Below are 114,425 nucleotides of genomic sequence, written 5' to 3' on the forward strand. Positions count from 1 at the left end.
CATCCCGGTCGGGGAGCATCGCCGGCCGCGCAACTTACATCATCTCGTTGCCGAAACGCCCCACCGGGAGCATTGGTTTTCCGGGGTTTCCGCCACAGAGACCCCGCTGGCGCGTGTTTGCCAACGTTCATGGTCCGCAGTGGTATTTTGAGTCTGACGGGGCTGTATTCATGGCCCAAAGCACGCTTGCAACTGGTCGTTTTCTCGCGGGTTCATTATCTTTACCAATCGACCTCGAAAACGCGCGCCGTAGGCGCGGTCCGTTTCCAGCAGATACTCTTGCGCATCGCGCTCGGGCAGGCCATGAGGGGTCCTCGATATCGATCCCGGGCGATTTTTGATGGTGAGGAAGCAAATCGCGATCTTCGGCGGCGGCCCGGCGGGCCTGACGGCCGCGGAAAGTTTGTCGTTGGAAGGGCACGCCGTCACGGTCTACGAGGCCATGCCGACAGTCGCGCGCAAATTTCTCCTTGCCGGCAAGTCCGGGCTCAACATCACCCATTCCGAGGATTACGAGCGCTTCGCGTCACGCTTCGGCGCATCAAATGCCCGCTTGCGCGACGCACTGGACAGCTTCAAGCCATCCGATGTCAGAGCCTGGGCGGCGAGACTTGGCACGGAAACATTCGTGGGGTCCTCGGGGCGCGTGTTTCCTATAGCCATGAAAGCTTCACCGCTTCTTCGTGCCTGGCTGCTTAGACTTGAGACCCAAGGCGTCAAGATCCTGACCCGGCACCGGTGGATAGGATTCTCTGGCGGGGGCTACCTCATAGAAACGCCGAAGGGCGTAAACGTGATCCAGCCGGACGCGGCACTCCTCTCGCTCGGTGGGAAGAGCTGGCCCCGCCTCGGCTCCGACGGAAGCTGGCTGCCTTGGCTCAGGGAGAAAGGCATCGCAATCGATGACTTTCAGCCCGCCAATTGCGGTTTCGATGTCGATTGGAGCGAGTATCTGCGAGATCGATTTTCGGGCGAGCCCGTCAAATCAGTCACGGCATCCTCATCGGCGGGAACGATCCCCGGAGAATTCGTCATCACCCGGCATGGTATCGAGGGCAGCCTCGTCTACGCCCATACAGCCGTATTGAGGGAGAGCTTGACCGCCGGCGAAGCCGCAACACTTTACGTCGATCTAATTCCGGGACGCACGCGAGAGCGCATCGCCCGTGAACTTGGAAAACAGGATCCGAAGGCAAGTCTATCGAACCGACTCAGGAAGGCTGCCGGCATTGACGGCGTAAAGGCGGCGCTACTTCGCGAGCTTGCGGGCGCCACAAACCTCGGCGATCCCTATCAACTGGCCGGTCTGATCAAGGCCTTGCCCATCCCCCTTCGAAGAACCCGCCCGATCGCCGAGGCGATTTCCTCGGCAGGCGGCATCGAGTGGGATGAGCTTGATCGGAACTACATGCTGAAGGCGTTGCCCGGCCTCTTCGTCGCCGGTGAAATGATCGACTGGGAGGCGCCAACCGGCGGCTATCTCCTGACGGCATGCTTTGCCACCGGCCGGGCAGCGGCCCGCGGAATCGAAGCCTGGCTAGGCCGGCGCTAGGGTCGCTATTTCCCGCATCGACATAGCTGCCCAACGCTACCGTTTCGGCTGGAAGGTATGTTCCTTGGCCGGGAACTGCCCGGAGCGGACTTCGTCGGCGTAAGCCTGGGCGGCTTGCGACACCAGCGGGCTCAATTCGGCAAAGCGCTTGACGAAGCGCGGCTTGAAGTCGTTGAAAAGCCCCAACATGTCGTCCGACACGAGTACCTGCCCGTCACAGGCAGGCGACGCGCCGATACCGATGGTCGGCACGCTAAGCGAAGCAGTGATGTCGCGGGCGACAGGTTCGACGGTTCCCTCGACAACGACAGCGAACGCGCCAGCTTCTGCGACCGCCAGTGCATCGCGGCGAATCTTTGCCGCCTCCTCGTCTGAATGTCCGAGCGACCGGAAGCCGCCGACCGTATTGACCAACTGCGGCATCAGCCCGACGTGAGCAAAAACCGGCACACCTCGCGCGGTCAGGAAGGCGATCGTCTCCGCCATTTCCTCGCCGCCCTCCAGTTTGACGCCATCGCAGCCGGTCTCCTGCATTAGTCTGACAGCGTTGCGAAACGCCTGTTCTTTCGACTCCTGGTAGCTGCCGAAGGGAAGGTCGACGATGACGCAGGCATGCGACACACCGCGCATGACGGCGGCGCCATGAGCAACCATCATGTCGAGTGTCACACCAACCGTCGTCTCCATGCCGTACAGCACCATGCCGAGGGAATCGCCAACCAGGAGAAGATCGCAGTGCTGATCGAGCAGGCGGGCGATTGGCGTCGTGTAGGCTGTCAGGCAGACGATGCGGTCGTTGCCCTTCATCGCCCGGATCGCTGCTGTCGTCAGCCGCTTCTGCTTGCCATGGATGCTCACTATGCCGCCCTCGAATTGTTGATTGATTTGATCCCGATCACCCTGTTGTCGAGGAGCCGCGTCGTGCCGATCCGCACGAAAAGCGCAACGAGGGCTGGCGCCGATTGCAGCGAGGACACGCGCTCCAGCGTTTCAGGATGGCGTACGGCGACCACTTCGGGCGTAGCAAGCGGTTCCACCGCGATAAACCGTGTAAGCGCCGCCTCCATTTCCTCGGGGCTATCACAACCCTTGGCATAGAGCCGCTCGGCTTCTGCCAGCGCATTCGGCATGACCACGGCCGCGGCCCGTTCCCGCTCATTGAGGTAGACATTGCGCGATGAGCAAGCAAGCCCATCGGCCTCCCTTACCGTCGGGACGGCAACAACCCGAACCGGCTGGGCGAGATCCTCGACCATCCGTTTGATAAGCGCCACCTGCTGGTAGTCCTTCTCGCCAAAATAAGCGCGATCGGGCTGCACGAGATTGAAAAGCTTCGTGACGACGGTCGCCACACCTGCGAAATGCCCGGGTCGCACCTCCCCTTCCAGCTGATTTCCGAGTGCCGGGACATCAACGAGGGTCAGCATCGGCCGCGGGTACATTTCGCTCACTTCAGGTGCAAACAGGATGTCGACGCCGGCAGTCTCGAGCATCGCGCTGTCGCGCGCCAGATCCCGCGGATACTTGCCGAGATCCTCATTGGCGCCAAACTGCAGCGGATTGACGAAGATCGAGACCACGCTCACCTCGTTCTCGGAGCGTGCGCGGGCGACCAACTCCATGTGACCGATATGCAAGAATCCCATGGTGGGTACAAAACCGATCGCTTTGCCGTCGCGCCGAGAGGCGCTAAGCCGATCGCGCAATTCAGCTATCGTGCGGACAATGCGCATAAAACCTCCTCCGAATTCGTCGGACCCGCCTAGCCGGCCGGACAAATGGTGGCGGATAGAACGCGATTTGACGAAAACCGTCAACGCGGGCTGCGCGATTATAACGATTAAGCAGTATGCTGGGCACGCGTTTTTGCGCGGCCGCGATGACGCGATTGGGAATATTTGCCAGGCTCCATGTGCATCAGCGTCGAATAGAGGCCACTCCAATGGGACCCTGAGTGGCCGAATTGCACATCATGTGGACAGGGTCACAAATTTTCGCTGCGCCAAACTACCTCGCGACTATCGTCACGCGGCCGCGTTGCTCAATCTGGCGATCTCCTCGTGCGACTTTGTTTATTCTTTTTGTCCAAACTCCGCCCCAGTGATGGTAGAAGAAAGCCTCGATGGACGAATACCCTTCATGGGTGGCACGGCAATGTCCGAACAGCGACGGAGGGATGGTGACCAATCCTTATGAGATTCTCGGCGTCCGGCGAGATGCGACCGACGATCAGGTAAAGGCGGCGTATCGGCGCCGCGCGAAGGCGACGCATCCGGACTCCGGGGGCGATCCGGAGGCATTCAGTCGTGTGCAGAGGGCTTACGAGCTCTTATTGGATCCAGTCCGCAGGAAGGTGTTCGATGATACGGGCTACGACGTTGAGCTCGCAGACCCCATCGACTTGCAAGCCCTTATGGTCATCGAAAAGTTGGTCAATCAGCTGACCTTGGACGAGCGCGAGCCCGGCACGTTTGATCCGCTCACCCGCATGCGATCTGACCTGTCGGAGGAAATGCGCAAGGCGCGTTTTAGCAAACGCGAACTCGAGCGCCATGCCTCACGCATCGAGCATCACCTGGAAAGGCTGGAAAAGCGACCGGCGACCGACATTCTTGGCTCCATGCTGCGTGCCCGTATCAAGGCAATTTCGACAGCGATCGGCGAAACGGAAGCCAAGATCAAGGCCAGCGAGCGGGCATGCGAAATGCTCTACGACTACACTTATGAAGTGGATGTTCACGAAGGCGAGGAGGGCCTCGCCGTCGAGGATCAGTCAGCGCCGGCCTTGCGCAACAAGCGTGACGATCGACCACTTTGGGTCGTCCCCACTGCTCAAGAGGGTTGAAGGGCGTTCGCCGCGTGGATTACGCGGCGCGCTGCTCTGTGCCCTGGATTGCGGCGAGCTTCCACTCGTCCCCTCCCCTGCGCACGAAAGTCCAGACTTCCGTCGTCTCTGTCGGTCGAGTGTTGTCCCCGCTGACGAGCTTGCCGTTCGCCCGCTCGACGAGCGCGTCGATAGAGGAATAGCGCATCGCAAGCGTCGCGTATTCCGCGCCATCCTCCCGCCAGGCTTCGGCAATGTCGCCCTGCAGCAGCTTGACATTCGACACTTCGTTGCGCACGCCGTTCGTCGCATTCTCCCCGAGTTCCTCGGCAAGGTAGGACATGGCTTCTGGCGTCGTCAGGCGGCGCAACGTGGCGTAGTCTTCGGCCCCATAGGCGGTCTGTACCTCTGTCAGAAGTTGCTCGAAGCGGTCAAGGTCGCGCGGACCTAGGCCGAGCTCGTCATTCGGTTTCGCGTTTGATTGCCGCTGTTGATAACCTGCCCCTGATCCAATCGACGGGATCTGAAATGACGCGTTGCCGCCGGAAGCCATGTTGCTGGCGGTTGCGCGACTGGGACCGCCGTAGGCCGGCTGGCGGCGATTGGCGAAGAAACGCATGGCAAAGGAAATCGCAATGGCGATCAGGGCGACCTGCAACAGCATGCCGAGGAAGCCGAAGCCGCCACCGAAACCGTGGCCGAGCAACATGCCAAGAAGGCCACCAGCGATGAGGCCACCGATCATCGATCGTCCAAAACCATTGAACATGCCAGGCCTCTGCGTGCCGAGTGGCTGCTGACCGGCGTATGGCGCGTTGGTTTGCTGGCGGGGCGTCATCGAGCGCTCAATTGGGGCAGCCGGCGAAGGCGCCGTGCTCGTGGCAGGCGGCGCCTGGAACGTTCGCGTGCCGCGGCTGCCGAATCCGGAGCTGCCGGCGCGGCGCGCATCGGCCTCGCCGATCGAGGCAAATACGGTAGCGCCTGTCACAACGGCAATCGCCGCAATCTTGGCAAAACGCGAAACGGCACGAGGCATCCAATCTCTCTCCTGTCCTGACAAACAACGCATGTCAGGAGCTTATATAGGGATTGCTTCGCGGGTTTGAAGCTTTAGGCGCGCCGATCTTTATTGGCACACGTCGACCCAGATCGCCCCTGTCAGTTCCGCCAAGCGCTCGGTCGATATGCGCACGGCCGAATTGGTGGAACCGGCAGCCGGCACAACTTCATCAAATCGCCGCAGCGAAACATCGCAGTAGATCGGCAAAATCCTTGGCAATCCGAAGGGGCAGACACCACCAACGGGATGGCTGGTAACCTCCACGACCTCCTCCGGCCCAAGCATCCGGCCCTTGCCTCCGAAGGTGTCCTTGAACTTCCTGTTGTCGAGCCGCGCCAGGCCGCCGGCAACGACCAGCATCGTTTCCTCACCGACCCGCAGGCAGATCGTCTTGGCGATCTGAGCGGGATCGACCCCATGCGCGTCGGCAGCCAGCGCCACGGTCGAAGAGCTTTCGGCGGTTTCGATGATCTCGAGATCGGGAGCATGTGCGCTGAGGAATGCGCGGACGGTTTCTAGACTCATGGGCAAAAGCTAGCGCAGGACAAGGATCGAATGAACCCTAAATTGCCAGTGTCTACCCATGCGCTGATCCAGTCTCGATCAACTTCACGCTGTTTTCCTGACACAGGCGACGGATCGAAGGCGTAATGCACCGATCGGTGATGAAGGTATGCACTTGTGGAAGCTGCGCGATGCGAACGGGCGCAGTCCGTTCGAACTTCGTCGAATCGGCCACCAGAATGACGTGCCGCGCATTCGCGATGATTGCTTGCGCGACCTTCACCTCGCGAAAGTCATAGTCAAGCAGTGCTCCGTCCTCGTCGATCGCCGATGCGCCGATCACGGCATAGTCCACCTTGAATTGCCGAATGAAATCGACAGCCGCCTCCCCCACGATACCGCCGTCAGAGCCGCGCACGACCCCGCCGGCTATGACAACCTCGATTGTGGGAAGCAGCCTCAGTCGATTGGCAACGTTGATGTTGTTGGTAATGACCATCAGCTCATGATGGTTCATCAGCGCCTCGCCGACGGCCTCCGTCGTAGTGCCGATATTGATGAAAAGCGACGCGTTATTTGGGATAAGCCCAGCGGCGGCCACACCGATCGCTTGCTTTTCGGTCGCCGCGATCTGGCGTCTCGCCTCATATTTCACATTCTCGGTGCCGCTTGGAAATGTGGCGCCACCATGAACGCGCGTCAAAATCTGGGCGTCGCAGAGGTCGTTCAGATCCTTGCGGATCGTTTGCGGCGTAACAGAGAAATGCGCGGCCAGCTCCTCGACGAAAACGCGGCCGTTCGACTTGGCCATCCCGACTATTTCCGTTTGGCGATCGCTCAGGAACATGAGTTCGGTCTCTTTCGCTTGCGTTTCGTTTCGCACAGCTAGAATGCTTAACAGAGGCTCAGGCGGGCGCAAAGAGCGATCATCAGGCTGAAGCGAAACATAGCACCTTCGGTTTAAGTGCCTCCACTATCAGCTTCACCACCGAGTACGCGACGGCAAGGCCGATAATGAGCCTTCAATACTATTCGGAATTTGAGCGCCCGGCGCACATCGGGCTTGCAAGAAGCGCCAATACGAAGGTAGAGACACCCGCGTTGAATTTGCGACTGCCATAGCATGCGTCCCGGCCTTTCGCGTTTGCTGTGGCCGAAGCATGGTCTTTGCCCACAATTGTGGATACACACGCAGAAGCTGTTGTAGATAAGAATGGGCGGAAATATGATCCATTCAAGCCATCGAAAGCGGTCTGTGCCGTTGCGGTCTCCTTTGGGCCTCGAAAGCAAAAGGCAAGGTAAGGGTCGAAAGAGTGCCACAAGTGACGCGGATCAAATGCTCGAATTGAACACGGCAACAGGGATGAAGCGTTTGCAACGTTTGATCGGCGCGTACGTGATCAACATGGACAGCTCTTCAAAGCGATGGGCGGAGGTTTCGTCGCAAGCAACTCTGGCCGGAATGCAGATCGACAGAGTTCCAGGTGTGGATGGACGTTCAATCCCTGCGGCACAAAGATCCGGGTTTAACGAGAAAGAATTTCTGCGTCGGAACGGTCGACAGATGCTGCCCGGGGAATACGGTTGCTATCGTGCTCATATGAGGGCATTGGAGGCCTTTCTTTCGAGCAGCTACGAAAACGCCATCATTATGGAAGATGACGTGGAATTGCGTCAGGATTTCACGCCGAGGGCAGCTGCGATCTTAAGAGCAGTCCCGTCCGCCGAGGTCGTAAAGTTGCTCAATCACAGGTCAAAATGGTGTCGGACAGTCGCCATCTCGGAGTACGGAGATGCTGTTGGGCGCTGTTTGCACGGTCCGCAGGGTTCAGCGGCATGCTATTTGGTCACGCGCGAAGGCGCCCGAAAGCTGCTTGAAAGCGCGGGCGATATCGAATTCCCCTTCGATATGACCCTTGAGCGCGGATGGAAGACTGGCGTTAATATCTATACCGTTCGGCAGAATATCGTCGAACTATCCGAACGCTCAGCTGTGAGCCAGATTGCCAACAGGGCTCAGTACCGCGCCGTGAAATTGCGAGGCGCCCGCAAGATCGGAACGCATTTTCTTCGCTTGATCGAGTATGCGCGCCGGATAAGGTATGCACTCTCATGACAGTATCTGTACCTCGCAGTCAGACGAAGCCGGCTGCCCTCGACTTCGTTATCGCCATGCTATGGCTAGGGATGATGTCAGTCACGTTGATAGAAAGCGACGTCTATCGATATGCTGCCATCCTGCTCATGGCCTTGACCCTTATGCTTCGTAAGGTCCCTCTGCGCGCATCGCTGACCGACTGGTTGGCGATCGTCTGCGTGGCTTGGGGTTTCTTAGCTTTGTTCAGGTTTCTCTTCGGGTTGATTGTAGACGGTGAAAGAGGCGCGTCGGAGTGGCTCTACGCTTTTGCGATCTTTTTTCCTGCGATGGGCGTGGCGCTGCATACGAGCTGGAACCTCATCAAGCCAATTTTGCTGGCTTTCTTCTGCGGCGCGCTTGTCCTCCTGGTCATCTCGACGCCGCTATCGGCGATCTTGGCGGGAGAGCGGATGTCTCCTGCTTTCCATCATAATTCTATTCACGGCGCGGTCGGATGTGGCTTTATCTTCATCGGGGCCTTTTACTGGGCCCTGCATCAATGGGAGATTGGCAGCTCGGCGCGCACCAAGGCAGCTGTCTCAGCGATTGCCGTGATGGTGATCGGCCTGGCGGTTCTCAATATTTACGGCGCCAAGTCCAAGGGCGTATGGTTGGCGCTACTGCCGGCTCTTGGCCTGATGGTTGCAGCGACACTTTTCTACCTCCGGCGAAAGACAGTGCTCGCCGCCGCCATGAGCGGCCTTTTGCTCCTGTCGTGGGGGATCTATGAGGTTCGCGACAACCTGGCGCACTTCGGAGCCGCAACATTTAGTTCCGTCGTGGGGATCGTTGATCGATTGGATAGTGGTGTTTCCTTGCATCGCGTCCTGCAGGACGCGATCGCCTCCTCGGAGACACCGATCTCCCTGGATGAGCGGCTGCAGCTGTGGGCCAATGCAATCGACGTCATATCCGTCGCACCGGCGTTTGGCAGCGGCAACACGTGGCTCACCCTCTGGCAAACGACCTCTTATCGCGGTGTGACTTACACGCTGATGCACAACGGCTACCTCGAGATCCTCGTCCGGTATGGCTTCTCCGGTCTCGCAATTTTGACGCTGATCGTTGTGTCGGCCCTTTATCGCGTTTATCGGGCTTCATCGGCAGGCATCATCAGCAAGAGCGCCTTTGCTTGCTACCTGACGTTTGCGGTCTATTTCGCCTTCACTATCCTCAGCAATTCGAATAACCGGCTTGCTCTGGGCGAATCCTACGCCCTGCTGTTTGCCGCCACATGTTTTGCCTGTTCGATAAGGCTGCGTTCAGGCTCCTTTGCCCAGAGCCGCGACGTTCCTTTGCACACTGCCGATTTGCATAACGCAGTTCCCGTCCGCGTGCAGGGATAGGTGCAGATGCGGGCGGTTTCCGACAGGTACGTTCGAAGCATTCTCGACTTGCCGCGGCCTGCGAAGCGTGTTTTGGCCCTGCTTGTCGATTCATGCCTTTGCATCTTGACCATCTGGCTCGCCTTTTGCTTTCGCTTGAATGATTGGGTGACGCTCACCGGGATGCAGCTTGCAACAATCCCTGTGTCACTCATGATTGCCCTGCCGATCTTCATCACAATGGGTCTTTACCGGGCAATCTTCCGCTTTCTCGGTTGGTCGGCGTTCATCACGGTCATCAAGGCCATATCGATTTACGGCCTTGCGTTCATGGCCATTTTTACCGCCATCAGCTTCCCGGGAATACCACGCACGATCGGCATCATGCAGCCGTTGTTGCTGCTGCTGGCGATCGGCCTTTCCCGCTTCATGGCGAGATATTTCCTGAGTGAGGCCTACAAGCGGATCCTGCGACAGAATACACAGACGAACATGCTCATCTATGGTGCTGGATCCGGAGGCAGGCAGGTCGCCGGCGCGCTCAGCGGTAGTGCTGATTTCAAGGTTGTCGGCTATCTCGACGATGACAAGAGCTTGCATGGGAGCCTCATCGGCGGCGTTGTGGTTTACGATCCAGAGAAAATCGTGGAATTGAGCGTGCGGCTGAACGTGCGCACGATCCTCCTGGCGCTTCCTAAGATCGATCGGTCCCGCCGCAATGAAATCCTGGAGCAGCTTCGTGGAGCACGCGTTGCCGTTCGTACTGTCCCCGACCTGAACGCCCTCGCCGGCGGCCAGGCAGAGTTCACCGACCTGCAGGAACTGGATATTGAGGATCTGCTGGGCCGCACGCCGGTTCGGCCAGATCAAGCACTGCTGGAACGCAACATTCGCGGTCGGGTCGTGCTGGTGACAGGCGCTGCTGGATCAATCGGCAGCGAACTCTGCCGCGGACTGGCGCGGCTGAAGCCGGCCGCATTGCTGATCCTCGACCAGAACGAATATGGGCTTTATGCCTTAGAGAACGAACTGCTGGGTAGCAACACGGATACCGGGCTGCAGATCGTGCCCCTGCTTGCAAGCGTTTGCGACGAGCTTCGTATCCAGAAAATCATGGAGACCTGGCGGCCAAACACCGTCTATCACGCTGCAGCGTACAAACATGTGCCGCTGGTTGAAAAGAACCCCGTAGAAGGGGTCAAGACGAATGTCTTTGGCACTGCTGCGGTTGCGCGAGCGGCGATCAATACCGGCGCCGAAAGATTCATACTGATCAGCACAGACAAGGCGGTCAGGCCGACCAACGTCATGGGCGCTACCAAGCGACTGGCGGAAATGGCACTTCAGGGATTGGCGGCAGAGGGCGCCACAACCGTCCTCACCATGGTGCGGTTTGGCAACGTATTGGGATCATCCGGCTCGGTTGTCCCCTTGTTCCGCCAGCAAATTCGCCAAGGCGGCCCCATTACTCTGACGCATCCCGACATCATCCGCTTCTTCATGACGGTGCCGGAGGCAACGGAGCTCGTTATTCAGGCAGGCTCCATGGCCAAGGGGGGCGACGTCTTCGTCCTCGACATGGGTGAACCCGTCAAAATCATCGACCTTGCCCGGCGTATGGTAGAGCTATCCGGCCTGACCCTCAAAGATGAGCGAAATCCGTCAGGCGATATCAGCATTGTCACGACTGGCCTGCGGCCAGGAGAGAAACTTTACGAAGAATTGCTGATCGGTGACAATCCCGAGCCAACCGAACATCCCAAGATCATGCGCGCGCGCGAACGCTTTATCACCTGGGAGGCCCTGTCACCGAAACTTCAGCAATTGGGCTTTGCCGCCGACGGGGGCGATGTCGAGGAGTTGCGCCGCATCCTGAGCGAGCTTGTACAGGACTATCGGCCATTTGACGGGGTGGTTGATCTCGTCTCCCTTCGCCAAGGCGTCTCCCAATGACAGCCTGCGTCAAAGGTTTGCCTTGCATCCTGCCGTCGGCTCGGAGCTGAGAATGCTACTGGTTACCGGCACAACCGGCTTTGTCGGTCAAAATCTCCAGCAGGAATTACGCACTCGCGATGTCGCCTATAGGGCCGCTGGCCGTTCTGCGCAGGCAGGAAGTGTCTCTGTCGGGGACATTGATGGCGCAACGGATTGGAAGGCCGCCTTGCCTGGCGTCGATGGCATCATCCATCTCGCGGCGACAAACCAGAACGTCATCGATGGATCAAGCTCAGGAACTGACGTTTTCCGAAGGGTCAACACCGATGGGACGATCAACCTTGCAGAGCAGGCGGCGGCATCGGGGGTCAAAAGGTTCGTCTTTATCAGCACCATCAAGGTGAGCGGAGAACGATCGACCAAGGGGCGTCCGTTCACGCCTCACGATTCACCGGATCCGGCGACCGAATACGCGGCCTCGAAGCTTGAAGCCGAACAAGCACTGATTGCACTTTCCAAGACGTCTGGCATGGAGATCGTCATCATTCGCCCGCCGCTGGTCTACGGGCGAGGAGCAGTCGGAAGCTTCCGAGCTCTCACGAAGCTCCTTCGAAGCGGAATTCCGCTGCCCCTGGCCTCGATCGACAATCGAAGATCCATGGTACACGTGGAAAATCTTACCGATCTCATCGTGACCGCAGCATTTCATCCGGCCGCAGCCGGTCAAATATTGCTGGCAAGCGACGACGAGGCAATCTCGACCCCCGAGTTGTTGAGGCGGCTTGCGGCTGCGATGGATTGTTCGGCACGACTGGTTCCGTTTCCTCCGGCCATCCTGCATCTCCTCGGCCGGGCAACCGGCAAAGGAGATCTCGTAAGTCGCCTTACCGATTGGTTGGAGGTGGACATATCGCATACACGCGCGCTATTGGACTGGACGCCGCCCCTTGATATGCGAACCGCCTTGAAGCGCTCATTTTGAGAGCTTTGTCGTTGATTGTTTCACATAGGAACTTGAATCTCCCGATGCTCAACGGCTTTAACAGGTCCCTGAAGCGACTATTTGATATCTGCGCCGCGGGCCTCGGACTTATCGTTCTTTCTCCGGCCTTCATTGTCCTCGTGCTCCTTGTGCGCAAATCGTCGCCTGGCGGCGCGCTTTTTCTTCAGGAGCGCGTGGGCAGGGGCGAGGTACCATTTGTCTGCATTAAATTCCGGACGATGGCGGCGGGCTCCCCCAACGTCGGCTCTCATGACGCTGCGTCCTCCTGGATCACGCCGCTCGGCCGGAAACTGCGAGCCTACAAGCTCGACGAATTACCACAACTTATCAACGTCTTACGCGGAGACATGAGCTTCGTCGGTCCTCGCCCGTGTCTCCCATCGCAACATGACGTCATCGCCGCGCGACGCAAACGCCAGGTATTCTCCGTGCGACCCGGCATAACGGGACTGGCCCAGCTTCAGGGAATCGACATGTCGACGCCTGAGGCGCTCGCCGAAGCTGATGCCCGCTACATTCAAAAGGCCGGTTTTTGGCAGGACATCGTACTCGTGCTTAGCACTCTGGCCGGGCGGGGGACAGGAGACGCTGCCGCAAAATAGCTGCCAGCCAAAGTCGTGCTCGGCGGCCAACCACGCACCGAACTTCGATGGTCGCAGCTATCGAACCTGAGCCATCTGCGGTAGAAGAATAAGGAGTAGTGGAGGGGAGAATTGCCATGACGACGGGCAAACTGCAGCGACCCATCCCCAAGATAACCCGCGGCTCCTGTCATTGCGGAGCAGTTCACTGGGAGTTTCGAGGCACCATCCCGGATGCCACGATCTGTAACTGCACTGTTTGCCGGCGTTACGGCGTTTTGTGGGCCTATGAGTATGACGGCCAAGGAATTCACGTCGAAGACAAGACCAATGCACTGACGGCGTATGTTCGTGGTTCGCGGACCCTTTCCTTCAACTTCTGTCGCCGCTGCGGCAATCTCGTTAGCTGGCGCGCCTTGAGGCCAAGCAACAACGGTCAAACAAGAATTGCAGTCAACCTGCGCCTTGCGGAACCTGCAGACGTATCCGATATTCGCCTGCAGCGCTTTGATGGTCTTCATAGTTTCGAGGATCTGTCGCCAGACGCGCGTAAGGTGGCCGATGTTTGGTTCTAGTTTAGGCCAGGGGTCTGTCAGTCGCCAGGCAAAGTAAAGACCGCGCAGGGCTTCGCAATACCCCTCAAGGCATGCTTCCCCAGAGGAACCAAGGTCGCATCGACCTCCGCCGCCAGCGCGCCAGACAGCAACACGGTGTGTCCGAGAGGCTTGCACAACCCCTCGAGGCGGCTGACGAGATTGACTGCCGGCCCGATCGCGGTAAAGTCCAGCCGGTCTGCAGCACCAATATTGCCCCAAAGAATCTCCCCGAAGTGAAGTGCTACACCAAAGGGCAGTGACGGCAATCCTTGGCCTCGGCGGATGGTATCGAGATGGGTCATACCCGCGCGAGCAGAACCAACCGCACGCAATGCCGCCTCGCATGCGCTCCGGGCAGTTCCTGCAACGGGGAAAATTGCCAGCACTCCATCCCCCATGAACTTCAGCACCTCACCGCCGAAGGCGTGGACTGCACCTGCAATTCGATCGAACCAGGCATCAAGCGTCATGATCATCACCGCCGGTTCCGTCGCTTCCGAGAGCGCCGTAAAGTCTCGCAAATCTGCACACAGCAGAGCGGCACTTATCGTTTCGCCCGAGCCGCGAGATAAAGCGCCGGCCTGCACCCGCAAAGCGCTCCGTCGGCCGAGATAGGCTTCGAGAAGCGCGGCCAACCCTGCCCTTGCCGCGAGCGCCGCCAAGGAAGGAGCGGCAAAGCGTGCCGCCAGGTGCAACTCGTCTATCTCGTCCGGGGTAAACGCTCGTGTTCCCGCCCATCCGAGCACCGGACCATCCGGCGCCGGGCCCACGATGTTCTCATGAACTGGTCCAAGACCGGCCAGCCATTCATGTCCTGCCTGATTGGGCAAGGTATCGACGAAGCTTAGCGCCTCAATAACGGCACCGGTTTCGGCCCGCCACAGCCATGTACGGCGGGCGATGATTGGGTGCGGCGCCACAAGTGTCAGGGCGCCGCCCGCCAGCGGCAACCCATCCACCAGCAGCCTGCGTCCCATTTCGGCCAGAAACCTCTCGGGATCAGGCGACATGCCGGCTTCATCGACCAGCCATGCTAGAGAGGTGGGCAGATCCATGCCTCGATCATGCCTTCCGATTGAAAACTGTCACCGGCGCTTCTATCGCGTCAACCTGGAGCCGGAGAATGGCCACTAGGTCCGACCAGCCCAGCGATCCGGACCCGGATCGCGCCCGGCCGCGCATTCCGCCAGTCTGCCGATATAATGCTCCCAGCCTTCCGCATGCCCGGCACATTGCTCGGCGTTCGGCAGTCCGGTGTGGGTCAACCGCAACAGGGTTCCGTCCGGTTTCTCGATCAGGTCTATCTCCACTAGGCTCGACCCGGGCGGTACAATCTCGCTCCCGTCCCAGCCAAAGCTGTAGGCGAGCCGGTGAACAGGCACGACCTCCCGAAATGAGCCGCGCGCGAAGCGAGCGCCGGTCACGTTGACGAGATAAAGACCACCTGGCTGCGGCTCGACTTGTGCCTCAGTTCCCATCCAGCGCAGGATCTTTTCGGGATCGGTGAGCAAGGCAAAAACGGCGGAAGGCGGCGCCGAAATGTGGGTCTCGCGGCGGACGACAAGGGGCTCCGGCATCAACGTCTCCTGTGGCTGTTGCGACCTGGTCCGTCGACGGCCAATCGGCAGTTTTCGCGAACTCTCACAGAAGGGAGATAGGCGGAGGGGCTCTGCCAGCAAGTGCATCGGGTCAGTGGGGAACGCCCCGGTCAGGTTAACCCGGGACCGAACACAGCTTCGCATGACAGTTGTGCGACGAAAATGGAACGGCAGTGGAAAGCGCTGTTACCGCGCTGACACGGGCCACCATTAAAGAGGCTGCACCAAGCGTGCCCAACAATCCGGCACGCTTCCAAACCGGAGAGCGGCCCCTCATGAAAATCATCCAGATCACCGACACCCATTTCAGCCCCGAGAAGCCGCATTTCAATGGCAACTGGGCACCGCTCCTAAATTGGATCGAGGCAACCGGCGCTGACCTCATCGTCCACACCGGCGATCTCACGGTCGACGGCGCGGACAAGGAAAGCGACATCACCTTCTGTATGGATCTGATGCGTCAGACGTCGATCCCGATGCTTATCGTGCCGGGCAATCATGATGTCGGCCACATGCCGGGCTCGGATCAGCCAGTGAATGGCGAGCGCCTGCAGCGCTGGCGCACACTTGCCGGCGACGACCGCTGGATTGAGGACACGAATGACTGGCGCCTCGTCGGCCTCAACTCGCTGCTTCTCGGCCACGAGGACGATGAAGAGGAAGCTCAGTTCGAATGGCTGCAGAACGCTTTCGAAAAGCGCAATGGTCGCCGGTTGGCACTGTTTGCCCATAAGCCACTCTTCGTTGACGAACCCCATGAAGGCGACACCGGCTACTGGTCCGTCCGCCCGAGCCAGCGCAGACGGCTCTACGATCTCATCGCCGCCCACGACGTGCCGCTCTTTGCCAGCGGTCACCTCCACTGGGCCTGGCAGGGAGGCTTCGAAGGCACCTCGCTTGTCTGGGGTCCGTCGGCTGCCTTCGTGATCGACAAAATGGAGCGTGTGATGCCGGGCGAGCGTCGCGTCGGCGCTGTCATCCATACGCTCGGCGACAACGTCATGAGTGAGATCGTCGCCGTGCCGGGCATGACCGCGCATGTGCTCGATGAAGTGGTGCACGAGGTCTATCCAAAGGCCGTCAAGAAGGAGGCCGCCGAGTGAGCGCCCTGTCCCTTCGCGGCATTCATAAATCCTTTGGCGAAAACCCGATCCTGAAGGGCGTCAGCCTGGACGCGGAGCCGGGCGAGTTCATCGCGCTTGTCGGCCCGTCCGGCTGCGGCAAGAGCACGCTGCTGCGCATCCTGGCCGGCCTCGAGACCGCCGATGGCGGCGAGATTGTGATCGCAAACCAGGATGTCACCCGCCTCAAGGCGGCCGAGCGCAACATTGCGATGGTTTTCCAATCCTACGCGCTTTATCCGCATCTGACGGCCGCCCAGAATATCGCCGTGCCGCTCGTCATGCGCAGGCTGACGCGCGCCCAGCGCTTGCCTCTCATTGGGCCGTTGATGCCCGGCCAGCGCAAGGCGATCGCCGACATCAAGTGCCACGTGCGCAGCATGGCGGCTTCGCTGAAGATAGAGCACCTGCTCGACCGCAAGCCAGGCCAGATGTCCGGCGGCCAGCGCCAGCGCGTCGCGCTTGGTCGTGCCATGGTGCGACAACCGGCGATCTTCCTGATGGACGAGCCGCTTTCGAACCTTGACGCGAACCTGCGCGTGCATGCCCGTGGCGAGATCGTCGAACTGCACCGGCGCGCTGGCGTGCCGACCCTTTACGTCACCCACGATCAGGCCGAGGCGCTTTCGATGGCGGATCGGGTCGCCGTGATGATCGGTGGCGCACTCCTCCAGCTGTCGCCGCCCCAGCTCATCTATGACGATCCGCAGCATATCGAGGTCGCAAAGTTTATCGGGCAGCCTCGGATCAATCTTCTTCCCTCGCAGATTAAGGAGGGTTCGACAGTGGTTCTCGGTGACGTACGCTACGTGCTTTCCAACCGCACGCTTCCGGCCGGCAGGGCTGTAACGCTTGGCATACGCCCGGAATTCGTCCGCCTCACGCGCGGCGGTGAAAGCGGCCTGCCGGCCCGGATCGAGCGTGTCGAATTCCTCGGTTCCGAGATCATCATCTATAGCCGTCTGGACGCGATCGGCGAAACCATGATCGCCAAGATCCCACCCGTCGAAGGTGCCGGTCTTGCCGCCGGCATGCCGGTCCGCCTGCACGTTGCCGGCGAGCATATCCTTGTGTTCGGCGCCGATGGAGTGCGCCTGCCGGCAGCACCTTTGACGACCAGCGTTGCGCGGGAGGCTGCGCATGGCTGACATTGCCGCCGCCTCAGGCGTCATCGGACGTGCGTTGTCCAGGACCACCGAGCGTAACGAAGCCAGGACGGCTTGGCTGCTGTCCCTGCCGGCGATCGTGCTCGTCTTCCTGTTCATCCTTCTGCCGGTTGCGGCAGTGATCTGGCTTGGCTTCACCGATTTCGAACTCGGCTATGCCGGCTTCAAGTTCGTCGGCTTTCAGAATTATGCCGAACTCTTGACCGATCGCACTTTCAAGCGCTCGCTCTGGAACACGTCGGTCTATACGGCGATCGTCACACCGATCTCGATCTTCATGGCGCTTGGCCTTGCCATGCTGATCGAGGCCGAGGGTATCGGCCGCTCCTTCTTCAGGACTGCCTATTTCCTGCCCGTCGCCTCGCTCCTCGTCGCCATGGCGACCGTCTGGCAATACCTCTTTCACCCGACCATCGGGCCGATCAACGCGATGCTATCGCAAATCGGTGTTGAGGGGCCGAATTGGCTCGGCGCCTCGAGCACCGTGCTCTACGGGCTGTCGATCATCGGCATCTGGCAATCAGTGGGCTTTAACCTGGTGCTCTTCCTGGCTGGCCTTACTGCCATCCCCCGCGAACTCTATGCTGCGGCCGAAGTCGACGGGGCCCGTTCCGGGTGGGATCGCTTCCGCCTCGTCACATGGCCAATGCTCGGACCGACGACACTCTTCGTGACGACGATCAGCATCATCAACTCCGTGAAAGTCTTCGAAACGGTCAAGACGCTGACCGAGGGCGGACCGAACAAAGCCTCTGAAGTGCTCCTTTTCACGATCTACCAGGAAGGCTTCGTCTATCTGCGGGTCGGCTATGCCTCGGCCATGACCGTCGTCTTCCTCGCCATTCTGGTCGTTTTGATGTTCCTGCAATACCGCATCCAGGACCGACAGGTGCACTACTCATGAACGCAACCACCTTCCCCGTTGCTCGCATCATCCGTTTGTCTATCCTGAGCCTTGGCGCGCTCGTTTTCCTCGCCCCGTACATCTTCATGATTTCGACGGCCGGCAAAGCACAGAGCGACATCTTCACATCATCGCTGTCCCTCGTCCCGCAGCAATGGTTCTACGTCCAGAACGTCACCAAGGCCTTGTTGCGCGTCTCGATGGGCAACCTGCTTTTCAACGGCGTCGTGGTCTGCGCATGGATCCTTGTCATCCAGGTGGCGATCGCAATCCCCTGTGCCTATGCGATGGCGAAGCTCAAATTCCGGGCGGCCCGTGCCATGATGATGCTCGTCATGCTCGGCCTCCTGGTCCCGATCCATGCGACCGCGCTGCCGCTCTATGTCGCCTTCGACAAGGTCGCAGGTCTGAACAGCTACTTCGCGCTGGTCGCGCCCTTCACGATCTCGGTCTTCGGCATTTTCCTCTTCCTGCAGTTCTTCCGTTCCATGCCGGACGACCTGATCCACGCAGCACGTCTCGACGGCATGACGGAGGTCGGCATCATCGTGCGCGTTATCGTGCCGAACGCCTGGCCGGCGATCACTGCCTTCGCGATCTTCTCTGTCGTCGCGCATTGGAACGACCTCTACTGGCCGTTGATCGTCATCTCGAACCAGGCCTATGCGACGCCGCCCCTCGGCCTTCTCTACTTCCGCGCAGCGGAGGCCGGAGACGACTACGGCGCGCTGATGGCCGCCACTCTCATCATCACCTTCCCCCTCGTCGCCGCCTTCCTGCTGGCACAGAAACGCTTCGTCGAGGGCATCACCATGACCGGTCTCAAGGGCTGACCGGTCTTAACCAGGAGCCATGCGATGAAGCATTTCACACAGATTCTAGCCGCCGCGGCGGTCGCCATGACGGTGTCGCTTCCGGCCCATGCCGAGACGACATTGACCGTGCATTATCCGATGCCGGGTTTCTTCAAGGACGTGATGGACACGATCTCGAAGAAGTTCATGGAGGAAAATCCTGACATCAAGATCCAGTTCGCAAACCCGTCCGCGACCTACGAGGAAGGCATCCAGACGATCCTGCGTCAGGCCGGCACGCCCGAGATGCCCGACCTGACCTTCATCGGTCTGAACCGCCTGCGCATGGCCAACGAGCGCGACCTCCCGGTCGACCTGGGCCCGCTGATCGCCAAGGACAAGAGCATGGCGGAACAGGGCTTCTCGGATAACATCCTGAAGCTCGCACAGGTGAACGGCAAGCAAGTCGGTCTTGCCTTCGCGACGTCGAACCCGATCATGTATTACAATGCCGACCTGGTGAAGGCTGCCGGCGGCAACCCCGACAATCCGCCGAAGAGCTGGGACGACGTCATCGAACTCGGCGCCAAGATCAAGGCGCTCGGCAACGGCGTCGATTCCATCGACTTCCGCTGGCAGGGCGACGATTGGATGTTCTCCGCGCTGCTGTTTGGTGCCGGCGGCAAGATGCTGAGCGAAGACGAAAGCAGCGTGGCGTTCAACGGCCCGGAAGGCCAGAAGGCGATGACCATTGTCGAGCGCATGGTCAAGGAAGCTGGCATGCCGGTCTTTACCAAGGCCGCTGGCGAACAGGCTTTCGTTGCCGGTAAGGTCGGTTTTGCCTTCCAGACAACCGGCGCGTTGCGCAACACGATCAAGAATGTCGGCGGCAAGTTCGACCTGCGCACCGCCGAAATCCCGCTGCTCGACCCGGTCAACGGCAAGCTGCCGACCGGCGGCAACGCGGTTGTCATCCTGACGCGTGACACCACCAAACAGGATGCAGCCTGGAAGTTTGCCAAGTTTGCCGCCGGGCCGTATGGCGCCTCGGTCGTCGTACCCGGAACCGGCTACGTGCCGAACAACGAGCTGGCCGCGACGTCTCCGGAGTATCTCGGCGACTTCTATAAGCAGAACCCGCTCTTCCAGCCCGGCCTGAAGCAGATGCCGCGCATGATCCCTTGGTACGCCTTCCCGGGTGCAAATGGCGTTCGCGTCACGCAGACGATCGTCGACAACACCTCGCGTGTCGTCGACCAGTCCGCAACCCCGCAGGAAGCGCTGGACGACGCTGCTGATGAAGTAAAGCGTCTGCTGCCACGCAGTTGATCGCCAAGCTAGTGAAGATGGCCACCGCTTCCCTGGAGGCGGTGGTTTGCTTCCTTCAGATCGCGCGAACCGTACCACCCCGCCGCAGGCAATAGGCGATATCGAAATGCCGCGTGGGTGCAGCGTTCTCGGCCATATCCAGGAGCAACGATGCCGCAGTTCTCCCCATACTGGCGTCCGGCATTTCCATCGTCGTCAGCGGTGGATCCATCATCTGGCCGATCGCAATGCCGTCGAAGCCAACCACCGACATGTCGCGCGGCACGCAAAGTCCCTCGCGCCGCAAAGCTCCGATGACCGCAAAAGCCAGAAGATCGTTGGAGGCAATGATCGCCGTGGGCGAAAACCGGGTCACCGCGCCGCTCAAATCAAGCTGGTCGTAACCACCAACAAAGGGCACCTGTACCGGATCCAACGCTTCGATACCGTCCTCGAGCATGGCCTGCTGGTAGCCCTCATGCCGCAGGCGTGCGCGATCGGAGGCGGAGAAGGTTCCAGAAACAAACAGGATTGCTTTATGGCCGAGTGCGGTCAGCATTTTTGCTGCTTCGTATCCCGCCCTGAAGTTGTCGACGGTGACGGCTGCGGGAAATATCTCGGTTGGCCGGTTGCCGAGCAGCACGGTCGGCGGCATCGACGAGGGCAGGTTCCTGGTGTTCGAAGGATCACATAAGGTCAGGATCAGGCCGGTGGGTCGATCATTCAACAATGCCTGTATCGCGTCAGCCTCCCGTGCCGGTTCATAATGTGATTGTGCAATCAGCACTCCGTGACCGGCCACCAGCATCCTGTCCTCGATGCCGGATAGGGAGGAAGAGAAGACCGGATTGGTGATGCTCGGGATGAGAACCCCAATAACAGGGCGTCTGCCGCCTTTGCCAATGGCAGGTGTTGATCGATAGCCAAGCTCGGCAGCGGCACGCCGAACGCGCCGGCTCATCGTGTCGCTCACGGAACCCTTGAGGCTAAGGGCTCGGCTTGCCGTAGCAAGCGAACAACCCGCTCTTGCCGCCACTTGCTGTAACGTCGTCATGGTCGTTTTCCCAATCGCAAAGCCGTGCTGAATGCTCGAGGCTATTTCGGCTTTTGCGATGAAGGTTTTATGTCGGTCGAAACGATCCCATAGTCGAAGGAGAGAAATTCAGCCACTGACCGCGGAAAAAAATGCTTGCACGCACGCAGTCGAAGACCACGCGCTCGACGAGGTCTTCGACTGCGCGATGGGAGTGGACGGATGGGTCGGCTTGTGGCGTATTCTTCGAAGGGATTGTGAGGAGCTGGAGGATGAACTCAGAAGTGACCTTGTCGCAACGCCCTAGGTTGGAACGCGCCCGCCGGGAATGGCTGCTTGCAGCCAGCATCGCGACGAGCCTTGTGTGCTTCCTTTTCAGCGACGTCATCTTTGGATTACTTCCCAATCCCCTATGGCTGGCGGTCATCTTCACTTGGCTTTTTTCAGTTGTGCTTGGTTCCGTGTTGTCAGTCGTACGTCACGCCGATCACCTCGCGGAGCGACTGGGAGAACCTTATGGGACGCTTATTCTGACGCTTGCAATCACGTCGATCGAGGTGATGGCCATTACGGCGGTCATGCTACATGGCGAGAACAACCCAACGCTGGTGCGCGACACTCTTTTTGCCGTCGTGATGATCATCCTCAATGGCATGGTCGGCCTGTCCCTGCTGATCGGTGGCTGGCGACGGCATGAGCAGCACCACAATCTGCAGGGCGCCAACGCCTATCTGGGCGTCATCGTGCCTCTGGCAACCCTCAGCATGATCATGCCGAATTTTACGCATCCGACAAACGGACCGCCCTATTCCGCCGTCCAGCAAACGGTTCTCGCCTTGATATCCGTTGGGCTCTACGGCGTGTTCCTGACCCTGCAGACTGGTCGCCATAGAGGATTCTTCATCGATGATACCCGTGAGGTGGCGGAAGGGCACATCAGAACCACAGAAGAACCTCTATGGCTTCCCGTTATTCTGCTGGTTGCCTACATGGCTCTCGTCGTTTTCCTGGTCGAGCAGTTGGCCGCGCCAGTCGACTACTTCATCGAGACACTTCGTGCTCCGGCAGCGCTCGGCGGCGTCATCATGGCTGTCCTTGTCGCGACACCGGAGGCGATCAGCGCCGTGCGAGCTTCGGTCGCCAATCATCTGCAGCGGTCGGTCAACATCTTCCTGGGATCGGTTCTATCCACGATCGGATTGACAGTACCTGCGATGCTGGTCATCAGCCACCTCACGGGGCATCCCGTCGTGCTCGGCCTGGAGCGCACTGACACCGTGATGCTCGTTCTGACACTGGCTCTCAGCATCATTACCTTTGCAAGCGGTCGCACGCACCTGATGCAAGGCGCAGTCCACCTCGTTCTCTTCGTCGCTTATTTCCTGCTGATATTCGAAGTTTAGGGAGCCGATCGCTGATCACGAATTGGCTCGCGGCACATCGACATTGCCGCGCCTTCGCGATCAATGCTGATCGCGCATCAAGGCTGAACCATCATTTGGGCGGTGAGTACGGTCAGTTCACAAAACCCACCGCCGCGGCGACCGGATTACGTCTGGTCTAAGCGTGGGCGTGCGGATGATGAACGTCCCAGACCGCCCACAGCGACACGGCGGCAACAAGCACACCGAGTACGACAACCGTCCACATCGCACTAGCACTGGCCGCAAAACCGAGCAGCCAGGGCGACGCGATCAGCCAGAGGCCGAGCACGAGATTTGCCCATTCCTCCCATTCGGAGAATACCGACAGTGCTGCTGTGGCCAGCGCACCAAGCATAACGGCAACGATCCAGGCGTTCCAGCTCGGCATTGCTTCAGCCGCGAACCCCATGATCCACGGCGAGACGAACAAGCAAACCGCCAGAACCACGTTAGCCCAATCCTGCCTTTTCCTTCCTTCCATCAGAGTGAGTGCCATGATGACCTCCCAATATGAAGCTACTAGGCGTCGCGTGAACTTCACGCTTAAGTATATGAATTGGTGAGCTGTAAGACTTAAATCAAGACACGATCCAATAATACTTAAGGCCCCACGTCTGCAATCACTGCCACGCAAAGTATTGTCTCGAGTTAGCAGTATCTCCCATTCCGCAATGGTTGCAATTTTTCACCAAATCACAATCACAGGGCGATTGGCCGCTGGCAAAAAAACCAGCGCAACGGTGCATATTGAGCAGCCTGACATATCAGAACACGGCCGAGCAGGAATGCAAACCGATCAGCCGCTTGCTGCGCGCTTAGCGTCGCGGGCGTCGTCAAGCGAAAGAGCTTGCCGCTTTGCCAGCTCAATCATCTTTTCGCGTGCCGGCAGCGGCGTCAAATTGTGGTCTGCGGCAGAAAACAGATGCAGTTGCACGTTCGGATAGGCGGATAATTTCTCGCCCGCGTCGCCAAAGTTGACCCGGAACATCTCTTGCCCTTCGTCACCTTCCGTATAGATGATCGAAAGCGGCGTGCCACGGCTGGCCAGCGCATGAAAATCGCGATGCACCTGCCTTGTGAGCTGTGTGAGCGGCTTGGCAGGCGCAAAGACGGGAGACAGGCTGCCAGCCATCCGGTCGACGAGACGCATGGAGATATTCTTTGTCACCGCCCCAAGGTCCACGTCGCCGGCCCACAGGCGGCGAACAGTTTCAAGATCCAGGGCATTCCTGAGATAGGCTTTCAGGGTCTTTGGCAAGCCTTTGAAACGCCAGCGGAAAGCCACCGGGTTGACGATCAAGCAGGCGTCCCAGCGCGGATCGTCAACTGTGCTTCTGAAGGCAACGTACGCGCCGCTGCAGCGTCCAATGAGAATAGTGCGCTGGCTCCTACCGAGGCCATCAATATAGTCTCGAGCGATTCCGACATCAGCAATTTGGGCCTCGTCATAGAGGACCTGCTTGCGACGCGCCACTACCGGAGGGCTATCCCCGACGCCGGCGCTATCGAAACGCAAGGACGCCACGCCAACCTTCGCGAGCGCGCGTGCAAGCTCGACAGAGGAGCGAGCCCAACCAGCGGTATGATCGTAGGCAGTCGTCACGATAACCGCGGTCACGCCGGAGGATTTGTCAGTCGGCTCGCACAAGATACCATACAGGCGATCGGCCGGACCGAAGCGAACAGAGGTTTCTCGGATCGCATCCACCCGGACCGATGCAGTCGCCTCGGGTTTCTTCGCCGGCAACGCGCTGCGGCCCCGATATTGCGGTAGCGCCTGCAGCCAGTCGATCAGTTCATCGATGAGTGCGTCCGGAATGTCCTGGTTCAGGGGGTTGGACACGAGCGCATCATATCCCGCAAATGGTATCGTGCGCAGCTGGCAGCCAGCGGCCTCCAGCCTGTCGCGAAACGTCGTGTCGCCTTCTAAGCCCGGGCGCTCGGCGATGAAAACAGGTGGCTGGTTGGCGATTTGGAGGCCGTTGAGGTCGATTGCCTTGATATCCTCTGCGACAGCACGTGGCATGCGCAATCCAGCGATTGATCCAGGTGCGCTATCACGGAGCTCCGGCTTTATGCCGAGACCATCGTCGATGAGCCTCGAAAACAACGAAAGCTCCCGCAGATAGACACGCCCTTTCAGCACCGGCGCAAGAAGGGCGATCGCTGCAAGCGATGGCTCGCAATGAGCCCGCATGAGGGCAAGACTTGCGCCAATACCCTGGCCGACGAAAATCACGTTCCGAGCACCCGAAAGCATCTTAAGCTCGTCAGCAGCCTTCCCGATCACCTCAGACCATGCCGACAATCCACGTTCGGCCGAGGTGTCGTCGAGTGAGTTCACTGTCCCTGGATAATCGAAGCGTAGGCTTGCAACGCCGATTTTGGCGAACCGTTCGGCCAGGATGCGATAGAAACGGCGCGTGCACATTTCCTCGATCCCCCAAGGGTTGAGGAGAAGCACCGCAACATCGCTCTCTTGTACGTCACTGTCGGCTGCCGTGAACAAACCAATATGCAACCCAAAGGCGGTTGGTTGCGAGGCGGAATGCTCCTTCCCTTCTTGCGAGTTCATAGCAGTCTGTTTCACCGTCAACTTCCCTTGCAAACGTTCTGATCAAGTGTCCGTCGAACGTATTCCTTACTGATATACTTGAGGCGTTAAGAATTGGCAGCAGCCATAGTGGTGTTGTCTTGGCTCTCGGTCGGTGCTTGATCACAAAAACGTGTCTCCCGATCAGGCTGGCCGCAGCCGCCGGGTTAGCGCCAGGCGAACGCCGGCCAGATTGAGCGCAAAAGCAGCCGCCGCGTAGGTGATGATACCGGTAACGATCGGCATGGTCAGGTCGAAGACAGCATTACCGGTCGGATCCCGACCCACGATGAAGGTCGGCACCGCCATTATGGCAGTTGCAAGGCTGACCTTGACGATCGGGCGAAGTTCGAGGGGCAGGCGATGGGCGCGGTAAGACAGGAAGTAGCCCGCGATCACGCCACCAATTTCGGCAATCAGCAACGCCCAGGCCGCTCCGACCAGCTGGAACCGTGGTACGAGGACAAACATGCCGATGCTGTTGATCACCAGAATGATCATACCCTGCGCGCCCATCAGGCTCGGCTTCTTCGCCAGCTGAAAGCTCACATGCACGAACTGATAGGAGATGGAGCGAAACAGCCAGGCAAAGACCAGGATCGGGATCAGGGTTGCAGCGGCGTCGCGAAACTCGGCGCCAAGGATCAGGCTTGCAAAACCTGGCGCTACCAATGCCAGACCGACGACCATCGGCATGAGCACGCTCAGCAGCACCTCAGCCGTTTCCATCAGATGCCGGTTGGTGGCCTTCTGGCCATCCTGCGTCAGCAGACGGATCGCCACTGGAATTGTCGCGGATCCGATCGCAACACCCGGAAACAGGATAATCTGCCGGACGAGATCTGCAGCCGCACCATAAACGCCCGCAGCGGTCTCCCCGATATAGGTTACGATAATCATGCGGTCGAGAACCGTGTGCAGCACGAAGATGAAGGAGGAGGCCGTCATCGGCAGACCAAAGCGCAGCATTTCCTTCAGCAATCCGGTATCGAACGGATGGCGCGGCCGGCGCCACACGTCAGGCGCATAGACCAACAGGGTCACGAGATAGGAGCAGGCGACGCTCACGAGCAGGCCCTGCCCGCCCATGCCGACCCCCATCACGAGGCCTGCGGAGAAGATGAGTGTCAGCACAGCACGCAGGATGACCGACCACATGTAGGTGCCGGTCTGCTGGCGTGAGCGGAATACCTCCTGCACGAACTCGAACAGCCCGACCATGAAGGCAACGAACACGGCAGGCACGACATAGGTCGACGAGTCTTCGGCGATCAGCCACGTCGCGAGAATAACGAGCGGGCTGAGCAGCATCAGTCCCGCATAGGCGCACAGCGCGGTGGTACGGACGTCCTTCGATCCACCTTCGGAATCGAAACGCAGCACCGAGAATTTTATCCATCCGAACAGTAGGGTCGATATGACGCCGGCAACACCGGTGCCGACGACATAGACGCCGTATTCGTGCGGGCTCAGCATGCGGGTGAATAGCACGACCGAGACGAAGCCGAACAAGGCCGATACGGCGTTGGCGATCATGTATGTCGAGATCTGGCGAAACATCATTCGGCAGCACGCGTGAATTCGTCGATCACCTTCATCAGTGCCTTTGGTCGGCACTCGGCATCGAGCGGCAGCGGACGGTTGGGCTTGCCGTCGTCGCGCTTGAACCACATTGGCACCCAGGTATAGCGATCAGTGATGCCCCAGGTCAGAATTGCACCCGGCCGCGCCACGTCAGAGATCGCTTTGAGGAAATCACGCGCTCGCGCCGCGACGATCTGGTCCCGGTCATATTCTTGGGCGGGCAGCTTGTTGTCGATCACGTCGAGTTCGGTCACCAGCACCTCGAGCTGCATTCCCTTCACTTCCTCGACGAATTTCGACAGGCCCTCCTTGTCGATTTCGATGTCGCCGGGAAGATGTCCCTGAATGCCAACAGCGTGGAGCGGCACGTTGCGATCCTTCAGATCGCGCAGGAGGTCGAGCAAAGCCTGGCGCCGGTCGCGGCATTGCTGTGTCGGATTCTCAATATTGTAGTCATTGATGACGAGCTGAGCGGAGGGGTCGACGTCAGCGGCAGTGCGCAGGGCAAGCTCGATGTAGCGCTTGCCGAGCAGCTTTTGCCAGATCGAGTCACGGATCGTCGCACCGCTCTTTGGACGTTCGGCGATTGCCTCGTTGACGACATCCCAGCTCGGAATCCGCCCCCGGTAGCGTCCGACGACGGTGGTGATATGATGGACGAGTTCGCGCTCAGCTTCCGCTGTGCTCCCGATGGTCTGTGTCCATTCCGGCATGGCGCCGTACCAGGCAAGCGTATGACCACGCATCTGCATACCGTTCTGATCGGCGAAGTCGATCAGACGGTCAGGCTGATCGAAGACGAACTGGTCCTTACTCGGACGCAAGTCGAACCATTTCAATCCACCCTCGCCAACCACAAGCTGGCAATGGTCGACGATTGCCGCCTTGTAGTCGAATTCTGTGTCAAGGAGATCGGTGCGCACCGCCGCGCCGTAAGGAATGCCCCCTTTTTCATAGGCTGCCTTGGCAGTTGGGTTGCTTCCGACAAAGGGGTCGAGTGCGCCGGAGGATGCCAGTCCGGCACCCAATGCGCCGAGAACAAAGTCCCGCCTGCGCATGAATGGATATCCTTAGATTGCGTATAAATGAACCAGAATTCGACCGCACACGCGGACAAGACCTTCAATCTCTCCTGTTTAGTCGAGACTTGCTTCGCGCGCACGCGACAATTGAAATCGCTATTAATGGATACTTAAGGAAAATCAGGTCTCTTAACCATAAGTCTGCGCTTTCGCGCCGTGTCAATCAGAACCCGCCGCCATGTATGAAGCTGCCTCCCGACATCAGACTCCGGTCATCAGTACGCGTGGCTGGACGAGGAGCCGGGAGCAGCAGGATGATGTTGCCACGCAGCCGCGGCCGGTACTCAACATTGCCGAGCCGCCTCTTCCAAAAAACAGCTCTTCTGTCTTCGAGGAGCTCTTCCAGTTCGACCTGACGCGCATCTTCGATTGGTTACGCTCGGGCCTTGTCTGGATCGTTGCCCTTACCATCCTCGGCATGGTCGCCGGCTATGCCGTGGTGTTTGTGGTCAAGCCGCGCTTTACCGCCGGAATCGACCTTCTCGTCGATCCGTCAAACCTGCGGGTGGTTGCTGACGACATCTTCTCCGAAAGCATGCAAAGAGATACGCAGCTGCTTGATGTCGAGAGCAAATTGCGGGTCCTGACGTCGGGTAACGTGCTAAGCCGCGTGATCGACGACCTGAAGCTCACCGCAGATTCCGAGTTCGTTTCGCCGACCTCGAAGGATCCTGCCGGTGACGCGCTTCGCACACTTGCAAAGCGCGTCACCGCCCGCCGAGACGAGCGCTCGTTCATCGTCAACGTCGCCGTGTGGACGCAGAGCCCGGCCAAATCCGTCACCATCGCCAATGCCATCGCGACCGGCTTCCAGGAAGAACTCGCCAAGGCGGAATCGGAAGGAGCCGGGCGGGCGGCGAGCTCGCTGTTTGCGCGCCTTGGGGATCTGAAGGCAGAGGTTGCCAAGGCCGAGGCCGCCGTTGAGGCATTCAAGCGCGAACAGGGGCTGCAGTCGAGTTCGGGGGAGCTCGTTAGCACGCTCATGTCAAACCAGACGAACACGCAGTTGATCGACGCCAAGGCGCGCGTCATACAGGCGCAGTCACGTTATAACGAGCTCGTTTCGACCAATCCGAAGAACCGCCTGAATGCTTCCGCGCTGCAATCGGAAACGATGACCATGCTGCGCACGCAATATTCGTCGCTGCGACAACGCGTGACGTCTCAATCCGCCGTCCTCGGCCCGCGGCATCCAATGATCCTGTCGCTGCAGCCCCAACTCAAAGCGCTGGAAGGCCAGATCGACGCCGAGACGGCACGCATCGTGCAAGCGGCCAAAGCCGAGTTCGATCAAGCAAGGTCGGCGCTTGATGCCTTGAACTCTGAAGCCAACCAGATGAAATCCTCGGTCTTCCAGGATACCACCGCGCAAATCCACCTTCGCGAACTGGAACGCGAGGCACGCGCCAAGGCGACGGTGTACGAAGCCTTCATGGCAAGGGCGGGAGAAGCCGCCGAACGCCAGCAGATCGACACGACCAATGTGCGGATCGTTTCGCCGGCAGTCGTCCCGGCGGCCCGCAGCTTCCCCCCACGTGGCTATATGCTCGCCGGTGCCGGCGCCGTTGTCGGCCTCGGGCTCGGCCTTGCGATCGCAGTCCTGTCCGGGCTTTGGCGCGACTATCGTCGGCTGAGCGCCGCACAGGGCAAAGCGAATGGCTGACATAGCCAAGACTGCCAAAGTAGAAAAAAGCGCTACCTTGGCAGGCTGTCTCTTCCTGGCTGTCTTCAGCTACTTCTGGGTCGGATTGAACGCGTTTCCAGATCCGAACGCTGCCAGCCTTTCCACGCCCTATGGCGGTACATCAAACGTCCTCAATCAGTTGATCGTCATCGCCATGTCGGCCTTAGTGCTTGTGACGGTGCTGCAGAACCCGGCGCGTCACTTGCTGCTCCGCCCCTACGGCCTGCTGATCTGCCTGCTCGTTTGGCTGCTCTTCACCGGCCTCTTTGCCGGTGATCCGAGCGCCGCCTTTCGGCGCATCGTTTTTGCGGTTCTCGTCTGCCTGTGCGCGAATGCGGTGCTGCTCATTCCCAGAGATGGTGAACAGTTTGCAAAGCTCACGTGCCTCGGCCTGACTTTCACACTCGGCCTTTCCTATTTTGGCGTCATCGCGATGCCGCACCTTGCCATCCATCAAGCTACAGATGCGCTGGAGCAGTCGCTTGCAGGCGACTGGCGCGGTCATTTTGGTCACAAGAACGTTGCCGCTGCCGCAATGGTCTATGCCGTCTTCTTCGGTTTTTACATCGCAAGCGCGGGACACGCCCGCCTCGGTCTCATGATTGCGTTGTCCGCCGGCTTCTTTGTTCTTCATGCAGGCGGGAAGACCTCGGCTGCGATGCTTCCGGCAATCCTGCTGCTTGCCTGGATTTTTGAGCGCTGGATCCGGCTCGCAATACTGATGCTGATCGGCGGCCTCGCGGGTTTGAACGCGATATTGCTGACTGCGGCAATTTCCCCGAGTTTCAGCAGCCTGCTTGCCTCAGCCGGGATCGATCCGACCTTCACCGACCGCAGCTCCATCTGGCGCCTTGCACTCTCGGCGATCGCCGAGCGACCGATCATCGGCTATGGCTTCCAGTCGTTCTGGCAGACCGATGCCTTGTTCAATAGCGGCCAGGCCATGACCACATGGGCAGTGACCGCCGCCAATTCCCATAACGGCTATGTCGAGCAGCTGATCAATGGCGGCATCCCGGCGCTGGCAATGGTCGTCGTCTGGCTGGTGATCCTGCCCATCGGCTATGCCCGCCGAGCACTCGCCGGCAGCAACGACATTGCATTGACGCGTCTGTTTCTGCGGATCTGGCTCTTCTCGCTGTTTCTCGCCTGCCTCGAAAGTCCGTTTTTCGGCAACAGTGGACCGATCTGGTTCACGATGCTGATCGCCGTCTTTGGCCTGAGATTGCAAGCCAATGCCGGCCTCGTGGTTAGCGCGCCGGCCTCCCTGGGGTCGGTTCCGGTAAGGGGCGAAATGACAGTGCGCCGGGAGACCGGCAAGGAGTAGATGGTGCAAGTCCGTCACGATGAAGGAGTAGCAACCCACATCGGCCCCGAGCCGTGCGCAGACGCTCGTGAGGGCGTCGGCGAAGCGTCGGTAGGGGAGCATGCAGGCCAGCCATTGAGCCGCGAAATCGCCTCATCTCGGATGCCGACGCCGTTGTCATGGCGGAAGGCCACATGGGAAGGTGCGCTATTGCGAGCGCCCGACCAATCCGGCGCGGTCGTAGACCCTGGCATGCATGGAAGCTCTTTGCGCGGGAACCGGGAGATCTCCGGGTCGGCCGCGACCTTTTCTATTGAGGGCGTGGTCCGCAGCGGGAAGGTGAGGAGTCGTAGCCGCTGATGAACGACACGGAGAAGTCTGACTCTGGTGTAGTAGCTGAGAAACCGATGAACAAAGCTGGGCAACCGGTGGCGGAGTCGGTGGAGCCAAGGCCGGGGACCAAGGGAAACGCGAAACAGCAACACACGCACCGGACACAGAGCCGGACTCGCATGACCCAGTCGCTGGACCGCGTACGAAAAGCCGCAAGGCTGAGGAAGAAGGAACAGTTCACCGCGCTCTTCCACCACATCAACGTCGATTCACTCCGGACAGCGTGCTACGCGCTCAAGCGTAAGGCCGCCCCCGGAGTGGACGGGGCAACGTGGCAGGACTACGAGGCAGACCTTGAGCCTCGGCTGGAGGACCTGCACAGACGGGTCCACAGGGGAGCGTACCACCCGCAACCGTCCCGACGGACGTACATACCGAAGGCGGACGGAAGACAGCGGCCGTCGGCGATCGCCGCTCTGGAAGACAAAATCGTCCGTGTTTCCACGGCGGGGGTGAGGTCCAGAGGCCTCCGAACCGGAAGCCAGCCTCCATAGCCGGCAACACGTTAATTATAGCGCGAGCCTCAGTCGGAAAACAGAGCGAAATTAGCGGTGATTTTTGCGGGGAACAAAAATTGGTGTTCGGCGTTCTGAAGGCGTTGTTGAGTGTTAGCCCCTCAATGACGATCACCTGGCCCCGCGGTCGCGGGGCATTTTTTGGAACTAGAACCATACGCGATGCGTTCGGGGTTTAAAGCCCCTTAAGGCGCGTTTTCCTAGACCTCATACACGGCCGCATTATCCTGCACCTCTCGCAGGCCCTTAAATGACGCGTGACGCAGCTTCCCATCGTGCGTCGAGGTGCGATACTTGATCTCGGCTATCAACGTTGGCTGCACCCACACGAGGTTCTTGCGCCGCCTTCGTACTGGATGCGAGCATAAGGCATTCAGCGCCATCTATCGCAATCTGCTAAAGGATGTGCAGCTTTCAAGAGAACGCTTTGCGCTCTATTCGCATTGGCACAAGTCTCTCTGCGAACAACAAATTATCGCCCAAGGCGGCGAGGCATATCTGCCGCAATAAGCGACAACCATTGACCTGCAACAGTGCCCTCCCTGATGCTGAAGGCGAGCCTCGGTCCCATGCCCCTGATCGACGCAAGGGAAAGGCACGTTAACCTCATGCTCAGCCGTCAATTGTAGAATTCTCGCCAGCCAGTTACAGCTTCATCGCCGATCGTCGGCGAAGTTGCCCTGCACGGGTAACGGCAACAACCTTCTGTGCCGATTGAGGTTTGGACGATGCAAGAAAGCAAAGGATCTATTGAGGTCGTCGTCTGCATCCCGACGTTCCGTCGGCCGGCATGGCTTGCACGCACGCTGACATCCTTGGTCAATCAGGCCACCGATTTCCCCTTTGCTATCGTCGTTGTCGATAACGACGCAGCCAACCCGACCGGCGCGTGCTATGCCCGCGACTTTCTCGCCAAGGCAGATCGGCCATTCCTGGTTCTCACGGAAGAGCGACAAGGCAATTGCTACGCCATCAACCGTGCATTTGCCGAGGCAATGGCGGCGTTTCCGCAGGCCGAGTTTCTCCTCATGATTGATGACGACGAAATGGCCCTGCCCGGCTGGCTTGCAGCGATCGTCGGTACGGCCAAACGGGAGAGCGCCGACATCGTCGGAGGACCTGTGGTCCGGGAGTTCGAAGTGCCGGTGTCCGACGCTGTCACACAGCATCTACTCTTCGGCTCGATAGAGGGCTCGACACGGGCAATCGATCAGATCCACGGCTCCGGCAACTGCCTGATCCGCCGGCGGGTATTTGCCGGTCTTGCCTCGCCGCTCTTCGATGTCCGCTTCAATTTTCTCGGCGGCGGCGACATGGAATTCTTCACCAGATGCCGCAAAGCCGGCTTCAAGACCTGGTGGTGCGCAGAGGCAGTCATCCGCGAATTCGTACCCGAGGAGCGCGTATCAGCCCGCTTCCTGATGACGCGCTCGCTGCGTACCGGGAGCATCAACTATGTCATCGATCGGATCCACAACACATCGGCGACACGTGTTCTCACAAAGAACGCTCTCAGTCTGGGCGCCGGTTGCCTGCGATCGATAGCGTTGTTCCTGCGAACCCGGCGGCTGCTGCCGGCAAGCCATCCGCTGCTGGTGTCGCTCGGCCGCACATTGGCGAGCCTCGGGTTCCTGCCGACCCCTTACCGGGCCAGCAACTAGATTGCGTTAGCCAAGAGCAACCTCGCGGATCACCTCGATTGGCGTGCGCGTATGCGACTGAATGGCAATCGTCGTCTGACCGGGCTTCAACCCATTCATGAATGCCCCCAACCCAGCCGCGTCGAGAGCCGGCCCCTCCCAGTAGGTCAGGCACGGGCTTTGCGAGACACGTTCGTGCCGCGCGGCAAGTTCAGAGTCATTGGTCACCGCGACGCCATAAATCAGGTATTCTGAAAAATGCCTTATGCGGGCAAGCGCGTGCCACCAGGCAAGGCCGCTTTCACCTTCGATGCGCTTGACGACGGTCGCTACCGTCCGCCGCTCCCACAGCACCATCTGGCTGATGAAATCATCGCCCGGCAGCGCCGGCGCATTCAGTCCAAGGAGCCGATGGGCATTTTGCCACCAGCGAACGTGGCTTGGCCGGGATGGGTTGATATCTCCCGGTGCAACATAGTGCGCAAGCTTCGGTGTTGATGCGGTCCCACTCAGGTCGAGCGGACGGCAGAAGCAATTGTCGGAATCGATGCACATCACCCGCTCGCTCGGTTGCGCCAGCGTCATGGCGATCTTGCGCATCTGCTGCAGGTGCCAACCATAGATGGGCAGGCGAAGGTGCGGTCCCCACCAGTAGCGCCGTCCACGCCACTTTGGCAGTGACCAGAGTGATGGAAGTAGAGTGGACGAGACGACGACGTGGCGCCTTTCCCCTTCGAAGGAGGCGAAGGCTTCGGCGTCCTCATCGCCGATCACGATGTAGTGCATATCGTAGCCGCTAACGTATCGATCGATCGAGTCGCAGAGAAGACGGCAGCTCTCCAGGTCGCCACGATAACTCGGTGTAATCAGCGAAATTGAAGAGCCCATGGGATCGTCGTTCCCGATCAACGACCTGCAGAAAGAGCCCGCAGCGAATGCCGGAGCATCGCATAGATCGCAACGGGATTGGTTGTCAGATAGCGCTTTGCCAGTCGACGCGGTTCGAGGATCATGCGGTACAGCCACTCAAGGCCCATTCGCTGCATCCATTGGGGTGCGCGGCTCTTGTTTCCGGCCAGGAAGTCGAACAGGCCGCCAGAGGTCTTGATCAAACCGACATTGTGCAGCCTGTTGATGTTACGAACGACGAATTGCTGCTCCAGCGGCACGCCGAATCCGATCCAGAGGATATCCGGAGCGGCCGCATTGATTGCCTCGACGACCGCATCTTCCTCGGCACGGTCGAAGTAGCCGTTACGCCGCCCGGCAAAACGAAGCCCAGGGTAGGCCTTGGCCATATTCTCGACCGCTCGGGCATTCACCTCTTCGCTGGCGCCAAGGAAATAGAAGCTGACGCCGGCCTGCGCCGCGCGCTCGGCGACGGCATGCACGAGATCGGTTGTGGCAACGCGTTCCGGCAAAGGTTTGGTGGAAGAAAGCCTGGAAAAGAGCACGACCGACATGCCATCGGCATGGATCTGGTCGGCCTGACGTGTCATCGAGCGAAAGTTGGCATCGTGCTCGCAGAGCGCGATCACCTGACCGTTCGCCGAGGTGGAGTAGAAAGGACGGCCACCGGCGCCCCTACGCTCGAGCGCCAACCGAATGAAGGCGTCCGCAGAGTCCTCCATGCCGGCTCGCACGATCGGCAGGCTTCCAAGCCGGCTCGTCGGCCATTCATTCATCGAATAACTCAGACGCGCTGACGCACTGCTATGCCTTGCCATTCACGCACCTTCGAAACGAGCATCGGTTCAAGCCCGATCAATAGCTGTTTCGACGGACGGTCGCTGTAAAACCTCACGCTATAGTTAATCCCTGCTGCACACGTGATGGTCGCAGGCGCTCCTGCTGAAGACACGCCAAACATTGAACCTGAAATTGTAAGCCGACCTTTACGAAAAGGCGGTATCAACGCGGTGTGGCCGCCCGCCCGTTCAGAAGGTTTGATATGCCGAAACGTCGCTATCTCGCACTCGTCTCCGACTCCGCCCAAACCTGCGGTGTCGAGGAATTTGCGCGGCAGACCGCATTGCGCCTCGGTGAGCGGGCTCATCAGCATGTGTTGGACGGCGATATTCGCCGACTCACATCGGCACTTGCTGATGTGGAGGCCGCCATCCTCAACTTTCCCGTTGTCGCCTGGAAGAGGAAGCTGGCGCAACCCGTTGTCGCAGCGCTCACCACCCGGCTGCATCGCAAGCAGCTTGTCGTGGTCCTTCACGAATGGGGCGCACTCGATTGGAAGCGCCGCCTTGTATTGGCCCCGGTGGTGATGCTCGCAACCCGGATCTTGTTTTCAGCGCCTGAAGTCGCTGCCGAATTTTCCAGAAGTCCACTGTCAGCCCTGTCAACCGGCCGGCGCGGGGTCATTCCCATCCCGCCGAATCTTGTTTTGCCGGCTGCGCTGCATGACGGCTCTGTCGCCCGGTCACTTGCACAACAGCGCAAGGCCGGGCGACTCATCCTTGGACAATTCGGCTCAATCTATCCCAAGAAGCAATCGACGGCCGTCCTTGAGATTGCCGCGCGCCTATTGGCACTCGGTCACGATGTCGGCGTCGTGTTCGTCGGATCATTCATCCGCGGCACCGACAATGTGGAGCGCGATTTTTATGCGCTCTCAGACAAGCTTGGCATTTCGGGTCGGGTTGTCGTGACAGGCTACGTTGCCGGAGCCGAGGAACTCTTCGGTATTTTTAAGCAGGTCGACGTCTTCTGCTATCTCTTCTCGGAGGGACTGACAGCGCGTCGAGCAAGTGTGCTGGCGGCAAGTTTTTCCGGAAAGCCCGTCGTCGTCAACGGGCCGCAGCGGCGCGACGCGCTCTCCCACCATAGCCTCTTCCGCAAGCTGGTCGACGGCAGTACGATACGTCTGGTCGACACCTATGCCGACACAAACACCATGGCCGAGGCCGTGTTGGAAGCGAGCCAAAGTCATGTCGCATCGATCGACGCAAACGCGGAGGTCGACACCTTGTGGAGCACCGTCATCGCCGCATTTGATGACGAGCAGGCGGCCACGCCTTCTTAAGGCTTTGCGACTCCGTTGCCGCCGGGATCGGGAACAATGGGTCGCGATGATCGTTCCTTGAGTTAGCGACAGATGTGTCGCAAGGCCAGTTGAAAGGGTTCGAGATGGAAATGACGGAGGGCCGCCGGATTGCGGAGGAGTATCTCCGGCTCGGCGGGAAGAGACGCGTCAAGATCGACGACAACCAGCAGACTGTTCGGGTATGGGAGGCGGATCCGCCTGCCGCCGAGCAGTTCTGGCATGATCGCGTAGAGGGTTTGGAAGCACGCCGCCGCAGAGAGGTCGAGTTCTTCCTACCGTCGATCAACTCCCCGTAACCGAAGTGGGGAGGCAGAAGGCGACTTCATGGTGGCCTGGACAATCGAGCCCGGCCAGCACACTAAGGTATTACCGCAGTTCGTAAAGTCGCCGCGGCGGCGAAGCCAACATTCTTGCCTGCCGCGCGCAGGTTACAGGTCAGTTCCGAGACGGATTGCCGGCCCCGCAATGCGGCTAGGCTTCTGAGGGCTTAAGAAGAAAGCCTATCAAGCTCATAGAGCTCGTCCATGCTCAATGTCGCGATCTCTGCAAAAGGTGTCTGGTTCTTGACGCGGCCACCATGAAGTATGACGACTTCGTCGCAGAACGAGATGGTGCTGCGGTGATGGCTGATAACGATTGTCGTGCGGCGACCGGCTCTTGATTTCAAGGTTTCGACAATCGCTGCCTCGGACAGTCCGTCCATGGCATTCGTGGCCTCGTCCAAGATGAGGATTTCCGGATCGCGCACCAGCGCCCTTGCAAGCGCGATGCGCTGTCGTTGACCTGCCGAAACGGTGGCTCCCCTGTAGCCAACGACGGTCTCGTATCCGTCAGGTAGCTTGTCGATGAACTCGTGCGCCTCGGCAAGTTTGGCTGCGTTCTTGGCCTCGGCAAGCGAAGCGCTGTGGCCATAGGTAATGTTTTCCAAAATAGTACCATCAATCAGCTCAAGGTCCTGGCTGGCGAGCGCAATTTGCCTTCGCCACTGAACAGGATCGATACGATTGAGTGGGATGTCGTCGACCAGAATGTTCCCTTCATCGGGCTCAACAAATCGCAACAGAAGATTGACGATAGTCGTTTTTCCGGCTCCCGATCGCCCAATTATTGCCGTCGAACGACCCTTGTGAATGTCGAAGGTCGCGGCGCGCAGCACGACGGGTCGCGAGCCGGAGCCCGGATACTTGAAAGTCACGCCCTCGAATTTAATGTGCTGGCGAAGTCCCTGTACCGGACCATCGCCCTCAGGCGGCTTTGGCTTGCCAGAGGAATCCAGGAGCCATCTGACCTCTTCCAAAGAACCGCTCCAGCCTTGCACCGCGCTCCAAGCCATTTGAAGTGCACGCACATGTGGTTGGAGCCGATACAGCAAGACTACGAAAGCCACGACAATCGGAAAACTTACGCCCCAAAGCCAAGCACTGATGACAACAGTCAAGAAGAGAGCTGAATGCAACACCTCTGTCAGTGGTGGCAATACTGCCTGGCGGGACTGCAGAACGAAGCCCGCCTTTCTAACGGCATCTGAAGAGGAATCGAAGATTGCCTTCTCGCGCTGTTCTTGCCCGAAGGCGCGGATGAGGCGCCCGGCGTGCACCAGATGGAGCATCTTGGCAGCGAGTTCACTGTTGAACGACGTGACGTTGCGGCTCGGGCCTTTGAGGCTGGCGGAGAGCAGCGCGTGAAGAGCCTGGATCAGCACGAGCCCGAGAGCAACGCCAAGTGTCATGGGCCATGAAAGAAGCAAGAGAAAAGCGAGCAGAATGACGACGGCCGATGCGTTTACGATCGTCGCAAGGGTGGTCTGTATTGCATCTGAAGCCCGCCAGGATTCGTTGGAGATGATATTGAGCAGCCGCCCAGGGCTTTCCTGAAGGAAGAATGGGAATCCGATCGTTAAAAGCTGGCTGGCAAGAGAGCTTCGCATGGCATGGCCGGCTCTGCCGTAGATCATATTGGTGAGCACGGCGTTTGCGAACGCCAGCACATTCTTCAAGGCGATCAATCCGAGGATCGCGGCGGCAATCGCAATCAGCCTTGCCCTGTCATCCAACCCGGCGCCCACTTGCTGGAAGACCGCTGAGAGCCCGGCCATTCCCGATGGTTCCCTTTCGCCCGCGATGATGCCGAGCATCGGGATAATGAGACCAATGCCGGTGCCTTCGAGGACGGCCGTGCTCAGTCCCAAAATGACGACAACCGCAAGCAGGCCGGTCTGCCGGCCGAGCGCCTGACGCAATAGCCGAAAACTCAACGTCACGAATTCTAGCATGGCGGCTGTGACCTCACCGAGTGATGGGCGCGTAGGCGCGCGAATTCGCGGTATTCGCCAGCCATCATGCGAGCCCCTGAAGCGGCTCAACGGTTCTGGCTGGCACCGACTGATAGTACCGCGCCATGAGATCCATGCGCCGGGTCGCGCCGTCTGAAAAACGGCACAGCCACGGTGCATAAGTGGCGGAACGAAGGCCGTATCGCTCCCGACGCCGGATGAGCTGCCACTTTCCCGTTAGCGTGAGAAATTCATGTGTGAGCTCCGGTCGTTGCTCGTCAATGACGAGTTGATACAGGAAATAGAAAAAACACAAGGTTCCGTGCGCATAGCTCAAGGATGCCGGGCCTGCTTGCTCGGCGATTTTTCGTTCGATCGTGAGAATGCAATTGGCTGCGCGGCGCACCGTCTCAGGGGTGACTGCCACCCCAATGTCATGAAGGGCGCCGGAATCGTCGCAAAGGGACTGCCGTTGGAGGTTCTCGGCGACGATCTTCAGGTGGGTTTGGCGCATTTGCCGCTTGTGCCTGCTTGAAACGCTGTCGCTGTGAATACGATAGGCGACCAGGCTCTCATCGATCATTGCGGCTGGAAATTGTCGCGCAATGCGTCCGAAGAGATCGAAATCCTCGGCATGCACATAGCCTGCGTCATACACCAGCATGTCTTCGGGAATGACGTTGCGGTTATACATCACCGTCGAGTGCAGGAAGATGGTGAAGAACATCGACAATATGTGCCAATCGCCAGTCTGATAGATCGGATTTGGCCGACCGCGGACCACCCGATTGCCGAGAAGCTGGTCGATGCCGGTGCCACTGATTGCGAGCTCAGGCTGCTGGGCAAAGAGGCCGACCTGGCGCGAGAAACGGGATGGGTAGGAAATATCGTCCGCGTCCATTCTGGCGATAAGATCGCCTTTCGCTAAGGCGATGCCCTCGTTCAAAGTCGCAATCAGTCCGCGATTTTCCCGCGAGACGATACGGATACGATCATCGGCATTTCGATACCGTTGGAGGATCTCCAGCGAGCCATCGGTCGACCCGTCGTCAAGCGCGATGATTTCAAAGCGCGTGTAATCCTGGCGTAGAATGCTTTCGAGTGCGGCGGCAACGTGGGGTTCGCCATTATAGACCGGCAGCACTACGGAGATCAGCGGCATAGACATCCTTCAGCTCCCACGTTCATCGCGGTTGGCATAGCTTGGGCGATAGGCTGAAGCATCACGCTCCCGCTCGTCGGCCTTGCTCGGCCGCATCGACGGTGACACGTAGGTCCTTGCGGAGCCGATATAGGGGAAGTAGCGTTTGAGCTGGTTGAGCGGTTTCTCGAATGCCAGCCAGGAAATTGAAGCCAGCATCAATGTCGCTGTGGTTGCGACCACAAAGCGGCCGGGGCCCTGCTCTGAGACGTTGACCGGGATCAAGGGCTGAGCCTTGACGACCAGCGACAGCACAACGGGATGAAAAAGGTAAACGCCGTAACTCATACGTCCGACGGCGGTCATCGACGGGCGCTCCAAGAAGCGGCCAAATGCTCCGCGCACGCCAGAGGAACAGCATCCGACCAGCACGACGAGTGGTATGAGGGGAAAAACCTCCGCACCGATCCACGTCAACCATTCCACGATGGGTGCCATGGGCACTGACTTCAACCACAGGACGACAGTGGCGGCAGCCGTCAAAGGGACAACGCTCAGCCCGATCCATGCCGGCCAAGACTCAGTTCTTCTTCGATGGACGGCGAGAAGGGCGCCGGCCACGAGCGCATCCACCGACGCCGGAGGAATAAGGTCACGCGCGAGAGACGGCGTCCCTGTAAATGGCCAATAGAAGCGGTAAGTCAGCGAGAAGGCTATGACAGAAACGCAAATCGGTGCAATCAACCGGCGTGGAGCCAGCAGGATGACCAACGGCCAGGCGATATAGAACTGTTCCTCGATGCTCAAGCTCCAAGTGTGACACAAGACCCAGGGCGTCCACTCGTTGCGAAGGGCATACCAGACGTTCGATAGATATAGCGCATGCCACTTGATGCTGCCCCGAGCGCCTTCAAGGTTGACAAACCAGATGAAGCCCAACATCGCGAAGTAAGGCGGAAATATGCGTAGCGCGCGGCGGATGTAGAATGCTTTCAGCGCAGCGCCCGACTGATAGCCGACGGAAAAACGCGCATCCAGCAGGAGCCGCGTGATCAGGAAGCCGCTAAGGACAAAGAACAACCGTACGCCGAGATGACCCAGAACCGATCCATCGACCGCGAAAAAATGGTGGTAGAGGACCATCGAGACGGCGACAGTCCTTAGTCCGTCCAGTTGCCGGTCGCGTGCAAGAGACATGGATCCCCTCAGCCTATTGGGACACACTCCTTGCAGAGCACGTCCCGATGGCATTGTTGCAGCCGGTTCTGCTGCTGATTGTTCCGTCCCGGACGGGACGGATTGAAGTATCGACGCAGGCACAAAAAATTCTGGTGGAATCGGGCCAAACTGTGACCCTGGCGCGCGATCAGACTTTAGTCCGATGCCGCACCAAGAGTGGGTCAAACATTTTTGAGCGCTCTATGGCGGGCAGGATGACATTTTTCTGGTCATGGGCCCCCTCTCATGCAGGCGGTGCGAGACGTGATCTAAAAGGCACTGCGCGTTTGCCTGACAATGGCAGGCGAGTTCCCGATATCGCACCAGAAAGCAGGCTAGCGACTGACTATCACTTCCCATGCAAAACATCGGGCCCCGTTTCAGGACAACCGCAGTTGTGGAATGCCGCCAGACGAAAACCTGAGCTTTTTTAGCTGCTTATACCATCGTGAAGCCGGTAGCATAGACCAAATTTACTACCATCCCTTGTCGGAAATTTCACCCGTCCTAACTTAGGAGCGGTACTGTTGAGGCAAAATTGGTTGGTCCCTTCGTCGCTGCCGAGGTCGGATATCAAAATGTTATGGAACCACCGCATAGTCCGCATCACGGCCGGTCTCGTTCTGTTGGTGCTTGCCGCGATTGTTTTTTTACCTGGCCTAACGGGGGTCACCAGTCTTGATGGGACGGTCAACGCGCGTTTTGCCACTGTAAATGCGCCAATCGACGGTGCGATTGCCGAAGCGCCAGCGAGGTGGGCGTCCCAGTGGTCGAAGGACAGCCCCTTCTTAGGATTGTTAACGCCCGAGTAAACCGCGCCACTCTCGCCTCGCTCCGGGCCGAGCACAATGCGGCTCTTGACCGCGCTGCAGCGCTCAGACGGGAGCGCGACGAGCTGATTGCGCTTCGCCGGCAACTGTCTACGCGATTAGAAGTCTATAAGAGGACGACGGTCGCCAATCTTGAACGCGAAGTTGAAATCTTACGCAAGCGGGTCGAGGTTTCCCAAGCGCAGGATCTTGTTGCACAAGTCGATCTCGACCGACGACTGACGCTCGAGTCGAAGGGTATTTTGACGAAAAAGCTCGTCGAATCGGCCCGGGCAGCCGGAGCTGCCACAGGCGGGGAAGTCGAAATCAGCAACCTGACTGTTGAGCAGCTGGAACAGAAGCTCGATGCCGTCCGGCAGGGCATCTTTATCGGCGACGGACAAAACGATGTCCCTTATTCCCGGCAGCGTGAGGACGAAGTGCTCGTTCGAATTAATGATCTCAGCACGCGCATAGCGGAAAACGAAACACGCGCAAGCGAGGTCGAAAAGCAGATCGCCGAAGAAAGCAACCGCGTTGACAGCCTGGCTGCGGCAACCGTCTCCGCTCCGTTCGATGGGGTCGCATGGAGTAGCAACATCGTGAATGGCTCGAACGTCCTTTTGAATAATGAGCTAATGCGCGTCCTCGATTGCCGCGAGTTATTCGTGGATATTCTCGTACCCGAGGTCGACTATGACGAAATTTACGTTGGTCGGGCTGCCGAGGTGCGACTTTTCGGGCGCGGCGATGTCTTCAAGGCAGTGGTCCTGTCAGTCAGAGGCAGTTCTGCGATTATCGAGAAAGACGCCTTTGCGGCCAATCAGCCTGTGACGACGGCACGTAGCGCTCGTATCCGGCTTAGTCTTGGTACCTCCACCCTCAATACCGATTTTGCGAATTTCTGTCAGGTTGGACGCTCGGTGCAGGTGCGCCTGTCTAAGCACAATGTCGGTTTTAAAAAATGGATCGAGAGCCTGTGGTTCAGCATCTCGTAGCGCTGGCGCCGACCTTTCTCGTCCTTGCCTTCTTTTTTCTTGGACCTTTCAATTGGTCGCGCTCCCACACCTGGGCTCGGACAATTACGTGTGCTTTCGTGGCCGCGGTTGCACTGCGCTACATGGTGTGGCGATTGGTCGAAACCGTCCTTCCCTTTCCGAATGATGGTCCAGGTTTTTACTGGGTCTGGTTCCTGTTCGTCGTCGAAATTCTGGCCGTTTTCGAGGTCGTGCTGTTTCTGATTTTGATGAGCCGAAGCGTCGATCGCAGCGCCGAAGTAGACAGGCTCGCGCAGCCTTTCTTCGACCGAGACGAAGACGAGCTCCCAACGGTCGATATATTTATCCCCACCTACAACGAACCCCTCGATGTCCTGGAAAGGACTATTATCGGAGCACTATCGCTCGACTATCCGACCCACAAGGTAAAGGTTTTTGTCCTCGATGATCAGCGTCGGGACTGGCTCAAGGTCTATTGCGAAGCAAGGGGAGCAATCCACGTCACGAGACCCGACAACACCCATGCCAAGGCCGGCAATATGAACAACGGTCTGAAGGTGAGCTCGGGCGACTTTGTTGCAATCTTTGATGCGGACTTCGTGCCCTACCGGCATTTTTTGCGCCGGACGCTACCTTTCTTTTCCGATGAAAGCATTGGGATCGTCCAAACACCGCAGCATTTCTTCAATACCGATCCAGTCCAGTCAAACCTCGGCCTGGAAAACATCTGGCCGGATGAGCAGCGACTATTCTTTGACGAAATCGCGCCAAGCAGAGATGTCTGGGACGTAAGCTTCTGTTGCGGATCGTGTTCGATCGCGCGACGCAAGGCAATCGACGTGATCGGCGGCTTTCCCACCGAGTCCATCACCGAAGACCTGTTGACCACCCTTGCCATGCTTAATAGGGGTTACAAGACACGCTATTTGAACGAGCGGTTGTCGATGGGGTTGGCGGCGGAGAATCTGACCGGCTATTTCGTGCAGCGTGAGCGGTGGTGCCAGGGCGGCATTCAGACGCTCTATCTGCACAACGGACCCTTGCGCGGACCAGGTCTGTCGCTCTTTCAACGGGTCATGTTCCTGCCCATTTCGTGGCTGGTACAATATTTGGTCCGATTCACCATATTGGTCGTTCCGATAATCTATCTATGGTTCGGCGTGCTGCCGCTCTACTTCACCAGTGCGGCTGACTATGTGTCCCACCAGGTGCCGCTGCTGGCCGCCTATTTTCTCTTGATGCTCTGGATAACACCGACGCGGTATTTGCCGCTGATCTCAAGCGCGGTCGGCGCCTTCGCCACGTTTCGTATGCTGCCAACTGTCGTTTCGAGCGTGGTGCGTCCGTTCGGCAAGCCGTTCAGGGTCACCCCGAAGGGTAGCGGCAACGAAGTTGGTGGATTCGACGGATACAGTTTCGCCTGGATCGCCAGTTTGATCGCGATCACGGCTCTTGGCTTGCTCATCAACGTGGTGCCGGAGACCTCGCACGTCACGGGGCAGTTCTCGCCGGTCGCTGCTTGCTGGTCGGGGATCAACATTGTCGTGCTCGCCATTGCATCCCTGATCTGCTTCGAGAAGCCTCGACGACTATTCCACGCCTTTAAACTTGACGAGCCTGCAAATGTGGACGGCATTTCCGGTCGCGTCGTCAGTCTTGCGCTGGACAAGGCTGTGGTCAACGTGCCGGCAGGAACCCGTTTGCGGTCAAAAACAGTGACACTGTCTCTTGATGGCTTTGAGCCGTTCAACGCAGAACTAAGGCAGGTCACTCAGCGGCGCAGAAGCATAAGCCGTACCGGCGACAAGCAGTCCTATTACCTGCATCTCCATTTCGAGCTCGACGGGCAAGCGCGTGACAACCTGATCGTAAAACTCTACACCGGTCGTTATTCACAGGATGTGCCCGACATCGACAAGGTCGCTGTATCGGTCAATCTTTTTTTGCGCACGTTCGGGCGAACACGCGGTCTATAGCTGTACTTTCATTATGCGGGGCTCCACCGTTCGGCCATTGGGTGCGCCGGCATCACGCTGCCGCGGCGGATGGAGCCTGGTGTCGAGATCGAACGCTTGCTGGAACGCGAGCGAATAGAAGCCTGCCGCTTTGCTCGCTATGAACACAAGGTTCCATCTATGGTTGGAAACGGCACTCGGAATTGCCACGAAACGATGCCGTTGAAGGAGGTTATCACCGAAAGCCTGCTGGCCGGCGCTTGGAATGCCCGGGGGCAGCCAATTCGGATTGGGTACGGCCGCGGGATCGACGACATGCACTTCAGACCTATCGATGATGCCGGCTGCCGCGGCTTATTCGGTGTTCGACGCGAGGATTACATCCAAAATCCCCCTCTGGTCTAAGGCCCGTGAAGAGGTGGCTGAGATTGCTGACGCGTTCGGGAACCAACCGACATAGGTGAGCGTTAAATCGACGTACTCTTCCTATAACAATCCCTAGCCCCGCTTCGGTGAGGCTTCCTTTGGCCTTGCAAGCGGCAGACCTCTCGCGAGAAGCGCGTTGCCGATATTTGTCGCACTCAGATAAACATGGCTCGCCCACCTTTTACTATTCTCAGGAGCCACGAATGAAGATTGAGCCGCAGCAGCGAATCTATGTCTGCTTTTTCCTTTTTGCGGTATCGATGGGAGCAATGCTCTCGCGTCTACCCGATCTTCAAGACGCCTTGCAGATCGACAAATCCGAGCTTGGATTAACGCTGATTGGAGCTGCGATTGGCGCTCTCATATCACTGACCTTTTCATCCGCTGTTGTGGCACGCCTTGGAGCGCGCACGACGGCGTTCCTCACCGTTCTTGGAACCTCTGCGCTGCTTGCTCTCGTGCCTTGGATGAGTGCGGCACCTTTCGTCTTTGGGCTTCTCCTCATGGAAGGGCTTTTGGCGGGAGCGCTGGAAATCAATCTTAATGTCGAGATCGATCGCATCGAGGCGCAGCTTGGCCGCGGCGTCATGAATAGGGCTCATGGATTTTGGAGTCTTGGTTTTTTCGTGACCGCCCTGGTTTCCGCTATCGCCCGCCAGGCGGGGCTTTCGGTGCAGCTTCATCTCGCTTTGACATTCACGTTCGTTCTCCTGATTGGAACGATCGTCATCGCGGGCATGCGTAATGCCCCAGCCCGTCCAACGCTCGAACACGCTGGTGCAGGGCACATCGCGCTTCCGACGCTTGGGCTGCTTCCGCTGTGCATCATCGGCATCGCAGCGTTTCTTGTCGAAGGTGCAGGGATTGATTGGTCGGCGATCTATATGCGCGACGTCTTTAGCGCGGAACCGTTTGTCGGAGGGTTGGGTCTCACGCTGTTCACGTTTTTCATGGCTCTAACACGGTTGTTCGCCGACCCGTTTGTCGATCGCTTCGGCTCGCGAACGGTAGCCTTTACTCTGCTTCTCATATCCGCGGCCGGACTTTGCGCCGTTTGGCTCGCTCCGCACCAATATGTTGCCCTTGCGGGGTTCGCACTCATGGGTGGGGGGTGTAGTGCGGTCTATCCGCTCGCTGTCTCGGCGGCGGCGCAACGCGCGGATCGAGCCGCTTATCTCAACGTCGCAGCACTCGGCCAAATGTCGTTCGTCGTGTTTTTCCTTGCTCCTCCACTCCTTGGCTTTGTGGCAGAGCACGCCGGCATGCGTACCTCCTATCTTGTATGCCTGCCGGTGATCCTTTCTGCCGTGGGATGCATCCGATCCCTGCCCTTTTCCCGAAGGATGGTTGCGGCATAGAATGGTGGCGCTCATCCGAGCGCCGACAGCCGGTGCTGCTTGCTCGAAATTTCAACCGGAGCATTGACCAATCACAGCGTGAGCGATCCCGGGGCATGGCTATCGGAGCACAAACAAAAAAGCCTGCCGCGGGAGGAGGTGCGGCAGGCTTGTTCTGAAATAACCGAACAGCAGCTGGGAGGAGGAGTGCTGCTGTTCCGCAAGCGACCCTGGGAGGAGGATAAGGACGCTTGCCATACAAAGCGCTGCGGGAGGAGGTGCATCGCTTCGATGAATAGACTTTTACACCTTTTCCGCCCAAATGACAGGCAGATTTCTGCATGTCTGCCATGCGCTATGCGTCTAGCGGCCGGCTCGACAGACATTCCGAACCGGCCTCATGCCAAAGAAAAAGCGCCCGCCAGAAGACTGGCGGACGCTCGAACAATCAAAAATCTGGCGCTATCTTCGCCTTAACGGCCAATCGCTGCCCGGGCAACGCTGCGGATATCCGCGCGGTCGATGCCGAGATCGAAAAGCTCTCTGGAGCTCATCCGGCCAAGTTCGGAGACCGTCTGGCGGTACTTGCGCCAATTGTTGAAAGAGCGTGCTACATTCATGATAATCCCCTTTCCTGGGCTTTCGAAGCACAGCTGCCAGTCCTTGGCGCTTCGTTTGCTTCGATGCCATCGATATAGGCTCATCCCTGGCCGGAGAACAGCATCAAGAGCTCACGTCACCCATGCACCAGCCGCATAACAGTCTGGTAGCCTCACCTCCCGCTCGTGCAGCACCTGGGTGACCTCCACGATGCCGTCGCTAGGTCCGGTCGGACCAGCCTTGTCCCAGATGGCACCCAGCCGAGGACGCGACTTTGCGATAGCGCGGCCCTGTTTGTGGAACTCGATGACCCGCGCTCCGCCGTTGCTTTCTAGAGCAACATCGACGCTCCGCGATCAAGGTAGGTGTCGAGGAATTGTTCGAGGCGTGCGTTTCTCGGCCTCCTGAATACCTCTTGCGGAGGGCCGGTGAAGACGATCTTGCCATGGTCGAGAAATGCGATCTGCTGCCCGACGGTGGCCGCAAAGCCGATTTCGTGCGAGACGACGACCATCGTCATCCCTTCGGCGGCAAGATCGCGCATAACATTCAGCACTTCGCCGGTCAGCTCCGGGTCGAGGGAGGACGTCGGCTCGTCGAAAAGCATGATCTTCGGCTTGAGGGCAAGAGCACGGGCAATGGCGACGCGCTGTTGTTGCCCACCAGAAAGCTGCGATGGGTAGTGCCCTGCGCGGCTTTCGAGGCCAACTTTCACAAGTTGAGCCATGGCCCGCTCTTCGGCATCCTTGCGACTCATCTTGTGAACGGTCTTCAGCGCCTCGCTGACATTTCCGAGCGCGGTCATGTGCGGCCAGAGGTTGAACTGCTGAAACACCATGCCGATCTGCGCACGGATCGCACGGTTTGCGGCTGGCGCAATACGCTCCCGCATGCCCTGTGCATTTTCGGTGAAGCCGAGGACCTCGCCGTTGATCGTGATCGTTCCGGAGGTCGCTTCCTCGAGAAAGGCCATGCAACGAAGAAGCGTGCTCTTGCCTGAGCCTGATGGTCCGATCAGGCAGGAGACCTGTCCCTGCGGGATCTCGAGATCGATGTTCTGGAGAACGGTGGTATCTCCAAACTTCTTGACGAGGTTTTTAACTGCGATTGCAGGGAGGCTCATGCGTTGAAAAACCTGAATCTGTTGAGTTTCGTTTCTACGAGGCGGCCAAGCCGACCGGTGATCTCTACAAGTACCCAGTAGAAGAGTGCGAGCACTGAGAGGGCTTCGACGAAGGCATATTGCTGGGCGCCGATGGCGCTCAGCGTCGCGGTCAGCTCGGGAACGGTGATAATCGAAAGGACAGCCGTCTCCTTCATCAGGAGAACCGCCATATTGAGCGACGGAGGCAGCACGAGCATCGTCATTTCAGGCAGCAGGATGCGTCGGATGATTTGCCCCTGCGTCAGGCCCACGCACTCGCCCGCCTCGATGTGGCCCTTGGGCACGGCCATAAAGCCGGATCGGAAAATTTCACTGTAATAGGCCGCACCGTAGATCGAGATGCCGATCAAGCCGGCTGGCAACGGATCGAGCGAAAGGCCGACGAATGGACCACCGTAGTAGACGAGAAAGATCTGGATGAGGAATGGCGTACCGCGCAGCACTGCCACGATAAAGCCAAGCGCCTTGTCGAGCAGCACGCCACCGAACCGGCGGCCGACAGCGACGAAAAACCCCAGGATGGCAGCGGCGATCGTCCCCGCGACCCAGATCAAGATCGTGACGCCGGCGCCACTTATGATCGCCGGCAGTTGGTCAAGGATGACGTTGATGTCAAAGGTCATCGCGGCACTCCCGGAAGAGAGCGCTCGATCAGGTCGCCGGCAAGCGCCACGATCCAGTTGATGACGAGATAGATGAGACCCGCAGCGGCAAATAGCTGCAGCGGCAAAAAGGTGCTGCCTGCGAGATCCTGTGCCATCCGCGTCAATTCGATGACGCCGACGACGGAAACCAGCGACGATGCCTTGAGGATGAGGATCGCCTCGTTGACCAGCGCTGGGAAGGTCAGCCTCAGTGCGATCGGCGCCTTGATACGCCGGAAGATCTGACCCGGCGTCAAGCCCACCATTTCGGCGGACTCCACGAGACCGATCGGCACGCTTGCAAATCCGCCGCGCATGTTTTCCGCCTGATAAGCCGCCGTGCAAAGCGAAAGGCCGATGATCGCAGCAACGATGCTCGGCACGTTCAGGCCAATCGCGGGCAACATGTTGTAGATCAGGAGCAACTGCACGAGCAGAGGCACGCCGCGGAAGAAACTGATAAAAATTTGTGCGGGAATGACGAAGACCGCCTTCTTCGACAACAGCATGCCGGACAGAAGGATTGCAATCGCAAAGCCGATCAAAATGGAAACGACGCTTATCAGCACCGTATAGATCGACGCGTAAAGAAGCAATTCAAAGAGCTTGATGGACATGTCCGGCTTTTGCCCGCCTGGCTGTCATGGAGGCACAATGGCGTCTTTGATTGCGCCCCTAGGCCGGGGCGCAATCAACGATCGGCCCGCTATTAGAACGCAGGGTCCTTGACGGCGTCGGGCGTGTCAAAGGTCGCGCCGAACCACTTCTTCTGCAGCTCGGCCATGCGGCCGTCAGCCTTGATCTTCAGCAGGGCTGCATCGATGGCGTCCATCAGCGCAGCATGATCGGCATCCTTCAGGCCGATGAAACCGAAGTAGGACTTCTTGCCGAACGGCGGCAGGACGACTTCAAACGTTCCCTCGCGCTGCTTGGCAACGAAGGCGATATTTGGCAGTGAGTTGGCAACACCGGCAATGCGGCCGGCCGCGAGATCCGCATAGGATTCGGTGAAGGCCGGGTATTCGCGGATATCTACTTTGGAAGGCAGCGTTGCCGAGAATTCCTTCAGCTGATCCAGTTGCGAAGTGGCCTTGCCGACACCGATCGTCTTGCCGGCAATGTCGTCGGGCTTGCTGATGGTCGCATCGCCCGCCTTCTTCAGGATCGCGATGGTGGCTTCGGCAATCGGCGGCGTGAAGCGATAGCGCTCCAAACGCTTCTTGGTGATGGTCGCGGGTCCGGCAACCACGTCGAACTTGCCAGCTTCAAGTGCCGGGAACACGCCGTCCCAAGGAAGCGCCACCCATTCGATCTTGACGCCGAGTTCCTTGCCGATTTCCGCAAAAAGATCAACGTTCAAACCAGCATGCTCGCCGGCATCGATAAAATCAAAGGGAGCAAAGGCGGTTTCCGTGCCGACCTTGAGCGTGCCGGCTGCCTTGACGGCCGCAAGCGTATCGGCAGCATGCGCCGACAGGGTCGCTCCCACAAGAAATGCGGCGCCGACGAGGCCCTTAAGCAGTGAACGTGCGATCATGATTGTCATCTCTCCAGTTTCCGCACCCGCCAGGATGCGTTCGAGTTCCCGAGTTCAGTCCCGTGTGCGGACTCTGCGATCCGCTTTTGACTATACAAATAGATATACGCTAGCCTAAGGTGTCAACGTCAAAGTCGACGAACGCAATTTTTGTGCCGAACGGCCGCTTGGAGGCGCGAGTTTCGCGTTTGCATTGTTTTGCTGCGAAGGTGATGAGGCCGCGTCTTGGAGCCAATTTATCTCAGGATATTCACGGATATCGAGGCAAAGATCCTCAGCGGAGACTGGCGCCCGGGTGATCGCGTTCCAAGAGAGCATGACCTCGTCAATGACTACGGCTGTTCGCGTATGACCGTGAGCAAGGCCCTGACCGCGCTTGTCGACCGTGGGCTTGTCGTACGGAAGCGGAAAACCGGGTCATTCGTCGCCTCGCCGCAGATCGACCGCACCGTCATGGACATCCAGGATATCGGCACCGAGGCGACCTTGGCGGGCTATGAGCATCGCTATCAGATTTTGACGCGAAGGATCGAGACCCTAGACCCCGTCGAGGCTGCCCGGTTGGACAGCACCTCGGGAGCCGAAATCCTTCGGATCCAGTGTCTGCATATCGTCGATGGTAGGCCCACGGCAATAGAGCGGCGCATCATTTTGCTGGATACAGTGCCGCTTGCCAGAAACGAGAGCTTTGCGGCCGCGCCTCCTGCCAAATGGCTCCTGTCGCAAGTGGCGTGGTCGAAGGCCAAGCATGTGATACGGGCAGTCTCGGCCGATGCCGCGACGGCGCGCGTTCTCGAGATCGATCGAGGCGAGCCCTGCCTCAGCCTCACGCGTCAGACTTGGCAGAATGATCGCTTGGTAACCTATGTCGAGATCACGCATCCTGGCGATCGCTTCCAATTTGCAGGCATTTTTCATCCGGCCGAAAAGCGTGCGTTGCGTCGACAGCCATAGTGAGGAACGCGTTGAGCGACGAACAGATATTCCGGGGAATACCCCTCAAAGGGCTGCAAGCATTCGAAGCTGTCGGCCGCTGCGGCAGCGTGATGGCCGCGGCAGCGGAGCTGGACGTATCTCCGGGCGCTATCAGCCAGCAGTTACGCAAGGTTGAAAGCTTTCTGGGCATCACCCTTGTGGAACGGAGCGGCCGGACTGTCGAGCTGACGCAATGGGGTCGACTTTACCACCGCGAGATATCGAAGGGCTTTGAGCAATTTGCGCTCGCCCAGCAGGTCCTGGAGCGTGCACGCAACGAAAATGCGCTCGTTCTCAGCGCCCTGTCATCCGTTGTCAACAAGTGGATCGGCAGGCGCATTTTCGACTGGCAAGCGCTCCATCCCGATGCACATGTGCGGGTGACCGGTCGCGACAAGGAGCCCCGAATGGGGTTTGATGAAGTCGATTTCCGCGTCAGTTACGGGTCCGACGTCTTGCAGCATGACCACTACGCAGAACTGTTTCGCGATTGGGTCGTTCCGGCCTGCTCGCCGGCCCTAATTGAAGGCAGGAGACCGGCCGCCACCGATCTGCTGTCCTATCCGCTGCTGCATGTCGAATGGGAGCGACATTTCACGCCCTACCCGAGTTGGGCGGAATTTGCCGCGAAAATCGGGGCAGATGTCAAAGGCCCACCCTCGGGATTGTCGTTTGCCCTATCGAGTAGCGCTATCGACGCCGCCGTCAACAAGCGAGGCATCGTGCTTGCGCAGATGTCGATGATCGCAGACGAACTGGAAGCGCAGACATTGGTCATTCCAGTCGATATCAGAATGCCGCTGCGCGAGAGCTATTTCCTTGCCTGGGACCGCTCCGCGCTGCAAAAACCCTACGGCTCGGAGTTTCGCGACTGGGTCATTGCCATCTCTCGACGACAGGCGCAGATCTCAGCGCCTCTCACTCTTTAGAAAAACTAAATCGGAAGCCAGCGCTGCGATATTGATGAAAAAAGTCGCGTGACGCTACCTTAGGCGATCACAGATCAAAGCCTGCGGGAGAATGTCATGGCGCGTACCGATAAGATGAAACTGGGCACCTTCGTCTATACGTTCGGCTTTCATCCGGCATCCTGGCTGCATCCGGCAAGCGACGTTCACGGCGCTAACGATTTCAGTCACCTTCTCGATGTTGCCAAACGGTCGGAGGCGGCAAAGTTCGATTTCATGTTCATGGCCGATTCACCGGCCGCCGCCGTTGGCGATCCGGACGCGCTCGCCCGCATCCCGACCAAGATGAATCGCTTCGAGCCCCTGTCGTTGCTATCAGCCCTGTCAGTGACAACGAAAGATCTCGGGCTCGTGGCCACTGTTTCAACCAGCTACTACGAGCCCTACAATGTCGCGCGCCTCTTTGCTTCTATCGACCATTTGAGCGGCGGCCGCGCCTGCTGGAATGTCGTGACCTCAGACCACGACGAGACCGGCTACAATTTCAATCGCGAGGGGTTGGATCCCCACGCCCTGCGCTACGAACGCGGCAACGAGTTCGTGGACGTCGTTTTTGGCCTGTGGGACAGCTTCGAAGAGGGTGCGTTACTCCTCGATCGCGAGAGCGGTGTCTATTATGACAAGACCAAGCACCACACGCTCGATCACAAGGGCAAGCACTTCCAGGTGCGCGGGCCGCTTAACATTGCCCGCTCACCGCAAGGTCGGCCCGTCATCGCGCAGGCCGGCGGCTCCGAACCCGGCATGGATATGGCAGCGCGCACGGCCGAGATCGTTTTCAGCCTCGCCTCGAACATCGATCGAAACCGCGCATTCTATGAAAACGTCAAAGGACGTATGCCCGCCTACGGTCGCAATCCCGACGACCTCAAGATCATGCCCGGTGTTGTACTGAATGTTGGCGAGACGGAAGCCGAGGCGCAGGCCAAGGTAAACTACCTCATCGACAAGATGCATCCGGACGTCGGTCGCTTGATGCTTTCGGAGTTTCTGGAAGCCGATTTGCGCGGCGTCCCATTGGACAAACCGTTTCCGATGGATCGACTGCCGACGCAGCCCAAGGGGTCGCGCGCGCTGTTCGAAGAGCTTACCGATTTCGTCAAGAGCGGGCGCCCCGTCGGCGAGCTGGTACGTCACTATGCGGAGAAGCATACGGGCAACGGCATCACCGGTACGCCGGCACAGATTGCCGACTTCATGGAAGAGTGGTTCGAGACCCGTGCGGCGGATGGCTTCATTCTGATGTTCCCGACACTGCCCTCGAGCCTTGATGATTTTGTGAAGCTCGTCCTGCCTGAATTACGCCGTCGTGGGCTCTTCCGGCAAGAATATGAAGGCAAGACGCTGCGAGAAAACCTCGGCCTTTCAATGCCGGCCAACCGTTTTGCGAAGGCACAGGTCACGAGCTAACAAGGGAGAGAGCAGATGGAAAAGGTGGCAACCAAGCCTATCGTCGATCAATCTGCGTTCAAGCTGTCGATGCGCCACCTGGCCGGTGCCGTGAGCGTGATCACCGTTGGTGAACGCGAAGAACGGACAGGCTTTACCGCGACCTCGGTTTCTTCCCTTTCCGCAGATCAGCCATCGGTGATCGTCAGCCTCAATCGCGGATCGTCCTCCTGGCCCGTGGTTGAACGGTATCGCCGCTTCTGCGTCAATGTACTTACCGCCGACCAACAGCATATTGCGCAATCCTTTGCAGGGTTCGACGGCCGGCGCGGCGTCGAACGCTATCAAGACGCGCAATGGTATAGCCTTTCGACTGGAACACCTGCCCTGAAAGATGCGCTGACGGTTCTCGACTGCGAGCTCGAAACGGTGCTCAATCACCATTCGCACGCGATCCTTATCGGCCGCGTTTGCGCAATCGAAACGCGCGAGGATGTCAAACCCCTGCTCTACTGGCGCGGCGGCTACCGACGGCTGTGCGAAGAGACGGTCAGCCACCCCTGACAAGCCAATTGCCGACCATCAGGCGCCGCCGGCAGTGCGCCTATCCGCGACCTGTTTGGCGATGACGCATAGAAGTTCGAACATCATGGTGGCGCCAGCAAGCGCCGTCATGCCGGCCAGATCAAATGGTGGGGAGACTTCAACGACGTCGGCACCCACGATCTGTATCCCGGCAAGCAGCCTGATCATCTGCTGGGCCTCGCGGGTCGTGAAGCCGCCCGCCTCTGGCGTTCCCGTCCCCGGCGCCATGGATGGATCGATACTATCGATATCAAAGGTAACGTAGGTTGGCAGTTCACCAGCGATTTCTCGCGCCTCGCGCATCACGTCGTCAGCCCCGCGGCTGACGAATTCTTCCATGTAGATGATCCGGATGCCCTGCTGCTTCGCCCAGTCATGTTCGCCCGGATCGTAGATCGAACCGCGAATTCCGATCTGAACCATCCGCTTCGGGTCCAGCAGTCCCTCCTCGATCGCTCGACGAAACGGCGTCCCGTGCGTGTAGGGGTTGTTTCCGAAATAGCGATCATTGGTATCGGAGTGCGCGTCGAAATGGACCAGTCCAACCGGCCGGTTTTTCGCCACCGCGCGCAGCACGGGGAGTGTGGTCAGATGGTCACCGCCCACCGACAGGGGAATGGCGCCGACGGCGACAATCTCATTCATCCCCTCTTCGATGCGTTTGAGGCCGTCCATAAGGTCGATGGGGTTGACGGAGAGATCGCCGACATCGGCGACATTCGCGATACTGAAAGGTTCGATCCCTGAGACATGGTGTACCCGCCGCATGAGGCTCGACTGATTGCGGACCTCCCGTGGCCCATGCCGGGCACCCGCCCTGTTCGTTGTGCCGCCGTCCCAGGGAATACCGACAAGGGCAACATCAAGCCCGGCAGCCGTCTGCACGGCAGGTAGGCGCATGAAGGTAGAATGCCCGGCGAAGCGTGGAACTTCAGCAGCATCAACCGGTTGAAAGAAAGTTCCACTCATCGTTCTGTCCTGTGTCTGCAATGGCTGTCGCGCAATCTGCGATGCTCATGGCGCGCGCGCAAGCCCATGCCTGAAGAGAAGAGGGGATGTACGCGTTCTTTGAAACATTGCCTCTGGCATCAGACAAATCGCGGGAATGCCCACCAATTTTATACCCATCGGTCGCCGCTCGCGGGCCGGTGGCCAGTGGCCAGCGCCGAGCGCCCGCACGAAACCGAAATTGGGATGGTAAGCCGGCGTAGTCGGGCATGCAGACAGCATGTTCAACGAGGGCTTGGCTGAAGTGGCTCTCTATGATTGTGACCAGGTGTCGACTGGCGCTGGCGTAGTCAGGACCGTCCTCGCATATGACGGCCCACGCGATCTGCTTGAAGTCGCAAGGCAAGCTCGAGCTGTCGATCGGTCTTTGGAAATCGACAAGCTGACGGCGCCCCAATGCCTTATCCCATCGACGCGGGCAGGCTACTGTTCAGCCAGTAGTCTTGCCAATCCGGAAGGCTATAACGTCGCGGCGAAACTGCTTATCGAACGTTTCCGGCACGGGACGACCTCTGCCGACGACCTATCCAGGGAACTGGAAAGGCATTTTGGCAAGGTGATTTCGGCAGTATCTCCGCCAAGCTTCGAGCTGACGCGCGCCGCATTCAAGGACGGCCTCTCCGGTAGAAACTACGGGGAATTACACAACTACTTCGCCTTCCGGTACGGCAGGCTAATAGCGTGGAACAACGTGTCGCGTCCGGGGTTTACAAAATGGATCGCCAGGTGAGGATTTCTCCCCTCATGTCGAGCGCTGGCCAAAGTGCGGTCCACCAATTGTCCATTGCTCGTAAGCGGAATCGGAGACCGTGTGTCGACCCCGGACTGGCTCGCCTTAGTCGTCGAGCGCCACCAAGCCTTCCACGTCATTGGATGTGCAGAGGAAGCGCTTGATCTGCTTTTTACGAATTGGCCGACCGCGAGTAGCGCCGCCTTCGTCCTCGCGATGGAGGCCTGTGCTGGGACAGCCACCGGCACAGTGACCCAGGAAGAAGCCCAACTATCTTTCCTTGCGGCGGCCCTTGATGCAAACGTCGCATTCCGGTTTGCCTAAGTACTTCGGCGGCCAGTGACGGACGCTGTCGCCTGATCTCAGACAGCCGCGCGATCGTTCGTCACAGCTCGATAACGCGACAACTCCCTGCCGATTGTTACATGCCAAAGACGTGATCCTGAACGTGGAGAAGCAATATACCTCCCAGATTGGCAATCCAGGCGCGCGAAGCGACTCTGCCATTTGGTCCTCTATTTGTTCTGGTGACTATGGCAGCCTACGGCAAGCTTGGCTGTCGAGGGGATACAGGCATCATGAAAGACAAACGAACAGAACCTCGATTGCTGCACGAAGAACCGGGCGTATTCATCATTCCCAATCCGTGGGACGTGGAACGGCCAAAATACTTGCAGCCTTGGGCTTTCGAGCTTTGGCAACAACGAGCGCCGGCATGGCGTTTTCTTGTGGCATTGCTGAAGGACAAGCGTCTCGGGAAAGACTTGAACCATTGCCGTTCTCTGGTGTCGGCGACACCTCTTCCGGTTTCCGCCGATACACTTCGATCAGGCAGCATCGGGACGGTGGAGTGTCTTCACTTCCATAAAATCCTCCAGTCCGAACATTCCGCCTTCTCGCCCGTTGCCCGATTGCTTGTAGCCGCCGAACGGGCTTCCATAGCGATGCGGGGCGCCGTTGATGTGGACCATTCCGGCGCGCAATCTTGTCGCTACGCGCTCGGCGCGAGCAGGGTCACCGCTCTGAACATAGGCAGCCAGTCCATAGCTGGTATCGTTGGCGATCGTGATTGCCTCCTCTTCCGCGTCGAATGGCAGGATGGCCAGCACTGGCCCGAATACCTCCTCACGAGCGATCCGCATGTCATTGTTGACATCGGCGAAGATGGTCGGCTTGACGAAGTAGCCTTTCTCAAAGCCTTCGGGCTTGCCGGCTCCGCCGACGAGAACGCGTGCACCCTCGGCAATACCCGCCTCGATCAGTGCCTGCACGCGACCGAATTGGACATCGCTGACAAGCGGGCCGATGTGGCCACCTTCTTCTTCGGGATTGCCGACCTTGGCTTCGCTGCCGACGCGCTTGGCAATCTCGACGACCTTATCGTAGACCGATCTCTGAACGAGGAGGCGGGTCGGCGCATCGCAGGATTGGCCGGAATTGTTGAAGCATTCAAGGACGCTTCCCGTGATGCGGTCCTCGAGATCGGCGTCCTCGAAGACAATGTTGGGAGACTTGCCGCCAAGCTCCAAGGTTACGCGTTTGACTGTGTCGGCCGCGTCCTTGCTGACGGCAATGCCGGCGCGTGTCGAGCCGGTGAAGGACATCATATCGACGTCCCTGTGCCTCGAAAGCGCGGCGCCGACATTGGCGCCGTCGCCGTTCACGAGGTTGAAGGTGCCAGCCGGGAAACCGGCCTCATGGATCATTTCTGCGTAGAGCATGGCATTGAGCGGTGTAAACTCCGAAGGCTTAAGCACACAGGTCGAGCCTGTCGCAAGTGCCGGAACCACCTTCAGTGCAATCTGGTTGATTGGCCAGTTCCAGGGGGTGATCAGCCCACAGACGCCGATCGGCTCGCGCAGCAGCACGTCGCCGTTCGGCAGCGTGTCGCGCATCTTCAGGCGCTTCAGGGCATCGATGAAACCCTGCAGGTGACCGACGCCGACGTCGGCCTGCTGTTCGCGGCTCATGGTGATCGGCGCACCGAGCTCGAGTGTGATCGTCTGCGCCATCTCCTCGTAGCGGCGCTTGTAGATCTCAAGCAGCCTTTCGAGCAGCGCCAGGCGTTCCTCGGCGCTTGTCCGGCTGTAGGTCGCAAACGCCTTCTTCGCAGCCGCTACCGCACGGTCGATATCGGCGGCCGTACCCATCGAAATCGCCGCAACCGGCTTTTCGGTAGCCGGATTGATGACTTCGAGATCATTCGCTGTCAGCGGCGCTACCCACTCACCATTGATGTAGAATTTGCGCTTGTCGAGCATATCGTCACTCCCGTCAGATCTTCTTCTGTTTTTCGTTCAGCCAATCCGTGATCAACTGGCGGTATCGCTCGCCGCTGAAGCTTGGAAAATGCCCGCCATGCACGACGCGGGCCGGCATGGTCAAAAGCCGCTCCATCGAGGCGAGATAATCGGCAGCGTTGGAATGGTAGGCGTCCTCGATCAGCGGCCCGTCATAAAGGATATCACCGGAAAGAAGCGTCTCCGTCTTCGCTTCCCAAAGAGCGATGCCGCCCGGCGAGTGGCCGGGCGTATGGATGACCTCGAAGGACCGGTCGCCGAGATCGATTATGTCCCCGTTCTCCAGGATGCGCGTCGCCGGCGCTTTCTTCACGCTGTAACATTTCGAGCAGTAGGGTTCCGGCGGCAGCGCGTCGAAGATGCTGTCGGTGACGTAGGGGTCGGCGAGGGTGTTCGCCCGCGTCGGATCGGCGAGCAGATCGGCCTCCGCTGAGTGGACCGCCCGGCGCTCGAACTCGTGATGGCAGCCGATATGGTCGAAGTGGGTGTGGCTCGCGACCGCGATCAGATCGCGCTCGGTGACGAGAGGCACCCATTCGCGCAGCGACACGACGCCCATACCGCTGTCAACAAGCATATCGCGATCGCGCCCGCGAACGTGCCAGATGTTGCATCGGTAGAATTCCTGGATGAAGGGCTCGGAAATAAGGGTGACATCGTCCGCCAGCCGTTTCACTTCGTACCATTTGTCCGGGGCGACACGTTCCATGGTCTCAGTCTATGCCTGTTTCGACGGCAAGGCTACGATATCGCTGACATTGACAGCGAGCGTGACCGCTTGGCCTGCTATCACCGCCGCCGATTGCGGCATGTGCGCGACGATGCTCGTTTCCGGAGCGCCGGCGGGCGTTAGATGGCAGCGATAATGCGTTCCGAAGAAGGCGCTGCCGGCAACCGTGGCCTGGCCCAGCGCAGTGACAGGGCCACCCCCCTCGCCGGCCCGGCGGAAATGTTCTGGCCTGATGCAAAGCGTCGTCGCCTGCCCGACGGACGGCAAGCCTGCCGTAAAGCAGGCTTTCGGCAATGCGACCTTCCCCAGCGTCGTCTCGACGATTGCTTGCGTGCTATCAACATCTCTGATCGTGCCGGCAACGAAGTTCACCTCACCCATGAAGCCGGCTGCAAAGAGTGAGCGGGGGTGCATGTAGATTTCGGACGGTGGGCCAAAGTCTTCGATTTTCCCCTGATTCATCACTACGATCCGGTCGGCGATGGCCATTGCCTCTTCCTGATCGTGGGTGACGTGAACGAAGGTTGTGCCGACGCGTTTCTGGATTGCTTTCAACTCGTCCTGCATCTGTCGGCGAAGCTTGAGATCCAGCGCGCCGAGCGGTTCATCGAGCAGCAGCACGTCGGGATCGACAGCCAGCGCCCGGGCGAGCGCCACGCGCTGGCGCTGACCACCCGATAGCTCGTGCGGCTTCTTGTCCGCCGAAGACTTGAGGCCCACAAGGTCAAGGAATCCCTTCGCGCGCTCCTCGCGCTCCGCCTTGCCGACACCGCGCATTCTGAGGCCGAATCCGACATTGTCTTTGAGCTTCATATGCGGGAAAAGCGCGTAGTCCTGAAACATCGTCGTGGTCGGACGCTTTGCCGGCGGCACGTTGGTCATTTCCTTGCCGCCGATCGCAATCCGCCCTCTGGTCGGCGACAGGAAGCCTCCGAGGATGGACAGGAGCGTGGTCTTGCCGCAGCCGGAGGGGCCGAGCAGGACGATGAATTCGCCCGCATTGATGTCGAGGGAAACGTCGTCCAGTGCGGTAAAGCTGCCGAAGGTCTTCGTCGCGTTCTCGATTGAAACCGGCGCGGTCATGATTTCTTTGTCCTTCCAAACAGGAACAGTTCCAACACGATCAGCAAAGCGACCGAAACGAGAAACACCAGTGACCCGATGGCATTGGTCTTGGGATTGAGACCGGAGCGAAGCAGGCTCCAGATCTCGACAGGCAGCGTCACGTCGAAGCGCGACAGCAAGAAAGCGATGATGAACTCATCCCAGCTGAACGTCATCGACAGGAAGAAAGAGGCGAGCAGCGACGGCAGCAGCATTGGCGCGGTCACGAGAGCCATGACCTTGAGGTCGCTGGCGCCGAGATCGCGTGCTGCGCGCTCGATGTTGATATGGTGGTCGCCCATCGACGAATAGATGATCGCAAAGCAGAGCGGCAGATTGATCACGACGTGGCCGATGCCCACGGTCCAGAGCGAAAGACCGATGCCCAGCACGTTGAGGACGGTCAGGAGCCCAAGTGCGATGATAAGGTAGCTGACCGTCATCGGCGCGATGAGCAGTCCGCGTTGCCAAGCCGAGCCCGGCAGCTTGAAGCGCGCAAGCCCATAGGCAGCCAGAAATCCGAGAAGGCAGGCAACGAGAGACGATAACGTTGCCACCAGGAAGGAGTGCAGCAGCGCGGACATCAGCTTGCGATCGGCGAAGACGGCTTCATACCATTGCAGGGAAAACCCATTGAACGGCGGCACTGGCAGGCGTCCATCCTGGAAGGAAAACAGCACCAGCACAATAACCGGCAGGAAGATGAAGCCGAAGATCACGACGGCGTAGACGCTGGTGGCGATGTTTGTGAGCCTATCGCGCGTCATTACGTCCTCTCGATCTTCAGCCAGCGCGCGCAGGCGACGTAGGCGGCGGTAACCGCGAGCATGAGGATGATCGAAAGCGCTGCGGCCATCGGGAAATCCGCGCGTCGGCCGAGCTGCAGCATGATGATCTGCGGCAGGACAAGCTCATTGTTGCCTCCGAGAATCTGCGGCGTGACATAGTCACCGATGCACAGCACGAAGGTGAGGAACGCACCTGTCATGATCCCCGGCATGGTCAGCGGCAGAATGACATGCCAGAAGGTCTGAAAAGCATTCGCTCCGAGGTCGGCTGCCGCGCGGCGATAGTTCGGCGAGAGCTGCACAAGATTGGCATAAATCGTCAGGGTCAGAAGCATGACGAAGAAATGGACAAAGCCGATCACCGTTGCCGTGCGGTTGCTGGCGAGCTCAAGCGGCTCGCTGATGACGCCCATATTCATCAGTGTCTGATTGATTACGCCATTGCGCGACAGCACGAGCAACCAGGAATAGGATCGAACGACGTAGGAGGTCCAGAACGGCAGGATCGCAAGAATCAACACCGTTCGTTGATATTTTTGCGGCACCTGCTCGGCGATGATCCAGGCCAGAGGATAGGCAAGCAGGATCGAGAGAACCGTCACGATGGCGGTAATTTCCAACGAATTCGTCAGCCCGCGGAACAGCGCGTCCTTCTCGAAGAAGGCGATGTAGTTGCCAAAGTTCCAGACGCGGACGATCGATCCGCCCTGCTGCGCCCACAGGCTCATGGCCGCCATGAAGAGAAAGGGGGCGACGAAGAAGACGATCGTCCAGACAAGGGCTGGAGCCACAAAACCCCAGCCTTTGCGGCGTTCGGCATCTTCAAGAGGAAAAGCAGCCACGGACAAGCCTCCGAATGCCCTCTCCCGACAATGAGGGGAGAGGGATGTGATGATGGCATGACGGAAGAGACGAAGCCGTCAGTTCTGCAGCATCTCGGTCCAGGCGTCCTGCATCTTCGCATCCAGTTCCGCGCTTGGGATCGGATAAAGTTGCGTGCGCTTGAGATAGTCAGCCTGCTCGTTCCAGCGCAAAGCGGTCTTCTGTTCGCCGGTCAGATGCTCGCCGGCCTTGGCGTTCGCCGGCATCGCCCAGTAGCAGGAAGACGTCGCAAGCCGCGCCTGCCCTTCGGGGCTGACGATGTATTGCACGAACTTCAAAGCAAGATCCTTTTTCGTGGAATCCTTCATCACGCCGATCGATTGCGCCCAGCGCACTGCGCCCTGTTCCGGAATGGTCCAGTCGAGGTTCGGCTTGTCCTTCACCAGTCCAGCCGTCAGCCATTCCCCGCCGCCGAAGACAATATCGACCTCACCTGTCGCAAGCGCCGTCTGCGACGAGACAACGTCGCTGACCTGCTTCGCGTTGGCCTTAAGAGCGAACAGTTTGTCCTTGATCGCCGGCAGATCGGCATCCGTCAGGCTTGCCGTCGCTTTGCCGAGATCGATCCCGGTCAAACCGATCATCGGCAGATAGTAGTCATAGACGGCGATTCGGCCCTTGTATTTCTCCGACCAGAGCTTCGACATGTCCTTCATGTCGGCCGGATCGACCTTCGTCTTGTCGTAGGAAACGGTATTGTACCCGAACTTCTCGGTGACGGCGTAGGTCTTGCCGTCGCGTGTATTGTTGGCCTCCATGCGCACTTCCGGGAAGATATCCGCGTTCGGGAGCGCATCGGCTGGCATCTCCGCAAGGAGGTCCTTGTCGACAGCGCGCTGCACGTCGACGCCATCGATAACAAGAACGTCCCAATCTCCCGGACGCGACTGATCGATGATGGAGAGCCCGGCACCGGTGCCCTCGTATTCCTTCAAGTTGACCTTGACGTTGTTCGCCTTCTCGAAAGGTTCAATCAATGCCGGATCGGTGTGGTCGCACCAGACAAGCGCGTTCAACTCTTCCTGCGCCTGGACTGGCGCAGAAGTAAGTGCAGCAGTCGCGGCAGCAAGCGCCAATGTCGCGGCGGAGGTCCAAAATCTGCGCGCAGATATGCCTTCAATGAAATCAGTCATGATGTTGCCCTCTGGTCGGTGACGCTCGTTCCGGCGTCTTCATGAAAAAAGATTGAATGAGTTCATTTTTTAAGTCAATATGATTTTTGAGGGCATTCATTATTTGAGAGAGTGAGACATGACGGGACTGCGCGCCAAGCAGAAAGCCGATCGCAATCGTCGCATATTGGAGGCGGCGGCGAGCCTGTTTCGCGAGGTTGGCTATGACAGTGCTCGGATCGAGGACATAGCAGAGCGCGCGGAGGTATCGGTCGGCACGTTCTACAACTACTATGAAAACAAGGGAGACATTCTCGTCGCCACGGTGTCCATGGAAGTTGAAGAGGTCCTGGAATCGGGCAAGGCAATCGTCGAAAATCCACCGCCAACGACATTGGAAGCACTCCAGGTGCTTATCGATCAATATTTCGATCACTCGCTGGTCTATCTGAGCAAGGAGATGTGGCGCACTGCCATGGCGACGTCCATCCAACAGCCAGAAAGCCCGTTCAGTCGCCGATACACCGAATTCGACGGGCGTCTTTGCGATCAGGTTTCGATGCTGGTCCAGAAACTGCAGCTTCGCGGTGCCGTCATGCCGGGGATCGACGCGGCGGCAGTGGGCCAGATGGTCTTTAACAATCTCAACATGATGTTCCTTGAGTTCGTCAAAGATGAAGCGATGACACTTGAGCTACTCAAGGAGCGTGTGGCGCGGCAGAACAGGCCGCTTGCCGTTTTGATCAGCAGCCCAAAAACTCAATAACAGGGAACATAAGGGATGGAACATCAGCAATATGCCGTGCTTGCGGCGGCAGACCGCCTCGTCGAGGCCTTTGGCCGGCACGATCGCGACAGCTATTTCTCGGCATTCGCGCCCAACGCCACCTTCATATTTCACAATCTTGACCGCCGGCTCGCCACGCGCGCCGAGTACGAGGCCGAATGGGCCCTCTGGGAGACGCGCGACGGCTTTCGCGTCAGCGCTTGCCGCTCGAGCGACAGAGATATTCAGATCGCCGGCCCCATCGCCATATTCACCCATTCCGTCGAGACCGACCTAAGCTTCAACGGCGAACCCTCGACGAGCATCGAGCGCGAGACCATCGTTTTCGAGAAGCAGCCAACCGGTGAGTGGCTGGCCATCCACGAGCACCTCTCGCCACGGTCTTGAGAGCAGCCGATCAGGTGCCGCCCTTCACGAGAAGAGCTGCACCTGTCAGTGATATTGTCGAGCAATTTGGGATGAAGGACAGGACGATGGCGGAGTTGAAGAAGCATCTAGAGGATCTGCGGAAGAAGTTTGCAGACAGCGCGGAGTTCTTCGACCCGCGCTTCCGGCGCGTGGCCGAAAAAATCTTCAGGGGCGGCACCCGTGCCGCGCCCTATTCCGGCATTTCGACCTTCGCAGGCTTGCCCTACAAGGAGGTCAATTTCGCCACGCCCGATTTCGGCGACCTGCAAGTTGCGGCAGTCGGCATCCCGATGGATCTCGGCGTCAGCAATCGGCCGGGCTCGCGATTTGGACCGAGGGCCGTGCGCAGCATCGAGCGGATCGGCCCCTACAATCACGCCCTCGACTGTGCTCCGGCCTACGATCTCAGGGCAGCCGATATCGGTGATATTCCGTTTGGCAGTCGCTACCGCCTGGAGCAATGCCACGACAATATCGAGGTGGCGATCCGAAAGATCGTAGAGGCCGGTGTCATTCCGCTCTCCATCGGCGGCGACCACTCCATAACCCATCCAATCCTCAAAGCGGTCGGCGCCAAAGAGCCCGTCGGTCTGATCCATATCGACGCCCATTGTGATACCGGTGGTCCATTCGACCAGACCAAATTCCATCACGGCGGTCCGATGCGCAACGCTGTGCTCGACGGCGTTCTCGATCCGACCCGTACGATCCAGATCGGAATTAGAGGTCCTTCCGAATATCTCTGGGAGTTCTCCTACGAATCCGGGATGACGGTCATCCATGCCGAGGAAATCAACGGGATGGGCATCCCCGCAATCATCGCGAAAGCGCGGCAGATCGTCGGCGATGGCCCCACCTACCTGTCCTTCGATATTGACAGTCTCGATCCGGTCTTTGCGCCCGGCACCGGAACGCCCGAGATCGGCGGCCTGACCACCCGGGAGGCACTGGAACTCTTGCGCGGTCTGAAGGGTCTCAACTTCGTCGGCGGCGATGTCGTCGAGGTCGCCCCGCAGTATGACAGCACCACCAACACCGCGCAGGCGGGCGCTCAGGTGCTGTTCGAGATCCTGAGCCTTCTGGTCTACAGCCCGGCAGTGACGGGCCGTAAGTAGGCGCCATCGTTGAGCCACTGGCAGTTTTGTCCGAGCCTTGGCTATTTTCACGCCTCTGAGCCGGCGCGCATCACGCCGCCTCTTGCGGTGACGCTCATCCAGGAAGGCCTGAGCTTTGCTCGTTCCGGCTGCAGCAGGTCGCCTGCGACAAAAAGCAGGTTCATGCTGGCGGCTGACTGGTTTAGCGCTGTGATCGTCCAAGAGATTTGAACTCAAAGCTTGGTTTTGGGATTCTGTGCCGATCACAGACACTCTTCCGCGACACTATAGTCCGAATGACGCATTTAGGCTGATGCCGCGATCTTCGGTGCTAGATGAACCTCACAAAGGGGCGAGTGATGAAGAGATTGCTGATGTGTTCGCTGGCGGGTCTGGCGCTTGCAAGTTGCACGCCGACACAGCAGGGTGCCGGTATAGGTGCCGCAACGGGTGCGGTGGTTGGTGGCGCCGTGACGAATAACGTGCGTGGCGCGGCCGTTGGCGCTGCGATCGGGGGAGCCTCCGGTGCTGTGATCGGTAACGTGGCCGGTCGTCCGGGACAATGCGAGTTCCAGGATCGCAACGGTCGGCGCTACATCGCCGCCTGCCCGCGCTGACGGGTGACGAACATGCAACCGCCGTCCGGCCAATTCGCACGAGCGGGCTATACACCAGAGCATTGCGAGGCGCGCTTGGTGTGTTGTTTCTAAAACAGCAACGGGCAAAGCTGTGCGCTCTCACTTACCCTACTCCATTCTTCCGCTCTAGCCCCGATACGGCTTCTGTCAGCCTGATCGCCAGCAAATGCGCCCCGTCGACAAGGCGAAATCCAGACTTCGTCGCTTGCCCTCCCGTATCTCCGCTATTGTCCTGCGGAGGCCTGCGCGAGCCCACTCAGAACACGGCTTGGGAGAAAGATCACCAGGGATGCGGCACCCTCTACCACCGATGCGCCGTTAGCGAGCATTGTCTGGCCGACCGGCCCCTGGTCCTCTCTAACAACGCTGCGCATCAGGGCATCGTTGTTGACGATCTCCATCAGTGTCGGTGAGCTCGCAAAGACGTTGTGGCGACCGCCATCGATATTGGAGACATCGATGACTGCGATCTCTCTCTTCTGAAGGATAGCGACCTCGGAGCCGCTGCCGACACGGGGGTGGCCGCCCGCCAGTCGCCGGGAAAACCCGAGTGCGCGGTCGCGCTGCGAAACAATGATTGTGAACGGTCGCGGGATATCGCCAATATCGTCAAGCTGGCTCAGGAAGACGTCGACGTCGATATCAGGTGCGGCAAGAACGACGCCACCCAAACGCTTCAGGATGCTGGTGTGTCCTCTCAGGGCCAGATCGCGCAAGGCTTCGGTGACGACGTAGGCGCCCATCGAATGGCCGACCACGACTATTCTCGTGGCGTTGGTCTCCGCCGCGATCTCGATTGTCTCGGCAAGTCCTCGCCGACCGATCAGGGCACTGTCGCGGTCGAAGACGTAAAGAGGGATAGAGGCTCCGGATGGCCAGGCGTAATGCAGCGAGACCGACTTGATGTTGTAGTCGTAGGTGATCTGAGCATTGCGGAAGACGCTGTCTGCGAAATTGTTGTTGTAACCGTGGACGAAGATGAAGATCTCGCGATCTTCGGGCGCGCGCTGGGCCAGCGCGGTGTTCAGCTTCCGGGTGAACTCTTGTCGCCCGGCGACCGGTTGGTAGGTTCGTGCCGAAAAATGCCGGCTGGGATCGGGAACCCGCCCGCTTGTCTCGACGCGGCCAGGAACGTGGTTCCTTGGAATTCCAATATCGAGTTTCGCAAAATTCAGCGTCTGCGACCGCTCAGCGGAATAAGGCAGGGAAAGATCGTCGGATCGCGCGCGCGTGGTCGCGACATAGATCGGAATGGTTGCCCGTGGTTCCGATCCCGATGATGATGCAATGGGAAGGCCAAGAACCGCGCGTGGCCCACCACAGCCGACAAGCGCCAATAACATGATCACGATGACGGACAACCGCATTGACGACATGGCCCAGTTTAATTCTCTGGCAAGCTGTTCAATCTGTCGAACAACGAAGACAATCGATTAAGATCACTCCTGCGGCTGCACGCATGAGGCGATCCACTTCAAGGTTCTAAGCGATGAGCAGCGGGCGTTGTAGATGAATTCCGGGTGTCCTTGCTCAAATCAGAGTTGCGTGTCGTTCAGGTGACAAACCGGCGGCGTTTCAATCTCGCACAAATCGGGTTCCCTTCCACGAGAGACTGCCAAATCTGGACTGCGGGCATGGTTGCGGGATTTTATGCTGATCACTTCGCTTCTTGAACCGCTCTATAGTCGGAGCGCAGTACCGCCTCCTCGGGTTCGGAAGGACTGCGCAAGCTGAGCAGGGCATTTAAGGGAGCATCATCACTTGAGTTCTTACCCAGGACTTCTACCTTTCGCGTTGACCACCGAGACAGATGGATCGACGAATGAAAGGGGCATTTTTTCGCGGCCACGACATCTTGGCGATACCGTTTCAGCCGGGTTGCATTTTTTGTCATCGATAAGCTTGGCTGCATCAAGCACGCGAAGTGCCGCGTGCGATCGTAAAAGATGGGTTTATCCCATTGACTCCATCTCACGTTTTTCAACTTCCCGCGCATGGCGGGAAGGCGTCGTGTCGGTGAAGCATTGGGGGGGAATGACCGGCGTTTCCGATTTGGTGCAAGCACATCCAGTAAAGGAGAATTGATCATGTCTACTTTGATTGCAATTGTTTATCCGAGTGAAGCCAAAGCCGAGGACGTGCGTCAACGTTTGTTCGAGATGCAGAAGGAATACCTGATCAAGGTCGGGGATGCCGTCATCGCGACGAAGAACGACAGCGGCAAGATCAAACTCAATCAGCTGGTCAACACCACGGTTGCCGGCGCAGCATCGGGCAGCTTTTGGGGTTTGCTGATCGGTGTTCTATTTCTCAATCCGCTTCTGGGTGTGGCGGTGGGCACGGCATCCGGCGCCATCGGCGGCGCTCTGACCGACGTTGGTATCAACGATGCTTTCATGAAGGAGCTCGCCGCCAATCTTGATCCGGGCAAGGCCGCCTTGTTCGTGCTGATCCAGGAGATGACAGCGGACAAGGTCTTGAAGGAGATATCAGCCTTTGGCGGCGTCGTGCTCAAGACCTCTCTCGATGAAACAAAAGAGCAGGTCTTGCGCGACGCATTGCAAAAGGCGGCCGCTGCCAGCTAGTTTACAATGATCAAGCATGTCGGGCAGTGCGCGCATTTGGCCAGAAGGCCGGCGGGTGCGCGCCAAAATGATGGGCCCGGCCTGGGGAATTCTCACGCGATGCCACTCCCCGTCAGTTCTGACGGAGGCTGGAAGATAGAACACCATTCCAGGGGCAAGTATGCAGGAAGCAGGCGGCAATCGCATGATCGGTTCAGTTGCAACCGGTATCCTTGTGCTTGCTTTGCTTTATGTCGCGCAATCGATCTTCGCGCCGCTCATCTTTTCCTTGTTTGTCATCGCGCTCGTCTGGCCGTGTCAGGCCGCGTTGCAGCGCTTTCTTCCAAAGCTTCTTGCACTCCTGATCACGCTGAGCGTCACCATGGTCGCCATTGTCGTCATCGGGTCATCGATTGCCTGGGGGTTTGGTAAGCTCGCGCAATGGCTCTTCGTCAATGCCGACCGTTTCCAGGCTGTTTATGTTGACTGGACAAACTGGCTGGAAGAGCACGGCCTGGCAGTCGCGGGTCCCTTGGCCGACCGCTTCGATGTTGCCTGGCTGGTTGGTTTTGTCCAGGGAATGGCTGGGCGGTTAAACAGCTTTGCCGGTTTCGCGGTTCTGGTCTTCATCTTCATCATGCTAGGCCTGCTCGAAGTGGAAGACTTCAATGCGCGTCTCGTCGCCCCCGCAGCACAACCTTACGGAATGCGCATCTTGGCGGCCAATCGAGTGCTTGGCGCAAAATTGCGCCGCTTCATGATCGTTCGCACCTTCGCGAGTATCCTCACCGGGTTGGTGGTCTGGCTCTTTGCGCTGGCTGCGGGGCTAGAACTTGCCGCAGCCTGGGGAGCGATCGCGTTCGCGCTCAACTACATCCCTTTTCTCGGGCCCTTTGTCGCAACCGCGCTTCCGACGCTGTTTGCCATCGCCCAATTCGAAGCATGGCAAACGGCGGTCGTCATTTTCGCCAGCCTCAACTTTATCCAATTCATCATCGGCAGCTATCTGGAGCCCCGATTGACCGGGGCGTCGCTGGCAATATCCCCATTTTCCGTAATTTTTTCGGTGTTTTTCTGGAGCTTCATGTGGGGCATTTCGGGTGCCTTCATCGGCGTGCCCATCCTTATCGCGTTCATTGTGTATTGCGCCGGTACGCCGTCTGGAATGTGGATTGCAACGCTGCTCTCGGGCAGTTCCAAGGCTGACGCCGATCGCGGGTCGTGAAGCAGGCTCAGCAGCCAAGGACGGTGTACAGGGTACAGAACGACACTAAGACCACCGTATAGCGACCTCGTTGACCGATCGTGCATCTGACGGTTGAGGAAATTGGTCGAAAGGGCTAAATTGCGACTGGGAGGAACAACGAGTGCCCAGGCAGCTTGCCGAGATATACCGAAACAAGCGCTGGAGATTCCGCATCCGCCGTGTGAACGGTTGTCCCCCTGAACCGCAGAAATCAGTTCGCTTGCATCATTCAGACGTCGCGCTGCCTCGCTCCTGGGCCCAAGAGGAAAGTACGAATGAACTGCACATTTTTTTCTGTCGATCCAAGCAGCCTTTCCATCGCGGCATACCCGGCGCACAGCATCACGCTCCAAAGGATCCTCTCCATTTCGAGCGGTGGCATTCCGCACAGTTCCGCGACATCCGAGGGCACTGCCTGCCGGGAACGCTTTCGCACTATGTCGGGCGTGGCAGGCGGCGATCACGGCCGCACTATGTCTGCTGGGCGAGCCACAGATAACTGCACCGCCTTGCCTATGGCCAAAAAACAGATGACGTGAAGATGATGGAAGGCGTCACGAACCATGCCAGGTTACCCGAGCGCGTGCCGGACCGCGAGAGCTTTGCGGGCCTGGATTGCGGGGCCGTTGAGGCAATCTCAGTAGACGGGAGGGCATCGTCCTTGCCTTCCTTTGAATTTTCGACCGCCGGCCTGCCGCGAGCCGATCAGTTTGCAACATGGCACAACAGTTTCGCGCCCATGCTCGAACTTTCTGATATCGACCCCATGACTGCAAATTTCAGCGGTCGGCAAAAGCTTTGGGATCTCGGCAGTCTTGTCCTTGCCGAAATCAGTACGGACCGCCTCGCGTTTTCGAGCCTGCCGGGACATGTTCGGCGCGATCCCGTCGATCACTGGACGATGACCGTCCTGCTGTCCGGACAGACCCGCACTGATGCGGTAAAAACCGCGTTTACCGCGGGTCCGGGTGAGGTTCAGATCCACTCACTCGGCCGCTCCTTCGACGGCGTCGTTGATAGGAGCGAGATGCTCATGCTGTTTGTGCCGCGTGATCTTTCCCTCGAGACATCGGCCACACTCGGCTCGGCGGAGTTTTCGACGCTTGGGACAGGCATGGGGCGGCTGTTTTCGGATTATCTGGTTGACGTCGCCAATCGCCTGCCGATGCTCGCTCAAGCCGATCTGCCCGGGCTAGCGGCAGCCACACGCGCAATGATCCTTGCCTGCGTGCAGCCATCTGCGGACCATATCGAGGCGGCCGAAGGACCGATTGCCAACGTGCTCCTCGAAAGGGCACGCCAACTGGTGCACAGCCGGTTGCTCGACCCCCAACTCGGGAGTGAGTTGGTGCGGCGGGAACTCGGCATCTCGCGCACGCGGCTCTACAACCTGTTCGAGCCCTTCGGTGGGGTAATGCACTACATTCAGCACCGTCGACTGCTCAGTGCCTACGCCGCGTTGACCGACCCCAATGATCGGCGCCTCATATTCCAGATCGCCGAAGAGCGGGGGTTCAGCGACGGCGCAGAGTTTGGCCGTGCGTTCAAGCGAGCATTCGGCTACAGCCCGAGCGAGGTGAGGAACCGAGGAGGCGGTGGCATCCCAGCTCGCTCGGACCTTGAGGATTGCCCATCGGAAGAGCGACTTGGCGTGCTTCTCAGGAGACTGCAAGGGTAAGCTAAAAGGCCCAGGAAGCGATCCATCAGGCCAATTTGCGGCGTTATGGAGCAAGTGCCACATGGTCCCGCTCGCGTGTGGTGGAGGCTCGCTCGAGATGGCCCACAATGAGCGACGGCGGCGCTATCATTTGCATCTTCTCGGGTGCTAAAATCCCGGTGACGAACAGCGAGGGCGACTGCCAGCCCATCAGACGCCAGACGAGGAGACTGTGTCTTGAGATTGCTGACGCGCCTTTTCCGGAGGTTTCTGGTTTTCTGTCTGGGTGTACTCAGCGTTTGGCTGATCGTCTTCGTTGTTTTCGATACTGCGGACCACAGGTTTCCATGGCTCGTTGCGGTGTGCCTCACTTATGGCCTGGCTGCTTACGTCATTCTTCCGAACGTCGTCCGACTGTCTCTGAAGGTTCTTCATCGGGGGCTGATCCCCAGATACACGATCACGGCTGATGGCCTGCCCGGCGATCCTATAAATTTCGTCCTCGTCGGCAATCTTCAACAGCTCCGTGAGGCCTTTGCAACGGCGGGCTGGTCCACGGCCGACCATTTGGGGATCGCAAGCTCGTTGCGAATGATACGCGCTTTCCTGATGAACTCTGCCTATCCCACCGCACCTTTCAGCACCTTCTATCTCTTTGGACGACGGCAGGACATAGGATTCCAGGAGCCCATCGACGATAGCCCCCGCAAGCGCCATCACATCCGTTTCTGGGCCCTTAGTCTTGCCCATTCCGAGGACGACATGAGCGCGGCGAGCTTCTGGTTGAATACCGACAGCCCATCGCCCGAGGAGCGGGTCCTATGGGTTGGGGCCGGCACCAGAGATACCGGGCTTTCTCTGACTTGGCTGACATTCCAAGTCACACATAAGACCGATTCCGATACGAACGCCGAGCGCGACTACATAGTCAATGAACTGAGGGCAAAGCAAGTAATCGGGGAGGTCGCGCGGCACCAATCTGGCTCACGTTTGAACACCGGAAAGGTCAACCATTACATTACCGATGGCGAGATCGCGTTTGCCAGCTTGACTGTCAGTGCCACGGGTGCCGGTCACGCCGGTGCCGTTATCGGGCCGGATGCACCCTGATCCGGCAAACCAGACCGAATGAGTTCAAAGTGCCGAGCGCTCTTGATCAAGAGAAAGACCGAGTTCCTGCCAGTCTAAGAGACTGACAGCCAGCGTGCAACGCGCCGAGCTAAATCGCTCGCGACGGTTTGTGGCACATGCTCCATGGTCCGCATTGTTGCGCTTTCCACAGCAGCGGAGTGCACGTCTGCAATGGGCCGACAGCGGTCATCATCACTGCGGGCCGGTAGGAGTCATCAACCAGCGACTTGATTGACTACCACCGAATTGGTGGCATTTGCTACATAACCATTCGCGGGTCGGGGTCCCGCCTGCGGCGGATAGAAACGGTGTGCTAGAGTGGGCGCTGGAGAGGAGAGGCCGTCGGAATTTTGGTGGTGTCTAACCCCGTCACATAACGTATGTCCATACGAGGAGAATTACCGTCGACGCGTCCTCACCAATCTCGAGCGAAGAGCAAAATCGTTCGGGTATACCCTACAGCCCGCGCCAACATCCGGCTGAATGTTTCTTTAGGAATGCCGCCAATTTGCGACCAATGAGAGCGCAAACTCACCGAACAAGAAAGCCAAGAACCGCTGCGTTCGCCAGATCGATAAAGAATGCCGAAACGAGCGGCAGGATGATGAATGCGATCGTTGCCGCCCCATGGATTTTGGTTACGGCGGTCATATTTGCGATCGCTGTGGGAGTAGCGCCGAGCGAGACTCCGCAAAAACCCGCAGAAATCACGGCGGCTTCATAGTTGCGCCCCATTGCCGGGAACACGACGAACAGGATGTAGACTACGGCGACGATCGTCTGGATCGCGAGCACTATGACGAGCGCGAGACCAAGCCCACTCAGGCCCCACAACTGCATGCTCATCAACGACATGGCTAGAAACACGTTCAACGAGAGATCGGATATGAGCGAGAGCGCGCGGGTGCGCGTCGGCCAAGGCAGGTTCGGCGCCACGAACGGGACCGTATTCGTCATCACGATTGCGACCAGCAGGCAGACGACGAACAGCGGAAGATTGATGCCGGCGTCGACGATGATCTCATGCAAGGCATAGCCGATGAGGATAGCAAGATTGGTTACAAGCAGGGTTCGCAACAGACTGACGTAACTGACGTCATCGTGATGGCTGCTTGTTGCTGCGCGTGACACACCTATCGTCAGCTCCTCGTTTGCGCGAGCGCTCAAGCGATGGCGTTTGATCAGGTACTGTGCGATCGGCCCCCCGATCAGGCTGGCGATGACGAGGCCAAGTGTTGCGCTGGCAATGCCAACCTCGAGCGCGTTCGTAAGACCGAAACGGTTGGTTATGAGCGGAGCCCAGGCAATGGTCGTACCATGTCCGCCGATCAGGGACGTCGATCCGAGCAATATTGCAGTGCCTGGCGGAAGACCGAGGACGTTGCTGGTGCCGATGGCCACAAGATTCTGGATGACCAGGAAGACCAGCGTTATGCCGAGAAGGATGAGGAAGGGCTTTCCCCCTGCCGCCAGATCGGACAGCCTGGCATTCAGCCCGACACCCGTGAAGAAGTAGAGAAGCAGCATGTCCCGCGCGGCCAGCGTGAAACTGATCTCGACGCCAAAGAACTCATAGGCGATGAGCGTCGCAAGCGCCGCCAGAAGGCCCCCAGTGACCGCTTCCGGAATGCTCCAGTGGACAAGGATTGGGATTAAACGGTTGAGATTGGCGCCAGCGAAGAATACGAGAATTGCGATGGTAAGGGATAGTAGTCCCGGGACCTGTATCACCGACATGTGTCACCCCTGCTGACGCCGCGACCCTTGCCACGTTTGCGGTTGTAGTCGCCACTTTGACACGCGACATGCGGTTGAGCCAGCGCAAACAGCTTGCGCTTGTCACCCGTGACCTTCCACCAGCCCGTCATGCGGCTGTGGTTTAAATCCCTAGGCGGATTTTGGCCGGCGGCCGCCCGGCCAGTCTTTTGACGCATCGATCATGGAGAGTATTCCGATTGGCAGGTGCCGATGAAGCAGCCAACGTCGGTCCTGATCCAGAAGGTTTTTCCACTGATGACTGGTTGCTGGCGCGCTTTCGATCGCTCCAGTCGGATGAGGTAACGCGTACGCACAACTCGACGCGCTGGTGCACTCTGCCAGCAGATGCTGAAGAATGTCTAAAAGAAAGTGACATGAGCACCGAAACAATCACGATCAAGAGCCGCAGTGATTTTGCGTGGTGGGCGATGCTGAGCGGTCGACCTCTCAAGGCACCTGCCCCACACGTCGGGAACAAACTTGGGCACAATTCATTTCTCTTCCAGCAGAGAGGAGAAACGACATGACGTATGACCCCAATGACCCCATCCGCAACCCCAATGATCCCATCCGCAACCCCAGTACAGAACCTGACCTGCGCACCCCCCCACGCCGTGGCTCGAGCACGTGGATTGGATGGGTTGCCGCGATCGCGCTGATACTTGTCGCGGCGTTTGCGATTACGGAATGGTTTGGCCGGCCAGGTACCGACCCCAACCCGACCGCTTCGACGACTGAATCTCAGCCGATGAAGCCGCCGGTGGTACCGGCTGCACCGTCCAGCGAGCCGGCAACGCCAGCCCCGGCCACCCCTTCGACGGGCGGCACGACACAGCAGTAAGCATATTTTAAAGCGGGAGCCTCCCTCTGGGGAGGCTCCCGTATGTTTGTCGCGCTTTGGCTCGCTCCCTCTCCGAAGCCTTCGGACTTGCAGCGGATTATGAAGGATAGGCCGCTGACGGTCTCAGTCAGCGGGGCGACGGGACGCGAATATAGAGCGAGTTTGTTCAGCATTGCCCGCAGGCAAGGCCCAATGGCGACGAGCGAGCTTGACGAAATCCAATCATTTCAGTTCGATGGCGCCGAAACAGGCGAACTCCATCATGACAGCTCTTGAAACTGGATGCATTATCGCACTGCTGCTGGGATGGGCGGCGTTGCTTGGCACGCGGATCAGCCGACGCCTGCCTGGTCATCACCTGTCCCCAGACTCCAAGGAAGCCATCAAGCTCGCCACCGCAGTCGTCGGCACTCTTTCAGCACTCGCGCTCGGCTTTCTGGTTGCGTCCGCCAAGACGGCCTTCGACGATGCCGAAACCGAGCTGAAGACATCGGCCGCTCGCCTCGTTCTCCTTGACCGAGTACTGGCACAGTACGGCCCTGAGACGGCTCAGGCACGCAAAAGGCTTGCCGATCTCGTCGAGACGCGCATCAACCAGAGCTGGGGAGGCGCTGCCGGCGAGGCCATCGGGACGAGAGCGGGGGATGATCTCGGCGTTGAACCGGTCCAGACGATATTGCGGGCGCTGACGCCCGAGGACGATGTACACCGTCAGCTCAAGACACGTGCGCTGGACATCAGCGGTGCTATCGCAGAGGCGCATTGGCTGGTTCTCGAGACGGGCAACGAGGGGCTGCCGACGGCCTTCCTAGTCGTACTGACATTCTGGCTGATTGTGATCTTTCTCACGTTCGGCCTTTTGTCGCCTTATAACGGCACCGTTATATCGATCATTGTTGTCTGCGCGGTGTCCGTCGGAGGTGCGGTCTTCATCGTCAACGATATGGCTCACCCTTACGGCGGTCTGATTTTCGTGTCGGATGAACCTCTGCGTATCGCTTTATCCCGTATGGGGCGCGGTTGAACGCCCCTGAGGAATCGGACGCAGCGCGGACGTGGATCAGTGCGTTGCCGTGCGCTTCCTGGAGGCAGCAAGAATATAGTCGTCCGCAATATCCGCGATTGCCATGGCGATTTCGGTCGACGTGAAGCCGACGAGTTTTTCGCCTTGGATGATCAGGTATACGGCTTCCTCAATTTTTTCCCGGCAGGCGGAAAGACTGTCGGCGTGGCTGATGATGATAGGACGTAATTCCATGGCCCTTGTCTCCGGTCGATACGGCACACGTTCTTGATGTGCGTTGAATGCTGATGTTGGTTAAGCAGCGCACCAATCCGTGACAACCGAGACGCTGTCGAATGACACCCCACCCATCGATCAGTTCAGCGAAAAGGCATTGCGGACCCTAGTCTCCGCGGGAGCTAGGGTCGCCAAGGCTTCAACTTAACCGTGCCTCGAACATAGTCACTGAAATTGGGAAAGGCTTGTGAAATCGACGTGACACCACCATGAATGGAACAGTCAAAATATATACCGCCCAAGGTCGGTAATCTGATCGGGCGATATTGCCGTCTCAACGCATCAGTTTTGGCTGCATTTCGACAACACGCGTAAATTCGCAACATGATAGCAAAATATAGTCGCGCCTGTGATTAGTTTCTTGAAAAAATTTACTCTCGGTTGTATTTTGTGCGAAAGTCATCATATTGCTAGTCTGACACGAGGAAACGGGGGGCGCCATGAAGGCCAAGACTCCAAACGCTATTGATGCCTATGTGGGTGAGCGTGTCAGGTTAAGGCGAAAGCTACTTGGCATGAGCCAGGTTAGCCTGTCGGAATCGCTGGGCATTACGTTTCAACAACTCCAAAAGTACGAAAAAGGTGTCAACCGCATAGGAGCCAGCCGCCTGCAGCGGATTGCGGAGGTCCTTGGCGTACCCATTGGGTTCTTTTTCGACGAGGGGAAGTCGCAGGCCGCCGGCCTGCGTTTGAGCGCGGATACCGATGAAGTCGCGCATTTCATCGCTTCAAAAGAGGGACTGGCGCTGACACGGGCCTTCATTGCGATCGAAGATCCGAATATTCGTCGAAAGCTGCTTGCACTTGCACGGAGCCTCGGCTCCACGCAGTCGGTCGCGGATGAGTATGAGCGCTGGGATCATGCGGACGAAACACGAGGATAGCGGGTGCTGCATCTCCAAACATTTGGCGAACTGCGTCTGACGGACGAGGCAGGCAATGCCGTGGGATATCCCGCCAAGGCGCTGTTGACGATGGCGTATCTCTTCACATGTAAGGGCCACGCGCTCACTCGCCAGGAGGTAGCGGCGTTTCTCTGGTCGGAGGCCGAGCCTGATCAGGCCGGCCTCAATTTGCGAAAGCTGATTTCCCGCATTCGCCAGATCGATGACGGTGACACCGCGCCGCTGCAAATCACCGCGACGTCAGTGGCGCTGCGCGCGCACCGCCTCACCGTCGATGTGCAGATATTGGATAAACCGGGGCCGGCAGTGAACGGGCTGAAAGCGTGCAGCGATCTGCTTCAGCGCGATTTTGCAGGCAATGTCCGATCAGTAAGCAAGGCGATCGACAGTTGGATCGCACGGGAGCAGCGAAGCCATAGGGTCAAGTTGCGCCAGATACTCATCGAGGCTGCGCAATCTGCACAGTGTGCAGATGACTACCGAACCGTGTCCGGCGCGGCGCTGCTGCTTCTCGAGCAGGATCCGACTGATGAGCCGGTTCGGGCGATGCTCCGCGGGCTGCCGGGCTTTGCCGGCCCGGGCGTACTGCTTGCGAGCGAAGGCGAGACAGCAAACTATGTGGTCCCGGCGGAGGCACGGAGCGCAAGCCGCCGCGAGCCGGAGCAGCGGCCTGCTTCGACCCTGCCGCGACTGGTCTTGCTTCCTCCGACCTCACAAAGCGGTGTTGTGGGGCTGTCGCTTGCCGCCGCGCTGATAGAGGATGTCACGATCGAGCTATGTGCTCTCAGGAACGTTTCCATCGTTGCGCCGCACACCGCAGAGCAAATCCGGCGGGACTCTGACAAAGCGGCTGCTATTGCCCGCCACTCGATCTCCTATCTCCTCGACACGAGACTTTCAGGCGAAGGCCTGTACGCGCAGCTCGTCTACTTCCCGACCGACGAAATCATCTGGGCGACGCGCTTTCCCATGACCGCGGCAACACTGCCGACCCAGCGGCGACTGATTGCTCTAAACCTCTCATCATCTGTCGTGGATGAGCTTGCCAGGAGGGAGAAAGCCCGGCTCAGCCTGGAGGCCAACCCGCAAGCTTATCATTCCTATCTTGTGGGTGCGAGCCTGATGGGCAAGCTGACCCTGCCGCACATTCGTAGGGCGAGAGCCGCCTTCAAGGAGGCGTTGAAATACAATCACGATTTTTCGCCCGCGTTTACCGGCCTGGCACGGACCTATACCAGCGAGTGGCTGGTGACCGCGCAAGGCAACGCGGAATTATTGGATCTTGCTGAGCAGAACGCATTGAAGGCAATAGAGCGGGACGAGGTTTTCGCCGGCGGCCACCGTGAACTCGGCGTGACAAAACTCTATCTTGGCGACGTCGATCAGAGCGTGGCAGCGCTCAGTCACGCGGAGGAATTGAGCCCGCATTTCGCCGACGTGATCTACAGCCACGCCGACACACTGGTGCATGCCTCACGTCCCAAGGAAGCGCTGGCAAAGATCCAGAAGGCGATGTCACTCAATCCTATCTCGCCGGACAGCTATCTTTGGTGTGCCGCAGGCGCCAGCTACTTCCTTGAGCAGTACAACGACGCCATTGCCTATGTTGAAGCCATGAAGGACAAGGCGCCGGCTTACCGTATTGCGGCTGCGAGTTGCGCCATGATCGGCGACCGCAGGCGGGCACAGTTCTATCGGCAGCGTGCGGAAACGCTGAACCCGGTCTTCGATGTGGAAAAATGGCTCTCCCTCATCCCCATGAAGGAGCAATGGCACAAGGATCTCTACAGAGAGGGGCTTTTGAAAGCTGGATTTTGACACCAACGAAAGGAAACATCATGTCAAGGGCAGTTGTATTTGGCATTGCAGGGGATGCGAAACTTTGGATTGCCGACCTCGATGCGGGGACCGTCAAGGAACTCACGCCAACCGGTGAATTGGCGAAGGTCGTGGACCTGCGCAAGGCGGGTGCCACCCTCGTCAAAAAGGTGGACTTCGCGGTTGCGGTCTCTACAGCGAAGGCGGCGTTCTCCGGTCACTTCGAGCCGCACCCTGACCGCCATTGAGCTGGCTGCCTATTGCGATCGAACGATCCCACCCTCTGAAACCCTTGCCCGCACCGGGCCCTTGCTGGCGGATTTCGGTATAACGCGGGTGGCTCGGCATACGGGCCTGGACAACATCGGCATACCGGTGTGGTGTGCTTACGTGCCAAATGGGCGGTCGATCGTAATCGCTCAGGGCAAGGGATTGACCGATGACGATGCCAAGGCTTCGGCCGTCATGGAGGCGTTGGAGCGTGTTGTTGCCAACAGACCGGCCGTTCCAACGTTGCGCACGTCGGCTCAGGATCTTCATGCGGCGGGCTTGTCGTTCGATACGCTCTCCTGCCTGATCGGCCACCAGGAGGAGGACATCCGGCCGGACGAGCAGATCGACTGGGCGCGCGGCAGGGAGCTGCTGACGGATCGGGAGATTTATGTCCCATTCGAGGCGGCGCTTTTGGACAGGACGCGACGCAACCGCTTCTGGATGTCTTCTGACGGTCTTGCCTCCGGCAACACGCAGGAGGAGGCAATCCTGCATGGGGTGCTTGAGCGTATTGAACGCGATGCCTATTGTCTTTGGCAGATCGGCAGCGAAGAGGATCGGCTTGACCGCTGTATCGATCCGCTGGGCCTCAGCGATCCGGTGGTGGACGAACTTGTTCGAAAGATCGAGGCGGCAGGGCTCGCCGTGCGCCTGTTCGACATGACAAGTGATATCGCTGTCCCCTGCTTTACCGCCATCCTCGGGCCTGCGAAGCGAGGCAAGGAAATCATCCGCTTTGTCGAAGTGACTGGAGGCAGCGGCGCGCATCTTTCACCTTTCCGGGCGGCCATACGGGCAATAACCGAGGCCGTTCAATCCAGGGTCACCTATATCAGCGGCGCACGCGACGACTTATCACCGGAAGCGTTTGAGTGGCCTGTGCCCGCAGAGACCTTGCGCGCCCTCGATGCCATGCCGGTTACTCGTACCAAAAACGTGCCCTCGCAGCGGCACGGGGTCAGATCGCACCTGGCGGAGGTCCTCGATGCGTTACGTGACCGACAGATCACATCCGTCATCGCGCTGCCACTCAGCGATCCGCGGCTTCCCTTTCACGTTGTCAAAATATTCGTTCCGAATCTTGAAAATCCCGAAGGCGCGCGGGCGCGTCGTTTTGGCGCTCGCGCGGTTGCAAAGGCGGTGTTCTCATGAAGGTCGTCTTTGTCGGGCCAAGCCTCCCGGATGCCGCCCTCTTTGTCGGGAAAGAGGTCACCATATGCCCGCCTGCCGTTCAAGGCGACGTCTTGGCCGCCGTACGGAGGGGCGCCCGTGTAATTGGCGTCGTCGATGGCGGTTTCGAATACATCGCGTCGGTATGGCACAAGGAAATCCTTTATGCGCTTTCGCGGCAGGTTCGAGTGTTCGGCGCCGCAAGCATGGGCGCATTGCGGGCGGTTGAATGCGGGGTTTTCGGTATGGTCGGCATTGGCCGCATCTACAGCGAGTATGCGACAGCTGCGACAGTAGACGACTCAGATGTTGCGTTGCTGCATGGACCGGAAGAACTTGGATACAAGGCGCTGACTGTACCGCTGGTCAACGTCAGGGCGACTCTCGATGAGCTTGAGCGTCATCAGGTCTTGACGCGAGGGCTTTGCATGGCGCTTGAGGCGGCTGCGGCAAATTTGTTCTTCAAGATGCGGACATGGCGAGCAATCGTGGCAAATGTCGATGTTCCCGCAGCAGATAGGCAGCAATTGCTGTCGCTGCTTCGATCGAGCGAGGTCGATCAGAAGCGGGCAGACGCTCTCGCCCTGATCGAGGCCGTTCGGGCTGCGGATGATCACTCTCTGCCTGCTGAAGTTACATGGCAGTTCAATGAGACCTTTATTTTGCCGGAAAAGCTGTAATTTGTCGGCCAGCACATGAAATGCAACAATAAAGTGTGTCACGTGTTTTTCACGGGCCTTTTGCGCGTATGCTGAATATTCTCTCCCCCGTTCGAGGGGAGAACAAAAATGAGTGCAGCATCGGCGAACAGACCGATCGACCTGGGTAGCAGTGAGCGATCTTCCGACGATTTGGACGAACTCGTCGCACTGGCGCGCATGATCGCTTACGCAAAATACGCGGCCGAAGACGTCGACCTGGTGGGGGCGATGCACTGTCTTGGGATGGCGCTGAATGAAGTTCTGCGTGAAATTGGCGACGGTCCGCATGAGGGTTTGGCGGACGTGCTAGCGTCTAAAGGGGCGATCTGCCTGAACTGACATTATTGAGGGGACTGCGGGATAGGCCGGCGTCATGCGCCGGCCTATGTCAGTTTCTTGGAGTAGACACAGAGCTTTTCAGAATGCTGATAGTCATTGCTCTCATAGTAGTCCGCAACGCCGCCGGTACTGCGAGAGACGAGCCACACGTGCACGTATCCCATGATGCGCGCCTCCTCCTCCAATCGATTCAATAGGCACGAACCGATTCCTGAGCGCTGGTACTGTGGCCGTATTGCAATTTCCGCGACGTGAATCCCGCGACCCATCACAGACGTGTGCGGCAAGCCGAAGGCAAAGCCGACGGGCCCTTCTGCGTCGAACGCTGCCACGGCTAGGCACATGGGCGTCGTTGTCAGTTCGTCGATGCGGGAAATGGCGTTCTGAATGGACCATTCTTCGTGCCAAGGCGGCTTGGCGTAGGCTTGAACGATGATGTCAGCGCTCTGCAGCGCCTCGTCCCGGGTCATGCGTCTATAAATGATCGGCATTCACATCTCTGTCACCATAACAGCGCGTGACACGCGTCATGGTGCCTTCCTATTCATTCCACCCCGTGACGTTAAAGCACAGGCGCGGCGGGCCGTGTTGTGACTTCATCGTGACACGCGCGTTGCGCGCAGGCAGAGATTGAAATTACGAGCACTTTTCGATTGGCATAGCGACGTATGCACGTCAGCGTTTAAATTCTTGCGCTATTGCGCGCTGGACGACGCCCACCACCTTGACACCAAAAGAAAGTGACTTAATCTAATCTTCGGATCCGAGATGCTCGATGTGTGGAGGCAACGAGCTCGGCCTGGATCCTGTTCAGGGAGGAAATAGGGTGAGGAAGAAGGCAATTACGCTTGCGCTTGCTGCCAGCACGATTTTCACACTGCCACAGCTCAGCATCGCTCAAGACACCATCACCGGTGATATCGTCGGCAAGCCCGATGCGCCAAACAAGATGGTTTTCCGCATGACAACGGACGGCCCACGCAACAACGAGCCGGCTTATGCTCAGGGCTATAGCAAACTGTTCAACGACTTCATTGCCAAGCGCCCCGATTGGCAGATCGAACTGCAGATGATGTCGGGTGACATCGGGCAGGAGCAGGCGCGCATGCTCGAGCAGGCGAAGTCCGGTTCGGCTCCCGATTGCGCAGCGGTCGATTCCTTCGTGTTGCCACTGTTCAAGAAGGCCGGTGTACTGCAGTCCTTCTCGCCCTACTTCAGCAAGGATGAGATCGCGCAACTCTTCCCATTTATCCGCGATGGCATAACCGGCACCGATGGCAACATCTATGCATGGTGGTGGTCGACGGATCTGCGCGTCCTCTATCGCAACAAGGAAATCGTTCCAGATGCTCCCCAGACTTGGGATGACCTGAAGAAGGCAGCATTGTCGTCTGTCGAACAAGGCATGGAAGGTGTTCTGTTCAATGGCAGCCGCTATGAAGGAACGACCTTCGACTGGCTAGCGAATTTTTGGGCGCAGGGCGGCAAACTGGTTGACGACGAAGGCAAGCCGATATTCGGTGAGGGCGAAAATCGCGAGAAATTCATCAAGGCCGTCAATTATTACCGCGACCTCGTCGAGTCCGGGGCAGCGCCGAAGCGCGTAGCAACAATCGGCAATTACGACGACTTCAATGCGGCCGCGGCAGCCGGCACGACCGCGCTTTTCGTCGGCGGCAACTGGCAGTATGCCCAGTTGAAGACGGCACTTGATCCGGACGAATTTGCGAAGTGGAGCTTCTCGCCGCTTCCAGGACCAACGGCAGATCAGCGCTCGACTGGTACTGGTGGCTGGACCGTCGCCGCGTTCAGCAAGGATCCCGCCAAGGTCAAGGTCTGCGCCGATCTCGCGCGCGAGGTCTACATGGGGCCGGCCAACGCACTGCAGGAGCAGCTTCCCACACGTGCTGATCTCTACGATAAGTACGAGGTGTTTTCGAGCGACGCGAACAAGACATTCGCTGCAGCCTTGAAGGTCGGCCAAGCAAGGCCTGGGGCGCCTGTCTATCCGGAGATCTCGAACCAGATCCAGATCATGATGGGCAAAGTCCTGACCGGTACTCAGGCGACCGAGGCTGCCGTTGACGAGGCCTTCAGTGCTTCCCTCAGCGCCTTCAAGCGGAGCTGAGGGATCGATCGGCGGCGCAAAGTCCCTCCTTTGCGCCGCCGGCTCTGACTGGCGGCATCCTTTAAGGACAATGGACCGGATTGATCGATGATGAATGCTAGCATTGCGGCCGAACGTCCCCAAAGGCTTGGCGCAGGTACCTTGCGCCGGCGCAATCCTTCGCCCCTGCCCTGGCTTGTTCCGCTCATTTTCGTGCTGGGCGTCTTCTACCTCTATCCGCTGCTCGACGTGTTCCGCTTTGCGTTCACGAACATTTCGCTCGTCGGTACGGATGAGCAATATACGCTGCAGACGATCATTCATACGCTATCCAAACCCGAACTTATCCAGATACTATGGGTCACCTTCGTGTTCACGGCGTCCAGTGTCGTCGCGCAACAGGTGCTCGGGTTCTTCATCGCTCAGGTCGTCGTGCGCAGCGAGAACCGGGGCCTGTTTGGATCGACCATCGTGCGAACCACGGCGCTCGTTGCATGGGTCGTGCCCGGCATTGCCGGTGGCATTATCTGGAAGATGCTGTTCAACGAGGCGCCCTTCGGCGGCCTGAACAGCCTGCTACGGATGGTGGGGGCTGCGCCGGTGCAGTGGCTCTCCGATCCCGCCATGGTCATGTGGTCCGTCGTGATCTCCAATGTCTGGCGCGGGACGGCCTTCTCCATGGTTGTCATGTATGCGGCCATCAAAGCGATCGATCCCGAGCTCTACGAGGCTGCCGAGATGGACGGCGCCAATGCACGGCAACGCATGTTCTACATCACCCTGCCGCAACTGCGCACCGCGATCCTGGTCAACATGATCCTCATCACGATCCAGACGCTGAACACCTTCGACGCCATCATCTCGCTGACGGGCGGCGGGCCGGGACGAGCAACTGAAGTGCTTTCGCTCTACACGTTCAATGTCGTGTTCCGAAACTACGACCTTGCGGCCGGCGCTGTGTTGTCGATCCTGATGCTCGTCATCAGTCTCAGCCTGGCGCTTGTTTACGCGCGCTTCCTTCCACGAGGAGAGCCGGTATGAAAACTTCGAGAGAAGACAGGCTCGGCGATCTGTTCAGCTACATTTTTCTGGCTGCTACGTTCCTGTTCTTTGCCTGGCCATTGCTTTGGCTTCTTTCATTGGCGCTCAGGACGCGCAAGGAAGTGTTTCTCGGCGTCAGTCGGTTCATTCCCAAAGCCCCTACCCTGGATAACTTCGCGACTATCCTGTCCTCGGACAAGTTTGCCGGATACCTCTGGAATGCCTTGATCCTGTCGACATCAAGCGCCATCGGCTGCCTGGTGGTGGCACTGCCGGCGGCTTACGCCTTCTCGCGCTTTCCGTTCCGCGGGAAGGGCCCATGGATGATGGTCCTGCTCGCCTTCCAGATGATCTCGCCGCTCGTCATCATGGTGCCGCTTTATCGCTACATGGCGGCCATCGGTCTGACAGACAGCCATTTCGGCGCGGCAATGGTCTATATCGCGCTTGCGGTGCCGATGGTAACCTGGATCTTGAAGGGCTTCGTCGACGGCATTCCTCGCAGCCTCGACGAGGCGGCGTTCATCGATGGGTGCAGCCATTTCGCGGTTTTCTGGCGGATCATATTGCCGCTATCGACTCCCGGTATTGCATCTGCCTTCATCATTACCGTGATTGCTGGCTGGTCGCAGTTCCTCGTACCCTTTCTGCTTATCAGCAAGGAATCTCTGACGCCGATCGGCGTTGGCATTTTCCAATATGCCGGAACGCAGAACGATTCTTCCATTCAACTCCTGGCCGCGGCCTGCCTGGTATCGGTCGTACCGGCGATCGTCGCCTTCCTTTCCCTTCAACGGCTCATCCTCGGCGCGATGACGGCAGGTGCCGTCAAGGGCTGATCTTTGTTTCAAATCGCAGGATATCACTATGACGCTTACGCTGCTCCAACGCCTTGAACGCATCCGTGTCCGTTCCGCGGAACTCGAATACTGGCGCTCGCGTGAAACCGTCCAGATCGACGGCTGGACATTCGGCGGAGAGCCGATTGCCATCGGCGCACCCTGGCCGCGCAGCGACGGTACCGTTCATTTTGCGGCGACTGCCAAACTGCCCGGCCATTGGCCGCTGGAAGACGCTCGTCTTTCGCTCGATCTCGGCGGGGAAAGCCTGCTCACGATCACCGATGAGGCAGGGAACGAAAAGAGGCTTGGCCTCGATCCATATCACCGGGAATTCCTCCTCCCTTCGCGGAATGTCCAGATCGCATCGGAGACGGTGGCTCGCTTGCCGTTCGGGGAGCCGGTGCGCGTTCCGAAGCTGGAGCGCGCAGCGCTGATCTGGCTGGATACGGCAGTCGACAAGCTTTGGCTGCTTCTGCGCCAGATCTGCGAGGCAGTGGATATTCTCGAACAGCATGAGGTGGTTCCGCACTTGCTCGATATCGCCGAGGATACGATGCGTGGATTGGAATGGCCGTCGGCAACCGCAGCCTACGTGGCGCGCACCGCCCCTTCCCCGATGCAGCAAAAGATCTGGCAATTGCCACCGCTGGAAGCGTCACCGGAGGGGCTCAATCAGGCCGAGCGCGCCAGCGTGGTTTTTGCCTACGAGACGCTGCTTGCGCGGCTGAAGAGACTGCGGGAACGGTTCCCGCCGCAGGGCGAGATCGCGCTGACGGGACACGCGCACATCGATCTGGCCTGGCTCTGGCCCTATGGCGAAACGAGGCGGAAGATGCGCCGCACCTTCCATACCGCACTTTCTCTCATGGAACAGTCGTCCGATTTTCGCTTCAATCAGTCGACTGCTCACTACTACGCGCAAATTGCGGAGGACGATCCAACACTTTTGGAGCGCATTATCGAGCGTGCCCGAGAGGGACAGTGGGAGACAGTGGGGGGCATGTGGGTCGAGCCTGATACGAACATGCCGACCGGTGAAAGCCTTAGCCGGCAGATTCTTTACGGACAGCGCTATTTCGAAAAGACGTTCGGTGTTCGCCACAATGTTTGCTGGCTACCGGATTGCTTCGGCTTCTCCGGCGCCCTGCCCCAGCTGCTACGCCAGGGCGGAATGAACAGCTTTTTCACCATCAAGGTCAATTGGTCGGAGACCAATAAATTCCCATCCGATCTCTTCTGGTGGGAGGGCCTGGATGGCAGCCGGGTTCTTACCCATACGTTCGATAACCCAATGCATGGCTATAATGGTTTCGTTCGACCGGATTGCTTTGTGCCAACCTGGCGGAACTTCAAGGACAAGGACAAGCACGACACGACCCTGCTCGCGGTGGGGTATGGGGATGGCGGCGGCGGCGTCACGCCTGAGATGATCGTCCGCGAAGAACAACTGCGGGCATTTCCCACCTTACCGAAGGCGCGGTGGACGAAGGTGCACGACTTCTTCAAAGGCGCGCATGAGCGCGCAACGGAGAAGGATCTGGCAACCTGGCGCGGCGAAATCTATCTTGAGCTGCACCGCGCGACCCTGACCAGCCAGAGCGTCGTAAAGCGACTGCATCGCAAAGCTGAACGCAGCCTCATTACGGCCGAGACGCTGTTTGGACTTGCGCATCTGATGGGAGCCGACCGACCCAAATCGATGGAGCCGGAGTGGCGGGTCGTCTTGAAGAATGAATTCCATGATATCCTGCCGGGCTCGTCCATCGCGGAAGTCTACGTCGATGCCGCCAATGAACTCGAGGCCGTCATCGCCGCGGCGAACACGGCCCAGACCAAGGCGATGGAAGCAATCGCCGGGCAATTGCCGGCTGGCACGGGCGACAACGTACTCGTTGTCAATCCGTCGCTGTCGGCACGTCCGCTGCAGCTGACGCTTCCCGATGGAAAAACGGTCTCCTGCGCGGCGATAATCGCGCCGCTCGGCATTGCTGTCGTCGCCCCCCAGTCGCTGCAGCCCACGCCTGGCCTTTCCGTCAGCAGTGAGCATTTGGAAAATGCCGTTCTGAAGGTCACCTTGGCCAAAAATGGTTCGATCGCCAGCCTTGTTCACAAGGCGACTGGTCGCGAAGCGCTAGAGGGTGGTGGCAATCGCCTCTTCGTCTACCCGGTGGACAAACCGCGCAACTGGGATGCCTGGGACGTCGAGGAAGACTACGCCCAGCGCGCAGAAGAGATCACCGCACTCGATAGCCTCGAGGTGATCGAGAGCGGGCCACACCGGGTGGCGATCAGGATCGTGAGAACGTGGCGGCATTCACGCATCACGCAAGTGTTGTCGCTTGGCGCCAATGCGCGGCGTCTCGATATCGAAACCGAACTCGATTGGCATGATCGCCGCGCGTTTTTGCGCACAGAAACGAGCGTGGCCGTTCGCAATGCTCGGGCAACCTGCGAATGCGCCTATGGCGTGGTCGAACGGCCGACGCACTCCAACACGTCTTGGGATGCCGCCATGTTCGAGGCGCCCGCCCACCGATTTGCCGACCTGTCGGAACCGGGATTTGGCGTCGCCATTCTAAACGACGCGAAATATGGGCACAGCGTTCGGGGAAATGTCCTTGGTCTGTCGCTTCTTCGCTCACCGATCTATCCCGATCCGCTTGCCGACGAAGGAGTGCAGACATTCACCTATGCGCTGATGCCGCACGAAGGGACGTGGTATGACGGCGGGATCCGGGAGGAAGCCGAAGACCTGAACCAACCGCTCTTGGCGGCGCCTGTGGCAGGACGTGCGATCGGCAACTGGCAGCCGCTCGGGGCAACCGGCATCGATGCGGCACTCTCGGCCGTGAAGGCCGCCGAAGAAGGCGACGGGCTGATCGTGCGCGTCTACGAACCGGCGGGTCGGCGCGGCGCATTTGAGCTGAAGCTCCCGTCCAACTGGCGCAACCAGGGAGCGGTCAGCATCCTGGAAGAGCCGATGGCTGAAACGCCCGCCACGGGGTTGAAACCCTTTGAGGTCAAAAGCTGGAGAATTTCAAAGGCTTGAATCAAGGGATGATGAGAAAGGGGCCGGCAATGGCCCCTTTTCCTGTTGGAGCCGATCACATAGTGTCGCTTGAGACTGGGTTGGGCGATGCAGAAGGGAGATTGAAGGTGTTGGTGTCGGGCTCGAACACGGAGCAGGCTGCAGCCGCGAACCGGGCCATGATCCTTTCCGCGATCCATCGTGGTGGTCCGATCTCACGCACGGAACTGGCCGAGCAGTCCAGGTTGACCAAACAGGCCGTGACGCGAATTGTCGAGCGGCTGCTCGATGAAGGCCTGATTATGGAGGCGCGGCGGCGACACGGTTTAAGGGGGCAGCCGGCCATTGAATTGGAGATCGATCCGGACGGCGTCTTCTCGATCGGGGCGAACATCGATCGCGACCATCTGACGATCGTTGCTGTGGATGCCGTCGGCACTGTACGTGGGCGCATCCACCACGAGCGTCGCTTTCTGTTGCCAGACGACTTCGTCGCGCTCGTGGGCGACGCACTCTCGTCCTTTCGTCGTCGCAAGATCATTCAGGAAAGCCGGCTCGCAGGCATTGGTCTCGCCATCCCCGACTGGCTTGGCGAGGTGCCGGTGATCGGATTTCCCACGGAGTATCGGCGTTGGAATGGCTATGACGTACGCGGCGCTTTGGAGGCACTTTCCGATCATCCCGTCTTCATCGACAACGATGCCAATGCTGCTGCGCTCGGCGAGATCGAATATGGCCTTGGCACTGAAATCGACAGTTTCTTCTACATTTTGGCGAATGCCTGCCTTGGCGGCAGCCTGGTGATCGACGGTGTTCGCCACAAGGGAGCCAGTGGTATCGGGGGAGAAATCGGCTGGCTGCCTGTTGTCTTTGATGAGGGACCCTATGCCGGCAGCACCCAACCGCTCGGCGAGATGTTTTCGCTCTTCATCCTGCTTGATTATCTACAGCGAAATGGGGTTAAGGCGAGGACGCCCTCCGATCTCCTGGAGCTTGATGAGACCGGCCGCAATCTCATAAGCGCATGGTTGCGCAAGGTGAGCGTCAAGATTGCACAAGCGGTGGTCAACATAGGAATGATCGTCGACCCTGAGGGGGTACTTATAGGTGGCCGTTTTCCGGTTCGCCTGATCGACGAACTCCTCCTTTATGTGCACGAAGAAATTGCCCGCATCGGTGCGCAGGCGCCGTCGCTACACAGGGCGGCAGGATCGGAAGATGCGGCCGCACTTGGCGCCGCCGCAATTGCGCTCGCGCACCGGCTCGGGCTTCCCTCCGCCGAACCGGCACAACGGGTTCGCAACCCGCTCGGCGGACATCCGGCCCAGACGTCGACCTTGGCACCGGCGTAGGGCGGCAGGACTGTCGTTGAGGCTTATGCTCGTGTGTCCGGTAGCGCCATCGCGTCCAGGGGGCGCAAGGCCGCGCCGAGCGCAACACCTGCCCAGGGAAACGTCGCGCGTCTGATCTGTTGGATCCATGGCGCAATGACCAGGTCGCGGATCTTGTCGTCGCGTTCCTGCGACATGCGCTCGACCACGGCATCCAAGACGTTGTTGGGCAAGGCGCCACCAAGGAGGATGGCACCTGGCGCTATAAAGCCTGAAACGGCGAGCACCGCCTCGTGCAGATGGCGGGCGGCGGTCGCGAGCCAGCTGTCCTCGTCGGCTGAGCCAGCTTCCAGGGACGGCAACGTTGCAACATCGTTCAGACTGGCTCCGTCGATCCCGGAGCGCATGTCGCCGATATGTCCGGCGCGTCCATGGATGCCCCGGAACACCCTGCCCCCTATCAGGAGACCTGCACGAACCGTGTAATCGGTAAGGATCATGACCATCCCGCCCTCGGGGTCTCCGATACCCAGCGCGCGTTCGGCTTCGATTGCTGCCTCGGTGTCATCGAGGAAGAAAAGCGCCTCGCTCTGTCCGGCCAGAACGGTTTCTATCTCTTGGCGAGCCAAGAAGGTGTCGGGCGAAGTTGCGACACCGCAGCCGACAAGCTTGGAAGGACCAGCGGTTCGGCGAAGATCGGCGACCGCAGCGATAAGATCGTCGCGCGTCGCGAAAGCTTCCTGGCGAACGACCTTGCCTGCGAAATCCACCAAGGCGACATCACCATTGAGCTTGCCGATACGGACGCCGAGAGAGTAGCGAGCTTCGGCACGCAATCCGAATTCGGCGGCAGTGTAGTGTGCGGTCGTGGAGCGCTTGCGTTCGGTGACGAGTCCCGCCAGCGCAAGACGGCGGACAATTCCGGTGATGGCCGGCTCTGTTAGGCCAAGCTCCCTGGAAAGCTCCTGACGTGTCAGCGCACCACGGCGCCGTAGCAACCTCAGGGTCGTTCGTGAATTGTGCTCGGCGATATCGACCGGACTGATGCCGGGACGATCATCGTGTCGGGACCGCTGCCTGGCTACGCCGGAGATCGAATGGCGTCGAAGTGTTTTCAAGCAAGCGATATCCCATATGCTGCAGCTACGCTGGCGATAGATCACGCGCAACCGATAAACCTATCGCGCAATTTTCCAACTGCATCAAGAACCTGGCGCCTGGCAGACCGGAATTTGGCGCCAACGGCACTCAGGCGCTCGCATCGGGTGCGTGATCGCTGTCTGTCGCAATACTGCGACAGTTGGCGCCCTGCAATCTTGGCTATCACCTCCTGCCTCCCCGAGCCTGGAATTGCCAAAGCGACGCCTTTGCGCCAAATTGGTCTCACAATTGGTTGGAGGAGCCAATGGGTGAACTCGCGGCGCATGCGGAGCACGTCTACACGTGTACCCAAAGGGATTCGGCGGTAGCCAACTCATCCATCGTCGCGTCCTGGCGGCGGTGCATTGCCATGCACAGGCTCGCCCCGGAGCAAATGCGCGCGCCGCTTCGGCTTTCCGAACAGGAGCTGAAAAAGGCTCGGGAAGCCTCCGGGAAACTCATTGCCGACGCGTCGGCCGAACTCGATCGTTTGTTTGCGACGGTGGGCAAGAGCGGTTGTTGCCTCATATTGACCGATCACAACGGCGTGGCGCTCGAACGCCGCGGTGTGGCTGGCGATGATAGGCATTTTCATGAATTGGGCCTGTGGACCGGCTCCGTTTGGACCGAAGCGAGCATTGGCACGAACGGCATCGGGACTGCGATTGCCGACGAGCGTTCGGTGACCATCTTGCGAGATCAGCATTTCTTTAGTTCGAATATCAATCTGAGTTGCACAACGGCGCCGATCAGGGATCATCGTGGCCAACTGGCCGCCGCGCTCGACATATCGACGTGTCGCGACGAGGTGAACGAGGTTACGTTGGGTATCCTCGGTCAGATGGTTCGTGACGCGGCCCTGCGCATTGAAATCAATCTCTTCAGAAGCGCCTTTGCCGGATCCCGCTTCGTCATGGTGCCTGCGGCGAGCAACCCAACGGCAGCGCTGCTCGCTGTCGACCGACATGACCTCGTCCTCGGCGCTACCCGCGCCGCACGACTGGCCTTGCAGCTTGATGATCGGCGAATTTCGGCGGGGCTGCCCGCCGCCGATGCCCTTCAAGAGCAGAGCATTGCCGCGGACGAGGATCTTGTTGAGGCAGAACGGGCAGCCTTGGTGCGAGCCCTTTCCCGCTCAAGCGGAAATGTGTCTCAGGCTGCCGTTGCGCTCGGCATGAGCCGGGCAACGCTGCACCGGAAGATCAAGCGGCTCAATCTGCATTGACAGCCTTGGCGCTGGCCTGTCGCACGGGTGCGACACTGTGCACTGCGGTATTCTCCAGGGTAACTTTCTCCCGTTGTAAAACTCGCGCAGTTTCCTCTCACCGGTTCGCTCCGAACCTGGCCCTTTCAAGGAGGAGGATCAAATGCTGCATCAGAAGATCGTCGAGTCGCCGTTCAAGACGAGATATGGCAACTTCATCGGCGGAGAATGGCGCGAGCCGATCGAGGGGCGCTACTTCGACAACATCACGCCCGTTACCGGAGGAAAGCTTTGTGAGGTGGCCCGCTCCAGTGAACTGGATGTCAATGCTGCACTTGATGCTGCACACGCCGCCAGGGAGAAATGGGGCAGGACGTCGGTCGCCGAGCGGTCCAATATTCTGATGAAGATCGCCCAGCGCATGGAGGATAAGCTAGAGCTCCTCGCGCAAGCCGAAACATGGGACAACGGCAAGCCGATCCGCGAGACGATGGCTGCCGACATTCCTCTGGCGATCGACCATTTCCGCTACTTCGCCTCCTGCATTCGCGCGCAGGAAGGTTCGATCGGCGAGATTGACCACGATACCGTAGCTTATCACTTCCACGAGCCGCTCGGTGTCGTCGGCCAGATCATCCCCTGGAACTTCCCGATCCTGATGGCGGCATGGAAGCTAGCTCCCGCACTGGCCGCCGGCAATTGCGTCGTGATCAAGCCGGCGGAGCAGACCCCGGCGTCATTGCTGGTCTGGGCTGAACTCGTCGGTGATCTGTTGCCGCCGGGTGTCCTCAATATCGTCAACGGTTTCGGTCTTGAAGCCGGCAAACCCCTGGCGTCCAGCCCGCGGATCGCCAAGATTGCCTTCACTGGCGAAACGACGACCGGTCGTTTGATCATGCAGTATGCCAGCCAGAACCTCATTCCGGTGACGCTTGAACTCGGCGGCAAGTCACCGAACATCTTCTTTGCTGACGTCATGACCGAGGATGACGACTTCCTGGACAAGGCGCTGGAAGGCTTCGCCATGTTTGCGCTGAACCAGGGCGAGGTCTGCACATGCCCCAGCCGTGCACTTATCCAGGAATCGATCTACGACCGGTTCATGGAAAGGGCGGTCAAGCGCGTCGAAGCCATCAAGCAAGGCAATCCTCTCGACGCAGCAACGATGATTGGCGCTCAGGCATCGAACGAGCAGCTGGAGAAGATCCTCGCCTATCTCGACATCGGCAAGCAGGAGGGCGCTGAAGTGCTGGCGGGCGGCACACGCAATGATCTCGGCGGCGAGCTCGCCAACGGCTACTACGTCAAGCCAACGATCTTCAAGGGCCACAACAAGATGCGGATCTTCCAGGAAGAGATCTTCGGGCCGGTCGTGTCCGTAGCCACCTTCAAGGATGAAAAGGAAGCACTCGAGATCGCCAACGACACGCTCTACGGTCTCGGCGCCGGCGTCTGGAGCCGCGACGCCAACCGCTGCTACCACTTCGGTCGCGACATCCAGGCCGGTCGTGTATGGACGAATTGCTACCATGCCTATCCGGCGCATGCAGCCTTTGGCGGCTACAAGCAGTCGGGCATCGGTCGTGAAACCCACAAGATGATGCTCGACCATTATCAGCAGACCAAAAACATGCTCGTGAGCTACAGCCCAAAGGCCCTCGGCTTCTTCTGAGAGCGGTCGTTTGCGCGCGGTCAACGGTTCGCTCCCATAACGGGAGCGGGCCGCTTCAGGAGAGATGGTGATGGAAACAACGAATAATGACCAGCCCCGCGTGACCGCAACAGACAGTGCGATCGCACTCATCGAGGAGATCAGGAAAGATCATCTGGACATTCTCTTTCATCAATCCGGCGGCTGTTGCGACGGCTCATCGCCGATGTGCTATCCGGCTGATGATTTCGTTGTCGGCGACCACGACGTCAAGCTCGGCGAGATCGCAGGCGTCCCTGTCTATATCAGCGCCAGTCAATTCGAGGCCTGGAAGCACACACAACTGATCATCGACGTGGTGCCGGGGCGCGGCGGCATGTTCTCGCTCGAAAACGGCCGAGAGAAACGCTTCCTTACCCGTTCCCGCATGCTTGCGTCGGGCCGTGACTAAGAGGATTGGCCGACACGTCGGGCGAGGCAAAAAGGCAGCAGACAACCGAAGCCGGCCTGTGCAACGCGGGCTAAGCGACGGATGTTATAAAAAGTTTGGGTTCCGACTTGATATTTGGCGGCAACGATGCCATCTAGCGCTCACCACCCGTATCGATAGCCTGCAGACATGTCCTCCGGATGTGTCGCGTTCGCTGTCCGGGAAAGAAAAGGCGCTCCCCGAAAGGGTTGAGCGCCTTTTTCTCTTTGACAACTGCTATTGCGCGCCCGAAACAGCGTATGATGCGGCACGAGGAGAAACTGCAGGTGAACGATAACGTCATTCAATTCCGACGTCGCAAGCCGCCGCGGCCGCCGCGGCCAGGCCTTCGCAAGCTCGCGCTTGCAGTGGCGATTCTTGCGTTGTTCCTAGCGGCATGGGGTTATTTTGCCTTTTTCAGCGCGCCGGCCTGACATCTGTTCCTCCGGCGCATGACCCGCGGCAAGTCCAGCGCGTTCTGATAAAGCTCCCCCATTCAGACTTTCATCTCCGGCAAACCGCGCTACTTTGAACGGAACGCCATGCAAAACCCGTGCTGACTGCATCGTTTCACCGGAAGTGTCGCAGCATGAGAAATGTACGTGTCGCGAAATGAGAGATTCCGATGAAAATGCCCGAAATCGACAATGTCGACCGAAAGATTCTCAGACTGCTTCAAAGTGAGGGCAGTCTCAGTCACGCCGCTTTGGCCGAGCGGGTCGGGGCATCGAGCGCCTCATGCTGGCGGCGCATCAAGGCGCTAGAGGCAGCTGGCATGCTTGGGCCGACTGTACGGCTAGTCAGCCCCGAGGCCGTTGGTCGTGGTCTGACCGTGTTTTGCCAAGTGCGGATGAAGGCACATGATCCGGTCGCGAGAAGTGAGTTCGAGCGCTTCGTGGAAAGTCACGAGGAGGTGCTCGAATGCTATTCGATGTCGGGCGATTGGGACTATCTGCTGCGGGTCGCCGTCGCCGATGTTCAGGACTATGAACGCCTGCTTATGCAAGGGATTCTGACGCACCACGCAGTGTCGACATCCTCGTCGCATTTCGCCTTGAAGCGGGTCAAGTACTCGACGTCGGTGCCGGTGTGAGCGGCGTATCTTACCAGGCGTCGATGTCTTCGGTTACCTCAGTCCGTGTTTCCTGCACGGAAATCCCCGGACCTTGGTCCTAGGCTGGCCGGACAAACGTCCTGCCGCCATCGAGGAAAGGTCTGAAAGTGGCGATTGCGAATTGACGATCCGGTTGAGCCATGGGCAAATTCCAGGCAGGAATCTTGGAATGCACGGGAATGACGATACTCGCACGTCGAAAATTTGTTGCGGCCCTGTGCTGCACATCAATCGCGCTATCGCTGGTGGCGATGCCGTACAAGATCGTGGTCTCAGGCGCCTCGCTTAAGCTTGATCTCCAGACTGCCGAGGCCGCCAAAGGCGGGAACGGCAATGGTGGCGGCAACGGCAATGGAAACGGCGGAGGCAATAGTGGTGGCGGCAATGGCAATGGCAACGGTGGAGGAAGCAGCAACAGTGGAGGAAATGCCAACGGCAACGGGAATAGCGGTGGCAGATCGAGCAGCGGCACCACAACCGGCAGTGGCTCGACGACTGATGCCGACGATAAAGACAGCTCAGCGATGGAAGTTCGTCACCGGGATGGCATGAGCGAAGTCATAAGGAACGGCCGTTACATCATGAAAGACGCCAGGGGGCGCACGATTGTCAACCGGCGCGCGACCTCAGCGGATGAAACGCGCCTCGAATCCTTTTCTCATTGATCCGCGCGCCCGTCGATGGCATCTCGCAGTGCCATCGCCGCTTCCGTTCGGTTGGCGACACCAAGCTTGGCCATGATCTGCGTCATGTGATGTTTTATGGTCTTTTCGTGAAGATCGAGCTTGCGTGCGACATGCTTGTTGCTCAAACCGGACGCGACGAGTTGCAGGACCTGTTGTTCACGCGGGGTCAGTGCTACAATAGCCGAGGCTCGCCTCGGAGCGGTCGAAGAGCGACTGGAAAGTAGCCGTGCTGACAGCGCCGGGGCGACATAGCTTTCGCCGGCCGCCACGCTACGGATGATTTCGGCAAGTGCCCTGGAGCCGACGCCCTTCAACACGTACCCTTTCGCACCGCTGTTCAATGCAGCCGTAACGTCGTCGCTGGACTCGGAAACCGTGAGCATGACAATCTTCTGCGAGGGTTGTGTTTTCAGAATTGGAGCGATCGCGTTCAAACCGCCGCCAGGCATGGAAATGTCCATAAGCAGGACATCCGGCTGCAGATTCTCAGCCACGTTGATCGCATCGTCCTTCGTGCTTCCTTCCGCGACGATTTGAAATCCGTCGATCTCCGAAAGGCTGCGAGTTACCCCCTCCCTGAATAACGGGTGGTCATCGATCACCGCGACGCGAATTGCTGTTGTCATGTCTGGGTAATCTCCTCGTTGCTGAGCGACATGCTGACAATGGTGCCTTGTGCGGACGATTGGAGATGGAAGGTCCCCCCAAGGCTCTCGATCCGCTCTCTGAGACCCGCAAGGCCGAGGCTGGTGGGGCCCACGTCATCGGGATTAAAACCGGAACCGCCGTCAGAAACCTCAATGCTGATGCGGTCACCTTCCATGCGATGCACCACGCGTTGTTCTATGCCGCCGCCGTGGCGGTAGCCGTTGTTCAACCCTTCCTGCACGAAGCGGTAGATACAGATCTTTGCGGAGGGCGAGAGATGCTCGGGCGCTTCTGCTATCGACAAATCAACGCGTGATCCGGTTCGCTGTTCATGTGCACGGACGCCGCGCTCCAATATCTCTGGCAGGCTCGCTGCCTCGATCTGCGGCAACACGAGGCCGTTGCAGATCGTCCTGATCTCATGCATGGCCTCGTCGAGGCTTGCCTTGATGGCTGCAAGTTCGCGTTCGCGTAGCGTCGCGGGCGTCGCAGGATCGACCAGCATATTGCTGTCCAGGCGTAACGAAGCAAACGCGACGAGCTGCGCCGGTCCGTCATGAAGGTCGGCGCCAATGCGCCGCAGGTGGCTCTCGTTGAGCGCCGTGGCGCGGCGAGACGCGCGCTGGACGCGCGCCCGCAGCGCCTGATTCTGCGACAATAGCGCGGAAAGATCATCAATGCGGCGTCTCAGGGCGCGCCGCTGCTCTTCGATGGTCCTGCTGCCTCTCAAGACGATGGCCGACAGAACGATGAAAAAGGCGAGCGTGAATGCCGCGACGGCCATCCAGCTATGCAAGCGCGCCTGATAAAGGCTGCGCTGGAAATCGTTGGCTACTTCATAGAACTCGGAGACGGCGACGACCTGCCCCGACCATGGCTGCAGAACAGGATTGTAGATTTCAAGCAGAGGCTTGTCGCTGGCCCGCTCTGCCTGATCCTCCGGGTCTTCCAGGCGATCGAATTGGGCGACCATCTTGCCGGAGAAAGCCGTCCTGAGATCGTCGCTTAGTTCGAAGCGCTTTCCTTGCATGCTTTTGTCGTTGGAGTAAAGAACGGTGCCGTCCGCGCGCCAAAGCCTAAACGACATCAGGCGGTTTCCAAGTGCGCCCTGCCCGAGGGTCTCGTCGAGTGCGCGGGAGACAGTATCCTCAAGCTCCTGGCCCGCGAGCATGTCAGGCAGGAGGGGCGCGATCACGCTGTCGACATAGAGGGCGGTCGATGCCGCGGAATTACGGGTGACCGCGTCTTCGATTAGACTGCTCACGAACGCGCCGACGAAAGCCATCGCCACCAGCGATACGACACCTCCAGTGAGCAGAAACTGCTTGGTAAGCGATTGCGAATTCCATCGTCTTATGAGTTCACGGGGCCGCACGAGATATCTCGGATCGACCGCCCAGCGGCGGCTCTTCAGTTCATTGAAATTGCAGAATTACCGCCTTCCTCCGAGGGGTCAAACAATATCGCGTCACAGCGAGTGGTTTTCAGACCTTTGGTCTGTGCCGGATCAGACCTAGGTCCTAGCTGGCTGAGCAATGGTCTGAGCGCCGTGGAACTGATGCCGGACGCAAGCTAACGTCAATGTTGATTTGGAACGCGGGTGACCGCGCCAGGCCGGAAAGCTGGCTTCGAGCCGCCCCGCTCTCAGTCATGCTTTCCGGCCGAAAGAACAACGCATTGCGCAGTGGCATTGAGCCAGGAGGTCAATATGAGCATTTCCACTATTCTTGGACGCGGCGCTATTGCGCTAACAATTGCAGTTGCGCCGTTGGCCGGCGCCGCAATGGGCTTGCCCAATATCGCCTATGCGAAGGGAGGTAACGGCAACGGCAATTCCGGGGGCGGGGGCGGGGGCGGGGGCGGCAACGGAAACGGGAATGGAGGCGGCAACGGCAGCGGCTCAAGCCATGCCGGCGGCAACTCCAATCACGGAAAATCGAACGCTGCTGGTACCCATGGAAAGAGCAAGGACCGCGACAGCAGCGAGCGCCCCACGTTGAGGTCGTTGTTCACGCATGAGAAGAAGTCTGGACCAGCAACAAAGGCCAAGGTCGCGACGACCAGTGCGAAAGCTGCGAAGTCCGATTTTGCCGGAATGAGTTCGCTGAACAGAAACTACCACGCCTACATGCATTCCAACGATCCGCGAATGGCGGCGGTTTCGGCCTATGTGATGGCCTACGCCGAGTTCGAGGCCGAGAACGGGCCCGACGCCATTCCTACAGACCCGGCTCTTAGCGACGAAGCGCTGCGCGACGCGCTTTCGGGCTTCACCAAGGATGGCGTTGTGACGGATGGAGCTCTTGCACGCGCGAAGGACATCTTGGGTGTCGGCCCGGCCGTCGGCAAGATTGATCAGATTAGAGATACTCTTCCCGTGGAAGAACCTGTGTCCGATCCCGATGCCAGCGAGCCGGTTGAAGACGAGGCGCCAGCGGCCGTGATCGTCGTGCGGCCCTGAGGCTTACGAAATGCAAGGCCATCGCGGGATGCACTCACATGAGGAGCCCCGCGGCGGCCTGCTACCTACGCGTGCCATGAACCATCTTATTGGCAATTGAGTTGGCAATTGAGACATTTGTGGCCGATTGCGCCTCCGGTCCACAAGCCAACTGACGTCGTTTACGTCGTTACCACCCGTGTCGTCGCAGTCCGAGGACAACTACGTCACGGGTAGCGGCCACCTGCTAGGCTCTTCCAAACTCCCACAATTGCGCTAGGCTCCTCGTCAAGGCGCTGAGGAGCGCTCTGCTGCGCGCCTGCCACAATGCAGGCGACACTAGGCAGCCGCGAAGGGTTTGCCGAATCTCCCGAATCGAGTTAGTTCTGTAACTACGCAAAAAGGGCGAATTATCGTCCCAGGGCGAAACAATAACCGCATCAACCTTTCACGAACGATATCGGCGCTTAGGCTATTGAAACGAACTGAGGAAAGAATCGTGAACCGGCACTTAAGCAGCCTCGACTTCATGCAGAGCTTTTCCACCAAATTGGAACTCGCGCTGCAAAATCTCTCGATGGCGCAATATCCACCCGATGCACGCCGCGAGATGCGGAAATTCTCCTCATCGGAAGTCGCAGCGCTCCTGGATGTCTCGGAAGCCTATATCAGGCAGATCGTTTTGAAGGACAAGGGTCCGTCGCCCGAGACGACGTCAAATGGCCGTCGCATGTATACGCTTGAGCAGATCCTCGAGCTTCGCCTGATGCTGGCTGAAAAGGGGCGCAAGAAATGGATGAACCCGCGCCGCGTCGAGGGCGAGGAATGCCAGATCATTGCGGTCACCAACTTCAAGGGCGGCTCCAGCAAGACATCCACGACCATCCATCTCGGTCACTACCTGGCACTCAAGGGCTACCGGGTGTTGGCGGTCGATCTTGATCCGCAGGCATCACTTACCAGTTTGCACGGCACCCTTCCTGATTTCGATCCTCGGGAAGACGAAACGCTCTATGCTGCCATCCGCTTCTTGGATCCCAAGCCGACGAAATCGCTCGTCCACAACACCCATATTGCCGGCTTTGACGTGATCTGCGCGGGTCTCGATCTGACGGAGTTTGAAACAGCGGTCGCTCTCGAGATGCGTAAGAACGGCGGCACGAGCTTCCTCCTGCGGGTCTCGCAGGCGCTCGAACAGGTCGCGGACGACTACGATGTCATTCTTATGGATTCGGCGCCTTCGCTGAACTTCCTGACGCTTTCGTCGCTGACCGCCGCCACCGGCGTCGTCATACCGGTTCCCGCCCACATGCTCGATGTCGATTCAACTGGGAAATTCCTCGAGCTTGCCTCGTCATACATGCAGATATTGAGCGAGATGGGGACCTCGGCGCAGTGGGATTTCGCGAAGTTCCTGGTGACGAAGTTCGAGGCCAACGATCACCCGCAGGCCAATATGACGGCCTTGATGCGACAGGTTTTCGGCGAAGACCTGTTGCTGAACATGGTGGCGAAATCAACTGCGGTTGCCGACGCCCTGACGTGGAAGCAGAGCCTCTACGAGGTACAGCGCTCACGGTTCTCGGCACCAAAAACCTACGACCGCGCGATGGAGTCGATCAACGCTGCCAATGCTGAGATCGAGAAGTTGCTCTGGGCAGCATGGGGGCGCGAATGAGCCGCAAGGATTCCCGTGGCATGTTTGCCAATGTTCTTGGCCAGCTTGAACAACCGACCGCCGCGCCGGTTGCCAAGCCGACGACGTCTCCGCACCTTCTCAAGGTCGCTGCAGGCGTCAGGCAGATACAAGAAAAGGGCGAGGTGCTCGACAGGCTTCTCAAGGACGGCGACCACATCGTCGAGGTAGACCCCGATGACGTTGCGCCGTCCACCATCCCGGACCGCTTCGACGGCGCCTATGACGAGGCGGCGATCGAAGAGATTGCGACATCCATCAAGGAGCGCGGGCAGATTGTCCCCGGCTTGATCAGACCGCACAAAGGCGATGGGCTGCCCTACCAGATCGTGTTCGGTCGGCGGCGATTGGCGGCAGTCAAGGCGCTTGGACTGAAGTTCCGTGCCATTGTGCGGGAACTTAGTGACGAAGAGGCAATCGTCTTCCAGGGCGAAGAGAACGCAAATCGCAATGATCTATCGTTCATCGAAAAGTGTGCATTCGCCTTGTCGCAAGAACAGGCCGGATATCGGCGTGACGTGATCTGCGCATCGCTGGCAACAGGAAAGTCGCACGTGTCGGAAATGCTGCGGATCGCAGCCGCGATCCCACGAGATGTACTTCTTGCGATTGGCTCCTCGCCGGAGATTGGCCGCCGCCGCTGGATCGACTTCGCCGATGCCTTTGCCACGCGCCAAGACGGTGCGATACGCATCAAGCAATCGCTCGGTGAGGACAAGGCCGCTACCGGAAAAGATCGCTTTGCGATCGCTCTTGGCGCGCTCAAGGCTGAAGCGGCGCCGACGGTTGCTCAGTCTGCCGCGACGGAAATACGAGCAAATGGCTTTCTTCTGGCGACTGTCAGCTACGCGAAGACGGGCGCCAAGATCAGCTTTACCAAAGCTGTTCCGGCGAGTTTCGTCGATTTCTTGAATGATCGTATGGAAGCGCTTCACAGCGAATTCGTGCAGTCGACACAACGCAGCAGCAAAGGATAACGCCGCAAAAGAAAAAAGCTCCCGAACGTTGCCGTCACGGAAGCCCTTCTCATAGGTTAGCAGCTAGAGAATCGCATTTCCGGGAATCGCTGTCAAGAGTTGGCACCAGTTTGGTGGGCGGATTTCTTTTGCCTTCGACAAGGTGAAGGTGATGGAATCAGGAAATGTGACGACGCCCTTTGGGCGCCGTTCAATGACGCTTGGCATGCTCGCCAGCCAGAAGGCGGCGAGCGAGCTTCAGGCCGATCAATCGGTCGACAAGTGGAAAGTCTATAGGTCATTGTGTGCGGCCAAGCCTTTGCTTGGCGTGACGGATCGCGCTCTTGCAGTCCTGAATGCGCTGCTCAGCTTCTATCCGAAGAATGTCCTGTCGGAAGAAAATGGTCTGGTTGTCTTTCCATCGAACGAGCAGCTTTCGCTGCGTTCGCATGGCATGGCCGAACAGACGATCCGTCGCCACCTGGCGGTGCTGGTAGACGCCGGACTGATCATCCGCAAAGACAGTCCAAACGGCAAACGCTATGCCCGTAGGGCCAAGCAAGGCGAGATCGGAGAGGCGTTTGGCTTTTCATTGGCGCCGTTGATCGTACGCTGCGAGGAAATCGAACGTTTGGCAGCGGAGGTGGCGGCGGAACGGCTTCACCTGCAGCGTTTGCGCGAGCAGTTCAGCCTTTGTCGCCGGGATGTTGCGAAGCTGATTGAGACCGCGATGGAAGAAGACCTGGCGGGCGATTGGGAAACTGCGTTCAGCTACTTCAGGGAACTGGTCGATACCATACCGCGCACGCCGACGGCCGATCAGATTGCAACGGCTCTTGAAGAGATGCAGACACTGCGCGACGATATCACTAACAGATTGGAAATGCTGCTAAAAGCAAGAAATACGAGCGGCAATCCCGCTCAAAATGAGCGTCACATACATAATTCAAACCCCGACTCTATTTTTGACCTTGAACCAGCTTTAGAAACAAAGCAGGGGGCAAACCCGGCATTCAAGATTGAGCCTCACACCGTTGCGCTGGGACAAAAGCAAGAGCGTGACAATCGAAGTGCAGCGCGACCGCAAAACAGTGCAAGAGACGATGGCTCGGGCCTGAAGTCCTTCCCGCTCGGTCTCGTGCTGCAGGCTTGCCCCGACATGGTGAGCTACGGGCCCGGTGGCACAATTGCAAATTGGCGCGACATGATGGCCGCGGCGGTCGTTGTCCGCGGGATGCTGGGTGTCAGCGCGTCGGCCTATGAAGAGGCAGCCACGACGATGGGACCGGAGAACGCAGCAACAGTGATGGCATGCATTCTTGAGCGCGGCGGCCACATCAACTCGGCGGGCGGTTATCTCAGAGATCTGACACGTCGCGCGGAAAAAGGCGAATTCTCGATCGGGCCGATGTTGATGTCGCTTGTCCGTGCGCGAGGTGGCGGAGCGAGAAGGGCTGGGTAGCGGCACGTGCGGATAGGCAGCAACTGAAACGGGCCGGGGGTAGTGTGTCTTCGATCCAGGTCGGAACCGCGGCATTGCAGATATCGCGCACGGTGCGTCGTTTGCTGATCGCTCGTCTAATCAGGTGATGCGAAACGGTAGCGACAGCGCAGCTGGCACATACAGCCAGGTTTCAATTGGGAAGATCATGCCTGCTTTGAAAGTAGGCTGGGTGATGTCGGTGAAGGTGGCCGTGGAAATTCATGAGCCAAACCTCGAAGGCAATCATCGGCGCTATGACGGCTCGGGCTGCGACCGAACGGCACAGCATCTAAACATATATTGCAGGTATATCTTATAGGGGTTACGTCAACGGCATCGACGGAAAACATTTGGAGATGATGATGACGCAAGTACTGACCGAGACCACGAAGGCAATCGTCCGCGCGACCGTGCCCGCGCTTGCAGAGTGCGGCACCGAAATTACGGCGGCCATGTACAAGCGGCTATTCGAAAATGCAGAGGTCCGCGAGTTGTTCAACCAGTCGAACCAGGGTGAAGGCGGGCGTCAGACGAAGGCGCTAGCCCAGGCAATCCTCGCTTACGCCCAGAACATCGACAATTTGCCCGCACTCACCGGGGCCGTTGAGCGCATTGCACAGAAGCATGTCGGCCTGCACATCCAGCCTGATCACTATCCTCATGTCGCCACCGCCCTCTTGGGTGCCATCGGGGAGGTTCTCGGCGAAGCGGCAACGCAAGACGTCCTCAGTGCTTGGGGCGAGGCCTTCTGGTTTCTCGCCAACATCCTGATTGGACGTGAGCAGCAGATCTACGATGATCTGGAATCGAGCGAGGGTGGCTGGAATGGTTGGCGTCGGTTTGCCGTCGTGTCGAAGCGACGCGAGAGCGACATCATCACATCATTCGTGCTGCGACCGGTTGATGGTCGGGCAGTGGTTCGCCATCGGCCCGGTCAGTACCTGACGTTCCGGTTCGACATTCCGGGCCTGCCGCCTCAGCACCGAAATTACACTATCTCTTCCGCGCCCAATGGTGAGAGCTATCGCATCTCGGTCAAGCGTGAGACGCACGGGCTGGTGTCGCGGTTCCTCCACGACCAGATCCAGCAAGGTGCGGTCATTGAGGTGGCCCCACCAACAGGAGACTTCCACCTGCAGCCCGGCCAGGACAGACCCGTCGTGCTCCTCAGCGGAGGTGTCGGTCTGACACCGATGGTCAGCATGCTGGAGACGATCGCAAACCGCGGCCATGACTTTCCGGTTCATTACGTCCATGGTGCCGAGAACGGGCGGGTCCATGCGATGGGATCGCACGTACGCGACATCGCGAAAGATCGGAAGTCTTTTAGAACGGCAATCTTTTATGGCAATCCGCATGAGCGAGACGAGAGAGGCATTCACTTCGACCACGATGGCTACATCACTGTCGATTGGCTGGCCGAGAATACACCTATCACGGAAGCAGACTTCTACCTTTGCGGCCCAAGACCTTTCCTGGCCGTGTTTGTGAGCGGTCTCGCAAAGGCTGGGGTCCCGCAAGACAGGATCCACTACGAATTCTTCGGCCCGGCCGACGAACTCGAAGCCGCATAGGCATTCGAAACGGCAAAGCGGTCAGGAATGGCCGCTTTGCTAATTGATGCATCGTTTGAATGTCTTTATGCCGGTACCCACGATTTTCGTGAAGGATTTGCGAATGCGTCTGACCGTCTACTCCGACTACGCGTTGCGGCTCATGATGTATCTTGCGCTCAAAGGAGAGCGGCTGTCGACGATCACAGAAGTTGCCGAGGCCTATGATATCTCAAAGGCGCATCTGATGAAGATCACCCATGAGCTCGGGCAGAAAGGTCTGATCGATACGGTGCGCGGTCGTCAGGGCGGTATGCGGCTAGCGCGTGGTGTCGAGCAGATCGGTGTCGGCGAGATCGTTCGGGCCTGCGAGCCTGATTTTGCGATCGTGCCTTGTCTGGAAAACACCAGCGCGATTGTCTGTGTCGTGCAGCCTGCCTGCGTGTTGAAACGGGCGTTGGCCGCCGCCGCGGCTGCATTTCTCGATGTGCTCGATGGCTATACGCTGGCAGACCTTACGCGACCGTCGATGGCGTTGCGTCGTCTGCTTGCACTGCCGGAGCCGGACGCCCCCGCGGGACGGCCGGCATAAGGGAAGGTCGTAGGCCGATCGTTACGCCGGGCGGGCGTGAATGGGTTCTGCGCGGTGCCAGTTTTCCAGGATCCGACCATCGGTGTGGCTTTGCTTGGCCCAGCGGATGCCGTTCGCGATAACCTTGTGCACGGTCTTGTCGTGGTAGATCGGATAGGTCTCATGTCCAGGGCTGAAGAAGAAGATGCGGCCACGACCGCGCTGGAACGTGCAGCCACTGCGGAAGACCTCGCCGCCAGAGTACCAGGAGATGAAGACGAGCTCGTCGGGCTGCGGGATGTCGAAAGGTTCGCCATACATTTCCGAGGCGTTGACCTCGAAATAGGGTGGTAGCCCCTCTGAAATCGGGTGCGCCGGATTGATCACCCAGACCCGCTCGAGATCGCCTTGCGGTGTTTCGCGCCAGGAGAGATTGGCGTTGGTGCCCATCAGCCGGCGAAACAGTTTTGAGTGATGGCCGGAATGCAGGACAAGAAGGCCCATCCCCCTGAGAACGCGCTGCTGGATGCGGTCGATCAAGCCATCGCTCACTTCCTCATGCGCCATGTGCCCCCACCACAGCAGCACATCTGTGTCGTTGAGCAGGGAATCTGGCAGCCCTTGGTGCGGATCGTCGAGCGTGCCGCGGCGGATCTCGAATTCCTGGTGAGCAATGCCGGCCGCGATCGCACCGTCGATCCGATCAGGGTAGATTTCCTGAACCTCTTTGTGCAGCTGTTCGTGGCGGCCTTCGTTCCAGATGGTGACCTTGATTGACATGGGATCCTCGATGTTATGAAGCTTGGGCCGGACGGATGACCCGGCCGGCGGAATCAAACAGATGGCAGGCGGACGTATCGGCTGTGAGCGACACGCGGTCGCCTGGCCGCAGCGCGATGTCGCCTTCGGCGCGGACGACGATCGGCTGCTCTTGCGAGCCGACGGTCATGTAGGTTTCAACGCCGAGACGTTCGACAACGATGACCTCTGCCGAGAAGTCGCCCTGCCCGTCCGCTGCAATCTTCAGATGCTCCGGACGGATGCCAAGTGTCGCCTGGCCCTGCGGCACAATCGCGCCGGCATCGGGCAGGTCGAGCGACAGACCGAGCGCGCTTCGGGCGTGAACCTTGCCGGCGATCGGTTTCGTGACCGTCACCGGAATGGTGTTCATCTTCGGAGAGCCGATGAAGGTCGCGACGAACTCGTTGTCGGGCTGGTGGTAGAGGGTCATTGGCGCGCCCTGCTGGGCAACGACGCCTTTGTTCAGAACCACGATGCGGTCGGCCATCGTCATGGCCTCGACCTGATCATGCGTCACGTAGACGACGGTCGCCTTCAGCTCGCGATGCAGGCGCTGCAGCTCGGCACGCATCTGCACCCGCAATGCCGAATCGAGATTGGACAAAGGCTCATCGAAAAGGATCAGCGACGGCTTCTTGATGATGGCGCGACCAATGGCGACGCGCTGTCTCTGGCCGCCCGACAAGGCAGCGGGGCGACGATCGAGATAGTCGGCGAGCTGCAGAATTTCGGCGACAGCTTCGACCTGGCGACGGATTTCCGCCTCCGGAACCTTCTTCAGGCTGAGGGAGAAGCCGATGTTCTCCGCAACCGTCATATGCGGATAAAGCGCGTAGGATTGGAACACCATGGCAATGCCGCGCTTGTCAGGGGGAACATCGTTGATGCGCTTGTCATTGAGGATGAGGTCGCCAGCATCGATGCCCTCAAGACCCGCGATCATGCGCAGCAAGGTGGACTTGCCGCAGCCCGACGGGCCGACGAACACCGCGAACTCGCCATCTTCCACAGTGATATCGACGCCCTTGATGACCTCCAATGCGCCGTAGAATTTGCGAACGTTCCTGAGATTGATCATCGTAAAACTCTTTCTGGTGTCAGCCTTTGACGCCGCCGGCAAATGTCTGCACGAGGAAGCGACGTGCAAAGCCGAAGGCGACGACGGCCGGCAGGAGATAGATGAAGGCGAGCGCGGCAAGCAGACCGTAGTCGATCTCGTTGATGCGCAGGAATGCGCGGAACAGGCCGAGCGGCAGCGTCTGCAGTTCCGGCGAGGAGAGGAAGATCAGCGGTAGCAGGAAATCACCCCAAGCCGACATGAAGGCAAATAGCCCAGCGGCGGCCAATCCCGGCAGCGCCAGGGGAATCAGCACGCGGCGTATGCGCTGCACGAGTGTTGCGCCGTCCATCAGCGCCGCCTCTTCGTAGTCGCGCGGCAGGCCGTCGAAGAAGGTCTTCATGATCCACAGCGCCAATGGCAACTGCATTGTCGCAAGCACGAGGATCAGTCCGAGATAGCCATCGATGAAACCGGTCCAGCGCATGATCGGCCTAGTGTATTGGCCAAAGATCGGTCGCAGGATGGCGCCTTCGGCATTGTTTAGCGTTAGGAGGAACTTATAAAGCGGAACGACGAGCGCCGTCGGCGGCAGGACGCGGATCAAGAGGATGGCGTAAAGGAACGGCAGCTTCCACCACGCCCTGGTGCGCGACAGCGCATAGCCGCCGAGGCCGGCCAGCACCATCACCAGCACGGTCGCGCTGCCGACCACGAAGAGCGAGTTGAACAGCCACTTCGCGCCATCTTCCTTGGTGAAGACACGCAGGTAGTTGGCGAAGCTCCATTGCTCGGGCCAACGAAGGAACAGTTGGGCGTTGCCATCGAAGGAGGCAAGAAGCACCCAGAAGAAGGGAACGGCGCAAAAGATCGAGATCAGTGACAGCGTTGCATAAGCAAGCAGGTCAGACCGGGTCTTGTTGGCATTGTCGCTCGGGGAAATCACAGCCATCTCAGACGTCCACCTTCATGGCTCTGACATAGCCAATACCGAGGACAAGCGAGATCAACAGGGCGACTACCGCCACAGCGGCGCCGTAGCCAAGTTGGAATGCCGTAAAGGACTGGTTGTAGATATAGATGCTGACCAATTCCGTCGCTCCGCCCGGGCCGCCGCGGGTCAGCGCGTACACGAGACCAAAGACCGCGATGGTCGAGACGGCGGAGATCAGCATGTAGAGCAGGATCGTCGGCATCATCAACGGCAGGGTGATGCGGCGAAACATTTGCGAGGGTGTTGCACCATCCATGCGGGCAGCCTCATAAATCTCGTTGGGGATCGTGCTGAGGCCGGCGGTCAAGAGGATCATCGCCGTGGCGATCCCACGCCAGGTGTTGACGACGATGATCATCGAAAGCGGAAAAACCTGCAGCCAGTCGGCCGGCGTCACACCGAAGAAGCTGACGATGCGGCTAAGCGTCGCCTGCTCGCCTCCCGCCAGCATGGAGATCCACATGAAGCCGGCAACAACCTCGGGCGCGGCGTTCGGCAGAAGAATGATCGAGGAGAAGAGCCGCCGGAAATGGATGCGACGACGAAGCGCCATCGCAGAGACCAGGCCGAGCACGAACTGGCCGATCACCGCCGAGCCAACGACAAACAGGAAGGTAACGAGCAAGGTATTCCAGAATTTCGCGTCGTTCAGCAACCGTGCGTAGTTGCGTATGCCGACAAAGCGGGGACGAAGCGCGGCAGCGCCGGTCAGCGCCTCATTGGTGAAGCTCAGATAGACGGAGTAAAGCGCGGGATAGATCACGAAGGCCAGAAGCAGCGCAAGTGATGGCAACAGGATCACAAGAAGCTGCCGTTCTGCGCGCCTTTCGTGGACGTTTCGGGCCATGGAAAGCTCTATAACTCGTTCGAAAGGAAATCCGGAGACGTGGGCTTACCCACGTCTCCCTCGCCTTAGGGAGTAAGCACCAGCTTACTTTACGACGTCGTCGCCCAGAGTTTCCTTGACGTAGTCGACAAGAATCTTCTGTGCGCCGGCGGCATCGGTCTCCTTGCGCAGCAGCGCTTCTGTAGCGCGCGCAACACCTTCCGAAACGGTACCGAAGCCGGAGGCCTGCTTGAGGAAGGTGCCGCTTCCTGCTGCCGCATGGATAGGAACGAGTTCCGTCAGCTTCTGGAAGTCGGCGTTTTTAGCCGCATCCTTGCTGGATGGAATGTTGCCGATACGGGCTGCATAAGAGACTTGTGTCTCCACCGAGCCAATCTCCATCAGCGCCTTTTTGGCGAGTTCCACGTTGGCAGACTTCGAGTTGACGGCCCATGGGGCTGCCAGATTGGCGAGGACATACTGACCACCGGTTTGGCCGGGAACGGTCCAAGTGCCGACGACCTTGGTTACCTCAGGGATCGGATTCTTGCTTTCACGACCCCAGTCGAAGATGTAGCACCAGGAACCGCAGGTGGTCGCGGCCAGCTTGCCGGCTGGGAACATCTGATACTTCGGCACGACCCAAGGCTCCGGTCCAAGCAACGGCTGCGTTGGCATCAGGTCATTGTCGATCAGCTGCTTGTAGACATCAAAGACATCCTTGATGCCCTCGCCGCTAAGATCGAGCTTGCCGTCGGCATCGACGAGTTGCGGCGTCTTGGAGCCGACGACCAGATGCTGGAAACCCTCGTCGAAGGCGCCGCTTCCCCAGGAAACACCGGCCGGGAAGAGCAGACCATAGGCGCCGGTCTTCTTCTTGATTTCAGCGGCTCGATCGAGAAGGTCCTTCCAGCTCTTCGGCTGCTCGGTCGAGATACCAGCTTTGTCGAGAACGTCCTTGCGATAGTAGATTTCTTGGATGCCGAGCATGAACGGCATGACATAGGTTTCGCCGTCCGGGCTGACCGCCAGCTGCTTGGCGACATCATAGAAATTGGCATAGCCGTCCCACGCCTTGATTTCCTTGGTCACCGGCGCGAGGTAGCCAGCCTCGACCATGTCGGCGACGGCGGCCGTTGTCGGGATGGAAAAGAGGTCAGGCGCGTTGCCGGCGCCGAGCTCGGTCAACAGCTTCGTCAGATAGTCCTTGTCAGGCGCGGGGTATTCGACGACCTCGACGGTCACGCCGTATTTCTTCTCGATCTTCTCGACCGTCGACTTCATGGCGTCGATGCCGGCCTGACCATGATTGGCAATTCGGATTGTCTCAGCATACGCCAGCGTCGAAACGGCGCTGAGCAAAATGGCGCACAGGCTACCAATGACCGTCTTCTTCAACGGAAGTCCTCCCTTTTCGGTTCGCGGCGCCCTCCAGCACCACAGCTGAAAATGTACACGCATTCCAATTGCTGGCAAGTTGGTTTTTGATGGGATTCTGTACGCGATGGTAACATATTGAATTAACGGCATTTAATAAATCTTGTCTTCGTTGTTCCATTTGTGTAACCGTATACACACTGCATGCGGGAGGATTCTTCATGTCACGAAAATTGCGGCTTGGCGTCATTGGCGCAGGCCTGAAAGCGGCTGAGTATGCGGCAAGCTGGGCCCGCATGCCCGAGATCGAATTTGTTGCGCTTGCCGATACGATCCCTTCGTCTCGACAGCGTCTGATCGACGTATGCATTGCCGCAGGTGCGCCAGCGCCCCGAAGCTTCGATGATTGCCGAGAGATGTTGGCGTCGTGCCGGGGCGAGCTTGATATCGTCTATGTCTCCACGCCACATGCGTTTCACGGCGAGCAGGCAACAGCTGTCGCAGAAGCCGGGCTCGATCTCTTCCTCGAAAAGCCGATGGTGACGACGGTAGCGGAAGCCGAACGGCTGATCGCGGCACAGAAGGAGAGCGGTGTGACCATTGTGACCGCTTTCCAGGGCGGTCTCTCTCCCCTGGTGATCGATACGCGTAAGCGGGCACTTGCCAACGAGTTCGGCGATCTGATCGCCATATCGGGGATGATCTGGGAAAGCTGGTCCGGCAACTATGACGGTCACTGGAAGCAGCAGCCGGAGATATCGGGTGGCGGCTTCATGTTCGACACCGGCGCGCACATGATGAACACCGTTTGCCTGCTTGCCAATTCGGATTTCGAGAGTGTGTCGGCCTATATGAATAATCATGGCAAAAAGGTTGACATCGCCACGGCCGTTTCCGCCCGCCTCAAGAACGGCGCGCTGGCGACGCTGACGGCGGCCGGCGAAGGTCCTCCCGGCTGCGCCTCCTACATCACCTTCTTCTATTCAAAAGCGATCGTTCGCATCGACGCCTGGGGTGGCTGGCGGGAGATCAGTGTCGGCCGTAGGTCCGAGCCGCGCGAAGAGGCCGAAATTCTCGACAATCCGATGAAAAACTTCCTCGCCATTCGCGCTGGGACGATGGAAAACACCGGCTCCGTTGAAATGGGCCTGCGATTCGCTAGGCTTTGGGATGCAATCAAGGAATCGGCTGCGGCGGATGGGATGCCCGTCAGGATTGCCGCACCATAACGATGGCTGGAATGCTTGGATGAACAAGAGACGGATCACCTCGAAGGAACTGGCAAAGCTCGCCGGGGTGTCGTCCGCCACGATATCACGGGCGTTCGCCCCCGATTCCAGAATCGGCAGCGCGACCCGCGACCGCATCCTGGCGGTCGCTCGCGAGTATGGGTATCAGCCGAACGCGATCGCCCGCTCCCTCAACAATCAGCGATCGCGGCTGGTGGCGCTGGTCGTCAATGCAATCGGAAATCCATGCGAAGCAGAAGAGCAGCAGCTTCTCGTGCATCGGCTACAAGCCCGGCAGCTTCTTCCAATCATTCTGTGCTGCGCCGACCACGATGACCGGCTGCAGCTCATGCGGCTTGCCTCCACCTATCAGGTGGATCACGTCGTCGTCTTTTCCGACATGGTATCGATGCAGGATGCAGTCGATATTTTCCACACGACGAAGCCGATCATCGTTTCCTTCGAACCGCTCGACAATGAGAAGGTCTCAAGCATCCGGATAGACGGGTCGGCCGCCGCTGACGAGATTATCGACAAGATTGTCGCCGACGGAAAGAAGCGGTTCGCCTACCTCTCGGGAACGAAGTCGAGCTGGATCGACAAGCTGCGGCGCAAGTGGTTTGTCGATGCGCTGGCCAAACGCGGTCTGACCCTGCAGGCGGAGGCCTTTGGTGACTACAGCTACGATTCCGGCTTTAAGGAGGCCGTTTTGCTTCTCCATCGCGCCAAGGTGGATGCCATCATCTGTGGCAATGACGTGATGGCGATCGGCGCGCGTGATGCGGCCCGGCGCGTGCTCGGCAAGAGCACGCCTGGTGATATTGCCATTGTCGGTCAGGATGGGATCGCGATGGCGGCGTGGGACTGCAACGACTTGACGACGCTCAGTCTCGACCATGTCGCCTTCATCGATGCGGTCGTGGAACTCATCGAGCGTCACGATGCCGAACTGGAAGGCCCCCATAGCATTACGCTAACCTGCACGGCGCGATGGGGATCGACGGCGTAAAGCGTTTGACGGGCTCTGGACCTACCGAGATCGCGCGCTCATGACGTCTTCGGCCTCTTGGCGGCTCATGCCAAGCACGGTCCTTCCCATGTCGAAGCTGAAACCGTTGCGCGCGAAGGCGGCCATCTCTTTGGTTGCGCGCTCCCGATCGGTGTCGTGACGGCGGAACGGCCCGAAGGCGCGCTTGCGTGCAAAGACGATGGCGGCCAGCAAGTCATCCGCTTCGTCAAGCGCGGTCGCAATGACCTCTCGATCGACGCCCTTCTGTGACAGCTTTTGAGCGATGCGCCGTTTTGATCTGCCGTTGCGAACGCCAGAGCGCGCGCTGACTTCGGCATAGGTAGCGTCGTTCAGACCACCGTGTTCACAGGCGAAGGTCACGGCCGAGTTCGCAACCGCCTTGAGTTGCATCTCGCTGATATCCTCGAATTTCTGTTTCGCTTTCCTGACAATGGCATCGAACAGTTGCCTTTCGGTCATCATCTGCCGCTCAAGCCGATAGATGGTCGAGTTTCTGGCCCAGCTCAGCATACGTGCCGTCGGGATGTGGGATGGCGTTTGATCGTCACTCACGGTTCAGTCGGGTCCTTGGTGCTTACCTGCGAGAAGAGCCAGGCGGTAAATGCCAGGCCAAGCGCATGTTCACGCTTACCGTCGGGTGTCACGACGTAATAGCTGTTTTCTGTCGACATCGGCTGATCGAAGACGATCTGCAGCTTTCCGGAGCTCAATTCTTGCTCGATCAGATAGAGTGGCAGAAGCGCAAACCCCATCGACATTGCAGCGGCTTCAATGATCATCGAGAACTGGTCGAACCGATTGCCACGATATGAGGGATCGACGTCGATGTCGCAGTGTTCGAACCACTGTCGCCAAAGTCGCGGGCGAGTGGCCAGATGCAATAAGGGCTTGTGTGCGAGTTCCACCGGACGGGCAACCGGATCCGATTGCAGCAAGGTCGGGCTGGCGACTGGAACGATTTTCTCGTCGCAGAGAAACGTGCAGGTTGCCCGTGCCCAGATCGGTTGGCCGTAGTGAATGGCGAGGTCAAAGCTCTCCTGGTCGAAATCGAACAGCTCCGAGCGCGATGCTATGTCAACGAGCGAGCCGGGATGGGCGGCCAGGAAGTCCGGCAACCTGGGCGTCAGCCAA

General features: G+C 58.9%; 106 protein-coding genes and 3 pseudogenes (1 of these 109 running past the window's edge). 64 read left to right on the plus strand and 45 right to left on the minus strand.

What is annotated here, in order from left to right; genetic code table 11:
- Positions 1 to 340 precede the first annotated feature (340 nt).
- Positions 341 to 1,552 (plus strand): TIGR03862 family flavoprotein, encoded by a 1,212-nt coding sequence (locus K9B32_RS19635; RefSeq protein ID WP_224565197.1) that lies wholly within the window; start codon positions 341 to 343, stop codon positions 1,550 to 1,552.
- A gap of 36 nt (positions 1,553 to 1,588) precedes the next feature.
- Here the strand turns inward: K9B32_RS19635 and panB are convergent, their stop codons facing one another.
- Together panB and panC are read right to left on the minus strand one after the other, a co-directional pair.
- Positions 1,589 to 2,410 (minus strand): 3-methyl-2-oxobutanoate hydroxymethyltransferase, encoded by an 822-nt coding sequence (gene panB, locus K9B32_RS19640; RefSeq protein WP_224565199.1) that lies wholly within the window; start codon positions 2,408 to 2,410, stop codon positions 1,589 to 1,591.
- Positions 2,410 to 3,285 carry a pantoate--beta-alanine ligase gene (panC, locus tag K9B32_RS19645; RefSeq protein WP_224565201.1) on the minus strand — a complete coding sequence of 292 codons (876 nt, stop codon included), beginning with the start codon at positions 3,283 to 3,285 and terminating at the stop codon, positions 2,410 to 2,412. The genes panB and panC overlap by 1 nt, the downstream gene beginning before the upstream one ends.
- Positions 3,286 to 3,731: 446 nt before the next feature.
- Between panC and K9B32_RS19650 the strand changes: the two genes are divergently transcribed.
- Positions 3,732 to 4,397 carry a J domain-containing protein gene (locus tag K9B32_RS19650; RefSeq protein ID WP_224565405.1) on the plus strand — a complete coding sequence of 222 codons (666 nt, stop codon included), beginning with the start codon at positions 3,732 to 3,734 and terminating at the stop codon, positions 4,395 to 4,397.
- A 19-nt stretch (positions 4,398 to 4,416) separates the two neighbouring features.
- Here K9B32_RS19650 and K9B32_RS19655 read toward each other — a convergent pair whose 3' ends face one another.
- From K9B32_RS19655 to K9B32_RS19665, 3 genes are all read right to left on the minus strand, one after another.
- Positions 4,417 to 5,412 carry a Tim44 domain-containing protein gene (locus K9B32_RS19655; RefSeq protein ID WP_224565203.1) on the minus strand — a complete coding sequence of 332 codons (996 nt, stop codon included), beginning with the start codon at positions 5,410 to 5,412 and terminating at the stop codon, positions 4,417 to 4,419.
- A gap of 90 nt (positions 5,413 to 5,502) precedes the next feature.
- Positions 5,503 to 5,961, minus strand: a complete 459-nt coding sequence (locus tag K9B32_RS19660; protein ID WP_224565205.1) for a YbaK/EbsC family protein — start codon at positions 5,959 to 5,961, stop codon at positions 5,503 to 5,505.
- Positions 5,962 to 6,013: 52 nt separating this feature from the next.
- Entirely contained in the window at positions 6,014 to 6,787 is a 774-nt protein-coding gene (locus K9B32_RS19665) for a DeoR/GlpR family DNA-binding transcription regulator (protein ID WP_007801638.1), read from the minus strand.
- 489 nt (positions 6,788 to 7,276) lie between these two features.
- Between K9B32_RS19665 and K9B32_RS19670 the strand changes: the two genes are divergently transcribed.
- The 6 genes from K9B32_RS19670 (at position 7,277) to K9B32_RS19695 (ending at position 13,496) form a co-directional block, all read left to right on the plus strand.
- The gene (locus K9B32_RS19670) at positions 7,277 to 8,056 is read left to right on the plus strand and encodes a glycosyltransferase family 25 protein (protein WP_165933026.1); all 780 of its coding nucleotides are present in this window, start codon (positions 7,277 to 7,279) and stop codon (positions 8,054 to 8,056) included.
- Between the two features lie 185 nt (positions 8,057 to 8,241).
- The gene (locus K9B32_RS19675) at positions 8,242 to 9,423 is read left to right on the plus strand and encodes an O-antigen ligase family protein (protein ID WP_224565207.1); all 1,182 of its coding nucleotides are present in this window, start codon (positions 8,242 to 8,244) and stop codon (positions 9,421 to 9,423) included.
- A gap of 6 nt (positions 9,424 to 9,429) precedes the next feature.
- On the plus strand, positions 9,430 to 11,355 hold the full coding sequence (locus tag K9B32_RS19680; RefSeq protein WP_224565209.1) for a polysaccharide biosynthesis protein: 1,926 nt from the start codon (positions 9,430 to 9,432) through the stop codon (positions 11,353 to 11,355).
- A gap of 52 nt (positions 11,356 to 11,407) precedes the next feature.
- The gene (locus K9B32_RS19685) at positions 11,408 to 12,319 is read left to right on the plus strand and encodes an NAD-dependent epimerase/dehydratase family protein (protein ID WP_224565211.1); all 912 of its coding nucleotides are present in this window, start codon (positions 11,408 to 11,410) and stop codon (positions 12,317 to 12,319) included.
- A gap of 44 nt (positions 12,320 to 12,363) precedes the next feature.
- Positions 12,364 to 12,942, plus strand: a complete 579-nt coding sequence (locus K9B32_RS19690) for a sugar transferase (RefSeq protein ID WP_224565213.1) — start codon at positions 12,364 to 12,366, stop codon at positions 12,940 to 12,942.
- Positions 12,943 to 13,058: 116 nt separating this feature from the next.
- Positions 13,059 to 13,496 carry a GFA family protein gene (locus tag K9B32_RS19695; protein WP_224565216.1) on the plus strand — a complete coding sequence of 146 codons (438 nt, stop codon included), beginning with the start codon at positions 13,059 to 13,061 and terminating at the stop codon, positions 13,494 to 13,496.
- Positions 13,497 to 13,513: 17 nt separating this feature from the next.
- Here the strand turns inward: K9B32_RS19695 and K9B32_RS19700 are convergent, their stop codons facing one another.
- Both K9B32_RS19700 and K9B32_RS19705 read right to left on the minus strand, forming a co-directional pair.
- On the minus strand, positions 13,514 to 14,572 hold the full coding sequence (locus tag K9B32_RS19700) for an adenylate/guanylate cyclase domain-containing protein (protein ID WP_224565218.1): 1,059 nt from the start codon (positions 14,570 to 14,572) through the stop codon (positions 13,514 to 13,516).
- Between the two features lie 75 nt (positions 14,573 to 14,647).
- Positions 14,648 to 15,094, minus strand: a complete 447-nt coding sequence (locus K9B32_RS19705) for an SRPBCC domain-containing protein (protein ID WP_224565220.1) — start codon at positions 15,092 to 15,094, stop codon at positions 14,648 to 14,650.
- A 296-nt stretch (positions 15,095 to 15,390) separates the two neighbouring features.
- Between K9B32_RS19705 and K9B32_RS19710 the strand changes: the two genes are divergently transcribed.
- The 5 genes from K9B32_RS19710 to K9B32_RS19730 are packed head-to-tail and all read left to right on the plus strand — an operon-like array spanning position 15,391 to position 20,429.
- Entirely contained in the window at positions 15,391 to 16,218 is an 828-nt protein-coding gene (locus K9B32_RS19710) for a metallophosphoesterase family protein (protein ID WP_224565222.1), read from the plus strand.
- Entirely contained in the window at positions 16,215 to 17,384 is a 1,170-nt protein-coding gene (locus tag K9B32_RS19715; protein ID WP_224565224.1) for an ABC transporter ATP-binding protein, read from the plus strand. Before K9B32_RS19710 ends, K9B32_RS19715 begins: the two co-directional genes overlap by 4 nt.
- Complete coding sequence (locus K9B32_RS19720) at positions 17,377 to 18,306, plus strand: carbohydrate ABC transporter permease (protein ID WP_224565226.1); 930 nt, start codon at positions 17,377 to 17,379, stop codon at positions 18,304 to 18,306. Before K9B32_RS19715 ends, K9B32_RS19720 begins: the two co-directional genes overlap by 8 nt.
- Positions 18,303 to 19,139, plus strand: a complete 837-nt coding sequence (locus K9B32_RS19725) for a carbohydrate ABC transporter permease (protein WP_224565228.1) — start codon at positions 18,303 to 18,305, stop codon at positions 19,137 to 19,139. Before K9B32_RS19720 ends, K9B32_RS19725 begins: the two co-directional genes overlap by 4 nt.
- A gap of 24 nt (positions 19,140 to 19,163) precedes the next feature.
- Entirely contained in the window at positions 19,164 to 20,429 is a 1,266-nt protein-coding gene (locus tag K9B32_RS19730; RefSeq protein WP_224565230.1) for an ABC transporter substrate-binding protein, read from the plus strand.
- Positions 20,430 to 20,484: 55 nt separating this feature from the next.
- Here K9B32_RS19730 and K9B32_RS19735 read toward each other — a convergent pair whose 3' ends face one another.
- Positions 20,485 to 21,462 carry a substrate-binding domain-containing protein gene (locus K9B32_RS19735; RefSeq protein ID WP_224565232.1) on the minus strand — a complete coding sequence of 326 codons (978 nt, stop codon included), beginning with the start codon at positions 21,460 to 21,462 and terminating at the stop codon, positions 20,485 to 20,487.
- A 251-nt stretch (positions 21,463 to 21,713) separates the two neighbouring features.
- On the opposite strand from K9B32_RS19735, the gene K9B32_RS19740 reads away from it, so the two are divergent.
- Positions 21,714 to 22,844, plus strand: a complete 1,131-nt coding sequence (locus tag K9B32_RS19740) for a calcium:proton antiporter (RefSeq protein ID WP_224565234.1) — start codon at positions 21,714 to 21,716, stop codon at positions 22,842 to 22,844.
- Between the two features lie 157 nt (positions 22,845 to 23,001).
- Here K9B32_RS19740 and K9B32_RS19745 read toward each other — a convergent pair whose 3' ends face one another.
- The 4 genes from K9B32_RS19745 to K9B32_RS19760 form a co-directional block, all read right to left on the minus strand.
- Positions 23,002 to 23,361: an SPW repeat protein gene (locus K9B32_RS19745; RefSeq protein ID WP_224565236.1), complete on the minus strand. Its 360-nt coding sequence runs from the start codon at positions 23,359 to 23,361 to the stop codon at positions 23,002 to 23,004.
- A 300-nt stretch (positions 23,362 to 23,661) separates the two neighbouring features.
- A complete protein-coding gene (locus K9B32_RS19750; protein WP_224565238.1) occupies positions 23,662 to 25,455 on the minus strand; it encodes an alpha/beta fold hydrolase in 1,794 nt (597 codons plus the stop codon).
- A 147-nt stretch (positions 25,456 to 25,602) separates the two neighbouring features.
- Entirely contained in the window at positions 25,603 to 27,021 is a 1,419-nt protein-coding gene (locus tag K9B32_RS19755; RefSeq protein ID WP_224565240.1) for a lipopolysaccharide biosynthesis protein, read from the minus strand.
- Complete coding sequence (locus tag K9B32_RS19760; RefSeq protein ID WP_224565241.1) at positions 27,018 to 28,100, minus strand: endo-1,4-beta-xylanase; 1,083 nt, start codon at positions 28,098 to 28,100, stop codon at positions 27,018 to 27,020. The genes K9B32_RS19755 and K9B32_RS19760 overlap by 4 nt, the downstream gene beginning before the upstream one ends.
- Positions 28,101 to 28,302: 202 nt before the next feature.
- Here K9B32_RS19760 and K9B32_RS19765 point away from each other — a divergent pair, with 202 nt between their 5' ends.
- The 3 genes from K9B32_RS19765 (at position 28,303) to K9B32_RS19775 (ending at position 32,001) form a co-directional block, all read left to right on the plus strand.
- Positions 28,303 to 29,787: a GumC family protein gene (locus K9B32_RS19765; RefSeq protein ID WP_224565243.1), complete on the plus strand. Its 1,485-nt coding sequence runs from the start codon at positions 28,303 to 28,305 to the stop codon at positions 29,785 to 29,787.
- Positions 29,780 to 31,135, plus strand: a complete 1,356-nt coding sequence (locus K9B32_RS19770; protein WP_224565245.1) for an O-antigen ligase family protein — start codon at positions 29,780 to 29,782, stop codon at positions 31,133 to 31,135. Before K9B32_RS19765 ends, K9B32_RS19770 begins: the two co-directional genes overlap by 8 nt.
- Before the next feature lie 338 nt (positions 31,136 to 31,473).
- On the plus strand, positions 31,474 to 32,001 hold the full coding sequence (locus K9B32_RS19775; protein ID WP_224565247.1) for a maturase: 528 nt from the start codon (positions 31,474 to 31,476) through the stop codon (positions 31,999 to 32,001).
- Between the two features lie 221 nt (positions 32,002 to 32,222).
- On the opposite strand, the pseudogene K9B32_RS19780 reads toward K9B32_RS19775, so the two are convergent.
- Positions 32,223 to 32,366, minus strand: a pseudogene (locus K9B32_RS19780) (ATP-dependent DNA ligase); the annotation flags it as partial.
- Between the two features lie 384 nt (positions 32,367 to 32,750).
- Between K9B32_RS19780 and K9B32_RS19785 the strand changes: the two are divergent.
- Positions 32,751 to 33,683 (plus strand): glycosyltransferase family 2 protein, encoded by a 933-nt coding sequence (locus tag K9B32_RS19785; RefSeq protein WP_224565249.1) that lies wholly within the window; start codon positions 32,751 to 32,753, stop codon positions 33,681 to 33,683.
- Positions 33,684 to 33,689: 6 nt separating this feature from the next.
- On the opposite strand, the gene K9B32_RS19790 is transcribed toward K9B32_RS19785, so the two are convergent.
- On the minus strand, positions 33,690 to 34,550 hold the full coding sequence (locus K9B32_RS19790) for a DUF6492 family protein (protein WP_224565251.1): 861 nt from the start codon (positions 34,548 to 34,550) through the stop codon (positions 33,690 to 33,692).
- Between the two features lie 17 nt (positions 34,551 to 34,567).
- The gene (locus K9B32_RS19795) at positions 34,568 to 35,347 is read right to left on the minus strand and encodes a WecB/TagA/CpsF family glycosyltransferase (RefSeq protein ID WP_224565252.1); all 780 of its coding nucleotides are present in this window, start codon (positions 35,345 to 35,347) and stop codon (positions 34,568 to 34,570) included.
- A gap of 266 nt (positions 35,348 to 35,613) precedes the next feature.
- Here K9B32_RS19795 and K9B32_RS19800 point away from each other — a divergent pair, with 266 nt between their 5' ends.
- Entirely contained in the window at positions 35,614 to 36,696 is a 1,083-nt protein-coding gene (locus K9B32_RS19800) for a glycosyltransferase (RefSeq protein WP_224565254.1), read from the plus strand.
- A gap of 104 nt (positions 36,697 to 36,800) precedes the next feature.
- Positions 36,801 to 37,013 (plus strand): hypothetical protein, encoded by a 213-nt coding sequence (locus tag K9B32_RS19805; protein ID WP_037084232.1) that lies wholly within the window; start codon positions 36,801 to 36,803, stop codon positions 37,011 to 37,013.
- 191 nt (positions 37,014 to 37,204) lie between these two features.
- Here K9B32_RS19805 and K9B32_RS19810 read toward each other — a convergent pair whose 3' ends face one another.
- From K9B32_RS19810 to K9B32_RS19820, 3 genes are all read right to left on the minus strand, one after another.
- The gene (locus K9B32_RS19810; RefSeq protein WP_224565256.1) at positions 37,205 to 38,989 is read right to left on the minus strand and encodes an ABC transporter ATP-binding protein; all 1,785 of its coding nucleotides are present in this window, start codon (positions 38,987 to 38,989) and stop codon (positions 37,205 to 37,207) included.
- Between the two features lie 64 nt (positions 38,990 to 39,053).
- The gene (locus K9B32_RS19815) at positions 39,054 to 40,157 is read right to left on the minus strand and encodes a glycosyltransferase family 2 protein (protein WP_224565258.1); all 1,104 of its coding nucleotides are present in this window, start codon (positions 40,155 to 40,157) and stop codon (positions 39,054 to 39,056) included.
- Between the two features lie 3 nt (positions 40,158 to 40,160).
- Positions 40,161 to 41,327: an acyltransferase family protein gene (locus K9B32_RS19820; RefSeq protein ID WP_224565260.1), complete on the minus strand. Its 1,167-nt coding sequence runs from the start codon at positions 41,325 to 41,327 to the stop codon at positions 40,161 to 40,163.
- Positions 41,328 to 41,926: 599 nt separating this feature from the next.
- On the opposite strand from K9B32_RS19820, the pseudogene K9B32_RS19825 reads away from it, so the two are divergent.
- Together K9B32_RS19825 and K9B32_RS19830 are read left to right on the plus strand one after the other, a co-directional pair.
- Positions 41,927 to 43,155: pseudogene (locus K9B32_RS19825) on the plus strand (HlyD family secretion protein).
- Positions 43,137 to 45,131: a glycosyltransferase gene (locus K9B32_RS19830; protein ID WP_224565262.1), complete on the plus strand. Its 1,995-nt coding sequence runs from the start codon at positions 43,137 to 43,139 to the stop codon at positions 45,129 to 45,131. The pseudogene K9B32_RS19825 and the gene K9B32_RS19830 overlap by 19 nt, the downstream one beginning before the upstream one ends.
- A gap of 63 nt (positions 45,132 to 45,194) precedes the next feature.
- Here K9B32_RS19830 and K9B32_RS19835 read toward each other — a convergent pair.
- Positions 45,195 to 45,458, minus strand: a pseudogene (locus K9B32_RS19835) (RES domain-containing protein); the annotation flags it as partial.
- 281 nt (positions 45,459 to 45,739) lie between these two features.
- On the opposite strand from K9B32_RS19835, the gene K9B32_RS19840 reads away from it, so the two are divergent.
- Positions 45,740 to 46,894, plus strand: coding sequence for an MFS transporter (locus K9B32_RS19840; RefSeq protein WP_224565264.1), 1,155 nt, complete (start codon positions 45,740 to 45,742; stop codon positions 46,892 to 46,894).
- Positions 46,895 to 47,346: 452 nt separating this feature from the next.
- On the opposite strand, the gene K9B32_RS19845 is transcribed toward K9B32_RS19840, so the two are convergent.
- The 5 genes from K9B32_RS19845 to K9B32_RS19865 form a co-directional block, all read right to left on the minus strand.
- Positions 47,347 to 47,493, minus strand: coding sequence for a DUF1127 domain-containing protein (locus tag K9B32_RS19845; RefSeq protein WP_007801566.1), 147 nt, complete (start codon positions 47,491 to 47,493; stop codon positions 47,347 to 47,349).
- A gap of 311 nt (positions 47,494 to 47,804) precedes the next feature.
- Positions 47,805 to 48,596 (minus strand): amino acid ABC transporter ATP-binding protein, encoded by a 792-nt coding sequence (locus tag K9B32_RS19850; RefSeq protein WP_224565266.1) that lies wholly within the window; start codon positions 48,594 to 48,596, stop codon positions 47,805 to 47,807.
- Entirely contained in the window at positions 48,593 to 49,261 is a 669-nt protein-coding gene (locus K9B32_RS19855) for an amino acid ABC transporter permease (RefSeq protein ID WP_224565268.1), read from the minus strand. Before K9B32_RS19855 ends, K9B32_RS19850 begins: the two co-directional genes overlap by 4 nt.
- The gene (locus tag K9B32_RS19860; RefSeq protein WP_224565270.1) at positions 49,258 to 49,899 is read right to left on the minus strand and encodes an amino acid ABC transporter permease; all 642 of its coding nucleotides are present in this window, start codon (positions 49,897 to 49,899) and stop codon (positions 49,258 to 49,260) included. The genes K9B32_RS19855 and K9B32_RS19860 overlap by 4 nt, the downstream gene beginning before the upstream one ends.
- A gap of 92 nt (positions 49,900 to 49,991) precedes the next feature.
- Positions 49,992 to 50,819: a transporter substrate-binding domain-containing protein gene (locus K9B32_RS19865; RefSeq protein ID WP_132588061.1), complete on the minus strand. Its 828-nt coding sequence runs from the start codon at positions 50,817 to 50,819 to the stop codon at positions 49,992 to 49,994.
- A gap of 225 nt (positions 50,820 to 51,044) precedes the next feature.
- Here K9B32_RS19865 and K9B32_RS19870 point away from each other — a divergent pair, with 225 nt between their 5' ends.
- The 4 genes from K9B32_RS19870 to K9B32_RS19885 all read left to right on the plus strand — a co-directional run bounded on the left by K9B32_RS19870 (position 51,045) and on the right by K9B32_RS19885 (position 54,715).
- Positions 51,045 to 51,773: a UTRA domain-containing protein gene (locus tag K9B32_RS19870; RefSeq protein ID WP_224565272.1), complete on the plus strand. Its 729-nt coding sequence runs from the start codon at positions 51,045 to 51,047 to the stop codon at positions 51,771 to 51,773.
- An 11-nt stretch (positions 51,774 to 51,784) separates the two neighbouring features.
- Positions 51,785 to 52,723, plus strand: coding sequence for a LysR family transcriptional regulator (locus K9B32_RS19875; RefSeq protein WP_224565274.1), 939 nt, complete (start codon positions 51,785 to 51,787; stop codon positions 52,721 to 52,723).
- A 96-nt stretch (positions 52,724 to 52,819) separates the two neighbouring features.
- Positions 52,820 to 54,172, plus strand: coding sequence for an LLM class flavin-dependent oxidoreductase (locus tag K9B32_RS19880; RefSeq protein ID WP_224565276.1), 1,353 nt, complete (start codon positions 52,820 to 52,822; stop codon positions 54,170 to 54,172).
- A gap of 15 nt (positions 54,173 to 54,187) precedes the next feature.
- Positions 54,188 to 54,715, plus strand: a complete 528-nt coding sequence (locus K9B32_RS19885; protein ID WP_224565278.1) for a flavin reductase family protein — start codon at positions 54,188 to 54,190, stop codon at positions 54,713 to 54,715.
- A gap of 18 nt (positions 54,716 to 54,733) precedes the next feature.
- Here the strand turns inward: K9B32_RS19885 and speB (K9B32_RS19890) are convergent, their stop codons facing one another.
- The gene (gene speB, locus K9B32_RS19890) at positions 54,734 to 55,705 is read right to left on the minus strand and encodes an agmatinase (protein WP_224565279.1); all 972 of its coding nucleotides are present in this window, start codon (positions 55,703 to 55,705) and stop codon (positions 54,734 to 54,736) included.
- A 259-nt stretch (positions 55,706 to 55,964) separates the two neighbouring features.
- Between speB (K9B32_RS19890) and K9B32_RS19895 the strand changes: the two genes are divergently transcribed.
- The gene (locus tag K9B32_RS19895; protein ID WP_224565281.1) at positions 55,965 to 56,474 is read left to right on the plus strand and encodes a hypothetical protein; all 510 of its coding nucleotides are present in this window, start codon (positions 55,965 to 55,967) and stop codon (positions 56,472 to 56,474) included.
- 81 nt (positions 56,475 to 56,555) lie between these two features.
- Positions 56,556 to 56,798, plus strand: coding sequence for a DUF982 domain-containing protein (locus K9B32_RS19900; RefSeq protein ID WP_224565283.1), 243 nt, complete (start codon positions 56,556 to 56,558; stop codon positions 56,796 to 56,798).
- A 503-nt stretch (positions 56,799 to 57,301) separates the two neighbouring features.
- On the opposite strand, the gene K9B32_RS19910 is transcribed toward K9B32_RS19900, so the two are convergent.
- From K9B32_RS19910 to K9B32_RS19940, 6 genes are all read right to left on the minus strand, one after another.
- Positions 57,302 to 58,735: an aldehyde dehydrogenase family protein gene (locus tag K9B32_RS19910; RefSeq protein WP_224565285.1), complete on the minus strand. Its 1,434-nt coding sequence runs from the start codon at positions 58,733 to 58,735 to the stop codon at positions 57,302 to 57,304.
- Positions 58,736 to 58,748: 13 nt separating this feature from the next.
- On the minus strand, positions 58,749 to 59,483 hold the full coding sequence (locus K9B32_RS19915) for an MBL fold metallo-hydrolase (protein WP_224565287.1): 735 nt from the start codon (positions 59,481 to 59,483) through the stop codon (positions 58,749 to 58,751).
- Positions 59,484 to 59,492: 9 nt separating this feature from the next.
- Positions 59,493 to 60,587 carry an ABC transporter ATP-binding protein gene (locus K9B32_RS29140; RefSeq protein ID WP_411969728.1) on the minus strand — a complete coding sequence of 365 codons (1,095 nt, stop codon included), beginning with the start codon at positions 60,585 to 60,587 and terminating at the stop codon, positions 59,493 to 59,495.
- Positions 60,584 to 61,375 carry an ABC transporter permease gene (locus K9B32_RS19930; protein WP_224565289.1) on the minus strand — a complete coding sequence of 264 codons (792 nt, stop codon included), beginning with the start codon at positions 61,373 to 61,375 and terminating at the stop codon, positions 60,584 to 60,586. The genes K9B32_RS29140 and K9B32_RS19930 overlap by 4 nt, the downstream gene beginning before the upstream one ends.
- Positions 61,375 to 62,238, minus strand: coding sequence for an ABC transporter permease (locus K9B32_RS19935; protein WP_224565291.1), 864 nt, complete (start codon positions 62,236 to 62,238; stop codon positions 61,375 to 61,377). The genes K9B32_RS19930 and K9B32_RS19935 overlap by 1 nt, the downstream gene beginning before the upstream one ends.
- Before the next feature lie 78 nt (positions 62,239 to 62,316).
- Positions 62,317 to 63,411: a spermidine/putrescine ABC transporter substrate-binding protein gene (locus K9B32_RS19940; RefSeq protein WP_224565293.1), complete on the minus strand. Its 1,095-nt coding sequence runs from the start codon at positions 63,409 to 63,411 to the stop codon at positions 62,317 to 62,319.
- Between the two features lie 118 nt (positions 63,412 to 63,529).
- Here K9B32_RS19940 and K9B32_RS19945 point away from each other — a divergent pair, with 118 nt between their 5' ends.
- The 4 genes from K9B32_RS19945 (at position 63,530) to K9B32_RS19960 (ending at position 66,296) form a co-directional block, all read left to right on the plus strand.
- The gene (locus K9B32_RS19945) at positions 63,530 to 64,156 is read left to right on the plus strand and encodes a TetR/AcrR family transcriptional regulator (RefSeq protein ID WP_224565295.1); all 627 of its coding nucleotides are present in this window, start codon (positions 63,530 to 63,532) and stop codon (positions 64,154 to 64,156) included.
- A gap of 15 nt (positions 64,157 to 64,171) precedes the next feature.
- Positions 64,172 to 64,564 (plus strand): YybH family protein, encoded by a 393-nt coding sequence (locus K9B32_RS19950; RefSeq protein ID WP_007801511.1) that lies wholly within the window; start codon positions 64,172 to 64,174, stop codon positions 64,562 to 64,564.
- 86 nt (positions 64,565 to 64,650) lie between these two features.
- The gene (gene speB / locus K9B32_RS19955) at positions 64,651 to 65,700 is read left to right on the plus strand and encodes an agmatinase (protein WP_224565297.1); all 1,050 of its coding nucleotides are present in this window, start codon (positions 64,651 to 64,653) and stop codon (positions 65,698 to 65,700) included.
- 338 nt (positions 65,701 to 66,038) lie between these two features.
- A complete protein-coding gene (locus tag K9B32_RS19960; protein ID WP_007801507.1) occupies positions 66,039 to 66,296 on the plus strand; it encodes a glycine zipper domain-containing protein in 258 nt (85 codons plus the stop codon).
- A gap of 245 nt (positions 66,297 to 66,541) precedes the next feature.
- Here the strand turns inward: K9B32_RS19960 and K9B32_RS19965 are convergent, their stop codons facing one another.
- Complete coding sequence (locus K9B32_RS19965) at positions 66,542 to 67,693, minus strand: alpha/beta hydrolase (RefSeq protein ID WP_224565299.1); 1,152 nt, start codon at positions 67,691 to 67,693, stop codon at positions 66,542 to 66,544.
- A gap of 711 nt (positions 67,694 to 68,404) precedes the next feature.
- Between K9B32_RS19965 and K9B32_RS19970 the strand changes: the two genes are divergently transcribed.
- The 4 genes from K9B32_RS19970 (at position 68,405) to K9B32_RS19985 (ending at position 72,894) form a co-directional block, all read left to right on the plus strand.
- The gene (locus K9B32_RS19970) at positions 68,405 to 68,902 is read left to right on the plus strand and encodes a DUF1269 domain-containing protein (protein ID WP_224565409.1); all 498 of its coding nucleotides are present in this window, start codon (positions 68,405 to 68,407) and stop codon (positions 68,900 to 68,902) included.
- A 184-nt stretch (positions 68,903 to 69,086) separates the two neighbouring features.
- Positions 69,087 to 70,106 (plus strand): AI-2E family transporter, encoded by a 1,020-nt coding sequence (locus tag K9B32_RS19975; RefSeq protein WP_224565301.1) that lies wholly within the window; start codon positions 69,087 to 69,089, stop codon positions 70,104 to 70,106.
- Between the two features lie 787 nt (positions 70,107 to 70,893).
- Positions 70,894 to 71,805, plus strand: a complete 912-nt coding sequence (locus tag K9B32_RS19980) for a helix-turn-helix domain-containing protein (RefSeq protein WP_224565303.1) — start codon at positions 70,894 to 70,896, stop codon at positions 71,803 to 71,805.
- 216 nt (positions 71,806 to 72,021) lie between these two features.
- Positions 72,022 to 72,894, plus strand: coding sequence for an LssY C-terminal domain-containing protein (locus K9B32_RS19985; protein ID WP_224565305.1), 873 nt, complete (start codon positions 72,022 to 72,024; stop codon positions 72,892 to 72,894).
- 552 nt (positions 72,895 to 73,446) lie between these two features.
- Here K9B32_RS19985 and gltS read toward each other — a convergent pair.
- Positions 73,447 to 74,652 carry a sodium/glutamate symporter gene (gene gltS / locus K9B32_RS19990; protein ID WP_224565307.1) on the minus strand — a complete coding sequence of 402 codons (1,206 nt, stop codon included), beginning with the start codon at positions 74,650 to 74,652 and terminating at the stop codon, positions 73,447 to 73,449.
- Positions 74,653 to 74,870: 218 nt separating this feature from the next.
- Here gltS and K9B32_RS19995 point away from each other — a divergent pair, with 218 nt between their 5' ends.
- The 3 genes from K9B32_RS19995 to K9B32_RS20005 all read left to right on the plus strand — a co-directional run bounded on the left by K9B32_RS19995 (position 74,871) and on the right by K9B32_RS20005 (position 76,538).
- Positions 74,871 to 75,200, plus strand: a complete 330-nt coding sequence (locus tag K9B32_RS19995) for a hypothetical protein (protein WP_224565309.1) — start codon at positions 74,871 to 74,873, stop codon at positions 75,198 to 75,200.
- Positions 75,197 to 75,514, plus strand: a complete 318-nt coding sequence (locus K9B32_RS20000) for a hypothetical protein (RefSeq protein WP_224565311.1) — start codon at positions 75,197 to 75,199, stop codon at positions 75,512 to 75,514. Before K9B32_RS19995 ends, K9B32_RS20000 begins: the two co-directional genes overlap by 4 nt.
- 262 nt (positions 75,515 to 75,776) lie before the next feature.
- Positions 75,777 to 76,538 (plus strand): DUF4239 domain-containing protein, encoded by a 762-nt coding sequence (locus tag K9B32_RS20005; protein WP_224565313.1) that lies wholly within the window; start codon positions 75,777 to 75,779, stop codon positions 76,536 to 76,538.
- Between the two features lie 36 nt (positions 76,539 to 76,574).
- On the opposite strand, the gene K9B32_RS20010 is transcribed toward K9B32_RS20005, so the two are convergent.
- Complete coding sequence (locus K9B32_RS20010; RefSeq protein WP_224565315.1) at positions 76,575 to 76,772, minus strand: hypothetical protein; 198 nt, start codon at positions 76,770 to 76,772, stop codon at positions 76,575 to 76,577.
- Positions 76,773 to 77,254: 482 nt separating this feature from the next.
- Here K9B32_RS20010 and K9B32_RS20015 point away from each other — a divergent pair, with 482 nt between their 5' ends.
- The 6 genes from K9B32_RS20015 to K9B32_RS20040 all read left to right on the plus strand — a co-directional run bounded on the left by K9B32_RS20015 (position 77,255) and on the right by K9B32_RS20040 (position 82,020).
- Positions 77,255 to 77,698, plus strand: coding sequence for a helix-turn-helix domain-containing protein (locus K9B32_RS20015; RefSeq protein ID WP_224565316.1), 444 nt, complete (start codon positions 77,255 to 77,257; stop codon positions 77,696 to 77,698).
- 3 nt (positions 77,699 to 77,701) lie between these two features.
- Positions 77,702 to 79,537 (plus strand): peptide antibiotic resistance protein, encoded by a 1,836-nt coding sequence (locus K9B32_RS20020; RefSeq protein WP_224565318.1) that lies wholly within the window; start codon positions 77,702 to 77,704, stop codon positions 79,535 to 79,537.
- A gap of 20 nt (positions 79,538 to 79,557) precedes the next feature.
- Positions 79,558 to 79,785 carry a hypothetical protein gene (locus tag K9B32_RS20025; RefSeq protein WP_224565320.1) on the plus strand — a complete coding sequence of 76 codons (228 nt, stop codon included), beginning with the start codon at positions 79,558 to 79,560 and terminating at the stop codon, positions 79,783 to 79,785.
- 25 nt (positions 79,786 to 79,810) lie between these two features.
- Complete coding sequence (locus K9B32_RS20030; protein ID WP_224565411.1) at positions 79,811 to 80,962, plus strand: YcaO-like family protein; 1,152 nt, start codon at positions 79,811 to 79,813, stop codon at positions 80,960 to 80,962.
- Complete coding sequence (locus tag K9B32_RS20035) at positions 80,959 to 81,660, plus strand: TfuA-like protein (RefSeq protein ID WP_224565322.1); 702 nt, start codon at positions 80,959 to 80,961, stop codon at positions 81,658 to 81,660. Before K9B32_RS20030 ends, K9B32_RS20035 begins: the two co-directional genes overlap by 4 nt.
- Before the next feature lie 108 nt (positions 81,661 to 81,768).
- A complete protein-coding gene (locus K9B32_RS20040; protein WP_224565324.1) occupies positions 81,769 to 82,020 on the plus strand; it encodes a hypothetical protein in 252 nt (83 codons plus the stop codon).
- 44 nt (positions 82,021 to 82,064) lie between these two features.
- On the opposite strand, the gene K9B32_RS20045 is transcribed toward K9B32_RS20040, so the two are convergent.
- Positions 82,065 to 82,511, minus strand: a complete 447-nt coding sequence (locus K9B32_RS20045; RefSeq protein ID WP_224565326.1) for a GNAT family N-acetyltransferase — start codon at positions 82,509 to 82,511, stop codon at positions 82,065 to 82,067.
- Between the two features lie 284 nt (positions 82,512 to 82,795).
- Here K9B32_RS20045 and K9B32_RS20050 point away from each other — a divergent pair, with 284 nt between their 5' ends.
- From K9B32_RS20050 to K9B32_RS20070, 5 genes are all read left to right on the plus strand, one after another.
- Positions 82,796 to 84,148, plus strand: a complete 1,353-nt coding sequence (locus K9B32_RS20050; protein WP_007801471.1) for an extracellular solute-binding protein — start codon at positions 82,796 to 82,798, stop codon at positions 84,146 to 84,148.
- A gap of 87 nt (positions 84,149 to 84,235) precedes the next feature.
- Positions 84,236 to 85,168: a carbohydrate ABC transporter permease gene (locus K9B32_RS20055; protein WP_224565328.1), complete on the plus strand. Its 933-nt coding sequence runs from the start codon at positions 84,236 to 84,238 to the stop codon at positions 85,166 to 85,168.
- Positions 85,165 to 86,007, plus strand: a complete 843-nt coding sequence (locus K9B32_RS20060) for a carbohydrate ABC transporter permease (protein ID WP_224565330.1) — start codon at positions 85,165 to 85,167, stop codon at positions 86,005 to 86,007. Before K9B32_RS20055 ends, K9B32_RS20060 begins: the two co-directional genes overlap by 4 nt.
- 28 nt (positions 86,008 to 86,035) lie before the next feature.
- A complete protein-coding gene (locus K9B32_RS20065; protein ID WP_224565332.1) occupies positions 86,036 to 89,059 on the plus strand; it encodes an alpha-mannosidase in 3,024 nt (1,007 codons plus the stop codon).
- A 158-nt stretch (positions 89,060 to 89,217) separates the two neighbouring features.
- A complete protein-coding gene (locus K9B32_RS20070; protein ID WP_224565413.1) occupies positions 89,218 to 90,390 on the plus strand; it encodes an ROK family transcriptional regulator in 1,173 nt (390 codons plus the stop codon).
- Positions 90,391 to 90,413: 23 nt separating this feature from the next.
- Here K9B32_RS20070 and K9B32_RS20075 read toward each other — a convergent pair whose 3' ends face one another.
- On the minus strand, positions 90,414 to 91,487 hold the full coding sequence (locus tag K9B32_RS20075; RefSeq protein ID WP_224565334.1) for an ROK family transcriptional regulator: 1,074 nt from the start codon (positions 91,485 to 91,487) through the stop codon (positions 90,414 to 90,416).
- Between the two features lie 287 nt (positions 91,488 to 91,774).
- Between K9B32_RS20075 and K9B32_RS20080 the strand changes: the two genes are divergently transcribed.
- The 5 genes from K9B32_RS20080 (at position 91,775) to K9B32_RS20100 (ending at position 96,612) form a co-directional block, all read left to right on the plus strand.
- The gene (locus tag K9B32_RS20080) at positions 91,775 to 92,734 is read left to right on the plus strand and encodes a helix-turn-helix domain-containing protein (protein ID WP_224565336.1); all 960 of its coding nucleotides are present in this window, start codon (positions 91,775 to 91,777) and stop codon (positions 92,732 to 92,734) included.
- 142 nt (positions 92,735 to 92,876) lie between these two features.
- On the plus strand, positions 92,877 to 94,385 hold the full coding sequence (gene adh, locus K9B32_RS20085) for an aldehyde dehydrogenase (RefSeq protein WP_224565337.1): 1,509 nt from the start codon (positions 92,877 to 92,879) through the stop codon (positions 94,383 to 94,385).
- A 70-nt stretch (positions 94,386 to 94,455) separates the two neighbouring features.
- Complete coding sequence (locus tag K9B32_RS20090; RefSeq protein WP_224565339.1) at positions 94,456 to 94,815, plus strand: DUF779 domain-containing protein; 360 nt, start codon at positions 94,456 to 94,458, stop codon at positions 94,813 to 94,815.
- 643 nt (positions 94,816 to 95,458) lie between these two features.
- Positions 95,459 to 95,926: an Lrp/AsnC family transcriptional regulator gene (locus K9B32_RS20095; protein ID WP_007800464.1), complete on the plus strand. Its 468-nt coding sequence runs from the start codon at positions 95,459 to 95,461 to the stop codon at positions 95,924 to 95,926.
- A gap of 200 nt (positions 95,927 to 96,126) precedes the next feature.
- The gene (locus tag K9B32_RS20100) at positions 96,127 to 96,612 is read left to right on the plus strand and encodes a hypothetical protein (protein WP_263491022.1); all 486 of its coding nucleotides are present in this window, start codon (positions 96,127 to 96,129) and stop codon (positions 96,610 to 96,612) included.
- Here the strand turns inward: K9B32_RS20100 and K9B32_RS20105 are convergent.
- The gene (locus K9B32_RS20105) at positions 96,606 to 97,259 is read right to left on the minus strand and encodes a response regulator (protein WP_224565341.1); all 654 of its coding nucleotides are present in this window, start codon (positions 97,257 to 97,259) and stop codon (positions 96,606 to 96,608) included. The genes K9B32_RS20100 and K9B32_RS20105 overlap by 7 nt on opposite strands.
- Complete coding sequence (locus K9B32_RS20110; RefSeq protein WP_224565343.1) at positions 97,256 to 98,656, minus strand: sensor histidine kinase; 1,401 nt, start codon at positions 98,654 to 98,656, stop codon at positions 97,256 to 97,258. The genes K9B32_RS20105 and K9B32_RS20110 overlap by 4 nt, the downstream gene beginning before the upstream one ends.
- Positions 98,657 to 98,989: 333 nt before the next feature.
- Here K9B32_RS20110 and K9B32_RS20115 point away from each other — a divergent pair, with 333 nt between their 5' ends.
- The 6 genes from K9B32_RS20115 (at position 98,990) to K9B32_RS20140 (ending at position 106,001) form a co-directional block, all read left to right on the plus strand.
- On the plus strand, positions 98,990 to 99,742 hold the full coding sequence (locus K9B32_RS20115; RefSeq protein WP_224565345.1) for a hypothetical protein: 753 nt from the start codon (positions 98,990 to 98,992) through the stop codon (positions 99,740 to 99,742).
- Between the two features lie 478 nt (positions 99,743 to 100,220).
- Entirely contained in the window at positions 100,221 to 101,399 is a 1,179-nt protein-coding gene (gene repA, locus K9B32_RS20120) for a plasmid partitioning protein RepA (protein ID WP_224565347.1), read from the plus strand.
- On the plus strand, positions 101,396 to 102,394 hold the full coding sequence (gene repB, locus K9B32_RS20125; protein WP_224565349.1) for a plasmid partitioning protein RepB: 999 nt from the start codon (positions 101,396 to 101,398) through the stop codon (positions 102,392 to 102,394). Before repA ends, repB begins: the two co-directional genes overlap by 4 nt.
- 151 nt (positions 102,395 to 102,545) lie before the next feature.
- The gene (gene repC, locus K9B32_RS20130; RefSeq protein ID WP_224565351.1) at positions 102,546 to 103,835 is read left to right on the plus strand and encodes a plasmid replication protein RepC; all 1,290 of its coding nucleotides are present in this window, start codon (positions 102,546 to 102,548) and stop codon (positions 103,833 to 103,835) included.
- A gap of 383 nt (positions 103,836 to 104,218) precedes the next feature.
- Entirely contained in the window at positions 104,219 to 105,430 is a 1,212-nt protein-coding gene (gene hmpA, locus K9B32_RS20135) for an NO-inducible flavohemoprotein (protein ID WP_224565353.1), read from the plus strand.
- Between the two features lie 103 nt (positions 105,431 to 105,533).
- Positions 105,534 to 106,001, plus strand: coding sequence for an RrF2 family transcriptional regulator (locus K9B32_RS20140; RefSeq protein WP_224565355.1), 468 nt, complete (start codon positions 105,534 to 105,536; stop codon positions 105,999 to 106,001).
- Positions 106,002 to 106,022: 21 nt separating this feature from the next.
- Here the strand turns inward: K9B32_RS20140 and K9B32_RS20145 are convergent, their stop codons facing one another.
- The 5 genes from K9B32_RS20145 to K9B32_RS20165 form a co-directional block, all read right to left on the minus strand.
- Positions 106,023 to 106,760 (minus strand): ThuA domain-containing protein, encoded by a 738-nt coding sequence (locus tag K9B32_RS20145; RefSeq protein WP_224565357.1) that lies wholly within the window; start codon positions 106,758 to 106,760, stop codon positions 106,023 to 106,025.
- A gap of 13 nt (positions 106,761 to 106,773) precedes the next feature.
- Positions 106,774 to 107,859: an ABC transporter ATP-binding protein gene (locus tag K9B32_RS20150; protein ID WP_224565359.1), complete on the minus strand. Its 1,086-nt coding sequence runs from the start codon at positions 107,857 to 107,859 to the stop codon at positions 106,774 to 106,776.
- 19 nt (positions 107,860 to 107,878) lie between these two features.
- On the minus strand, positions 107,879 to 108,790 hold the full coding sequence (locus K9B32_RS20155; RefSeq protein WP_224565361.1) for a carbohydrate ABC transporter permease: 912 nt from the start codon (positions 108,788 to 108,790) through the stop codon (positions 107,879 to 107,881).
- Between the two features lies 1 nt (position 108,791).
- A complete protein-coding gene (locus K9B32_RS20160; RefSeq protein ID WP_224565362.1) occupies positions 108,792 to 109,679 on the minus strand; it encodes a carbohydrate ABC transporter permease in 888 nt (295 codons plus the stop codon).
- Between the two features lie 84 nt (positions 109,680 to 109,763).
- Positions 109,764 to 111,056, minus strand: a complete 1,293-nt coding sequence (locus K9B32_RS20165) for an ABC transporter substrate-binding protein (RefSeq protein WP_224565364.1) — start codon at positions 111,054 to 111,056, stop codon at positions 109,764 to 109,766.
- Positions 111,057 to 111,256: 200 nt separating this feature from the next.
- Here K9B32_RS20165 and K9B32_RS20170 point away from each other — a divergent pair, with 200 nt between their 5' ends.
- Positions 111,257 to 112,264 carry a Gfo/Idh/MocA family protein gene (locus K9B32_RS20170; RefSeq protein ID WP_224565366.1) on the plus strand — a complete coding sequence of 336 codons (1,008 nt, stop codon included), beginning with the start codon at positions 111,257 to 111,259 and terminating at the stop codon, positions 112,262 to 112,264.
- A gap of 19 nt (positions 112,265 to 112,283) precedes the next feature.
- Entirely contained in the window at positions 112,284 to 113,273 is a 990-nt protein-coding gene (locus K9B32_RS20175) for a LacI family DNA-binding transcriptional regulator (RefSeq protein ID WP_224565368.1), read from the plus strand.
- A gap of 21 nt (positions 113,274 to 113,294) precedes the next feature.
- Here the strand turns inward: K9B32_RS20175 and recX are convergent, their stop codons facing one another.
- Positions 113,295 to 113,846, minus strand: coding sequence for a recombination regulator RecX (gene recX / locus K9B32_RS20180; protein ID WP_224565370.1), 552 nt, complete (start codon positions 113,844 to 113,846; stop codon positions 113,295 to 113,297).
- Positions 113,843 to 114,425: the 3' portion of a LysR family transcriptional regulator gene (locus tag K9B32_RS20185; protein ID WP_224565372.1), read on the minus strand. 332 nt of this gene lie beyond the right edge of the window; 583 of the gene's 915 nt are visible here — the last part of the coding sequence; its start codon lies beyond the right edge, outside the window; the stop codon is at positions 113,843 to 113,845. The genes recX and K9B32_RS20185 overlap by 4 nt, the downstream gene beginning before the upstream one ends.

The organism is Rhizobium sp. 3T7, from assembly GCF_020166565.1.
GTDB lineage: Bacteria > Pseudomonadota > Alphaproteobacteria > Rhizobiales > Rhizobiaceae > Rhizobium.

Bases quoted from the DNA above. Each gene is read 5' to 3' on its own strand.
- K9B32_RS19735 (WP_224565232.1), bottom strand. From the start codon at position 21,462: ATGACGACGTTACAGCAAGTGGCGGCAAGAGCGGGTTGTTCGCTTGCT.
- K9B32_RS19930 (WP_224565289.1), bottom strand. From the start codon at position 61,375: ATGACGCGCGATAGGCTCACAAACATCGCCACCAGCGTCTACGCCGTC.
- K9B32_RS19840 (WP_224565264.1), top strand. From the start codon at position 45,740: ATGAAGATTGAGCCGCAGCAGCGAATCTATGTCTGCTTTTTCCTTTTT.
- K9B32_RS19965 (WP_224565299.1), bottom strand. From the start codon at position 67,693: ATGTCGTCAATGCGGTTGTCCGTCATCGTGATCATGTTATTGGCGCTT.
- K9B32_RS19655 (WP_224565203.1), bottom strand. From the start codon at position 5,412: ATGCCTCGTGCCGTTTCGCGTTTTGCCAAGATTGCGGCGATTGCCGTT.
- K9B32_RS20080 (WP_224565336.1), top strand. From the start codon at position 91,775: ATGGGTGAACTCGCGGCGCATGCGGAGCACGTCTACACGTGTACCCAA.
- hmpA (WP_224565353.1), top strand. From the start codon at position 104,219: ATGACGCAAGTACTGACCGAGACCACGAAGGCAATCGTCCGCGCGACC.
- K9B32_RS19635 (WP_224565197.1), top strand. From the start codon at position 341: ATGGTGAGGAAGCAAATCGCGATCTTCGGCGGCGGCCCGGCGGGCCTG.
- K9B32_RS19860 (WP_224565270.1), bottom strand. From the start codon at position 49,899: ATGTCCATCAAGCTCTTTGAATTGCTTCTTTACGCGTCGATCTATACG.
- K9B32_RS19950 (WP_007801511.1), top strand. From the start codon at position 64,172: ATGGAACATCAGCAATATGCCGTGCTTGCGGCGGCAGACCGCCTCGTC.
- speB (WP_224565297.1), top strand. From the start codon at position 64,651: ATGGCGGAGTTGAAGAAGCATCTAGAGGATCTGCGGAAGAAGTTTGCA.
- K9B32_RS19945 (WP_224565295.1), top strand. From the start codon at position 63,530: ATGACGGGACTGCGCGCCAAGCAGAAAGCCGATCGCAATCGTCGCATA.
- K9B32_RS19740 (WP_224565234.1), top strand. From the start codon at position 21,714: ATGAACTCAGAAGTGACCTTGTCGCAACGCCCTAGGTTGGAACGCGCC.
- K9B32_RS20060 (WP_224565330.1), top strand. From the start codon at position 85,165: ATGAAAACTTCGAGAGAAGACAGGCTCGGCGATCTGTTCAGCTACATT.
- panC (WP_224565201.1), bottom strand. From the start codon at position 3,285: ATGCGCATTGTCCGCACGATAGCTGAATTGCGCGATCGGCTTAGCGCC.
- K9B32_RS20175 (WP_224565368.1), top strand. From the start codon at position 112,284: ATGAACAAGAGACGGATCACCTCGAAGGAACTGGCAAAGCTCGCCGGG.
- K9B32_RS19690 (WP_224565213.1), top strand. From the start codon at position 12,364: ATGCTCAACGGCTTTAACAGGTCCCTGAAGCGACTATTTGATATCTGC.
- K9B32_RS19765 (WP_224565243.1), top strand. From the start codon at position 28,303: ATGTATGAAGCTGCCTCCCGACATCAGACTCCGGTCATCAGTACGCGT.
- K9B32_RS20025 (WP_224565320.1), top strand. From the start codon at position 79,558: ATGTCAAGGGCAGTTGTATTTGGCATTGCAGGGGATGCGAAACTTTGG.
- K9B32_RS20010 (WP_224565315.1), bottom strand. From the start codon at position 76,772: ATGGAATTACGTCCTATCATCATCAGCCACGCCGACAGTCTTTCCGCC.
- K9B32_RS19695 (WP_224565216.1), top strand. From the start codon at position 13,059: ATGACGACGGGCAAACTGCAGCGACCCATCCCCAAGATAACCCGCGGC.
- K9B32_RS19770 (WP_224565245.1), top strand. From the start codon at position 29,780: ATGGCTGACATAGCCAAGACTGCCAAAGTAGAAAAAAGCGCTACCTTG.
- K9B32_RS19775 (WP_224565247.1), top strand. From the start codon at position 31,474: ATGAACGACACGGAGAAGTCTGACTCTGGTGTAGTAGCTGAGAAACCG.
- K9B32_RS20150 (WP_224565359.1), bottom strand. From the start codon at position 107,859: ATGATCAATCTCAGGAACGTTCGCAAATTCTACGGCGCATTGGAGGTC.
- adh (WP_224565337.1), top strand. From the start codon at position 92,877: ATGCTGCATCAGAAGATCGTCGAGTCGCCGTTCAAGACGAGATATGGC.
- K9B32_RS19705 (WP_224565220.1), bottom strand. From the start codon at position 15,094: ATGCCGGAGCCCCTTGTCGTCCGCCGCGAGACCCACATTTCGGCGCCG.
- K9B32_RS19820 (WP_224565260.1), bottom strand. From the start codon at position 41,327: ATGTCTCTTGCACGCGACCGGCAACTGGACGGACTAAGGACTGTCGCC.
- K9B32_RS19755 (WP_224565240.1), bottom strand. From the start codon at position 27,021: ATGATGTTTCGCCAGATCTCGACATACATGATCGCCAACGCCGTATCG.
- K9B32_RS19790 (WP_224565251.1), bottom strand. From the start codon at position 34,550: ATGGGCTCTTCAATTTCGCTGATTACACCGAGTTATCGTGGCGACCTG.
- K9B32_RS19720 (WP_224565226.1), top strand. From the start codon at position 17,377: ATGGCTGACATTGCCGCCGCCTCAGGCGTCATCGGACGTGCGTTGTCC.
- K9B32_RS20105 (WP_224565341.1), bottom strand. From the start codon at position 97,259: ATGACAACAGCAATTCGCGTCGCGGTGATCGATGACCACCCGTTATTC.
- K9B32_RS20065 (WP_224565332.1), top strand. From the start codon at position 86,036: ATGACGCTTACGCTGCTCCAACGCCTTGAACGCATCCGTGTCCGTTCC.
- K9B32_RS20160 (WP_224565362.1), bottom strand. From the start codon at position 109,679: ATGGCCCGAAACGTCCACGAAAGGCGCGCAGAACGGCAGCTTCTTGTG.
- K9B32_RS19700 (WP_224565218.1), bottom strand. From the start codon at position 14,572: ATGGATCTGCCCACCTCTCTAGCATGGCTGGTCGATGAAGCCGGCATG.
- K9B32_RS19975 (WP_224565301.1), top strand. From the start codon at position 69,087: ATGATCGGTTCAGTTGCAACCGGTATCCTTGTGCTTGCTTTGCTTTAT.
- K9B32_RS19855 (WP_224565268.1), bottom strand. From the start codon at position 49,261: ATGACCTTTGACATCAACGTCATCCTTGACCAACTGCCGGCGATCATA.
- K9B32_RS19915 (WP_224565287.1), bottom strand. From the start codon at position 59,483: ATGGAACGTGTCGCCCCGGACAAATGGTACGAAGTGAAACGGCTGGCG.
- K9B32_RS19885 (WP_224565278.1), top strand. From the start codon at position 54,188: ATGGAAAAGGTGGCAACCAAGCCTATCGTCGATCAATCTGCGTTCAAG.
- K9B32_RS19910 (WP_224565285.1), bottom strand. From the start codon at position 58,735: ATGCTCGACAAGCGCAAATTCTACATCAATGGTGAGTGGGTAGCGCCG.
- K9B32_RS19940 (WP_224565293.1), bottom strand. From the start codon at position 63,411: ATGACTGATTTCATTGAAGGCATATCTGCGCGCAGATTTTGGACCTCC.
- K9B32_RS20115 (WP_224565345.1), top strand. From the start codon at position 98,990: ATGAGCATTTCCACTATTCTTGGACGCGGCGCTATTGCGCTAACAATT.
- K9B32_RS19660 (WP_224565205.1), bottom strand. From the start codon at position 5,961: ATGAGTCTAGAAACCGTCCGCGCATTCCTCAGCGCACATGCTCCCGAT.
- K9B32_RS20155 (WP_224565361.1), bottom strand. From the start codon at position 108,790: ATGGCTGTGATTTCCCCGAGCGACAATGCCAACAAGACCCGGTCTGAC.
- gltS (WP_224565307.1), bottom strand. From the start codon at position 74,652: ATGTCGGTGATACAGGTCCCGGGACTACTATCCCTTACCATCGCAATT.
- K9B32_RS20035 (WP_224565322.1), top strand. From the start codon at position 80,959: ATGAAGGTCGTCTTTGTCGGGCCAAGCCTCCCGGATGCCGCCCTCTTT.
- K9B32_RS19845 (WP_007801566.1), bottom strand. From the start codon at position 47,493: ATGAATGTAGCACGCTCTTTCAACAATTGGCGCAAGTACCGCCAGACG.
- K9B32_RS19710 (WP_224565222.1), top strand. From the start codon at position 15,391: ATGAAAATCATCCAGATCACCGACACCCATTTCAGCCCCGAGAAGCCG.
- K9B32_RS20045 (WP_224565326.1), bottom strand. From the start codon at position 82,511: ATGCCGATCATTTATAGACGCATGACCCGGGACGAGGCGCTGCAGAGC.
- K9B32_RS19745 (WP_224565236.1), bottom strand. From the start codon at position 23,361: ATGGCACTCACTCTGATGGAAGGAAGGAAAAGGCAGGATTGGGCTAAC.
- K9B32_RS19680 (WP_224565209.1), top strand. From the start codon at position 9,430: ATGCGGGCGGTTTCCGACAGGTACGTTCGAAGCATTCTCGACTTGCCG.
- K9B32_RS19865 (WP_132588061.1), bottom strand. From the start codon at position 50,819: ATGATCGCACGTTCACTGCTTAAGGGCCTCGTCGGCGCCGCATTTCTT.
- K9B32_RS20040 (WP_224565324.1), top strand. From the start codon at position 81,769: ATGAGTGCAGCATCGGCGAACAGACCGATCGACCTGGGTAGCAGTGAG.
- K9B32_RS20100 (WP_263491022.1), top strand. From the start codon at position 96,127: ATGACGATACTCGCACGTCGAAAATTTGTTGCGGCCCTGTGCTGCACA.
- K9B32_RS19725 (WP_224565228.1), top strand. From the start codon at position 18,303: ATGAACGCAACCACCTTCCCCGTTGCTCGCATCATCCGTTTGTCTATC.
- K9B32_RS20170 (WP_224565366.1), top strand. From the start codon at position 111,257: ATGTCACGAAAATTGCGGCTTGGCGTCATTGGCGCAGGCCTGAAAGCG.
- K9B32_RS20070 (WP_224565413.1), top strand. From the start codon at position 89,218: ATGATCCTTTCCGCGATCCATCGTGGTGGTCCGATCTCACGCACGGAA.
- K9B32_RS19730 (WP_224565230.1), top strand. From the start codon at position 19,164: ATGAAGCATTTCACACAGATTCTAGCCGCCGCGGCGGTCGCCATGACG.
- K9B32_RS19685 (WP_224565211.1), top strand. From the start codon at position 11,408: ATGCTACTGGTTACCGGCACAACCGGCTTTGTCGGTCAAAATCTCCAG.
- K9B32_RS19880 (WP_224565276.1), top strand. From the start codon at position 52,820: ATGGCGCGTACCGATAAGATGAAACTGGGCACCTTCGTCTATACGTTC.
- K9B32_RS19670 (WP_165933026.1), top strand. From the start codon at position 7,277: ATGCTCGAATTGAACACGGCAACAGGGATGAAGCGTTTGCAACGTTTG.
- K9B32_RS20000 (WP_224565311.1), top strand. From the start codon at position 75,197: ATGACGTATGACCCCAATGACCCCATCCGCAACCCCAATGATCCCATC.
- K9B32_RS19800 (WP_224565254.1), top strand. From the start codon at position 35,614: ATGCCGAAACGTCGCTATCTCGCACTCGTCTCCGACTCCGCCCAAACC.
- K9B32_RS19960 (WP_007801507.1), top strand. From the start codon at position 66,039: ATGAAGAGATTGCTGATGTGTTCGCTGGCGGGTCTGGCGCTTGCAAGT.
- K9B32_RS19665 (WP_007801638.1), bottom strand. From the start codon at position 6,787: ATGTTCCTGAGCGATCGCCAAACGGAAATAGTCGGGATGGCCAAGTCG.
- K9B32_RS20145 (WP_224565357.1), bottom strand. From the start codon at position 106,760: ATGTCAATCAAGGTCACCATCTGGAACGAAGGCCGCCACGAACAGCTG.
- K9B32_RS19815 (WP_224565258.1), bottom strand. From the start codon at position 40,157: ATGTCTATGCCGCTGATCTCCGTAGTGCTGCCGGTCTATAATGGCGAA.
- K9B32_RS19795 (WP_224565252.1), bottom strand. From the start codon at position 35,347: ATGAATGAATGGCCGACGAGCCGGCTTGGAAGCCTGCCGATCGTGCGA.
- K9B32_RS19980 (WP_224565303.1), top strand. From the start codon at position 70,894: ATGACTGCAAATTTCAGCGGTCGGCAAAAGCTTTGGGATCTCGGCAGT.
- repB (WP_224565349.1), top strand. From the start codon at position 101,396: ATGAGCCGCAAGGATTCCCGTGGCATGTTTGCCAATGTTCTTGGCCAG.
- K9B32_RS19760 (WP_224565241.1), bottom strand. From the start codon at position 28,100: ATGCGCAGGCGGGACTTTGTTCTCGGCGCATTGGGTGCCGGACTGGCA.
- K9B32_RS20005 (WP_224565313.1), top strand. From the start codon at position 75,777: ATGACAGCTCTTGAAACTGGATGCATTATCGCACTGCTGCTGGGATGG.
- K9B32_RS20095 (WP_007800464.1), top strand. From the start codon at position 95,459: ATGAAAATGCCCGAAATCGACAATGTCGACCGAAAGATTCTCAGACTG.
- K9B32_RS20050 (WP_007801471.1), top strand. From the start codon at position 82,796: ATGTGTGGAGGCAACGAGCTCGGCCTGGATCCTGTTCAGGGAGGAAAT.
- K9B32_RS29140 (WP_411969728.1), bottom strand. From the start codon at position 60,587: ATGACCGCGCCGGTTTCAATCGAGAACGCGACGAAGACCTTCGGCAGC.
- K9B32_RS19850 (WP_224565266.1), bottom strand. From the start codon at position 48,596: ATGAGCCTCCCTGCAATCGCAGTTAAAAACCTCGTCAAGAAGTTTGGA.
- K9B32_RS19810 (WP_224565256.1), bottom strand. From the start codon at position 38,989: ATGCTAGAATTCGTGACGTTGAGTTTTCGGCTATTGCGTCAGGCGCTC.
- speB (WP_224565279.1), bottom strand. From the start codon at position 55,705: ATGAGTGGAACTTTCTTTCAACCGGTTGATGCTGCTGAAGTTCCACGC.
- K9B32_RS19970 (WP_224565409.1), top strand. From the start codon at position 68,405: ATGTCTACTTTGATTGCAATTGTTTATCCGAGTGAAGCCAAAGCCGAG.
- K9B32_RS19785 (WP_224565249.1), top strand. From the start codon at position 32,751: ATGCAAGAAAGCAAAGGATCTATTGAGGTCGTCGTCTGCATCCCGACG.
- K9B32_RS19805 (WP_037084232.1), top strand. From the start codon at position 36,801: ATGGAAATGACGGAGGGCCGCCGGATTGCGGAGGAGTATCTCCGGCTC.
- K9B32_RS20015 (WP_224565316.1), top strand. From the start codon at position 77,255: ATGAAGGCCAAGACTCCAAACGCTATTGATGCCTATGTGGGTGAGCGT.
- K9B32_RS20055 (WP_224565328.1), top strand. From the start codon at position 84,236: ATGATGAATGCTAGCATTGCGGCCGAACGTCCCCAAAGGCTTGGCGCA.
- K9B32_RS20090 (WP_224565339.1), top strand. From the start codon at position 94,456: ATGGAAACAACGAATAATGACCAGCCCCGCGTGACCGCAACAGACAGT.
- repC (WP_224565351.1), top strand. From the start codon at position 102,546: ATGGAATCAGGAAATGTGACGACGCCCTTTGGGCGCCGTTCAATGACG.
- K9B32_RS20140 (WP_224565355.1), top strand. From the start codon at position 105,534: ATGCGTCTGACCGTCTACTCCGACTACGCGTTGCGGCTCATGATGTAT.
- K9B32_RS19895 (WP_224565281.1), top strand. From the start codon at position 55,965: ATGTTCAACGAGGGCTTGGCTGAAGTGGCTCTCTATGATTGTGACCAG.